We start from the raw sequence: 115,343 nt of genomic DNA on the forward strand, positions 1-115,343 counted from the left end.
AAAATTCTGAGGAACAGCATAAATAAGCCCGGAACCCGGCTCTATATGAACAATTGTTTCATTTTCTGCTTTAAACTGATTTTTTATATATTCTGCAGCACTAAGTGCGGCTATTTCGGCTTCGGTACTTACATAATCCACAAGATCATGGACATGAAGCACATTTCCGCAGGCAAAGATACCTTTAATATTTGTTTCCATTTTTTCATTTACGACTGCACCTTTTGTTTTAGAGTCAATTCGTATTCCAAGTTTTTTTGACAGGGAATTATCAGGAAGCAAACCTGCTGAAATAAGAAGAGTATCACAGATTATCTCCTGCTCCGTTCCGGGAATTGGATTTCTATTTTCATCAACTTTTGCTATAATTACAGATTCTACACGGTTTTTACCATTGATTCTGACAACAGTATGTGAAAGCAGTAAAGGTATATTGAAATCTTCCAGGCACTGAACAATATTTCTATTCAGTCCGTTTGAATAAGGCATTAATTCTACAACGGCCTTTACCAAAGCACCTTCGAGAGTGAGTCTTCTTGCCATAATTAGACCTATATCGCCTGAACCAAGAATGACAATTTCCTTTCCTACCATATATCCGTTCATATTTATGAATGTCTGTGCCTGTCCTGCGGTAAACACACCTGCCGGTCTGTCACCGGGAATAGCAATACCTCCCCTCGTACGCTCATAACAACCCATAGCAAGTATAACAGCTTTTGTTTCATAAACATGATAGCCTTCTTCGGAGACTACATAGACGAATTTACTGCTGTGTTCATCAGGGCTGATCTCCATGGAAATAACAGTGGCATCAATTTTATAATTAATTCCAAGACGATTTATTTCATTTATATATTCCTGAGCATATTCCGGTCCAGTTAATTCTTTTTTGAATTTATGTATCCCAAAACCATTATGGATACATTGTCTTAGGATTCCGCCCAGCTCTTTTTCTCTTTCCAGAATAAGTATTTTGGAAATACCGTTTTCTTTGGCAGTTTTAGCAGCAGCCAATCCGGCAGAGCCGCCGCCCACTATAATAAGATCATATTCCAGTTCCATCATTTATCTCCTTTCGTTTTTTTTGTGAGGATATAAGAAGAATCTGAGTCCAGTGTAATTTCATTAAGTTCAAGAGCAAGCTCAGAAGCAAGAATTTCCTGGATTTTCGGTCCGCAGAAGGTACCCTGACAGAGTCCCGCTCCCGGTCTGCATCTCCTTTTTATTCCGTCTACAGTTCTGGCTCCCACTTTTCTGCGGATCGCATCGATAACCTCTCCTTCTGTAACATTTTCACATTTGCATATAATATGTCCGTATTTAGGATTTTTAGCAATCAGTTTGTTTTTCTCTTCATAGCTTAATTTGTCCAAAATAATATGTTTTTCTATATCAGGTTTAAAATTTTTCTTTTCTTTTAGTATGATTTTTTCAGCCAGGATATCTTTTACCTTTAATGCAATGGCAGGTGCTGCAGATAATCCGGGTGATTTAATTCCTGCGACATCAATAAAGCCGGGGATTTTTTTATTTTCTCCTATGATAAAGTCGTCCTTGTCCGATTCAGCTCTAAGACCAGAAAATTGTCTTATTTGTTCAAGATAATTTATACTTTGAGAAGATTTTGCCGCTGTGGCTTTTATTAATTCCAGTCTGACACGAGATGTAGACTTATCTTCTTTTTCGTGAATACTTTCAGCATCAGGTCCTATAAGAAGGTTCCCGTGTACAGTAGGAGTGATCAGAACACCCTTTCCCACCTTAGTAGGAGGCTGAAATATAGTATGCCTGAATTTTGTCCCCTCATCCTTACTCATTACAAAATATTCGCCTTTTCGCGGATGTATTTCATAAGACGGCTCTGCCAGCATATTCTGGATAAGATCTGCATTAATACCCGCGCAATTAATGATAATTTTAGATTTGTACCATGATTTTTTTGTAAATACAAGGAAGTGATTTTCTTCTCTTGAAATATTGACTATTTCATTATTAAGCAGTAAGGTCACACCATTATCAACGGCATTTTCAAACAGTGAAATGGTCATTTCCCACGGACCGACAATACCGCCTGTTTTGGCATACAGTGCGCCTTTAATATCATTGTTTAAATCAGGCTCCAGTTTGAGAGCTTCTTCCTTTGAAAGAATACTTAAATCTGAAACTCCGTTTTTATCCCCCCTGTTCTTCAAAACTTTTATTGACTCCATATCTTCATCGCTGAAAGCAAGCACAAGGGAGCCGTTTCTTATAAAAGGAAAATCAAGTTCCTTCGACAATTTGTCAAACATTGAATTTCCCAGAACATTCAGCTCAGCCATGAGAGTACCTTCCCGTGCATCAAATCCTGCATGAATAATGGCGGAATTTGCCTTGGTTGTTTCATCAGCAACATCGTTATTTTTCTCCAAAACCAAAATGTCTAAATCGTATTTCGATAGTTCCCTTGCTATACAGGCCCCTGTTACACCGGCACCGATAATCAGAATATCATGCATTTGTACTCCTTATAGTTAACGGGTATGTCATATATTGTTTTATATAATTATAATTTGATTATTAATAATGTCAATAGCATGAAAGAAAAAATAACGGTAATTTTTTTAACCAAAATTTCTGCACAGCTGTTTTGAGTGTATAGACAACTGAAAAATCATAAAACTTTTTTTATGATTAATAAAATAAAAACTTATTAAATTATAATTTTTAGTTTTTGATAATCAGACAGGGTGATTTTTAGTGCCCATGCAATCATAAATATTGACAAAATCTAATAAAAATGGTATTTTATATAGAAAAGAATAATCTAAATCAAGGGAGAATTTTAAATATAAATCATAAATGTATTGTTAAATTTAAACTGGTATTTTGTCCGGCGGATAAATTAACTGCCGTCCCGGAATACCTGTACCCGTTCCTGATTTCCACAGCTTAGGGCATAAATATAAGTGAGCGGTAAAATAAGGATATATCCTAAAGGAACAAAAGAAGGCTTTCTTCTTGTTTCTCTTTCATCAGATGGAGAAATATCAGCGCGGGACTTTTAGATTTGTTTATAGATAATTACGGAGGTTAAAAATGTCAGAATTGAGTAAAAGCTATTCACCTAAGGAAATAGAAGAAAAATGGTATAAGGTATGGGAAGAAAATGGATATTTCAGTGCCCAGCATAATGATGAAAAGCCGGGATATTCAATAGTAATACCGCCGCCAAATGTAACAGGGATTCTTCATATGGGGCATATACTGAATAATTCAATACAGGATACAATGATAAGATGGAAGAGAATGTCCGGATTCGATGCTTTGTGGATGCCGGGAACAGATCATGCCGGAATAGCAACACAAAATAAAGTGGAAAAATGGCTTATGGAAGAGGGTACTACAAAAGAAGAAATAGGAAGAGAAAAGTTTCTGGAAAGAACATGGGAATGGAAAGAAAAGCACGGAGGAATAATAACAAAGCAGCTGAGAAGGCTTGGCTCGTCACTTGACTGGAAAAGAGAAAGATTTACCATGGATGAGGGTCTTTCTGATGCTGTAAAGGATGTTTTCATAAGATTATATAATGATGATCTGATATATAAAGGCGAATATATAGTTAACTGGTGTCCGAAAGATAAAACGGCGCTTGCTGACGATGAGATAGAGCATGAAGAGGTAACAGGAAAAATATGGCAGATAAAATATCCTGTAAAAGACAGTGATGAATCTCTCACTATTGCTACTACAAGACCTGAAACTATGCTGGGGGATACAGGAGTTGCCGTAAATCCAAATGACAGCAGATATAAGCACCTGATTGGCAAAAGTGTGATACTTCCTCTTATGAACAGAGAGATACCAATAGTAGCAGATGAATATGTAGATATGGAATTCGGAACAGGTGCGGTAAAAATGACTCCGTCACATGATCCGAATGACTTTGAAGTAGCTAAAAGAACTAATCTTCCTTTGCTGAATGTAATGGAGGAAGACGGAAGCATAAATGAAAACGGCGGAAAATACAAAGGGCTGGACAGATTTGTTGCCAGAAGAGAGGTTCTTAAGGATCTGGAAGAGCTGGGACTTCTTGTGGAAGTAAAAGAACACCATCACTCAGTAGGACATTGTTACAGATGCGGTACTGTTATAGAGCCCAGAGTTTCTAACCAGTGGTTCGTAAGAATGCAGCCTCTCGCCAAAAAAGCACTTGAGGTGGTAAGAAACGGAGAAATAACAATATCACCGCAGAGATGGATAAAAGTATATTATAACTGGCTTGAAAATATAAGAGACTGGTGTATCTCAAGACAGCTTTGGTGGGGGCACAGAATTCCCGCGTATTATTCCGAGGACGGGACTATATTTGTAGCAAAATCACTTGAAGAAGCAAAACAGCAGGCTAAGGAAAAATATGGAAAAGAAGTGGAGCTTAGAGAGGAAACAGATGTACTTGATACATGGTTTTCATCACAGCTGTGGCCTTTTTCCACTATGGGCTGGCCTGAAAAAACAAAAGATTTTGAGAAGTTTTTCCCTACAGATGCACTGGTAACAGCTGCAGATATTATATTTTTCTGGGTATCAAGAATGATAATGATAAGTGAATACTTATTTGATGAAATCCCGTTTAAATATGTATACTTAAACGGAATAGTAAGGGATGAAAAAGGTAGAAAAATGAGTAAAACTTTGGGGAATTCGCCTGATCCGCTTGATCTTATAGACAAATACGGGGCAGATGCGATAAGATTCAGCCTTCTGTATAATACTTCACAGGGGCAGGATATCTTCTTCTCTGAAAAGCTTCTGGAAATGGGAGCAAATTTTTCTAATAAAGTATGGAATGCATCAAAATTTGTTCTTCAGAATCTGGAGGATTTTGATTATAAAACATCAATATCAGATCTTGAATTTAAACTGGAAGACAGATGGATACTGTCAAAATTACAGAATGCAGCAAAAGGTGTAAATAATGCACTTGATGGATATGAGCTTGATATGGCTGCAAAAACAGCCTATGAATTTTTCAGGGGTGAATTCTGTGACTGGTATGTGGAAGCTGCAAAAACAAGAGTATACGGCGGAGATGAACAGGATAAGAAAACTGCACAGTGGGTGCTTAGACATATACTTGATAACGGATTAAAGCTGCTTCATCCTTTTATGCCGTTTATAACAGAGGAATTATGGCAGAAAGTAAAACTTGACGGTGAAACAATAATGCTTTCAGATTTTCCTAAGTATGACGAAGCTCTTCTGGATAAGGAAGCAGAAGAGGAATTCGACTATCTGAAGGAAGTAATTACAGCTATCAGAAATATCAGAGGTGAGGTAAATGTACCGCCTTCAAAGAAAATAGAAGTTATATTTAAAACAAATAATGAGAGTGAAAGAAATGTTCTTGAGAAAAATGCAAAAATACTTGATAAGCTCTCTAATGTAGAAAAATATACTATAGACAATGAAAGAAAAATACCAAAACTCACAGGATTCAGACTTGCAGATAATACTGAGATATTTGTACCGCTTGCAGGTCTCATAGATACTGAAAAAGAAACTGCAAAACTGAAAAAGGATATAGAAAAGACAGAAACGGAATTAAAAAGAGTCCTTGGCAAACTTTCCAATGAAAAATTCCTCAGCAAAGCACCTCAGGATGTAGTGGATAAGGAAAATGGAATCAAGGAAGAGCTGGAAAATAAGCTTGCCAAGCTTAGGGAAAATCTGGAGTTATATAAAGACTAGCAACAGTTAATACCTGTCAGTGTAGAAAAGCTGTATTTATTATTGCTTAATGGGATAAGATACTGATATTTACTCAAAGACAGTTTGTATTTTTTAAGGAGGTTTTATGAGTTCAACATTTTGGGTTATAGTTGCCGGAGTATTTCTGGTACTGGAACTGGTAATTCCGGGTTTGGTAACAGTGTGGTTCGGACTTGCCGGAATAGTTATGATTTTTTTAGCACCTTTGATAAGGGATGTGAATGTGGAGTTTTATGTATTTGCCGCAATCTCATTCGTATTGCTTCTTCTTACAAGACCTATAGCGAAGAAATATCTTTATAAAAACAGAAAAGATGATATAAGCTTTGGCAACAGGACTGTGGGAAGGGAAACAAAAATATCAAAAATACTTGATGAAGGTATATATGAAGTAGCTCTTGATGATAAAATGTGGAGAGCAATTTCCACAGATAATCTTGAGGTTAATGAAAAAGTAATAATAACAGGGATAACAGGAAACAGGCTGATACTGGAAAAAAAGATAAATAAAAAATAGTGCAGGGGAAGATGAGATTGGATTTACTTATAATAATAGTTTTTTTAGTTCTTTTTACAAGTCTTTTTTTCTCTGTTATAAAAACAGTACCAGGAAAAATGGAATATATAGTTGAAAGATTAGGACGGTATCACAGAACTTTATATTCAGGTAATAATTTAATATTGCCGTTCATTGACAGAATAGTGAAGAAAGTCCGGAAAAATGAAATGGTACTTGATTTTCCGCCGCATTTTGCTGTTACTAAAGACAAAGCGGAAGTTAAAGCCGGGTTTGTGATTTATTTTCAGGTAATCGATTCATTGAAATATGTGTATATTGTTGAAAATCCTATACAAACACTAGAAGATCTGTGTATTGTCATGTTTAAGGATGTAATATCAAAAAAGAAGCTTCAAGAGTTAGAAGTTTCAAGAGATATTGTAAATGAAGGTTTGAGAAATGAATTCAATGAAAAGGCTGATTTTTTAGGAATAAAGATAAATAAGGCTGAATTAAAAAAGGTGGTAGTTATTTACGAAAACATAACTTAAAATTTTGGAGCATATAAAAAAGTAGAAACAAACATAATATAAATAAAAAAATAAGGAGGAAGAAAATGGGATTTTTAGTATTATTAGGATTAGTAATTATAATTTTTATAGTTATTTTTATGACATGTATAAGAATAGTACCGCAGACAAAGGAGTGTATAGTAGAAAGACTGGGAAAATATAACGGAACTTTGCATGCAGGATTTAATACAATAGCACCGTTTATTGACAGAGTTGCAAGAGTGGTATCTACAAAGGAGCAGGTAGTGGACTTTCCGCCGCAGCCGGTTATTACAAAGGATAATGTAACTATGCAGATTGATACAGTAATTTATTTTCAGATAACTGATTCAAAGCAGTATACATACGGGGTAGAAAGACCGATGTCAGCAATAGAGAATCTTACTGCTACTACATTAAGAAATATAATCGGGGAAATGGAGCTTGATGAAACTCTGACTTCAAGAGATATTATTAATACAAAAATGAGAACAGAGCTTGATGTGGCAACGGATCCTTGGGGAATAAAAGTAAACAGAGTAGAGCTTAAGAATATATTGCCGCCGGAAGATATCAGAAATTCAATGGAAAGACAGATGAAAGCGGAAAGAGAAAAAAGGGAAATAATCCTGAAAGCTGAAGCGGATAAAGAATCTGTGGTTTTAAGAGCAAATGCTGTAAAAGAGCAGAAAATAAGAGAGGCCGAAGGGGAAAAAGAAGCAGCTATCCTGAGAGCAGAAGCTGTAAAAGAGCAAAAGATAAGAGAAGCCGAAGGGGAAGCGGAAGCTATCCTTGCAGTACAAAGAGCAAATGCCGAGGCTATAAGACTATTGAAAGAGGCAGCACCTACAAGCGAAATATTATCACTGAAAGGAATGGAAACATTCGAAAAAGTAGCAGATGGAAGAGCCACTAAGATAATAATACCAAGCAATTATCAGAATCTTGCCAGTATGATAACTACTTTCGCAGAGTTAAATGAAAAATCTACAGATGGAACAGAGGGAGAATAAATAAAAGAAGGTCCGCCGAAAGGCGGGCTTTTTTAGTATTTTTTAAATAAAGAATTTATGAATAATATCATAAATATTCTGTCGATCCTTGATACAGAATTAAATGCCGGAGATCGACAATGCTTTGTTTTATAGCTGTCTGAATATTATTTTGTTAAAAATAAGACATGATAATGTCATGGTTTGGACAGACGAAAAAAAGTGGTCGACAGAAATGCTTATTTAAGGTATAATAAATAAAAGGTTTTTGATATGTAAGGTATTAATATAACTATCTTAGAATGTAAATGAATAGGAATAGAAAAATAAAAATCTTGTATAGCTTGTATTAATATAACTATCTTAGAATGTAAATTAAATCTTTAGATAAAGTATCATAAGATATTTTTTTGTATTAATATAACTATCCTAGAATAAAATCCAGTTTTAAAAGAAAAATATAAATAAAAATGCACCATTTTCATTTTAGAGAAAACAGTGCATTTTTTATATTTAAAATACTAATATTTCAGGTTTTATGATAAGCATAAGTCCGAGAATAACCATAAGAATTCCGCCGAACAGATTCATGAGCTTTGAATATTTACCAGTAGAGGCTATCTTGTTTATACTGAATAAAGCCAGTGCAAATACTACAAAATCATCAATCATATACCCTATAATATAAATAAGATTATAAACCTGTCTGCTGAGAAAAGAAACTGTATTCATCTCGAGAATCTTGGTATAAGTCTGTGGTATACCAATAGAACAGGCAAATTCTATTACATTTACCGACAGGGCAAGAGTAATGATACCTAAACCTGTAAGTATAGTGAACGGCTTATGAGCCAGATCCTGAATTTTTCCGGAAATTTTTGCCTTCTTCTCAAAATCGCCTACTTCACAGGCTATTTCATTACGGTTCTTAATATAACTCTTTATAAATAAAATACCGCCAATAATACCTATTAATCCTACAAGAGGTGTAATAACCCTGTTTAGTCCGATAAAATCCCATGTGAATATCCATATATTTAATATCAGGTAATACATAACAGCCTCAGCAAGGATAAAGAGACCTGCTACAAGGAACATTTTTTTCTTATCACCTATAGCTATAAGTGCAGTGAGAAATAAAATCAGAACCCACATTGCACAGGGATTAAATCCGTCAATAGTTCCCAGAATAAAAGACATGCTTGGCAGTGAATATTTCATAACATCTACTTTTTTATTCAGAAGCGGAAGCGTGACTACATAGGATTTCTTATCGGCAACCGGTGTAATAGCACAGACCTCATCACCTTCACATGTATTTTGTGTATAACTGGTATTTATATTATCAGGGTCATAATTTTCAATAAAAACTTTTAGTCCGGGAATAGTGTCTTTGACTTTCCCTGATTCAATAAGCTCTGTAATATCTTTACCGGTAGTATCTCCCGAATCAAAACCCTGAATAATAGTTTCATTCAGATAGATAACCGGAGTCCCTTTTACCAGCTTTCCTTTTTTGGTAACTTCGTCAAAAAATTCTCTTGCGCTTTTATCTTCGTTAATATCATATTTCGTAACAGTAAAGTCATTTCTGTCTTTTGAAAGCTCTGTCAGAAATTCTTCCAGACGAACACAGTTTTTACAATCTTTACGTGTAAATATTTCAATATTAACTTTATCAGCTGAAAAACTCATTGTAAATAAAAGCAAAAACATCAGTAATATCTTTTTCATAAGCTGTATTATACTCCTTTAAAAAATTCGATTTTATCTGCTGTGAACTATCTTCATAATTTTTTCCACAGCTTCAGGGTCCAGATCCAGAATAGGATTTCTGTTTATTTTTGCGGCAGAACCTATGTGAATCTGCTGAATATTTGTTTCTTTAACAAGAATTTCCAGATTGTCAAGATTTACGCCGCCGCCGATAATAATATTCAGATCGATTGATTTAGCGTAATCAAGATATTCTTTTATTTTGGAAACATCTTTTTTCAGATCCTTTGATCCGAAGGTAGTAAGAATTCTGTTTATTTTAGGATATTTTTTCAGAGTATCCATAGCTTTTTTGTAATCAGGCACTTCTTCAAATGCTCTGTGAAATGCTACAGGTGTATTTTCAATATTTGAAAGAAGAAGCTTTAGTGCTTCTTCATCTATATTGTTATTTTCATCAAGAGCTCCGAGAACAAAGCTGTCTACACCCACAGGCTCGATAATTCGGATATCTCTTACCATTGTATCCAGATCATTTTTACTGTAGACAAAAGATTTTCCATGAGGTCTTATCATTACGACTGAAGGGATTCCAATCTCTTCTTTTATTTTTTTTATAACACCAAGGCTTGGTGTAAGCCCTTCTTCAAGCATTCCGTTTACCAGTTCGATTCTGTCAGCTCCGTATTTTTTAGCCTGAAGTGCCTGATCAAATGTGGTACTTATTATTTCTACAAGCATTAATTTCACCTCTCCTGATTAAAATAAAGGGGAATAAATAAGCTGGTCCAGAATTTTTTCGTCTAACATCCAGATACCATTTTTCTTATGTACATCAACAATGCTTTTCTCAGTATTGACATCCTTGATGTTTTTCATATTATCAGAGATTGACCGAAGAAACGAAGCCATTAACACAGGTACGTATTTATCCTGATTAGCTGTATCTTTATCAACCTGCTGAACTGTTTTTCCTGAAAATTCTTTGAAGTACTGCTCGGCACGTTTCATAAGGGCTGATTCATTGGCACCGGCATATTTGTCAATATCCGGACTTACTATAGTAATAGTTACTGAAGCAGTATTGGCATCAATATATGAAATTTCGTTTATAGTGTATCTGGTAGCTCCAAGATAGCTCTGCAGAAAAGCAGAAGCACTGGAAATAAGGATTTCCTCTTCCTTTGTACCTGTAGTCTCTGTAATGCCGAAGGCCTTTCTTATATTTGCCGCTGAATAAGTATCGGCACCAAAAGTTTCTGAAAACAGGTTTTCAATTTGTGAATTATTTAGTGCAGCTTCTGTAGTACTCATTTTAAGTTCCTTTGGAATAGTCAGTTTATATGTGCTTTCTGAAAACGAAAATGAAAATAAAAATACTGAAAATAATATTAAAAGTTTTTTCATAGTATGTACCTCCTGAATTATTATAGTTATTTTTGGTAATTTAGCCGCCGAAAAAATTTACGGCATTATTTTCAAAATTCCATACATTGCCGTTTTTTTTCATGGTATAAACAGTTTCTTCCTTGTTATAGGTTTTTATATTTTTTATTTCTTCGGAAGAAGTTTCCATATAGAGTGTAATTAGTAAAGATTCATATTTTTTCATAAGTTTGTTGTCTTTTTCCAAAGCACTGTAAGTAATTCCTGTTTTTTCAGTAAATTTTTTCTCTACCTTCTTCTCTATTTCTGCCTGTTTTTCATCGGCAGAAAGCTCGTCAAGATTCGGAATAGAAACTGCAAGGGTTAATTTTGCAGTATTGCTGTCTGTGTAATTAATTCTTTTGATTTCATATTTAGTATTGGTAAAAAGAGATTTTATGTAATTTATGAATACATCTGCTTCTTCTGCGGAACTTGAAGTCAAAAGAGGATATTCTCTCCAGATTATGCTTTTTACTTCTTCAGTAGAATACGAATTAATGTCAAAAACAGTTTTTACCCTGTTTTCTATCTCCGTGTTATTGGCCTTTAGTTCTTTTTCACTTAATTTTACATTGGCTCCCTGAGTTACAGTATAGTTTCCAAAGACTGTAAGGGAAAAAATTAAAAATATTACGGATATTAAAGTCTTTTTCATGATTCCTCCATATTTAAAAGGTTGCTTCTCATATTATAACGTATTTTGACAAAAAATAATACAATAGTTTTTTTATAACTGAAAGTTTCATTTTACAAGAATAAAAGAGACAAAAAATTTTTGAAAATAGGCTTTGACAAAAAGAAATATTTTATATAAGATATTTGTATTAGCGCCTTGTTTTATTTATATTTTGAAAAATAGAAATAAGGTTTCGATATTGGAACTTAGGCAGTTTTTTATTTTGCTCGGGCATTTTACAGCCTAAGGTCTATACTTAAAAGGCACAGGTGTTTCAATACTGTAAAAAACACCGGTCTAAAAAAATCAGGAGGAGGACGTGGCTGGAAGCAGAAAAAAAAGAAGAACAACTGTAAGAAGAAAGAAAAAGAAATTTATAAAAAAGAAATATATAACAACTATAGTATCAGTGATCGTTTTCTTAATCAGCTATTTTGGGGATAAATATAATCTCGGTCAGAAAGGGATGCCTTCTGATGATACATACAGAGTTCTAAGCGTAAGTGACGGAGACACTGTGACTATAAATGACCACGGTGAAAAAAGGAAGCTGAGACTATACGGGATTGATGCTCCTGAAAAGGATCAGGAATACGGAATGGAGTCAAGGCAGTATCTTTATGACAGGATTCAGGGAAAGGATATAAATATAGATTTTATATCAAAAGACAGATACGGGCGTGATATTTCCATTATCTATATAAACGGGGAAAATATAAATGAAACTATGGTAAAGGAAGGATATGCATGGTGGTATAAAGAATACTCCAAAAAAGATGTTCAGTACAAAATCTATGAGCAAAAAGCAAAATTCGGGGAAAAAGGACTCTGGAGTAAAAAAAATCCGGTTCCGCCGTGGGACTTCAGGAAAAAAGATAAGAAAAAAAATAAGAGCTAGATCATTGCTAAAAAGCACTTATGATGGTAAAATAATATAAAACAGATTAAATCTAAAGGAGTGGTATGAGTTATGGATAAAAATATCGAAAAATTTTATCTGGACTGGGAAGAGAGTGAAGAACAGGGAATGTCATTGACAGATAAAGTAAAGGCATATCTGGATGAATATGGAACATATGAAAGGGAAAAGCTGGTAATAGGAATGTGGGAATCAGCTTATGACAATACACCTGATAAGCTTGTAAAATATCTTACGGAAAATAAGGATAAGTTCCCTAATCTAAAGGAGCTGTACTTTGGAGATATCTCATGGGAAGAGTGTGAGGTTTCCTGGATACAGAATACTGATCTGGCACCTTTAGTTAATTCTTTTGATCTGGAGACTTTAACTGTAAAAGGCGGATGCGGTCTGAGATTCAAGGATATGAAAAGCAGTTCACTGAAAAAGCTTGAGATTATCTCAGGCGGAACTGGGAAATCTGTATTAAATGATATAATAAACGCTGAGTTGCCGTCACTCGAACATCTGGAAATATACATGGGAGTAGATAATTACGGTTTTGACGGAAGTATTCAGGATATAATTCCTTTTACAAAAAAAGAGAATTTTCCGAATTTAAAATATCTGGGATTAAAGAACAGTGACATAGAAGATGAAATATGTGAGGCTGTATTAGCAGGGGATATTCTTCCGCAGCTTGAAATACTTGATCTTTCTTATGGAACACTTGGCAATAAAGGTGTAAATATGCTTCTTGCCAATATTGATAAAATATCACATCTAAAAGAACTAAATATACATTATAATTATGCTGCCGAGGATATTCTGAAACAGCTTCAGGGCGAGCTGGAAAAGGCAGGGGTAAAATCACACTGTGATCAGGGTGAGGCTGACCTTGACGAGGATGACGACTACAGATATCCATATATAACAGAGTAAATTAATGAAAAATACTTTTTTAATAATAGGGGATAATAAGGGAAGAAGAATAAAGACATTTGCCGGCTGCCTTGAGAAGGAAGGAAATTTTCCTTATTTTATTCTTGACTGGACAGATTTGCTGGAAAATCCCGGAATTATTGAGGAATTTTTAGAAAAAAGTAATATTGTGAAAATAGAACCCCCTGAAAAAAATACTGAAATATACAGAAAATTTCTGGAATTCGGAAACGGAGCGGCTCTGCCCGGGGAGGATAAAACAGGGAAGAAAAACAGTGAGATAATAAGAGCTCCGGGAGTATGGTTTGACGGAGTAAAAAATGTATTCGGAAAAATGTCGAAAATATTTGATAATTATAAAAATACATATCTTATGTGTGATATAGAAGAGCTTTTGATTATGATGGATAAAAAGGCATCATATGAATATCTTTCAGGAGCAGAAAATAGCTTTTTTCTTCCCGAAAGAACAAAAGATTTTCAGAATTATGATGAATTTTTTGAAACTGTCAAAAATAAAACTGCAAAGTATTTTATAAAACTGAGATGCGGATCAGGCAGTACAGGGGTACTTGCTTATTCATACAATCCAAAGCTGGATGAGGAAAAAATATTTACTTCTCTGAATTATTCGGAAGAAAATGGGAGATTGGATTTTTTCAGTACTTACAGGGTAAAAACATATACTGAAAAAAAGGTTATAAGAAATATGGTAAACTGGGTTATAGAAAACGGAGCCCATATAGAAAAATGGCTTCCAAAACTTACATATAAAAAATACGGTTTTGATACAAGAGTTTTTGTAGCGGGAAAAAAGACGGAGTATATGCTGTCAAGACTCAGTACCGGCCCTATTACAAATCTTCATTTGAAAAATATGAGGAAGGAAAGCAGTGAATTTATGGAGGAAAAGCAGCTGAAACTTCTCAGTGAGGCTTCCGAAGGTGTAATGAGTGTTTTTGAAAAGTCTCTATATGCCGGAATTGATGTTCTGTTGTCGAATAATATGAAACCTTATATTATTGATGTGAATCCCTTCGGGGATCTGTTTCATAATCTTACTGACTCACCAAGAAATGTGTATTATGCGGAAATAAGAGAGGCTTTGAAAGAAGCAGCTTTGAAAAGATAAATTTAATAACTCTGAATCAAAATACAGCTGTATTTATAAAATGCTGTATTTTTGAATATTTAGGAAAAGAGGATATAAATGCAGGTAAATATGAATGAAATAGTAGGGAAAAGCGATATTCTTTTTCTTACTCTGGACACTCTCAGATATGATGTGGCAGAGCAGGAATATCTGGCGGGAAATCTTCCCAATCTTTGTGCTGACAGCGGCTGGGAAAAAAGGCACAGCCCCGGTGATTACACATATTCTTCTCATCATAGTTTTTTTGCCGGTTTTCTGCCGACGCCGTCTGAATATGTGCCGTTAAATGAAAGAGAATATTTGTTTTCCATGAAAAACAGCATGTTAAAGTATAAGAATCACAGCAATATATATTATTTTGACGCTCCGAATATTGTGAAGGCTATGGAGAAAGAAGGGTATAAGACTGTCTGTATAGGCGGGGTAATATTCTTTAATAAAAGTAATGAGCTGTGCAGCGTATTGCCTAATATGTTTGCTGAAAGCTACTGGAATCCGAAATTCGGAGTTACCAATCCAAAATCTGTGGAATATCAGGTAAAGCAGGCTTTAAAGGTTCTGAAAAGTCTTGGGAAAGATGAGAGGATATTTTTATTTTTAAATATATCAGCCATTCACGGACCGAATTATTATTATCTGGAAGAGTATAAGAACAAGATGGATGAGTATGATCCCGGAAAAAATGTTCTTGCATCAAAATATGACGGGACAGAAAGTCAGGCTGCTGCTTTAAGATATGTGGATAAATGTCTTGAGCCGCTTTTTGAATATATGAGGGAGAGAAATAAAACATTCTGTATAGCACTGTCTGATCACGGGACATGCTATGGAGAAGACGGATTTGAAGGGCATAATCTTGCACATGAAGTGGTATGGACGGTACCGTATAAACATTTTTTTCTATAAATATAATCAGGAGGGATAAAGATGGAAAAACTAAAAGAAGCAGAGAAAATAACAGGGAAAAAACTGAGAAATTTTATGACAGTTGATTTCGGACGTGAGGAGAAGACTGTTCCTGATACGTATTCCACTGTTGTGGAAAATAAAAATCTTTATGATTTTTTTGAGGATATAAAATTTGCTTTAGGCGATGATTACACAGTATTTATAGGAACAACAAATTTTCTTGCGCCGATAAATGATACTGATATAAAAAAAGGGAAAAGATACTCAGAGCTAGTGATAACAAAGAAAACAACATGGGATAATGTGCTTAGAATGGCAGAATCAGATGCAATAAATTTTGGTTTTGAGACAGAAGATCTGATAAATAAAATAAAAGAATATGATGAAAAATACGGAATAAGCATTAGTCATGCCGAAACAGACACTGTGGTTCTGGAATTCGGAAAACTTCCGGAGGATCTTGTAGAACTGACAAAGGATATATATGAATTCTGCCCTGATATAGTGGATCAGGGAACCGGGGACATAAATTCCATTGCTGAAAGTCTCGAAGGTACAAGCAGTATATTTTTATGGTGGGATTAGTTAATGAAAAATATAAATGAGACACAGATAAACCCTTATAACAGCTATATTTACTCATTCCCGCATAAAAAATCCTATAGGAATTTTGAAAAGCCTGAAAATCTTGCCGAGCTTTGGAAAAATAAGGATAAAAGCAATATATCGCTGTATATCCATATTCCTTTTTGTACTAATAAATGCGGTTACTGTAATCTTATGTCTACTACCTGTTTTTCGGCAGGAAGACTGGAACATTATGTAAATAAGCTGATTGAGGAAATCAAGTCATACGGGGAAACCGGGATATTAGGAGCAGGAAATAATAAAGCAGAATTTTCAAGTGTTATTTTAGGAGGCGGGACTCCTACTGTTCTGGATACAGGTTTAATGGAAAAGCTTCTTATGTCATTGGAACAATATCTGGATATAGACTTTGAAAATACCTTTTTTTCAATGGAAACTTCGCCAAAAACACTTTCAAATGAGTATTTCCTGCTTTTGAAAAAATATTATCTGAACAGATTAAGCATTGGAGTACAAAGTTTTTTTGATAATGAACTGAAAGCGATATACAGAAATGAGCTAAAACAGAATATAGACAGCGCTTTGAAAATATTGTTTTCTTCAGAAAACAGCATAGAAATCAGAAATCTTGATCTTATTTACGGACTTCCGGGACAGACAATGAAAAGCTGGGAGGAGTCGCTCTGCAGAGTGATAAGTCATAAACCAGAGGAAATATTTATATATCCCTTATATGTAAGGGAAAAAACCAGATTATTTGAAAATTATAAGGCAGATCATGATCTGATGGGGAAAATGTATGATAATGCCGTGAGAATTCTCAGCGAAAACGGATATATACAAACCTCCATGCGAAATTTTATATCAGAAGGAATGAAAGATAAATTATACCCGGATTATTCCTGTCAGGAAAATAAAATGCTCGGAATAGGATGCGGTGCAAGGTCATACATAGGAAATGTACATTATTCAAGGAAGTATGCAGTGGAGGATAAAAATATAAACAGTATAATAGATGATTATCTTAAGGAAGAAAATTTTGCTTTTGCTGAGTACGGATATAAATTATCAGAAGAAGAACAGAAAATAAAATATATTTTAAAATCAATATTAAAAATAACCGGATTTAATACTGAAGATTACAGAGAAAAATTTCATACTGAGCCTTTAGAGGAGTTTAGTGAGCTTGAGAAATTGATAAATGAGGGTTATCTGATCAGGGAAGGAAACAGGATTTTTCCTTCGGCAAAGGGTTTGAAGTATTCTGACTATATAGGGACATTGTTTATAACTGACGGGATAAAGAGAAAAATGGAAGAATTTACGGAGTAATTATGGAATATACAATTTATTACAGAAATTATTTAAGATACTGTAATTATAAATGCACTTACTGTCCTTTTTCAAAATATAAATTAAATAATAATGATCTGGAAAAGGATAAGATATACTTTAGAAAATTTACCGATTTTTTGAAAAAAAGTACGGATAAATTTAGAATTTTTATTGCACCTAGAGGAGAAGTACTGAATTTCGATTATTATAAATCAGGAATTCTGATGTTGGCAAATCTGGATAATATCATGGAAATTGTAGTTCAGACTAATTTAAGTGGGGAGCTGAAATGGCTGGAAAATGTTAATAAAGATAAGGTTATATTATGGACGACATATCATCCCGATGAAACCGGACTTGAAGATTTTTATAAGAATATAGAGTTTCTTGACAGGGAAAATATAAAATTTTCTGTGGGGACAGTGGGTGTTCATGAAAATTTTGATATGATTTTCAGATTAAAAGAAAAAATGAAGCTTTTGAAAAATACAAGTCCTTATTTATGGATTAATGCTTATAAGGATGAGAAAAATTATTATTCTGAAAGAGATATAAAATTATTAACAGAAGCAGATCCGTTTTTTGAAATAAATCTGAAAAATTACATATCTGGAGGGTGTGAATGTAGAACCGGTGAAAATGTATTCTGGATGGAATATAACGGAATAATACATAGATGCTGGCAGGACAGGAAAAATCTGGGGAACATATTTAAGGAAAATATTAAAGATATGAAGGTCAGTGACGGATGCCGTTATTCCAGATGCACATGTTATATTGGGTATACTAATATGAAAGAACTGAATTTAGGAATGATATATAAAAAGAGCCTGCTTGGACGAATGATATAGGGAAGCACAATAAATGCACAGCTGCTTCCTTTTTTCCTCGCAGAGTACTAAAATATTCCGGATTATTTAATAAAATGAATCGGATAATATACAAGATTTTTTGGGAGGAATGATGAGGAAAATTATTTTTCTGATATTTTTATGCTTATTTTTGGCTGTTAATGCAGATACTGAAAATGTAAAATTTATGGATAATATTAAGGAAGAAGCGAAAAAACTCGGAGCCGGTGAGATAAAAAGGTGTAAAATGATGCCTGAAAAAGAAAGGCAGCTATGGGCTGCGAACTATACAGGAAGAGCTGAGGAGTTGAATTCTGTGATAAAAATATTGGGTGAGGATGTAAAAAAAGCATATGAAGCAAAAAATAATTTTGCAGCCGAGGAAGGGAAAAAAACAATAGACCTTTTGATAAGAAGGACAGCTGTATATCTTTATTTTAACGGGATATACAGAGATAACTGCAATTCTGGAGAAATAGACGAGCTGTTTGATAATATGTTTTTTGAATAATAGTTACAAAAGGAGAGAATAAAATGAGTTTAGCAGACAGATATTTTGAAGGATTGGAAGAATTGATGACAGATGAGCAGATAGAAAAATTTGAAATAATACCGCCGGCAACAGAAGATGAAATATCAAGGCTGGAAAAATTCTATCCTGACTGCCCGGAGTCGCTTTTGGACTTATGGAGGATGAAGAGGGGAACATACCATGAAGAAATAGATGATGTATATATTTTGCTTCCTGTTTTGAGTTCTGATGTAGAGGGCGGGGAATATCCCTATTATCTAAAATCCTGTGTTCAAATATTAGAGGAAGCAGAAAAGAATTACAATAAACAAAGTATAGAGGAAATATACGGAGAAGACTGGATTAAAGAAAACAGCGAAGATTTTGACAAAAGAATAAAAATGAATATTTCACATAATAAATGGCTGAATTTTGCGGATTGTATAAATAATGGCGGAACATCACGTCTTTTTATAGACTTTGATCCGAAAGGAAAAGGGGTAAAAGGGCAGATAATACGTTATTTACATGATCCTGACAGTTATATTGTCATAGCAAACAGCTTTGATGAATATCTGGAGAACATAATAGGAGAAGAGTATCCTTTTAGTCATATATATGAGGAGTGGGATGATTGATCAAATAAAATGATTTTAAAAATATCTGGAAAAGAAATTTGTCTGGTTTTAAATATAAAATAACGGGTTGTACTAAAAATTGTACAACCCTGTTTATATAATGATAAAAAAGAGTTTCTGCTAAATATCAAATAATTCTAAAATTTCATAAGGAGCAGTGAAAATATAGTCGGCATTATTTTCTTCAAATTCTTTTCTATCTCTGAACCCCCATAAAACTCCTGCCGACCCCATACCAGCATTATGTCCTGTCAGAATATCCGTTTTGGAATCACCGATATAGAGAATTTCATCAGGATTCAGATTCATTAGTTCTGCGATTTCCAATGCGGAGTCAGGAGCCGGTTTTTTCGGAATATTATTTCTTTCACCAAAAACCCCGAAAAAATCTATGTCAGAAAAAAATTTTTCAACCAGTTTATTGGTATAATCATTTCTTTTATTTGAATTGATTCCTAGTTTTATATTATTTGCTGTAAGAACTTTTAATACTTCACAAATGCCGTCATAAGGTCTTGTATCATTCATATAAGATCTGTCATATATTTCAAGAAAGTCCTTTAAAGCCTGCTCCAGTATAATTTCTTCCGTCATTTCGGGAAAGCTTCTTTTTATCAAATCCCTGAATCCTTTTCCTATTTTCTTTTTATATTCTTCATAGGTATGGAGCGGCTGGCCGTATTTTTCAAGTGTGCTGTTTACACTGTTTCCTAAATCATAAATAGTATCCAGAATTGTGCCGTCAAGATCGAATATTACACCTTTATATTTCATATTTACCTCTCTTAAATGAATTTAACTGATTAAGTAAGCCGGACTGCAGTTTATAAATATGAATTATACATTTTTATAAGCTGCCGTCTGCTGTAGATATTAAGTTATGCGGCTTCCGGGTCTTCGGTTGGTGCCTTTTTAAACAGAAGAATTAAAGCTGTGCTTACTGCCGTCCCTGCTGCAAGAGAAAGCAGGAATAACGGAATGTTATTACATAAGAAGATAACAAACATGCCGCCATGCGGTGCTTTCAGAGTAAGACCGAAAAGATGTGAGAGAGTAGCACCTACAGCACCTCCAGCCATAAAGCAAGGTATGTATAAGAGCGGACTTCCTGCTGCAAATGGTATGGCGAATTCACTGATCATGGCAAAGCCGCCTATAATACAACCGGAAGTAGTACCTCTTTCAGCTGTGGTAAAACGTTTTTTGGCAATGAGCATTGCAATACCTACTGCAAAAGGCGGAATCATAGAGGCTATAAAATTAGCAGCCATCGGAGCATAATTGCCTGCCTCGAAGGCAGCTATGGCAAAAGCATAAGCAGCTTTATTAACAGGTCCTCCAAGATCGAAGGCAAGCATACAGCCCTGAATTATACCAAGTATAATAAGGCTGCTTCCACTCATACTTCCAAGGGTAGTAACCATAGTTTTATTAAGCCAAGCACAAGGCTGTCCCAGAATATACTGCATCAAAATACCAATGGCAAGAACGCTTATAACCGGTATGATCAAAGTAGGAAGCAGTGATCTTAACACAATAGGGATAGGTATTTTTTTCAGAGCCTTAACCAGATAACCGGCACATATACCGGCTATAAGTCCGCCGAAAAATCCTGCACCTATATCATCGGCAAGCATACCGCCGAAAAGTCCTGCAAGAAGAGCAGGCTTGTCTGCTATAGAATAAGCTATATAAGCAGAAAGTATTGGAACCATCATGGCAAATGCCTTTTTCCCCCAGAAAAACATATCAGCTACAAATCCCTTACTGTCATAAACATATATTCCGCCCAATGCAAAGGCAACTGCAATAAGAATCCCCCCGGCCACGACAAATGGAAGCATATATGATACACCTGTCAGCATGGACTGTTTTAATTCATGAAAAATTTCTTTAACATTATCTTTCATTCATTTACCCTCTCTTTCTTGTTTAAAAAATACAATTCATTTTATTTATTCAGACTGCAGACGATTTTGCGGTTAAATTTTCAAATTAAATATAAAATTTTAAATATTAACTATTCAAAAATAATATCAGGTTTTTTTATAATTTCATGAGGCGAAAACTTCCTGATTTTTTCTTTTGGAACATTTTCAAAACGTTCAGCTTTAGTAAGACCTACATCATTTGCCAGAATAACAAGATCTGCTGAATCAATATCTTTTTTTGAGAGCTGGTTTTCTATTCCGAGAGCTCCCTGAATCTCTACTTTACAACTGTGTCCTTTTGCTTTGGCAGCTTTTTTAATTGCTTCAGCGGACATATAAGAGTGTGCGATACCTGTGGCACATGATGTAACAGCAATAATTTTCATAATATACCTCCCTTGGCATAACCGGCAGAATAGTCAGCCGGATTATGCATAAAATTTTAAGTTTTGGAGAATTTCATTTTTAATCATCAGTACCTGCAGTTTCTATTAATGTCATAAGCTCACTGTGATTATTTACCAGATCCAGTGCTTTTACAAATTCGTCGTTTGCCAGAAGACCGGCAAGTTTTGCCAGAATGCGGAGATGATTGTTAGAAATATCATTTTCCGATATGGCAAGCATAAATATATATCTGACATCACCTTTTTCGTCATAAGATTCATAAGGAAATATATCAGAACATCTGCAAAAAGCCATTCCTGGTTTTAGGACTTCTTTACATCTGCCGTGCGGAAGTGCGATAAGATTTCCCATATATGTGGATCCCAGAGTTTCCCGATGTTCCAGTGAATGCTTAAATGCACAGGCATCAGAAACAATTCCGGATTTTTCAAATTTTTTGGATAATATATCAAACATTGTTTCTTTGTTTTGAAATGGTTCATGATTTAGAATAACCAGATTATTCGGAATCACATCTGATAAATTAATTTCTTTCACAAATGTACATCTCCTTTAAAAATAAGTTATTTTCCGTTTTTGAAAGCTTTTATAACATTTTTAGCATAATCTTTCATAAATTCAAATGTTGCTTCCTGCAGTTCGTGATATGGGATTTTGCCATTTGTTTCAGCAGTTTTTTCCATAACAAATTTTGTAGTAGCTTTGGCCATATACGAATAATAGTTTATTTTAGAGCATCCTGCGTTTATGGCATTCTGTACTTCCGAAAACTCCACTCCCGATGCACCGTGCATTACCACTCTGCAGCTTTTAGGCAGGGCAGCTCGGATTTCTGTTACTCTTGTAATATCTAATTTAGGAGGCTCGGCATAAATTCCGTGCATAGTACCAAAGCATACAGCAAGAGCATCGCATCCTGTTTTTTCAGCAAATTCTGCCGCCTGTTTAGGATCTGTAAAATACTTTCTGATCTCTTCATTCGTAAGAGCTTTTCCGCCATGTGAATCTTCCTCAGAAGAAGCCATGATACCAAGCTCGGCTTCTACAGTAATTCCAAGATTATGAGCAATTTTTGTAAATTCTTTTACATTTTTGAGATTTTCCTCGTAAGGGAGCTCGCTGCAGTCATACATAATAGACGGAAATCCCACTCTGATTGCTCTCATGACAAAGTTATAGTCGCTTCCGTGGTCAAGGTGGACACAAACGGGTACTTTGGCTTTTTTCGCATATGCAATCATTTCCGGTCCTGTTCTTTCAATAGGTATAAGCGAGTCATGTACCTGAGCATGATCGATGATGACAGGAGTATTAAGCTCTTCCGCTGCACCTATGACAGCTCTTATAGTTTCTACATTAGGTGTATTTATACATCCTATGGCATATTGGTTTTTCTCTGCTGTTTCCAGAATTTCTTTCATGTTAACTAACATTATCATTCCTCCTAAAATAGTTTTTTTATATATTAAGGGCCCTGTTAATATCGGTGATTTTACTGTAAACTTTTTTTATTTGTAATTGTGTATATGACAGATATGTATTTTTTTGAAATTTTAATATTTTTTTATTAATATTTTCTGTATGGTAGAAATGAAATTATGTATTTATTTTGAACAATAATATATTACCTTAAAATTTTTCAAAGTAAAGAAATGATAAAATCTATTTTTGCACCAACTTTGGGAATAAAAATGCAAAAAATTTTTATTTGGTTTATTTAATAAAGTAAAGTTTTTAATAATCATATTTATGTTTTTTAAATTGTTTTACAGCAGTGCATATATTATATTGTGTTGTCAGATTTTTTAGTGATTTTTATATATTGCATTTTTATATCTTAAAAAATAGAATAAATATTCTATAATTTATTCAACTAATAAATTGATAATTAATATTAAAAATAATTGAAATATATTTATAGTTATGATAAAATTATTAAAATGAATATAAATGAAAGAAATTATAAAAGTTATGATTTTTATATTGTTGATTTAAAGTAAGGTGTACTGGAGGGGGGCGTATGGTATACACTGAATATAAGGGAAAAAAGCTTAATGAAGATGCAGTAGATTTTTTTGAAAAATTAGGCTGTCATGAAAGTACGAATAATTACAGACTGTTGAATTCTTACGGATATATGGGGAAATATCAGGTAGGCAGAGATATTATGGAAGATTTGAATTGGTACAGTTCAAATACAGGCTACACCGGGGATGCCAGAAAAAAATGGGGTATAAAAAGCAGGGAAGATTTCTTGGGAAATTCGGCCGCACAAGATGATTTGATAATGAAATCAATGCTGAAAAGATGGGATTATCTGGATGCATATCTTAAAAAGCATACAAATAAAGGCATTATGGATTATGTATGTAAAGAAATAACAGTAAGTCCGTCTGCAATATACACAAATACCAGTGGTGCTCCAAAGTATGGAAAAGATCTTTTAAAAGTGCTGAAAAACGGTAAAAATAAAAAATTAGGCAATCCCAAAGGAAAGAAGTTTCTTATAACGATATCCGGTCTTCTTGCCGGCAGCCATTTAACCGGTCAGGGAGGAATGGGAATTTTTTTTACATCGGAAGGAAGAAAAATTCCCACAGATGGTAACGGTACTATGGTTTTAGTGTATCTGGAAGAATTAAAAGGTCATGATTTATCAATGATATGCGGTCATAAGGACAACTGTAAGCTGGACAGCAAAGCAGTAATAAAAAACAATTCATTCAAGGATGAGATCATTCTGAATGGGGAAATGAACAAAGGAAGTAATAAGACAGGTGCTGGGAATACATCATCAAAAACATCTGAAATAGAAGAAAAGGGTATATATGAATTTAAAGGGCAGAAATATGAAGAAGTATGGGAAACCGAATTTTACAAACAGGATATGACTGGAAGGAAACAGCTGCCTGCTGCAGGTTATGTAAAAGCAGAGGAAGCTGTGATAAAAAGACTGGAAGAAAAGTTCGTAAATCCTGATTTATACAGTGGTGACTATATTAAATATGTGGAAAGTAAAACAGGAAAAACAGTTTTTGAAGAAAATAAAGAGGAAATAAACGTAATGCTTACCTTGTATGATAAAGCTACAGGTACAGGGAAAAAATCAGGAAATATTGTGAGGCAGTACGGATTTGATATATTGAGAGGGCGGAATGAAAAAGCTGAATCACTGAGAATACAGGATATAGCATATTATATGTATTATTACCCCATTCCCAAAATGGGACAGCTGGAAACACTTGAGTATGTATTTGGGAAATTTGCTGCTAAATATATAAAGTTTCCTGATGTTCACTATACTGAAAATAATAAAACAGGTGAATATCAAATTTCACAGATAGCACAATTAATAAAGGATGCGGGGAAGAAACAGGAAGAACCTGTAATAAAATATAACCTTCCGGAGAAGTATAACAAGTATATGGAAGGAATAAAAGATATAGATGAAATTATCCTGAGAATTCCAAAAAAATCAAAGCAGGATTTTCATAAGATGAGAAGTGAAAATTTATTAAGAGGGCTTGAAATGGCAGGAGAGCATAAGAGAAGTTTTTCTGTTGACGAAAACGGTGTGAGAAAATATCCTTTGACAAGAAGATTTCTGGATAATCTTTTGATAGAGTTCATAAAAGTAGAAACAGGCTTTAAGGAGGAAAAAGAAGAAAAGTATTTTGACGGGCATAAATATCGTGATAGTAATGTATTGAGGAATTATCTTTTATGGTATGATGAAAATTTTGGAAGAATAGAACTGCCTCATCCGAAAGGAAGCGGAATGTATGCTGAGCTTGAGAAGCTGGGTAAAGATATGAGAATTACAGCAATGCTTGATATATGGGTAAATTCCAAAGAGAGGGGTAAAATAAAATATATAAGAAAAATACATAATCTGATAATTGATAATTATGGGGATTATACAGACGGGAAAACGACAGGTAGGGACAGGGAAATAATAACAGGACACTTTTATGATTTGAAAGAATTAAGAGATTATGCGGCAGGAAAAGACTCTATGAATTTATATTCTTTTTACAGGGAATTTTATGATTTGAAAAATGTTATTACACCAAATAATGAGTTTTATGTAAATGATAATTGTATTTTGAAATGTACACTCGGAGAAAATATAAGCAGAATAAATGTGGACAGGGATAGTGTAGTTCTCAGGGGAGGCAGACAGGCTAACATAAAGGATACTAATATACTGCCGTTTAAGAGCTGTAAAGTTTCTTCAGAATGCAAGCCGGAGTTTTCGGAGATTTGGGAAAAAAATACTGATGTGGAGATCGGAGGAGCACCTGCTCTTCTTGATATATCTACAATAAAGTGCAGATACGGCGGGATTATAAGTATAGATGATTCAGGGCAGAGACAATCTAGGTCGCAATTAGATTCAAAAGGTAATGATACAAAGCCGGCAGCAGAAGGCAAAAGTCAAAGTTACGGGAAAAACAGCAATTTTTCAGCTTCAGTTGGAACAGCCAAAACAAATAATATAAATTCCAAGCTCGGAAAAAGAGAGGTAGACTGCGGTTACAGACCTCTTTTGGAAATATGTAGTGCCTTAAACAAAAATTTTATGCAGACACCGCTGAAAAAGGAGTGTCAGGAATATAAGGGGTATAAAAAGGATCATACAGCCTTGGAAAATGAGAGAAAAAGGCTTGAGAGTTTAGTAAAGACGGCAGAGAAAGAATTCGTTATACCCGGAAATTATTTGGGTGACAGAATAAAAAGAGAAAATATAAGAAACGCAAAAGAAAAATATGATAAATTTATAGAGAAAAATGAGAGAATAGCAATGATAGCTTCAAAAAATTCATCAAACAGCAGAAAGAATCAGCTATTAAGTAAGATTATGCTTGCTATGCTTGAAGCCAATAAAAAATCAGGAGATATGTCAGTTCCTAAAAAAGACAGTAAAGGAGTTCACAAAAAATATGGAATTTCAGCCTGTGATTATGAGAAAAGAAATTTTTACATTACAGCTACACTTGGAGGTATAGTCTACGGATATTTGAAAGCCGCAATGGGTGAAAAAACAGATGAGAAAACATTGAAAGAAATAGAAAGAGAAGTTAATGAAAAGGAAGCGGAAGAGAAAAAAGTCAGAAATACTTATCCGAATATCAGATCGGGATTATCAAATTATGAATCATACGATAAAATACAGTCAAGAGAAGCAGAAAAAAGGCAGGAAATAAAGAGAAAGACTGATGTTCAGACTCTTGATAAAATCGGCTATGAGCTGTATCAGCTGACATCTGAAGTTCCTACAGGCAGCTCGATACTTGCGAAAATCAGAGAGAAAATAAAACCTGTAACAGAGTGTCCCTTTGAAGAAGTAGAAAGGAAGACGAATCATGGAGAGAGTTTTTTCGGTCAGGAGACAGGGGAGGCAGAAGCTTCTTTGGGGAAAGGTGATAATTACGAAAATAGTAAATTACGTGATGGTGAGATATCAGCAGCTAGAAGGACTGACGACAGTCATAATAGATTTGGTACCGGGCGTGTAAGGACTTCAAATGAACATGAGAATTTTAATCGTCAGGGATGGGAGGATAGTAATAACCATATGTCTGATACTCCTAGCAGAAAATCTGATATTCATGAAAGTAAAGGAAGGAATTCATCTGATGAAGCAGAAACTCGAATTGATACCGGTTTATATCAAAATCTGATAGTTGGGAGTGAATTGACAGATATTATTGGTAAAACTGCTATAAATGCAGAAGGAAGCGGGCAGGAAAGCGGTTTGAAAATACCTGATCTTGAAAATAATACTCAGATAGTAAAACCTGAAAAGAAGGGGAAAAAAGATAAAGCTGCTTGTTTAGAAGATAGATGTCCGAATAGCAGCAAAGGGAGAGATATTTTTGTTATCCTGTCTGTCGGGCACGGGATGAAAAATAAAACTACATATGATCCCGGAAGTTCTTCGGAATGGAATAAAAATACTGAAATAACGAATGGTTTTTTTTATGTTAAGTATTCACCACCTTCATCGGTGAAATATATTGAGAGCCCTTTAATTACAGAGTTTCAAACTAATGATATATTACTTAAGAATTATTTGATACCAGCTATGAAAACAAATAATATAAATGGTGATATACTCATATACAGAACAAATGGAATAACTAATCATGCCCAAATGTTAAATAAGAAAGCAATAGAACTAAAAAAAGTGTATAGAAAAGTCATAGTTTTAGAATTTCATTTTAATTCAGCAAAATCTGGTGGTAGCGGTACTGAAATGCTTTATCATAGCGGAGTAAAGCCAACAAAAAAATTAGCAGAGTGTATGCAAGTAGAAATTGTAAAAAAATTAGGATTAAAAGATCGAGGAATAAAGGATTGTAGTAATGGACGTGGTGGTGGTTTTATGGAAGGAATGCCAAATATACCATCAATAATGTTAGAACCATTTTTTATTTCAACAAAGAGTGATACAAAAACTTTTTTTGAAAAAATTCCTGAATATATTGAAGGTATTATGAATGGAATAATAAAATATGATAATGAAACATAATATTAAAATTCTAATCTGGTGGTGATTACAATAAAAAAAAATAATGTTTTGATGATTTTATTTGCAACAATCTTAGTATTTTTTTCTTTTTCAGAAAGTATTGAAAAAGAAAAAAAAATATATATAAAAAAAATAGAAGACAAGCTTATTAATGGTGATAAAATTGATTGGAATAATGAAAAAATAGAATTTTACTATTGTGGTTGGGAAGATGTAGATTCTAATGTTTATACAATGCAATATTATTCCCCGGAAATATCAAAAAATAAATTTGAAAGATTAGATGTTGCTGATGGAATCCATCCATTTTTTGTAAGGAAAAGCTACGGAAAGTCTAAAGATGGGAGAGATATTATTGCAGATTTTGAACTGACTTCTGATAAAGGAATAATTTTAGTGAGAATTCTTAAGACCTATAATGAAAAATATGTAAATTATGATGATTTTGAATTAAAGACTACAGTGTATTCTTTTGAAAGGATGGAAAATTATAAATACCCTGATACTTTTATCATTATAGAAGAATACGAAAATGTACGGACAAATCTTGTGAATAGCGAAATAATAGATGAAAGAACACCTTTGAAACCAAAAGGAATTATAAAGGAATACAGTAAAGCCGGTAATTTGACAGCAAAAATTTCAAGAATTAAGCCAGAATTTCAAATACATCAAGTATATTTGTCTACAGGGAAATTATATAAAATAGAAACATTTAACGGGGTACATGAAAAGTTGAAAACTTTTTGGAAAGAAACTAATTTGATTTCAAGTGAGAGAATAGAAGCTGAGAAGATAGAAAAATATGAGAAAGATTACATATATTTTTTAAAAAATAGATAAAAGATTTAATATGAGTTAAAAAATGAAAGAAATTTTATGAACAAATATCTGCTTTTAATATTATTATTTTTACTTTGACAAAATACAGCTACAACATAAAAGAATCAAAATTAGAAATTTTAGATAAAGTAAATTTAAAAAACTGTTTCTAAAAAAGTATAAAAGAACATAGAAGGGGTCAATAATGAGGTTAATATCATAATTATTTATAACAATAAATAATTTGAAAAAGCAGAGATAATAAATAATGGAGGTTAGCATGAGAAAAGTTATTGTGATTTTGCATATTTTACTTTTTATGAAAGTATGTTCTGATTTTATATTTAATGATAAAATAATATTAAGAGAAATATATAAGGATAAAAAAATTTATACAGATGTTGAATCAAAAAAATTCATTTTGACAAAAAATAAAGAAAAGAGATATAAACGAACACAGATTGCAGATTATAAAATAACAGGAAATAAAATATTTGTTTTGTTAGAATCCAAAGAAGCAGCTGATAATGGGAAAATTCTTGATTATAATGGAAATATAGGGGGATTTGATTATGCTGTTTTAGAAATATCAAAAGACAAAAATATTATCATGAAAAAAAGAGGAGAAATCGGAGTTTTTGGTGCAGGGACAGATATTTTTACAGGTAATGGGAATATAAGGTTTATTCCTGTAGGTAAAGAAACTGAAGGTATGGAAATAAGCATGAAATTTTCAAAGGATAGTGAGTATACTAATTCAACAGTATTTGAATTTGATCTGGAAAAGAATAATATGAGCCAGCTTTTTTCTGTGGAAGGATATTCTTATTGTTCATTTCTATGTGAAATAACAGAAGAAAATTATGAATTCAGTGAAGAGGGAGAAAAAAGGAATTATGATTTAAAGATTGAAAATAACTTTTATATTGAAGATACAGGTCTTAAGAATGCAGCTGAAAAAACATTTATTTTCAAAAAAACAATAAAGTATTATGCTTTTGAGAATGGAAAGTATATTTTAAAAAAAGAGGAGAAGTCACCTAAATATTTATTTTCAAAAAATGATGAAGCTGTTTTAGCTTATTTATATGGTATTCATAATTGGGATACCAATTCACTCTATGATAAATACTATATTAATCAGGATATGGAAGATTTTACTAAATTGTTTAAAACCATTCCGAAAGTGAAAAAAAATTTGGAAATAAAAACTTATATTTCGCATATAGAAGACAGAAAAGACGGTCTTTTGGTTACTTTGAAGCATATTTTGCATAAAGAAGAAAATAGTATGGAATTTGATATTGAAAATGTAGAAATAATAGAAGAACAAGAGGAAAGAGTATTCTTTAAAAAAGAAGCAAAAAGCAGATGGGTTTTGGACGATATGAAGAAAAATTAAAGTTTTAGTGGATGCTTATTTATCAAAATTAAAAGGCACAGATTTTTTGTGAAAGGAGGATTCAAAATAGTAAAAGCATTTATTCAATATATAAAGACACAAAAAGAACTTTTAATCAATCTGATGAATAAGAAAAAATCAGATAGAGAAAAAGTACTGAATGAAATAAATGATAAAATTGAAAAAATGAATTTAGAAATAAAAATATCAGAGTTAGACGACAGAATAGTAATTATCTCAGCTACTCGAGATAAATTTAAAGGGAAAATACTGAACTTATTTCTGATAAAGATATTCGGCGAAGAATACAGAAATAATGTATGGGAAATACAGGAAGAATATGAAAATCAAAAATATGCGGAAATAAATAATTTTTTTGATTTATTAGCGAAAAAATATGAAGAGGGGAATAGTGTTTTTATAGAAGAAATATCAGAGGAAAATTTTGATATTAAAGAGAAGTCAGATCCAGTAAAGCTAATAAAAACAAATAATAACCTGAATGGTAATGCGGAAAGTACAGGGGAAGCTATAAATTTGAAAACAAAATATGGAAAACAAAAAAATTCTGTATTTAATACAGAGGATGTATTTTTGAAGCATCCTCATAAATATGAAGAAAATATAGAAGAAATAAATAATAGCAGCCAAAGGGAAAAAATAGACCAAGAAATAAGAAATAATATTAAGAATTTATCTGAGAATAGCTTTTTAGGTTTTGTGGAATCTGAATTAAAAAATGACATAAATAATAAGTCACAAGAAAATCCACTAGTATTTAACGATATAAAGTTTAAAAAATATGAAAAGCTAAAAAGAGAAATTGAAATAAAAGAAGAAAAATTGTTGGAATTAATAAACGAAACTAAATTTTTTCTTGAAGAAAAAAAGTTTTACAAAGCAGTTCAAAATGTGAATATACTGGCAAAAGCAGATAAATCAGCAGTTTTAAATGAAGAAAGGATAAAATACTCACTGGAGGGGGTTCTTTTGAGAGTAATTAGGTTTTTTGTTCAAAGAAATATGAAAAATAGTGAATATTGGAGATATTTTACAGACAGATATGAAGAGAAAAGAAAATTTTATAATGATATTGTTAATCTCAGAGAATACTGCGGACTTAGGTTAAATCTTGAAAATGAAGAATATGAAGTCAAGAGAAGGGACTAAGAGTGTAAGCAGATCAAATTATTTTCAGAATATAAAAAAATGCGTAATAAGGAGGAGGGAATTGAAATATTTTCAGAAGCTTATAGATAATGAATTAAAAGATATGAGTGCAGAAGAGAGGGACACATACAGAAAAACTTCCCTGATAACATTTCAGATGCTGGCCGAAGAACTGGAAGACAGAAAAAAAGAGTTTGAACAGAGAATTTTTGATTCAGTGAGAGTAAAAGAAAAAGAAACAATAATATATACAGCATTGATTCCGGAAAAAAATTATTATCTGTATGAGGATTTTATGTATCCAATAGTGAAAAAATCTGTTTTGACAGCTGACAGACTGGAGCCGCTGGCTGATAAAGAAAGAATTTTTAAAACAGTATTTATAAAAAAATCATATTCAGAATTAAAAGAATTAGAGGGTAGAATATTTGAAGCCAACATTGTAGGAAATAAAAGATATTATGATATAAATGTAAAGCTGGTACCTGATGAAAGATTTATAAAAAAAATGCATGAGCTTTATGATGTATTTGATGTAAACGGGATAAAATGGAGAACGCTTAACACAGCATATGCAATGAAAATGTATAAAGTAGTTCAGGCAGAGGAAAATCCTGATATGGAATCAGATATTTCAATGTTTGCTGATTTTGAGGTTTATGTGGACTTTGAAGAGCTGGAGGGGAGTATTTATGAGGAGCATATGCTTGTATGGAATATAGAGGAAAGAGATATAATAAGTACACATCTTGTGAGACCCACAGAAGACAGAATTCACTATGAACATACGATAAAACTGAATAATGAAAAAGGAGTGTATATTTATCCGAGGGAGCATATATTTCTGAGTTATAAAGAAAAGGAAACGCTGTATGTCATAACAGATAATAAAGAAGGCAGTATTTGGAAAACCTGGATAATCAAAGAAAATATAAATAAAAAAAGATTTGAAAATGCAGAATTTCCTCTTTTGAATAATGAAAAAAATTATAATTTCCTGAATTCATTGAGGGCGGAATCTGAAGTAAAAATGAGAAGTGAAGCTGAAATCAAAAGAATAATAACAAGCTATAAGGCATTGGAAAATAAAATCCTTTATAAAGATTATTATATGACGGATAAAAGGCTGGAGAATACATTGGAATACTATGATATGAACAGTTTTTTGACAGATGAATTTAGGCTGAAAGGAAGAGGTGAAAATCTTTATATTTATTTTGAAATAAATAAACGGGATTACCTTACAGAGGATTTTCTCAGTTTCATAATTTCAGATATCCAGCTTAAGTTTCATGAATATAACTGCATAGGGGTGGAATATGGAAGAACGGTTTAATAAAGAAAATTTTCAGTATATATGGTCTTTGCTGCTGAATGATAACGGTCTGGAAAAAGAGAAAATAAAATTTGTGAAAAGCCGCATGATATCACCTTATTTTGAGCTGAACCAGAAAAATATAAATGATGTTATAACAGAAAAAAATAAAAAAGGATATACAATAGAAACTAATCCTTTTTTCAGATTTGATAATATCTACAGTCTTTTATTAAATCCAGATGCAGAAGCAGAGGATAAAAATCTAAAGGAAAGTCTTTTGAATATAACTTTGCATTTATTGGGAAATTTTGATTTATATGCGGGACAGACAAAAAAAGATTTTTACTGTAAAGAAATAGTGCGCGATATGGAAAGCGGAGCTGTCGGAGAAAAGGTGAGAAATAATCTTTTGTTTTTGAATATGAAAGAAAAACTTATTATAGCTGAGGTATTTTTAGAATATGACGAAGGCAGAAATCAGATAAAATGTCTGAAGAAAATAGTAAAAAAATTTTTCTCTGAATCTATTGTGTATGATAATAAGTATTCAGATAAAAATATAGTTATTTATCTGGGGCATAAAAAGGATATTAAAACCAGAAAAATAACGGGAATTATTAATGAACTGTTTATCCCTCTGGGTCTGAAACCTAAGTATTTCTATGAATATCATTTTGGTGTTTTGGGAATAGGGGAAACATTAGTAATTGGAAATATGGCAGTTTATTGATAATAATCTTTATAATACCGGGGTGAAAAAATGAAGTTAAAAATAAGTATATTCAGCAGCAATACTGATGGTGAAAATCAGGATGGGATAATCCTTACTTTCGATGAAATAATTTCTGTAAAATATAAAACAAGAACAGCAGAATACAGAAATTTTGCAAATACAGACAGTGAAGTGAGAGTAAGAATAAAGGGAAGGATGCTTTCAGTACTAAAAGGATCAGATGATGAACCCCTTTTTTCCGGAGTGAGCTCAGCGCTGGAGGAATATAAAAACAATAATTTTGAAAGCAGTACGGAAGGTCTGAAAAAAGAATATGCAGGGAAGCTGAAGTTTTTGAACGAAAAAGTATTTCAGGGAATTGAAAAATTTGATACTGATAATTTTTATGAACACAATAAAAAAAATATTGCGGATCTAACAAAATGGGCACTTGATTATAAAAGCAGCAGTGAATACAAAAATATAATAATGGAAATAAATCTTGGAAATGAAAAAACAATGGATCTGCTGTTTGAAAATATGTATGTGGAAAATTTTGAACAGGAATTTGATATAGAAAAGGGAAACGGGGAATTTCTTCTTGAGCTGAAGCAAAAATATTACAGCGGTAATAAAATAAGAATAGAATAGGGGGTAAAAATGAATTTTGAAAGATATGAAAAAAAGGACCTGACTGTTATACTTAACGAAAATGAGGTAAAAGGAGGAATGATCAGGGAATTTCTTATGAAAGGGGATATTAACAGACATAAAACTTTGAAATTAAGAATAGAAACTGCTGAAGAAGATGAAGGAGCGTACAAAGAATTAAATCAGATAAAAGACTGTAAAATAGAAATCTGCATGGATAAAAACAATGGAAATGAAAAAACAGAAAAAGTAATAGTTTTCAGCGGATATATAAAAAGATCGCGATATATAAGCTACGGCAGCAGAGGGAGACAATTCGAAGCCGAAGCATATTCAAAAAGTGAAAAAATGGACAGAGAAGAAAAATACAGAGTATTTCAGGATATCAGAATGACATTCAGACAGGTAGCCGAGGAATTGCTGAAAGATTATAAAAATGAAAGAATAAATATGTTATTTTCAGAAGAAGCAGAAATTTCAATAAATGAACTGACAGTGCAGTTTGGTGAAACTGACTGGGAATTTTTGCTGCGTCTGGCTTCACATAAGGGACTGGGAATACTGTCTGTACACGGAGGAACTCTCACTTTTGGCTTTGTTAATGCCGGAATTGCCAAAAATGAAGATATGAAATATACAGATTATGAAATGATCAGAGAAGATGAACAGATGATTTATAAAATTTATTCAACACAGATATTTAATATCGGAGAAAGTGTAAATATAAAAACTCCCGAGGGTGAGAATGAATTTATGATAAAAAGCGGTAAAACAGAACTGAGACACTCAGTTTTTCTGGGTGAATATGAATTGGTTCACATGGATTATAAAATGAAAAGAATAAGAAATAAAAATATAAAAGGCTGTGTAATAGAAGGAAAGGTAGAAAAAGTATTTCAAAGAGACAATATAGCTGTTATGCACGTGGAATTTTCCAAGGGACTTGCAAAACTGGGCAAAAGCTATGATGATTACGGTTTTGAGAGATATACCATTCCTTATAGTGTTTTTTACAGCACTACTAATACAGGTCTGTTTTGTACACCGGAAATTAATGATACAGTCGATGTATTTTTTCCGAATGAGGAAGAAAAATTTGTGCGTGTAAACTGGAGTGTAAATAATACAGGAAGCGGCAGATTCAGTGATCATAGCAAAAGAAACTTTCATATAAATGAAGGGGATTTTAATATGATAATAGATAGAAATGAAGTAAATGTACTATCGGGAAAATCGTATATGATGAAATCTCCGAATATTACAGAAGAAGCTGACAAGTTAATACACAGAGGGATACAGAGTTATATTGCAGTGTCTGACGGTATCATGGGGATAGAGGCATTGGAGGATCTGCTTCTTTACGGGAAAAATCTCGTTCTGAAAGGAAAAGAAGAATCTGTGGTCATTGAATCTAAAGAAGACATCAGATTAAAGGGGGAAAAAATACATAATAACTGAATTATACTAATTACGAAAGAAATATTTATACAGCAGAAAAAGAAGTCAGAATAAAGACTTCTTTTATAATATATATTAATTAAGAAGGTAGCAACAAAGCATTATCCCGAAAATTCTTCAATAACATTTCCTGCAAGGATACCATAAAGAAAATAGCTGTATTTTATTTCACCGCACAGCTCGTGAATAAGATCAGTGACAGCTTCAAAATCAGTATTCTCTGCGGTACTTAATTTTTCAAAAAGCTTCTTTTCAATTTTGTTAATAGAGGAATTATCAGTATTATTTTCAAAAATACTTTCCAAAAATTGAAACAGCAAATTTTTTTCCCTGAATTCATCCATAAAGTAAAATACCTCCCCTGTACATTTGTGTATAAAATTATTTAATCATTAAAATTAAATATAATGATATAATATCATTTTTCTCTGAAATACGCAAATCCAGTGATAGAAAGTAATCTACTATACTTTGGTAAGAAAAAAGGGACTGTTTAAAACAGATTTTCACATGACATTCTCAGTCGTAAAATCTTATATCAAACAGTCCCTTTAATTTATAATAATACGTTACCATAATACAAGGAAAGAGCCGATTAACGGTATAGTGAGCATAAATATGAGGGCTAATTCCACGATAGTAGGTTTATTTTTATTTCTGATATGAAATTTTATGATCATTAAAATAATAAACCATATAAAAACGCTAATAATCACTAATAATTCAAACATAATCCCACCTCCGGAAAGAAAATCTTTCTCTGTTTTTATTATACATTATTTTTATTTATATTTAAAGTGAATACTTGTATATGAAAAATAAAAATACACAGCGGAAAATCTAAACAAAATGAAAAACAAAATAAATTAAAAAAAATAAATTTATTTTTTATTTTTTTAAACAAAAAATAATTCATTTATTAATCGAAAAATTGACTAAAAGGCAGATACATGTTATATTTTAAGGATGGGAAGCATAAGGAAAGGAGGATTTTATATAAATTACAGCGCTTTAACTAAAGTAATGCTTATTTTAAGAAAAATTACTAAGAATATCAGTTTTTGGTTCCCATTCAAAAGTGGAAAATATAATATATAAAAAGTTACAGAAAAATTGTAACAGATTTTTTCAAATAATTGAACAAATTTTTTGAAGTGAATAAAATGTAGTTCACTGGAAACAAAAAATATTTTTTTGCTTTATCTGTAGAAAACACATAAATAAAGGCTTTTATAGTATTTTTTTATATTAAGAAATGAAAAAAAGTGAAATGAATGAAAAAAAATACAAAAAACATATTGACAAATAAAAAAATTAGGGTACAATGAAATAAAGATCATTCATATTAAAAAAATACAGCATTATATTTAAAAGAGCTAAATAACGTGGGTTTCTGCAGTGTACAGCAGATAATGAATTTAATTTTAGAGAATGAGGTGTGAAAATTGGAAATAAAATTAACAGAATACGCAAGAAAATGTGGCTGCGGAGCAAAGCTTTCTTCTAAAAAGCTTTCGGAAGTGCTGGAAAAATTACCTAAAGTACACAATGAAAATTTAATTGTAGGAACAGAAACTTCTGATGACGCAGGAGTTTACAAATTAAATGATCAGATGGCAATAATCCAGACTGTAGATTTTTTTACCCCGATAGTAGATGACCCTTATACATTCGGCGTTATAGCAGCGACTAATGCTCTGAGCGATGTTTATGCAATGGGCGGAGATCCTGTAACGGCATTAAATATAGTCTGTTTTCCAAATCGTATTGACCTTTCAGTATTAGGGGAGATTTTAAGAGGAGGCATCGATAAAGCTAAAGAAGCCGGTGCTATTATAGTAGGGGGCCATACCATTGAGGACGAAGAGCCGAAATACGGCATGGCAGTAACAGGTATTATTTCTCCTGACAAAGTATTAAAAAATTATGGTGCCAGAGTTGGGGAAGTCCTCATACTGACAAAGCCGCTTGGAATAGGAATTATAAGTACGGCGATGAAAGGCGGAAAGGCATCAGACCATTCTAAAGAGGCTGTTATTAAGTCAATGACAACTCTAAATAAATATTCTTCAGAAATAGTAAGAAAATATAATATCTCAGCCTGTACAGACGTAACGGGATTCGGACTTATGGGTCACTCATATGAAATGGCGAGTTCTTCAGGTGTTACGATAGTACTGGACAAAGAAAAAATTCCATATATAAAAGAAGCGGAAGAGTATTCAAAACAGGGACTTGTACCCGGCGGTATGTTTAATAACATGGAATACCTGAAAGATAAGTATGAGTTTATTGACATTCCGGAATACTTAAGCAATATTGTATTTGACCCGCAGACATCAGGGGGACTTTTGGTATCATGCAGCAGTGAAGATGCCGAAAAGATGCTGGAAGAATTAAATAAACTCGAAATCAAATCGCACATAATAGGAACTGTAGCAGAAAAGCAGGAAAAATCAATTTTATTCAAATAGTTATAAACTAGATTTATATATAAATTTCTTTATCTTCATAAAAAGTTCTTATGAAGATAAAGAAAAAATTAACAATGAAAGACATGCCGGGAAATATGCGGTATGTGAATAAGTTACTGTACAAACATGTACTTTATAGCCGGTATTTTTAAATACTGAGTTTACATATAAAGTTAATAAAAAAAAATCTTTTAGAGAGGGGAATACCAGAGACAATGGAAGAAATCAGATGGCGTATGAATACAATGCCTAAATCAAACAAAGAGGAAAGTATAAAAATATTAGGAGAGGAAGAAATAATAAAAGTAAAAAACTTCCACCAAAGCTTTCCGCAATATGAGGAAACTCCGCTTGCAGACCTGAAAAATCTGTCAAAAGAATTAGGAGTCGGGGGTATTTATGTAAAAGACGAGTCGTACAGATTTGGTCTGAATGCGTTTAAAGTGTTAGGCGGATCATTTGCAATGGCGAAATACCTGGCAGAAAAATTAGGAAAAGATATATCAGAGTTAGATTATAATAAGCTTATTTCTGATGAAACTAAAAAACAGTTGGGTGATATAACATTTTATACAGCAACAGACGGCAATCATGGTAGAGGTGTAGCTTGGACTGCCAACAGATTAAAGCAGAAATCTGTAGTATATATGCCTAAAGGGTCATCACAAATAAGACTTGATAATATAAAGGCAGAAGGTTCTGATGCTAGTATTACTGATATGAACTACGATGATGCTGTAAGACTTGCCGCTAAAAATGCTGAGGCTACTAATGGAGTAGTAGTACAGGATACTGCATGGGAAGGTTATGAAGACATACCCGTGTGGATAATGCAGGGATACGGAACAATGGCTCTTGAAGCATTAGAACAGCTTAAAAAAGCCGGTGTAGACAGACCAACTCATATCTTTATACAGGCAGGTGTAGGATCGCTTGCAGCAGCAGTACAAGGTTTCTTCGCTTCTGTATTCAAAGATAATGTACCAGTTACTGTAGTGGTTGAACCTGATCTTGCTAACTGCTATTATGAATCAGCAGTTCAAAATGACGGAAAACCTGTAAATGTAGGCGGGGATATGCAGACTATAATGGCCGGTCTTGCTTGCGGCGAACCTAACATAATAGGATTTGAAATATTGAAAAACTATGCAAGTGCATTTTTATCATGTCCTGATTATGTAGCTGCGAAAGGTATGAGAATGCTTGGAGCGCCTATGAAAGGTGATAAGCAGGTTACATCAGGTGAATCTGGTGCAGTTACATTAGGTGTAGTAGCACTGCTTATGAAAGATGAAAGATATAAAGAATTAAGAGAAAAACTGAACTTAAATAAAGATTCAAAAATATTGCTATTTAGTACAGAAGGAGATACAGATCCGGATAAATACAAATCAATAGTGTGGGATGGAGACGTACCAAGCATTGATTTATAAAAACAGTTAATAAAATATGGATAGCGGGCTATCTGATTTTAGATAAATAATTAAATTAAATATGGAGGTTTATTAAAATGGATTTTGATGCAATTAAAGCAAAAGCAGAAGGTTACAGAGCTGACATGACTAAATTTCTTAGGGATCTTATAAGAATACCCGGAGAAAGTGCTGATGAAGAAGGTCACTCAAGAAGAATTAAAGAAGAAATGGAAAAACTAGGTTTTGATAAAGCTGAAATTGATCCTATGGGTAACGTACTTGGGTACATGGGAACAGGAAAAACTTTAATAGCTTTTGACGGACACATAGATACAGTTGGTATAGGAGAAATTACTAACTGGAAGTTTGATCCGTATGAAGGATACGAAGATGACGAAAGTATCGGTGGAAGAGGAACTTCTGACCAGCTTGGCGGAATAGTTTCAGCAGTATACGGTGCTAAAATTATGAAAGACTTAGGAATGCTAAGTGATAAATATACAGTATTAGTAGCAGGAACAGTTCAGGAAGAAGACTGCGACGGTCTATGCTGGGAATATATGATAAAAGAAAGCAAAATCCGTCCGGAATTCGTAGTTTCTACAGAACCAACTGACGGAGGTATCTACAGAGGACAGCGTGGACGTATGGAAATCCGTGTAGATGTTAAAGGTGTATCTTGCCATGGATCAGCTCCTGAACGTGGAGATAACGCAATCTACAAAATGGCTGATATTCTTCAGGACATTCGTGCTCTGAATGAAAATGACGCAGCAGATGACAAAGAAATAAAAGGTCTTGTAAAAATGCTTGATGAAAAGCATAATCCGCAATGGAAAGAAGCTCAGTTTTTAGGACGTGGAACAGTTACTACTTCTGAAATCTTCTTTACATCACCAAGCCGTTGCGCAGTAGCAGATTCTTGTGCAGTTTCATTAGACCGTCGTATGACTGCCGGTGAAACATGGGAAAGCTGCCTTGAGGAAATCCGTAACCTGCCGAATGTAAAAAAATACGGAAATGATGTAAAAGTTTCTATGTATGAATATTCTCGTCCGTCATTTACAGGACTTGTTTATCCAATAGAGTGCTATTTCCCGACTTGGGTAATACCAGAAGATCATAAAGTAACAGCTGCTTTAGAAGAAGCTTACAAAGGTCTTTACGGAGATACACGTATAGGTTCAAAAGAAACAGAAGCTATGAGAAAAGCTCGTCCGCTTACAGATAAATGGACATTCTCTACAAACGGAGTTTCTATCATGGGACGTAACGGAATACCTTGTATTGGTTTTGGACCGGGTGCAGAAGCTCAGGCTCATGCTCCGAATGAAAAAACTTGGAAAGACGACTTAGTAGTATGTGCTGCTATGTACGCTGCAATTCCGTCAACTTACACAAAGTAACAGAAATATTATATAAAAGGGTGTTTATATAATAAATACGGGATTATGAAGAATAATAAAATAAAATTATAAAGGAGAAAATTAATAATGGATAAAATGAAACAATTTGAAGAGATAATAGCAAGACTGGAAAAATTAGATTATAAAGATATGTTAAATGATGATTTCTTTTTAACATGGGACAAATCAACAGACGAGTTAAATTCAGTTTTTGCAGTAGCAGACGCTTTACGTAACTTAAGAGAACAAAACATATCTACTAAAGTATTTGACAGCGGATTAGGAATTTCATTATTTAGAGATAATTCTACAAGAACTAGATTTAGTTTTGCAAGTGCTTGTAATCTTTTAGGTCTTGAAGTACAGGATCTTGATGAAGGAAAATCACAGATTGCTCATGGGGAAACAGTAAGAGAAACTGCAAATATGATCTCTTTTATGGCTGATATAATCGGTATCAGAGATGATATGTATATCGGAAAAGGACATACTTACATGCAGGAAGTATCACAGGCTGTTCAGGAAGGACACAAAGACGGCGTGTTAGAGCAAAGACCAACTTTAGTTAACTTACAGTGTGATATAGATCACCCTACTCAAAGTATGGCTGATATGTTACATATTATCCATGAATTCGGAGGGGTAGAAAACTTAAAAGGAAAGAAAATAGCTATGACTTGGGCATATTCTCCGTCATACGGAAAGCCTCTGTCTGTTCCTCAAGGGATCATAGGTCTAATGAGCAGATTTGGTATGGAAGTAGTACTTGCTCACCCTGAAGGATATGAAGTAATGCCTGAAGTAGAAGAAGTAGCTAGAAAGAACGCTGAAGCTTCTGGAGGAAGTTTCGTAAAAACTAATAATATGGCTGAAGCATTTAAAGATGCAGATATAGTTTATCCAAAGAGCTGGGCTCCATTTGCTGCTATGGAAAAAAGAACTAATCTTTACGGAGAAGGAAAATTCGACGAAATTAATGTTTTAGAGAAAGAATTATTAGCTCAAAATGCTAACCATAAAGATTGGGAGTGTACTGAAGAGTTAATGAAGACAACAACTGAAGGAAAAGCTCTTTACATGCACTGTTTACCAGCAGATATAACAGGAGTAAGCTGCAAAGAGGGAGAAGTAGAAGCATCAGTATTCGACAGATACAGAGTACCTTTATATAAAGAGGCTGGATATAAACCTTATATCATAGCTGCAATGATGTTCTTAAGTAAAGTAAAAGATCCTGTGGCTACATTAAAAGCTCTTAGTGAAGGTAAAAAACCAAGATTTTTTGAAAAATAAGAATATTTAGTATTATTTAGGTGTTAGCGCACATTTTATATAAAATCCATAGGACTGCCTAAAGAGTTGCACAACATCTTACATCATAAAAAAGGCAGTCTTATTTTAATTCAAAATTTTGGAGGAAATAATGAAAAATAGAATCGTAGTTGCATTAGGTGGAAATGCACTTGGGAACAGTGCTAAAGAACAAAGAGATGCAGTAAGAGAAACGGCAATACCGATAGTTGATCTGATTGAAGCAGGACACGAAGTAATACTTGCCCATGGGAATGGTCCGCAGGTAGGAATGATAAATCTGGCGATGGATTCTGCTACAAAAAATCTTCCGAGCTTTGCAGAAATGCCGATAACTGAATGTGTGGCAATGAGTCAGGGATATATAGGCTATCATTTGCAGAGATTCATAAGAGATGAATTAAAAAGAAGAAATATTGATAAAGAAGTAGCTACTATAGTTACTGAAGTATTAGTAGACGGGGATGATCCTGCATTCAAAAGTCCTAATAAACCAATAGGCGCATTCTATACTAAGGAAGAAGCAGAAAAGCTGGAAAAACAGGGATATACTATGATGGAGGATGCCGGAAGAGGATACAGAAGAGTGGTAGCTTCTCCAAAACCTGTGGATATAGTACAAAAGAAAACAATTAAAACATTAATTGATAATTCGCAAATAGTTATAACTGTCGGCGGTGGGGGAATTCCCGTAAAATATGTAGAAGGAAAAGGAACTCTCGGGGAATTTGCAGTAATTGACAAAGATTTCGCATCTGCAAAGCTGGCTGAATTAATAGATGCAGATTATCTGATAATATTAACAGCAGTAGAAAAAATAGCTATTAACTATGGTAAGGAAAATGAGCAGTGGCTTGATAAATTATCAATAGATGATGCTAAAAAATATATAAAAGAAGGACATTTTGCTCCGGGATCAATGCTTCCGAAGGTAGAAGCCGCTTTAGGTTTTGCTGCGTCAAAACAGGGAAGAAGAGCGCTTGTTACATCATTGGAAAAAGCAAAGGACGGGATAGCAGGATTAACAGGAACAGTAATAGTAGATGAAAAATAAAATGTTATAAAAAGTTATGTAATAAATATAATTTAACTTTATACAACATACTTCCAGGCTAAATCAAATATACTTTTAAGTATATTGAAATAAAAAAAGGGCACGAATAAATCAGCCGGGGAAACCCGGTGAAAGAGGTGTAGAAATATGAGCGATGGTGAAGTAAGAGGAAGACTTAAGAGTGAAAGAAATTTTCAGATAAAAAAAATTAAGTCATTTAGGATTAGAAAAAGTCCAGGAGAAGAGAATTTACCATTTGAGAGAGATAATTTAATAAACAGACAAGTGAAAATAAATTCAAATCCATTCTATTTCGGACTTCCACAATTAAATATTGCAGCGATTCCTGTACTCTTGCCAAGCTTGTCATTTTTTACAAATGCAGCAAGGAGAGGAAGGATTCGCCGGAAGTTTATGGCACTTTGAAAAATTGATTATTTTTTTTAAAAATTAAGAATGATTAATTTTTTGAGAAGAAGTAGAATGGAGGAAAGACGTGAGTAAAACAGCAAGTAATTCAGTATTTGACATAGACGGCAAACCGTCATTTAAGGCAGCTTTTCCACTTTCATTACAGCATGTGCTGGCTATGGTAGTGGGAAATATTACACCGGCAATAATAGTTGCCAATGTGTGTAAATTAAGTCAGGCCGATAAGACTTTATTAGTACAGTGTGCATTTTTTATAGCCGGTATAGCAACATTGCTTCAGCTTTATCCTGTATGGAAATTCGGAGCCAGATTACCGGTAATAATGGGTGTTAGTTTTGCATATGTTCCGACACTGACTACATTGGGAAGCCAGTATGGAATAAAAGCCATTTTTGGAGCCCAGCTTGTAGGAGGGGTAGTAGCTATATTCGTGGGAATATTTTTGAAACATCTCAGAAAGTATTTTCCGCCGATAGTAGCCGGGACCGTAGTGCTTACGATAGGGCTTTCATTATATACAATAGCTATAAAATATATGGCAGGCGGGGCCAATCTTCCTCCGGAAGAGTTTGGTTCGCTGAAACACTGGGGAGTAGCAGTCTTAACATTAGTAGTAGTGCTTATATGCAACCAGTTTGGTAAGGGTTATGTGAAGCTTGCTTCTATATTAATAGGGATTGTCGTAGGATATGTAGTGGCATTCATGCTTGGAATGGTTAATTTTGCTAGTATAGGTCAGGCGGGATGGTTCTCTGTACCAAAACCTATGCATTTCGGCTTGGAATTTCCAATAAATGCCATTATATCAATGTCAATAATATATATTGTAAACTCTGTACAGGCAGTGGGAGACATTTCTGCTACTACGGTAGGAGGAATGGGAAGGGAAGCCACAGATGAGGAACTCGCGGGAGGAATCATGGGAAATGGATTATCCAGCGTAGTCGCTTCGTTTTTCGGCGGACTCCCTACAGCGACATACAGTCAGAATGTAGGAATAGTAGCAATGACAAAAGTGGTCAGCCGGTATATTTTAGGTTTGGCAGCAGTAGTAATTCTGCTTGCAGGATTTATACCTAAAATAGGGGCAGTAATGACAACAATTCCGCAGTCTGTTCTTGGAGGAGCTACAATAACTGTCTTTGGAATGATAACAATGACAGGAATAAGATTAATTATTCAGGATGAATTATCAAATAGAAATGTTACAATAGTCGGTTTATCATTAGCATTAGGTATGGGTATTTCACTGGTACCCGAATCTCTCAGTCACTTTCCCGAATCTATAAGAATAATATTCGGAAGTTCGGCTGTAGTAATCTCTTCACTATTAGCGTTCACGCTCAATATTATTTTACCTAAAGCAACAATAGTTGATGAAGAAAAAGAACGTAAAAAGTTCGAAAGCAAAAGTTAAAAAATTCATTTATAAATATTTTTATATAAAAACTATTGTTGGAGGGAAAATTTTATGGGTAAAAAAAATCAGAACGATCATGAATTGATCTATCAGTTGGATGGGAAACCAAGTTTTGGAGTAGCGTTTCCTTTAGGATTACAGCATGTGCTTGCGATGTTTACAGGAAATCTGGCACCGGTGTTGATTCTTATCGGGGTGCTGAAATTACCTCAGGATCAAAGCTTGAGAATGATACAGTGTGCGATGTTTGTTTCGGGGTTAACTACATTTGTTCAGTTATATCCAATAAAAATCGGGAAATTTCAGATCGGGGCAGGTCTGCCGATAGTAATGGGAACTTCATTTGCATTTGTACCGACTGCTAAAAACATAGGCTTGCAGTACGGACTTGCAGGAGTACTGGGCGGAGCACTTTTAGGAAGCTTGGTAGAGGTGGTTATGGGATTTTTCTATAAACCGCTGAAAAAATTCTTTCCGCCGTTAGTAGTAGGAGCTGTATTAATAACTATAGGAATTCATTTGCTGAAAGTAGGAGTAGATTACTTCGCAGGGGGAGTAGGATCGAGTGATTACGGATCACCGAAGAATCTTTTCTTAGGATTCTTAGTATTCGCAGTAATAATGTCATTACAAAGATTTGGAAAAGGAATGTGGAAGATATCTGCAATATTAATAGGGCTGATAGTAGGTTATCTGGTGGCAATACCGCTTGGTAAAGTAGATTTCAGCCATATTACCGAAGCAGGATGGCTTGCACTTCCGGTACCATTGGTAATGCCTTGGGAATTTGAATTTCATTTAGAGGCTATTCTGAGTTTTGCAGCTATATATATAGTTTCAGGACTGGAAACAATAGGTAATACTTCCGGTATTACAATAGCAGGATTTAACAGAGAGGCTACAGGGGAAGAAACTTCGGGAGGAATACTTGCCGATGCCCTTGGATCTACAACTGCTACATTGTTTAATGCTTTGCCGAACACGGCTTTCGGACAGAATGCAGGAATAGTTTCTATGACTAAGGTAGTAAATAAATGGTGTATAGCTATGGGAGCTTTTGTTTTAATGGGTGCGGCTCTTTTCCCGAAAATCGGTGCAATATTTAATGCAATGCCAAGCAGCGTTCTTGGCGGTGCAGTAATTACAGTTTTTGCAATGATACTGATAAACGGGATAAAAATGATAGCTAAAGCAGGATTTAGTGAAAGAAATGTTATAATTTTAGGTGTAACTTTTGGTATTGGTCTTGGACTCGGGGGAGATCCAAATGTAACTGCACAATTACCAGGTTTTATAAGCTTTATATTTAAGGATACAGTAGCATGTGTATGTATAGTTTCTATAATTGCGAATTTAATATTCCCGCCAAGCAAAGAGGATAAGGAACTGGCCAAGGCAGCTATGCTTGAGGAAGAAATCAAGGAAGAGAAAGCTCTTGTTTTGGAATAAAAATTGCAATATTTGAGGGATAAGCTGATTTAATTTTTAATCAGTTTTGGGGAAAAGCCTAGTATAATATCTCATTTTCAAAAACTAATCTGATTAGATGTGAACGAGATATTATACCAAAAGCATGTCAGAAAATGAAACAGCCAGACTTCGATAAAAAAAAGTGCTGTCTGTTTCGTTCATGCTTTTTAATAAGGCAGAAATACTATACTAAAAATTCTTATAAAGGCTAAAATTGAGGTCTTCTTAATTTCTAAACTAAATTTGAAGGAGAAGCGCCCATGTCAAAATTACTGTTAAAAAATGTTGATTATCTGGTAACCTTTAACGATAAAGATGAAATTTTGAGAAATTATGATATTCTCGTTGAGGGAAATAAGATAACAAAAATAGGAAAAGATATCCAGACGGATGAAACAGGCGATACAGAGATAATCGATGCGACTGGAAAAGTAGTTCTTCCGGGTTTTGTAAATACTCACCACCATTTGTACCAGACAATGTTCCGGGGAATAGATGAGGTACAGGAAATGCCTCTTTTTCCATGGTTGGAAGGACTGTATGAATTTTGGAAATATCTAAATGAAGAAACTGTATATTACGGTTCGATGGTAGGGTTTTCAGAATTACTGAAAACAGGATGTACTACAACAATGGATCATCACTATGTATTTCCGAATACTAGTAAAAGTACGTTAATAGACGAACAATTCAGAGCGTCAGAAGAAATAGGTATAAGATTTCATGCGACAAGAGGTTCTATGTCACGTGGAAAAGAACAGGGAGGACTGCCGCCTGACAGTGTAGTTCAGAGTGAAGAAGAGATACTGTTAGACTCGGAAAGGTTAATAGATAAGTTTCATGATTCTGAGGACTATGCTATGAAAAGAGTGGCTCTGGCTCCATGTTCACCGTTCTCGGTTACAAAAAGCCTGATGAAAAGTTCGGCTGAATTAGCCAGAAAAAAAGGAGTAATGCTGCATACACATCTGGCTGAAACTATGGATGAAGAAGAATTTTGTATTTCAGTATACGGTATGAGACCGGTAGAGCTTATGGAGGATACCGGATGGATCGGACCGGATGTATGGTTCGCCCACGGAATATATTTTAACGATGATGAATTAAAAAGATTGAAAGGCAGCGGAATAGCCCACTGTCCGAGTTCAAATATGAAATTAAACAGCGGAATATGCAGAACTACAGAATTAGTCAGAGCAGGAGTAAATATTGGAATAGCAGTGGACGGAAGTGCTTCTAATGACGGGTCAAATATGTGGGAAGAAGTCAGAAGGGCGTATCTGCTGAATCATTTAAAATATGGAGTAAACGGTTTAAATGCATATGAAATATTGAAAATGGCAACAAAAGGCGGAGCAAGAGTATTGGGAAGAAATGATATAGGAACACTTGAAGTAGATAAGGCAGCAGACATTGTTGTATACGATCTGTCTGATATAGCGTATGCGGGATGCCATAATCCGCTGACTTCCTTGGTATGCTGCGGAAACAGCAGTTTGGTTGATATGACAATAGTCAATGGAAAAGTAGTAGTGAAAAATGGTATAGTCTTAACTATAAATACGCAGGAAACTGCAATAAAAGCTCACAGTCATGCATCAAAATTAGTGGAAAGAAGAAGAGAGGAAATACTATCAAATAAAAACTAATATTTTATATTTTACAGATATTAAAAAAATGTCCGGAAAAATACTAAGATATTAGCCTCTTTCGGAATGTTTTACATGAAAGAGGGTATTAATGCTCTGATTTGGTTATAGAAAGTCAGGGCAGTTGTACCATATTTGGCCGGTTTAATCATAATAAACCGATCAGATAACAGTAGTTATTTCGATATATCTTCGTCTTTAGTTTGTTACTATTATTTTTGCTGATTGCTCAAACCAAATATATTAATAAAGTAAAGAAAATAAAATATAAAAGTTGATATTATTAGACAATATAAAAAGGCACATAATTATATAATAATAGCGGACTATTTGGATAGGAGATATATGGATAACGAAAAAACAATGGAAAATTCATTAGATCAAACAAAAGTCAAGACTGTAAATTATGAAGACGTAAAAACAACAGCACCTGTAGATGAAAAACTTCCATTAGGAAAAACACTGGCATTTGCACTGCAGCATGTACTTGCAATGTGTGCCGGAGCGGTAGCAGTACCACTGATAGTAGGGAGTGCAGCCGGACTTTCACAAAGTGAGATTTTATTTCTTATAAATGCAGATTTATTAATAGCTGGTATAGCAACTCTGACACAGTCACTCGGTATAGGAAAATTCATCGGCGGGAAAATACCAATGATAGAAGGAACAAGCTTTGCATCGGTGAATGCCATGGTAGCAATTGCGGGTACTTACAAAGGAGATCCTTATACAGCAATTACCACTATTTTTGGTGCTGTTCTAATAGCAGGACTGTTTGTATTTCTGGTGGCTCCTTTCTTTGGAAAATTTCTGAAATTCTTTCCGGAAGTAGTAACAGGAACAGTGGTTACAATAATAGGTGTATCCTTACTGCCGGTGGCTATAAAGTGGTCAGCTGGAAATGGAGCAGAAGCCGGAAGGGCAAATATTTTTCTGGCAATGGGAACCTTAATTTTCATTTTGCTTCTAAATAAATTTTTAAAGGGAAATTTAGGAAATCTTGCTATAATGTTCGGGTTACTGGGAGGAACTCTGGCAGCCTATGCATTCGGCATGGTAGATTTTACCCTGGTAAAAGAAGCAAAAGCACTAGGCTTTGTGATGCCTTTTCATTTCGGACTTCCCCGTTTTGAAATCACTGCTATTATCTCCCTGCTTCTGGTAATGCTGGTAACTATGACTGAGGCAACCGGGAATATAATAGCCGTTCATAAAATAAGCGGAAGAAAGCTTGATGATAAAAATTTGACAAGATCATTAAGAACAGATGGTTTTGCTACTATGCTGGCTGCTGTTTTTAATACGTTTCCGCATACTGCTTTTTCACAAAATATCGGACTGCTCAGCCTTACGGGAATAAAAAGCCGTTATGTAGTAGCGGTTTCGGGAATTATGTTGCTTGCACTGGGTCTTTTGCCAAAAATGGCAGGAATAATAGCTTCTGTGCCATATCCCGTTTTAGGGGGAGCCGGCTTTGTCTTATTCGGAATGGTAGCTGCAAATGGAATAAAATCTTTGTCTAAGGTGAAATTTGACGGAACTAAAAACGGAATGATAGTAGCTGTAAGTATAGGGCTAGCTTTGATTCCCGTGGCAGTGCCGGGATTTTACGACAATTTCCCCGAATGGGTAGGAACACTTTTTCACAGCGGAATAACTACCGGAAGTTTAAGTGCAATACTGCTGAATCTCTTGTTTAACGGTGTAGGAGAAAAGGAGCAGGAATAAAAACTGAAATAAACAGCATCCTGAAAATTTTAGATTTTATGTTCGGATTTTGAAATATAAAGTCTAAAAAAGGACAGTTAACTTAAGTTTATAGATTTTTGTAAGAAGATAAATAAAAAAATGTTGGAGGATAAAGAGAATGAGTGATTTAATGAGATTAATCCCGTTTGGTACAATGGTAGAATGGATTTTTCAGGAATATGAAGAACAGGGAACTATTTTCGGAGTAAGAAAAAATAAATTTTATAAAAATAACAGCGGTACCAATATAGTAATGTTTGGTGATAAACTAAGCACTCCTATAGGACCTGCTGCAGGACCGAATTCACAGCTTGCACAGAATATAGTGGCAGCATATCTGACTGGATCACGTTTTGTAGAATTGAAAACAGTACAGCAGATGGATGGTGAAGATCTGAGAAAATGTGTGGCAAAGCCTTGTATAAATGCTGAGGATGAATGTTATAACGTGGAATGGTCAACAGAGCTTACTGTTCCTGAAGCTTATAATGAATATATAAAAGCATGGTTTGCACTGCATGTGGTAGGAAAAGAACTCGGGATCAGCGATAAGAGAGATTTTGCTTTTAATATGAGTGTGGGATATGATCTTGACGGTATAAAGTCGCCTAAAATCGATGCTTTTATAGAAGGACTGAAAGATGCCTCTACTACAGAAATATGGAAAGAATGTAAGGAATATTTATTAAATAATATTGATAAGTTTCAAAGACTTACAAAAGAAGATGTGGAAAATATTTCATCAAGCGTTTGTCCTTCAATATGTTTATCAACATTACACGGATGTCCTCCTGCTGAAATAGAAAGAATAGCAAGATATCTTCTGGAAGAGAAGAAGCTTCATACTTTCATAAAGTGTAATCCTACACTTCTAGGGTATGAATTCGCAAGAGGAATTCTGGATAAAATGGGATATGATTATATTTCATTTGATGACCACCACTTTAAGAATGACCTTCAGTACGGAGATGCTATAGCAATGCTTACTCGTCTGATAGAATTCTCAAAAGAGCTTGGTCTTGAATTCGGTGTTAAGCTGACTAATACATTCCCTGTAAAAATAGCAAGAAAAGAGCTTCCGGGTGAAGAAATGTATATGTCGGGAAGATCACTGTTCCCGCTTACTATAAGTCTGGCTAATAAATTATCACAGGAATTCAAGGGACTTCTTCCTATATCATTCTCAGGAGGAGCTGATTTCTTTAATATAGAAGAAATTATAAAAACAGGAATACAGCCTATAACTATAGCGACTACTATTCTAAAGCCGGGAGGATATGAAAGAACTACACAGCTTGCAGAGAAAATAGAGCCGTTACTTGCAGGAAAATTTCATGGTATAGATCTGGAAAGTCTGGAACGTCTTGCTGAAAGCGTTACAATAAATAAATATCATGTAAAAAGTGCAAGACCAGTAGGATCAAGAAAAACAAAATCAATACTTCCTTTATATGACTGTGCAAAAGCACCTTGTAAAGACGGAGGATGTCCTATAGAGCAGCAGATACCGGAGTATTTGAAGCTGGTAAGCGAAGGAAATTATGAAGAAGCATTTAAGGTAATAGTAAATGACAATGCGTCACCTGCTGTTACAGGTACAATCTGTGACCATCAGTGTCAGCATAAATGTACGAGACTTGACTATGATTCTCCGCTTGAAATAAGAAATGCAAAAAAGATAGCAGTTTTAAATGCGCAGGATAAATATCTGGCAAATATGAAAAAAGCAAAAATAGTAACTAAGAAAAAAGCTGTAGTAATAGGGGCAGGACCTGCCGGAGTGGCTATTTCGTTCTTTTTAAGAAGAAACGGAATGGAAGTTACTGTTCTGGAAAAAAGAGATCGTCCTTACGGAATAGTGGAATATATAATACCTGAATTCAGAATTTCATCAGAAATGATAAACAGAGATTATCAGCTTGCAGTAAATGCGGGTGTAAACTTTGTTTATAATGTAAATGAAAATTATGATATAGAAGAGCTGAAAAAGGAATATGACTTTGTGGTAGTAGCTACCGGAGCATGGAAAGAAGGAATAATTCCTGTAAAAGAAGGCGGGGAGAATCTGCGTGATGCGTTAGAATTCCTTGAAGATGCCAAAAAGAATGACATAAATATCTCTTTAGGTAAAAAAGTAGCTGTACTTGGTGGCGGAGACGTGGCAATGGACTGCTCGAGAACTGCCAAAAGAGCTCCGGGAGTAGAAAGTGTATCTATAGTATACAGAAGAACAAGAGAATTCATGCCAGCAGAACCTGAAGAAAAAGAACAGGCTCTGGGTGACGGAGTAATATTCCAGGAATTATTATCGCCTGTGTCATATGACGGTAAGAATCTTGTGTGTGAAGTTATGGAACTTGCTGATATAGATGAATCTGGAAGAAGAGGAATAAAAGGTACAGGACAGATGAAAACACTGGAATTCGATACAGTGGTAAGTGCTGTAGGTGCCAGAGTAGATACTTCTTTATTTGAAAAGAATAATTTAAAATTAAATGATAAAGGTTATGTAAATATTAACCAGTTTAATGAGTCAAGCTCTGCTGATGTTTATATAGCCGGTGACTGTAAATCGGGAACATCTACAATAGTAAAAGCTATAGCAGATGCTAAGGTAATAGCTAAGGATATTCTGGATAAAGCCGGATTAACAGTAGATTTTGAAAGATATAATGTAGTTCAGAAAGAAGAAACATTATATGAAAGAAAAGGAATACTAAAAGCAAACACTAAAACTAAAGAAGACGGTGCACGTTGCCTGACTTGTGACCAGGTATGCGAGCTTTGCTGTGATGTTTGTCCTAACAGAGCAAATGTAATGGTAAGAATAAATAACGGTCCGTTCAACCAAACACACCAGATAGTCCATTTAGACGGAATGTGTAATGAATGCGGAAACTGCGGTGTTTTCTGTCCGCATACAGGAAATCCATATAAAGATAAAATAACTGTATTCTGGACAGAGGAAGACTTTGTCGACAGTACTAACAAAGGATTCCTTCCTCTTGGAAATGATACATTCAGAGTCAGAAAAGAGGACGGAAGCATAATAGATCATGTATTGGGAGACGGTCAGATTTCCCGTGAAATGAATGAAGTGTTAAATACAATACTAAAAGACTACTCATACTATATGATGAGTTTATAGGAGGTAGAAATGATTTTAATCGGTAACGGAAGAGTTTTTACACGTGATGAAAATAATCCATATATTGAAAATGGTGCGGTGTTAATAGACGGAAAAGTTATTAAAGAAATAGGGAAAACTGATGAGCTTAAAGCCAAGTATCCTGATGCCCAGTATAAGGATGCAAAAGGGCATCTGGTAATGCCCGGATTTATAAATCCTCATATGCATTATTACAGTACATTCGCAAGAGGGATGTTTTTGGACAATCCTCCGGCAACTATGTTCAGCGATATACTGAAAGGGCTGTGGTGGAGACTTGACAGAGCTCTGACTCTGGAGGATGTATATTATAGTGCGGCTATGCCTATGATAGAGCAAATAAAAAGCGGTGTTACTACGGTAATAGATCACCATGCCAGTGCATATGCAGTAGAAGGAAGTCTTTTTAAGATAGCTGATGCTGCACGTGAATTCGGAATCAGAAGCAACTTGTGTTATGAAACTTCGGACAGAGACGGGGAAGCTATAGCAAAAGCCGGAATTAAAGAAAATGCAGACTTTATAAAATATTGCAACGAGCAAAAAGATGATATGATAAAAGGACTTTTTGGATTTCATGCTTCTATGACTGTATCGGATAAAACACTTGACGAAAGCCTTGCTGCAGCAGCAAATGTTAATGGAGGATTTCATGTACACTGTGCCGAAGGTATAGAAGATGTGGCAGACTCTCTTGCCAAGTATAACCAGAGAGTAATAGAAAGATGGTATAAAAGAGGAGTACTGAATGAAAAGAGTATAGCAGTACACTGTATCCATCTAAGCAGTGATGAAATAGATATGTTAAAAGAAAGCAATGTAGCTGTAGTTCATAACCCTGAGTCAAATATGGGAAATGCAGTAGGAATAGCTCCGATTCTTGAAATGATGAAAAGAGGAGTATTAGTAGGACTGGGAACTGACGGTTACACTGCTGATATGACTGAATCATATAAAGTAGCAAATATTATTCATAAGCATGTAAATAAGCTTCCAAGCGTGGGATGGACTGAACCGCCTCAAATGTTATTTGATAATAACAGAAAAATAGTAAACAGATTTATTGATGGAACAACAGGAATTCTAAAAGAAGGAGCTTATGCGGATATTATCATAGTAGATTATAAAGGACCTACACCTGTGAATGAAACAAATCTGAACAGTCATATTCTGTTCGGCGTAACAGGAAGAAATGTAGATACTACAATAATAAACGGACGTGTGGTAATGGACGAAAGAAAACTAGTAGACATTGATGAAGACAGAGTAGCTGCAAAGAGTGTAGAACTGGCACAAAAATTATGGAATCGTATATAGAGCTTAATTGTAAAATGGTATCCTGATACTCTGACCTGTTTTATATAAATACAGGATCGGGTATAAGTGTTTCGGCATTGACAGATATTTAAAACTGGATATAAGTCGGTCAAGGCACTGGTACAGTGTTTATGAAACACTGTACTATGAATAATGGTTTATAAATACATTATCAACACTTTACAGCAAGGTATACTAAAGATAGTCGTTTTATATAATCTTAATAATTGGCAAGATGGAGGAAAAAATGACTTATACTTTTAATATTAATGGTAAAGAATATGGAACCGAGATAAAGAAGAACTTATTGGATTACTTAAGAGATGATTTAGAATTAACAGGAACAAAAAACGGGTGCAGCGAAGGAGCATGCGGTACCTGTACGGTAATACTGGACGGGAAAGCAATGAGAGCCTGTGTGCTTACTACTGAAAAAATAAACGGGAAAAGTATTATAACTATAGAGGGATTAAGTGAAAGAGAAAGGGAAGTTTATGCTTACGCATTTAGTAAGACAGGAGCCGTACAGTGCGGCTTCTGTATCCCGGGAATGGTAATAAGCAGTAAAGTGCTGCTTGATAAAAACCAGAATCCTACTCTTGATGAAATAAAAACAGCCCTTAGAGGAAATATATGCAGATGTACAGGATATATCAAGATTTTTGATGCGGTAAATCTGGCAGCGGAAATATTCAGAGAAAACAGGGAAGTTCCAAAGGTACAATGCAAAGGTCTTGTGGGAGAAAATCTTGAAAGAGTGGATGCAGTGGAAAAAACACTTGGAACAGGAGTGTATGTGGATGATATCCATATAGAAGGAATGCTTCACGGTTCATGTGTAAGACCGGAATTTCCGAGAATTCTTGTGAAAAAAATTGATATACAGAAAGCAAAAGAGTATCCCGGAGTAGTAGAAGTATTTACTAAGCAGAATCTTCCGGAGCTTCAGAATCTCGGTCACCTGGTAAAGGACTGGCCTGCACTTATAGGTGAAGGCGAGGAAACAAGATATGTGGGAGATGCTCTGGCACTGGTAGTAGCTGAATCGGAAGAAATTCTTGAAGAAGCAAAAAAACTGGTAGTCGTGGAGTATGAAAAGCTGGAGCCTGTTAGAAATCCTGCAGAAGCCATGAAAGAAGGAGCTCCTAAGATACATGAAAAAGGAAATCTGTTATTTCATCAGGATTTGTACAGGGGAAATCCAGAAGAAAAAATAGCAAAGTCAAAATATGTGGTAAAGGATCATTTTTCTGTTCCGTTTACAGACCATGCATTTATGGAGCCTGAATGTGCAATAGCTATGCCTGACGGTGACGATAAGCTTTTGATGTATACTGCTTCACAAAATATTTTTGATGAGCAGAGAGAAATTGCACAAATGCTGAGTATAGAGCCTGATCGTATAAGAATACAAAGTAAACTCGTAGGAGGAGGCTTTGGAGGAAAGGAAGATATGTCTGTTCAGCACCATGCAGCTTTGGCGGCATATATGCTGAAAAGACCCGTAAAGGTAAAATTCTCAAGACAGGAAAGTATAATGTATCACACAAAGCGTCACCCGATGGAAATGGACTTTACTGTGGGCTGTGATGAAAATGGTATTTTACAGGGACTGGTTGCCACTATAATTTCTGATACAGGAGCCTATGCTTCACTGGGAGGACCGGTATTGCAGAGAGCATGTACACATGCTGCAGGACCGTATAACTTTCAGGATATAAATATACAGGGAAGTGCATATTACACTAATAATCCTCCAGCAGGAGCATACAGAGGATTCGGGGTAACGCAGTCATTATTTGCCATGGAAGCATGTCTTAATAAACTGGCAGATATGGTAGGAATATCACATTGGGAAATGAGATACAGAAATGCAATCAAGCCGGGAGATATACTTCCAAATGGTCAGATAGCAGATGAAAGTACAGCTTTTATAGAAACTCTGGAAGCTGTAAAAGAAGAATATGATAATGCCAAATATGTAGGAATAGGATGCGGAATCAAAAACAGCGGTCTTGGTGTGGGAATACCCGATACCGGAAGATGTAAGGCTTCTGTGGAAAATGGAAAGGTGCATGTAAGAACAGCAGCTGCATGTATAGGACAGGGGCTTGCCACTGTAATGCTGCAGATAGCTGCTCAAACACTTGATATAGCCACCGACCTAATCGTAATGGAAGCTCCTGATACAGCAAGAACACCAAATTCAGGAACAACAACAGCTTCAAGACAGACACTCGTTACAGGAGAGGCTGTAAGAAAAGTAACACAAATGGTAAAAGATGAGCTGGATAAGGGAAAAACACTGGCAGATCTTGAAGGTCAGGAATTTTATGCAGAATATCTGGCTAAAACGGATCCTATGGGAACAGATGTTCCAAATCCTGTAAGTCACGTAGGATACGGTTATGCAACACAAATAGTAATCCTTGATGATAACGGAATGCTTAAAAGGGTAGTTGCCGCACATGATGTGGGAACTCCTATAAACCCTATAAACGTAGAAGGACAAATAGAAGGCGGTGTGGTTATGTCGCTTGGATATGCCTTAACAGAGGATTATCCGCTTGTAGATTCTATGCCAAAGGTAAAATACGGTACTCTCGGGCTCTTCAGAGCTACACAGGTACCGGAAATAAAAGCCGTTATAGTAAAAAAGGACGAACAGAATCCTATGGCCTACGGTGCAAAAGGCGTGGGAGAAATAGCAAGTATACCTACAGCACCGGCAGTACAGGATGCTTACTATATGTTTGATAAAAAATTCAGAACAAAGCTTCCTTTAGGGGAAACACCTTATAATAAAAAGAAAATAGAAGATTAAAACCGGCACCCGGCAGATTACAAATAATAACTGCCGTAGTGCTTTAATAAAAGCTTTAGGATAGTAAATGAAATTAAAAATTCAGATACGGAAAATAATTCGTATCCTGTTACATCTGACAGTTGGGGTGTATATGGTAAAGCACAGATGCTTGAAAAGGGATCTGTCAAATATTACACCGGTAATTTTTTCTTATTGTAATCAGACAATTGAAAGAAAAATATACATATAAAAATTGTTATATTTTCTGTCAGAAAGTTGATTTTAAAGAAAGTTTATGCTAAGCTTAGTAGCTATATATAAAATAAAAAAATTCAAAATTAATTAATTACAAAAATTAGGAGGAAATAATGGAAAAAATAGTAATAAGTACGCCAAATGCTCCAGCAGCAATTGGTCCATATGCACAAGGAATCAGATTAGGAGACGTGGTTTATACTTCGGGACAGCTTCCTATTGATCCAAAAACAGGTGAACTTGTAAGTGATGATATAAAGAAAGCCACAAGACAAAGTCTTGAAAATGTAAAGGCTGTTTTAGAAGCAGGGGGAAGCTCTGTAGGGAAAATAGTAAAGGTACTTATCCTGTTAAATGATATCAATGATTTTGCAGCAATGAACGAGGTATATAATGAGTTCTTCGAAGGAACAGAATATCCTGCAAGATCAGCTTTTGAAGTAGCAACACTGCCTAAAAATGCTCTTATAGAGATAGAAGCAGTAGGGCACATTTAAATAAATTTTATTTACATTACTCCCCTTAGTATGTTTAATACATCTTGGGGAGTACTTTTAAATAATAAAGAAAATTTGATTTTTTGCAAAATAGTGGTAAACTTATAATGATCAATAATTATGTAAAATAACTAAAAAAAAGTTTACTATACAGGAGATAAGATGAAATTATTCAAAATAGCTGATTTGGAAGATGTATTGAAAATATTGAAAGAACAGAAATCAGAAGATATTTGCGAGGAAATTACAATTGAGGAATCTTTGGGAAGAATTCTATATGAAGATATATTGTCGGATATTAATATTCCCCACTTTGACAGGTCAACAGTGGACGGATACGCGGTTCATCATAAATCTGTGAATGGTGCATCTGAAATGATGCCTATTATTACAAAAATAACAGAAAAAATAAAAATGAACAGTATTCCTGAAAAAGAAATAAAAACCGGGGAAAGCTCATATATTCCCACTGGAGGAATGATGCCGAAGGGTGCGGATTCTGTGGTTATGATGGAGTACACGGAAAAATTGTCAGAAAATGATGTTTTGATAGGGAAAACCGTTAGTCCGCTTGAAAATGTAAATTCTACAGGTGAAGATATAGAGAAGGGAGAATTAGTATTAGAAGCATTTCGTAAAATAAAGGCATATGATATGGGACTTTTAGCAGCTTTGGGAATAAAAAATATAAAAGTACTTAAAAAACTAAAAATTGGAATAATCTCTACAGGAGATGAAATAATAGAATATTATGAAATGCCCTTACCGGGACAGGTAAGAAATAGTAATTCTCTGTCACTCTACGGGATGACAGAAAGAGCAGGGGCTGTTCCGTATAATTTCGGAATAGTAAAAGATGATGAGGAGGCTGTAAAAAAGGCTTTGAATGAAGCTCTTTCAAAGTGTGATATAGTTTTAATATCAGGAGGAAGCTCTGTCGGCGAAAGAGATCATACGATAAGTGCAGTAGAAAGTATACCGGAAGCAGAGGTTCTGGTTCACGGCATAGCCATAAAACCAGGAAAACCTACAATTATAGCAAGAAGCGGCAGCAAAATGATATTCGGGCTTCCGGGAAATCCTTTTGCAGTACTGGTGATTTTTAGAACAATAATAGAAAAATATATAAACAGATTTTCTGAAAAGGAAAAATTCGTAACAGCACTGTTTGATACTAATTATCATAAGGCAATGGGAAGAAGTGAATTTCTTCCTGTAAAGCTTGAAGAACGCGATGATGAAGTATACGCGCTGCCCCTGAGGGTGAAATCATCTTCAGTAGCAGTACTGGCTAAAGCGGACGGATTTGTGATTATAGAAAAGAATAAAGAAGGACTTTACAGCGGGGAAAAAATAAAAGTTTATGAATTATAGGAGTATTTATGAATAATAAGGCATATCTTACCAATTATGATATAAACGAAGCATTGGATAAATATATAAAATTATTAAATATAAAAGAAAGTACAGAAGAGACAGAAACTAAAGACAGTCTCGGAAGAATAAGTGCCGAAGGCGTTTATGCCAAAATATCCAATCCTTTTTATAATTGCTCTGCAATGGACGGTATTGCGGTAAAAGCAGTAAAAACCCACGGAGCAAACGAAAAAAATCATATAATACTGGAAAAAGGGACAGACTACGAGGAAGTAGATACGGGAGATCCTATTCCTGAAAGTTTTGATGCGGTAATAATGGTGGAAGATATAATAAAGGAAAGCGAAACATCTGTGAAAATCCATAAAAGCGCAGCAAGATGGGAAAATATAAGGTCACTTGGAGAGGATATAGTGGAATCTACCCTTATTATAGGAAAAAACCATAAAATAAGACCGGTAGATATAGGAGCTATGATTGCCGGAGGCATTTCAAAAGTACATGTTTACAAAAAGCCCTTGGTGGGAATTATTCCAACAGGAGACGAAATAGTAGAATTGAATGATAACCTGAAAATAGGTGATATTATAGAGTTTAACAGTAAGATGTTTGCGGCACAGGTAAATGAATGGGGAATGGAATCAAAAGTTTACGGTATCGCAAAGGATAAAAAGGAAGATATTATTGCTGCTCTGGAAAAAGCTTATAAAGAGTGTGATGTGGTAATAATCAATGCCGGCTCTTCAGCAGGCAGGGAAGATTATACATATGATGCTGTGAGTGCGCTGGGGAAAGTTCATATCCATGGAATAGCGATAAAACCGGGGAAACCGGCTATATTGGGTGAAATAAACGGAAAACCTGTGATAGGAGTTCCCGGCTATCCTGTATCGGCATACTTTGTAATGGAAAACATAGTAAAACCGGTAATTTCAAAATATATTAATTTTTTTGATGAAAAAGAAGAGATAGAAGCGGTGTTATCAAGAAGAGTAATGTCTTCACTGAAATATCTCGAATTTATAAGAGTAAAAATAGGTCTTGTAGATGAAAAATATATCGCCACGCCGCTGCAGAGAGGTGCAGGGACTACAATGTCCCTGGTAAACTGTGACGGTGTTTTGGAAGTACCGCAGAATTATGAAGGATATGAAAAAGGTGAAACTGTAAAATTAAAGCTTTTGAAAACTCAAAAAGAGATAAAAAATACTCTTGTTCTTATAGGAAGCCATGATCCTATACTGGATACCGCATCTGATATGATGAAAAACAGAAATTTCAGATACACGCTTTCATCAGCGCATGTGGGAAGCATGGGAGGAATTACTGCCCTCAGAAATGAAGAATGTCACATAAGCACAATGCACCTTTTGGATGAAGAAACAGGGGAATACAATATTCCTTTTATAAAAAAATATATTCCCGGAAAAGAACTGGTTCTTATAAAATTCGTAAAGCGGACACAGGGAATTATGGTCAGAAAAGACAGAAAGTTTTCTGTGAGTTCAATAGAGGATATAAAAAATAATAATCTAAGCTTTGTAAACAGACAAAAAGGATCAGGGACAAGACTTTTATTCGATTATGAGCTGAAAAAAGCAGGAATAAATCCGGAAGAGATAACAGGCTATGAAAGAGAAGAGCTGACACACCTTGCAGTAGCAGCAGCGGTGAAGAATGGAGATGCTGACTGCGGTATTGGTGTTTATTCAGCTGCTAATATAATGAATCTTGATTTTATACCAATAGGCGACGAGCATTATGATTTGGTTATGCCTGTTAAGTATCTCGGATTAGAATCATTTTTGGAGTTTCTTAACACCATAAAAAGTGATGAATATAAAAAACAGCTTGATAAAATGGGGGGATATGCCTATGATGAATTAGGAAAAATGATATACCTGTAGATTTACGGGAAAATCCTAAACTGATTGATTACTTAGTGTAGTATCTCACTTATAATTAATAAAATAACATTGCCGGCTTTGTCAGCTGCTGTGTCATTATTGGTCAATATTTATGTTGGGTGTTCTGCGGAACAGTAAAATATTCTGCGCCTTTTAACTAATTATGATTGAGACACTACACTAAAATTTCACATAAATACAAAAAATTAATTAGGAGGATAAGTATGAAAGGATATGTTGGGAAAATATTAAGAGTAAACTTAAGTGACTCGAGTATCAGCGAAGAGAATCTGGACATTGAAAAAGCAAAAAAGTTCATTGGTGCCCGTGGGCTGGGAGCCAAAATAATGTTTGAGGAGGTAGATCCTAAGGTAGATGCGTTAAGTCCTGAAAATAAGCTTATTATAGCTACAGGGCCTTGTACTGGGTATACAATGCCGACAGGCGGAAGATATATGGTTATGACCAAATCACCGCTTACAGGAACATTAGCTTTTGCCAATTCAGGAGGAAGATGGGGTGCAGAGTTCAAATTTACCGGAAATGATGTGATTATCTTTGAAGGAAAGGCAGAAAAACCTGTTTATCTTTATATAGAGGATGATAAGGTAGAAATCAGAGATGCAGGTCATTTATGGGGAAAAAGAGTAAGTGAAACTACTGAAATCCTGAAAAATGAAACTGATAAAAATGCAAAGGTAATGTGTATAGGACCGGCAGGTGAAAGATTATCGCTTATTTCGGCAATTATGAATGATGTAGACAGAGCAGCCGGGCGTGGAGGAGTAGGAGCAGTAATGGGTTCCAAAAATCTGAAAGCTGTGGTAGTAAGAGGAACTAAAAAGCTGGAATATGCAGATCCTGCTAAGTCAAAAGCTGTAGCAATGGAGAAAATAAAGATATTAAAGGATAATCCTGTGGCAGGAAACGGGCTTCCTACATATGGAACAGCAGTACTGGTAAACATTATTAATGAAAACGGAGTACTCCCTGTAAAAAACTTTCAGGGATCATATGCACCAAAAGCAGATGATATAAGCGGGGAAACTCTGAGAGAAACAAGTCTGGTAAGAAATTCTGCATGCTACAGATGTACAATAGGGTGCGGAAGATGGGTAAAATTAAAAGACGGAAGAGAAGTAGGAGGTCCGGAATACGAAACAATATGGGCATTTGGTTCTGACTGTGATAACTACGATCTGGAATCTATTAATGAAGCAAACGAGCTTTGCAATGAGTACGGTCTGGATACAATTTCAGCAGGAGCTACTATAGCTGCTGCAATGGAACTGAGAGAAAAAGGTCTTATAAAGGACGAAGAAATAGCCGGAGACGGTCTCAGTCTTGGCTGGGGAGACAGTAAGGCAATCGTGGAATGGACAAGAAAAATGGGAGAAAGAGAAGGATTCGGATATGAGCTGGCAAAGGGTTCATACAGACTGTGTGACGAACACGGAGCACCCGAGCTTTCAATGACTGTAAAGAAACAGGAGCTTCCTGCTTATGATCCGAGAGGAATACAGGGACACGGGATTACATATGCAGTAAGTAACAGAGGTGCTTGTCACGTAAAAGGATATATGATCAGTCCTGAAATACTAGGACAGCCTGAAAAGCTTGACAGATTTGAGCTGAAAGGGAAGCCTGCATATGCCAAGGTTTTCCATGATCTTACTGCTGTGGTTGATTCATTGGGGCTTTGTATATTTACGACTTTTGGTCTTGGGGCACAGGATTTCGTGGATATGGCAAATGCCTGCTACGGAGAAGAAGTATTTGATGTAAACAGTCTTATGGAAGCAGGAGACAGAATATGGACGCTTGAAAAGCTTTATAATCTGCGTGCAGGAATAGATAAAGATGACGACACACTTCCAAAAAGACTTCTGGAAGACGAAATAGCTGACGGACCGTCAAAAGGATGGGTACATAAGCTTTCAGAACTCCTTCCGGAATATTATGAGGTAAGAGGATGGGACAGAACAACAAGTGTTCCTACAGATGAAACATTAAAAAAACTAGGTATAGAGGAATATTCATGGAAATAGAAGTAAGATTATTTGCATATTTCAGAGAAGGCAGAGGAAAGATATTAAAGTTTCCCATAGACGGAAATACTACTCCTCTTGATGTTCTGGATGAATTGAAAATAGACATAAAAGATGTGGCAATACTGTTAGTGAACGGAATTGACGGTAAGACAGACTATAAGTTCAAGGATAATGACAGGCTTTCTTTGTTTCCGCCGGTGGGAGGTGGATAAGAAATTTGAAAGAACGATATATAAGAAATATCGAGGCAATATCCGAAGAGGAAAATGCAGCTCTCTTTGATAAAAAGGTGTGTATAATCGGCTGCGGGGGATTAGGCGGGTATATTACCGAGATTCTCGCGAGAATAGGCGTAGGAAACCTTATTGTAGTGGACGGCGATGTATTTGAAGAGTCTAATCTGAACAGACAGCTGTATTCAAAAATAGATCTTTTGGGAAAAAGCAAGGCAGAAGCGTCATATAAACGTATACTGGAAATAAATCCCGAAGTAAAAGCAAAATATATATATGATTTTTTTGATGAGAGTAATTATTCTGAAATAATAAATGACAGTGATGTAGTAGTAGATGCTCTTGATAATATAAAGACCAAAAAGTTTCTGCAGAAGGTATGTGAGGAATTGGGAAAACCTTTTGTTCACGGGGCAATAGCAGGATGGTACGGGCAGGTTGCTACAGTATTTCCCGGTGACAGAACTCTTGATAAAATTTATAAAGGAAAAGAAGAAAAGGGTGTGGAAAAAATACTGGGAAATCTTCCGTTTACTGCATCATATACAGCATCTCAGCAGAGTGCCGAAGTAATAAAGCTGCTTATTAAGCGTGGAGATCTGCTGAGAAAAAAGGTCTTATTCATGGATCTTTTGAATAATGAGTCTGAAATAATAAACTTATAAAAACAATGCGGTATCCAGTTTATGAATAGGATTCCGCACAGGGAAAGGTGCCGCACACACTTTTCCCTGATAAAAAAATTCCGAAATTTATTAAATTACAAAATAAAAAATTCTGTACTTTTATAAATTTTAAAAAATGAAATATAAAAGGTATAATTAATGTCACGCCTGTATTTTGCAGATGATCAGATTTACTTCCGGGAAGGCATTTTTATAATTAATATATTAGGAGGAAAGAGATGAAACTGTATTTAAAAACAATGCTGCTGATAACGCTGTTACTGGGGGTTCTGTCATGCGGAAAAAAAGAGGAAACTAAAGAACAGCCGCAGACAGCAGAGACACAAACTGAGCAGAAGCAGGAAGAAAACGGGAAAAGAATAATATTAGCAACGACTACAAGTACTCAGGATTCAGGACTTCTGGATTATCTGCTTCCTGAATTTACAAAAGATACAGGAATAGAAGTAAGTGTAGTAGCTAAAGGTACCGGAGAAGCATTAAAGATCGGAGAAAACGGAGATGCCGATGTATTAATGGTGCATGCCAAAGCAAAAGAAGAGGAATTCGTAAAAAATGAATTCGGGACTGAAAGAATAGAATTTATGTATAATGATTTTATACTTGTAGGACCTGAGAATGACAGTCTGAACCTGAAAGAAAAGGCAGCTGAAAATATAGACGAAGCTTTTAAGCTTATCGCTGAGAAAAAAGCAGAATTCATATCAAGAGGAGATGAATCAGGAACTGATGTTAAGGAAAAAGGTATCTGGAAAGCTGTAAATATTACTCCGCAGGCACCGTGGTATGTAGAAGCAGGAAAAGGAATGGGTGCTGTTCTTCAGATGGCTGATGAGAAAAAAGCATATACCCTTACTGACAGAGCAACATATCTTTCTATGAAGGATAAACTCGAGCTGGCAATTCTTGTGCAAAACGATAAAAAATTATATAACCAGTACAGCCTGATAAGACTAAACTATGATAAACTTGGAATAAAAAATAAAGAGGAAGCTGATAAATTTATAGAGTGGATGACAAGTGACAAAGCTCTTGAAATGATTAAAAATTTCGGAGTGGAAAAATACGGAGATTCACTTTTTACGCCAAATTTTAAAAAATAACCGGAGAATATAATGAATGAAATTATTTCAATAATATTACTGTCATTATTTGTAAGTGTAATTTCTACACTGGCTGCTACGGTTTTTGGAGTTTTGATCTCACTGGTCATTTTATTTAAAGATTTCAGATTAAAAAAATTAGTTATAAAACTGACCAATACATTTATGAGTATGCCGCCTGTATTAATGGGGCTTCTCATGTATCTGCTGTTATCAAGAAAAGGACCTTTCGGGTCCTTTAGACTCCTTTTTACACCTACAGCAATAGTGATTACACAGACATTCCTGATATTACCTATTATTATTTCACTGACATACAGCTACTTGAACAGCATAGAGGAAGATATAAGAAGAAATTGTGCTGCTCTGGGAATCTCAAAAAAGCACACTGTTTATATTATGATAAAAGAGAGTCTGCCGCAGATGATCTCTATTGTTTCCACAGGTTTTGGAAGGGGTATCTCCGAAGTGGGGGCTGCTATGATGATAGGCGGGAATATAAAGGGATATACAAGGATTATGACTACATATATAGCAATGGAGACAGGAAAAGGAAATTTCAATGAAAGTATAATACTGGGACTGGTTTTATTATTTATATCATTCTCCATAAATTTCTTTCTCGGATACTTAGAACAGTGACAGAATATTCTGTGAAAAATAAATAGGTCACTGAGCTGAATTCAAAATTAAGAGGTGTACATTTGAATATAAAAATTAAATATGCAAAAAAAAGATATGATGATAAAATAGTATTAGATGTGGAGAATATAGATATAAAATCTAATAACATATATGCAGTGGTAGGAATGAACGGAAGCGGGAAATCCACTCTTATAAACGGGATGGCAGGTGTGGAGGAATTTAGTGAGTGCAGTATTACTTATGACGGAAAGCAGTTTGAGGAAGTGAAGGATAATATCTCTCTTATGCTGCAGAACTTTTATATTTTTAATGATACTGTCAGAAATAATATACTGCTTCCTGTAAAATACTCGAAAAAGAAGATAGATTTTCAAAAAAATTTGGAAAAATATATGAAGTTTTTTAATTTAGAGCCGCTGCTTGATAAAAATGCCAGAAAGCTCTCCGGCGGGGAGAAAACAAAGACAGCTCTTCTGAGGGCGCTTATCAGAAATACTGATCTGGTGATTCTGGACGAGCCGACCAATAATATGGATGTAGATGGCATAAAAGCAGTGGAAGAGCTGATAATGTACCTGAAAGAAGAAGGGAAAACGGTTATTTTGATTACACATAATATAATGCAGGTAGAAAGAACCGCAGATTATGTACTCTTTATAGATAAAGGAAGAGTCGTCGAATGTGTAGAAAGAAAAAATATAAAAAATATTTTTGATAATTTATCTTTAAAAGAGATACTGAAGGTTCTCTAAATAAATAAACTGGCAGAGGTGTAAATTATGATAGATCAATTTAACAGAGATATAAATTATTTGAGAGTATCTGTTACCGACAGGTGTAATCTCAGGTGTGTATACTGTCTTCCGGAATTTTCGAAAGATTTTATAGATGAGTCAAAGCTCCTTACAATAGATGAGTATTTCAGACTTATAAGAATTTTGGGAAATCTGGGGATAAAGAAGGTACGTATAACCGGCGGGGAACCGCTTGTAAGGCGAGGGATTCCCGGACTTATAAAAAGCATAAATAATCTTGAAAATATAGAAGAAACAGCTATGACAACAAACGGAATCCTGCTGGAAAAATATCTTGACGAGCTGGCGGAAAATGGTCTTTCATCGCTGAATATAAGTCTTGATATACTTGATGAAAAAAAATATAACTATATTACAAGAGGCGGAGAACTGGAAAAGGTAGTCAGATCAATTGAAAAGGCAATAGAATATAAAATAAAAATCAAGTTAAATTCTGTGATAATAGATGATTTTAACAAAAATGACATAAAAAGTCTTGTAGATTTTGCAGTTGATAAAAATATTGATATCCGGTTTATAGAATTAATGCCTATAGGATGCGGGCAGAATCTAAAAGGAGTATCAAATGAAGAAATACTTGAGATAATATCAAAAGACAGAAAAACAGCAGAGATGAACAGCAGCGGAACAATCTCGGGACCTGCGGCATATCATAAAATAGAAGGAACCAATACAAGAATAGGCTTTATATCCCCTCTAAGCAGCTGTTTCTGCGAAACCTGCAACAGAATAAGGATAACTTCTGAAGGTAAGTTAAAGCAGTGTCTTTACTATGATTCAAAACTTGATCTGATGAAGATGCTGAGAACAGAAACAAGTGATAAAAAACTTATGGAAGAAATAAAAAATGAAATATATTTTAAAAATAAACAGCATAATTTTACTGGAAGCCCGGAAGATAAAGAGAAGGAAAAAGAAAAAAATACTATGAGTGTAATAGGAGGTTAGGGTAATGCTAATAAAAAACGGGTTGATTGCAACAGCAGGAGATTTATATCAGGGGGATATTTATATTGAGGACGGAATTATCAAAGAGATAGGAAAAGATCTGAATATAGAGGATTCTGAAATTATAGATGCGGACGGGAAATATGTTATCCCCGGAGGAATTGACGTACATACACACTTTCATCTTGATGTGGGAATAGCTGTTTCCAGCGATGACTTCAGAACAGGAACAATTGCGGCAGCGTGCGGAGGAACTACATCTATTGTAGATCATATAGGACAGGGACCGAGAGGAACTACACTTCATGATCCGATTAATCATTATCATAAACTGGCTGACGGAAAAGCAGTAATAGATTACGGCTTTCACGGGGTAATTCCATATGAAGTGGATGATGACAGGCTGAAAGAAATGGATCAGCTTTTGGAAGACGGTATAGAAAGCTTTAAGATATATATGACTTATGGTCAGATGGTACATGATGAGGATTCCATAAAGGTCTTGAAGAAGGCTAAGGAAAAAGGCGGGATTATTGCAGTTCATCCCGAAAATAACGATACTGTAAATTATTTGAAAAAATATTACAGTGAAAACGGAATGACTGCACCGATATATCATGCCAAAAGCAGACCGGAAGAATGTGAAGGAGAGGCAATAAACAGAATTCTGAATATAGCTCACCTTGTGGGTGATGCCCCTATCTATATTGTCCATCTTTCAGCTAAGCTTGGTCTTGATTATATAAAAATGGCAAGAGACAGGGGACAGGAAAATATATATGCCGAAACATGCCCGCAGTATCTTGTTCTGGATGAAGAAAAATATAATCTTCCGGGAACTGAAGGGCTAAAATATGTAATCAGTCCGCCGCTAAGAAATAAAGCAAATCAGGAACCGCTGTGGAGAGCTGTAAGAGAAGGAGATATACAGGTAATAGCCACAGATCACTGCCCGTTTCTTTTTGAAAAAGAAAAGGAAGCAATGGGAAAGGATGATTTTACAAAGTGTCCTAACGGGGCTCCGGGTGTGGAAACAAGAATGCCTGTGATTTTTTCTGAGGGAGTAATGAAGGGCAGAATATCTATAAATAAATTTGTAGAGGTAACAAGTACCAATCCTGCGAAAATATACGGGATGTATCCCCAAAAAGGGACAATTGCCGTGGGAAGTGATGCAGATATAGTAATTATTGATAAGGATAAGGAAGTTACCATAACGAAATCAATGCTTCATGAAAATGTAGATTACACTCCTTATGAAGGAATGAAAGTAAAAGGCTATCCTGTAATGACCATAGTCAGAGGAAAGGTAATAGTTAAGGATAATGAATTCATAGGTGAAGAAGGATACGGAAAATTTATCAAAAGATATAAAAACGATGAATTAGTAAGATTTTAGATATAGTAAACCTCTTTGAAAATAGGTTTGGCAGAGTTGCTCTGCGATTATCGTTGGGTAAAAAAATAATAACGATACATTATGAAAGATACCAAAACAGAATGCTTTGATAGGGGGTATAACGATAGAACCTTTGAAAATGAAATATTTATATAAAGCTCTCGGACTGAAGAAAAATGATACTGTAGTGGTAACGGGAGCCGGAGGAAAGACTTCTTTTTGTCTGGAATTATGTGAAGAATTAAAAAGTAATAACAGGATAATTTTTACTACTACTACAAAGATATTTTTCCCAGAAGTCAGAAAAAATTATAAAATATATGTGGGTAATGACTTTTTACATAAGACTCTAACAGAAAACGGGGCATATATAACAGGGAAAGAAGAAAATGGACAGGGGAAGCTCCTTCCTTTCAGTCTTGATGAGATAGACAGCTTTAAGGAAAGAGCAGATTATCTGGTAATAGAGGGGGACGGTTCCAGAATGAGACCGCTTAAGGGCTGGAAAGAAACGGAACCTGTCTTTGTGGATAGAACAGACAGAACTGTAGGTGTAATAACCATAAAAAGTCTGGGATTAAAGGTAAATGATGAAAACATACACAGAATAGAGTTATTCCGGAAAATTTCCGGTGCAGAGGAGGGCGAAGAGGTAACAAAACAGCATTTATTCAATGTCATAATTGCAGAAAACGGTTTATTTAAAGGAGCTAAGGGGGAAAAAATCCTTCTTATAAATCAGGCCGACAGTGAAAAAGAATTTCAAGACGCACTGGATCTTGCCGGACTTTTGGTAAGAGAAAATCTGCTTCCTGATAAAATAATAATATCTTCACTTAAAGAAAAAAAATATTATCTGTTAATTTTATAGGAACAGGAGGCGGCTATGAAAACAGGTGCAGTAATAATGGCTTCGGGTTTTTCCAGAAGAATGGGGGAAAACAAACTATTACTTAAATATAAAGGAAAAACATTTATTGAAAATACAGCGGATAAAGCTTTGGAATACGGTTTTGATAAAATAATACTTGTAACATCGCATAAAGAGGTAGAGCAGATTCTTGGGGACTTTGTAAAAAGCAGCAATAATTTTATGATAGTAACAAATAAAAATCCTGCCTTTGGATTAAGTGAGAGTATAAAGAACGGACTAAAGGAGCTTAGAGAATGCGATGTCTGTATGTTTTTTACAGGAGACCAGCCAGGGCTGACTCTGGGAACGATAAAGAGAATTCTCGGTAGAGCAGGAAAAGATAAAATAATAATTCCAAAATATAGAGGAAAAAATGGAATGCCCACAGCTTTCGGCTCTGATTTTTTTGATGAGCTTATGAAACTTGAGGGAGATTCAGGCGGTAAACAAATAATGAATTCTCATAAGGAAAGTATAGAATATGTGGAAATAAACGATCCTTTGGAAGGATTTGACATAGATACCAGAGAGGATTATGAATATTTTATTTCAAAAATTTGATTCTAAGGAGAAATTTATGTATACAGTGGGAATAATAACAAGCAGTGATAAAGGATATAAGGGAGAGCGGGAAGATGAGAGCGGCAAGCTTATAAAAGAAATAGTAGAAAGATATAATATGAAAGTAGAGCGTTATGTAGTGCTTCCCGATGAAAAGGAAGAGCTTATGAATGAAATGATAAATATGGCGGATAATCTGAATCTGAACCTTGTACTGACTACAGGAGGAACCGGCTTCAGCAAAAGAGACGTAACTCCTGAAGCTACAAAAGCAGTAATAGAAAGAGAAGCTTCCGGTGTAGCTGAAGCAGCACGTTATTACAGCCTTTCAATTACTAAAAGAGCCATGCTTTCAAGGGCAGTGTGCGGTATAAGAGGAGAAACCGTAATATTTAATCTGCCGGGAAGCAAAAAAGCAGTAAGAGAAGAGCTGGAATATATAATAGACAGTCTGATTCACGGAATAGACATCCTTTTAGGAAGTGCATCGGAGTGCGGGGAAAAGTAAACTTAAAAACCAGAAAGGAATGCATATGAAGAAAATAAATGTCAAGGAAGCTGTAGGAATGACTCTCTGCCATGATATAACAGAAATAATTCCGGGAGGATTTAAAGGTGCAAAATTTTTGAAGGGTCACATAATAAGGGAAGATGATGTAGAAGTACTTCTTTCGCTGGGAAAAGAAAATATTTATATCTGGGAGGAAGATGAAAATTTTGTTCATGAAAATGATGCAGCAGAATTTATAAGAAAGCAGGTAATGGGAAACGGTATGTCTGCTTCGGAAGTAAGGGAAGGGAAAATAAATTTTGTAGCCGAGTATGACGGACTTTATAAAATAAATACAGAGCTTTTGAATAAGATAAACAGTATAGGCGAAATAATAATTGCTTCAAAATTTAATAATATTCCTGTAAAAAAAGGAGAAACAGTAGCAGCAACAAGGATAATTCCGCTGCGTATAGAAAAAAAACAGCTTGAAGAGCTTGAGGAAATAATGAAAGATAATGTACTTATGGAAATTAAAAGAATAAATCAGGACTTAAAAATAGGAATAATAACAACGGGAAATGAAATATTTTATGGAAGAATAAAGGATAAAGCAAGGGAAGCACTCGGGGAAAAGCTCGGGAAATACGGGGTTACAAATATAGTTCAGGTTTTTATGCCTGATAAAAAAGAAAAAATCACTGCTAAAATAAAAGAACTTACTGATGATACGGATATTATACTTTGTACCGGAGGTATGTCAATCGATCCTGATGATGTGACTCCTGATGCAATAAAAGAATCCGGCTGTGAAATGGTTACATATGGTACCCCTGTACTGCCGGGAGCTATGTTTCTTTTAGGATATGTAAAGGAAAAAGTAATTATGGGGCTTCCAGGGGGAGTTGTTTTTTCAAAAAATTCTGTTTTTGATCTGCTGCTTCCAAGGATACTTGCCGGAGATATTATTACTAAAAAGGATATTATAGAAATGGGACACGGCGGTTTGTTAAGCTGAACAGGAGAAGATATGGATTTTGACGATATAGAAAAGGATATTATAAAATGGAGACGGATATTGCATGAAAATCCGGAGCTGTCATTCAAAGAATATGAAACAACAGAATTTATAAAGGAAAAGCTTCTTTCATTCGGGAATATTGAGATAATTCAGCCGGCAGAAACAGGGGTAATAGGCAGATTAAAGGGAGAAAATCCAGGGAGGACAATTGCATTCAGAGCTGATATAGATGCGCTTCCCTTGGAAGAAAAAACCTTCTGTGATTTCAGATCAAAGAATAACGGGGTTATGCATGCATGCGGGCATGATATGCATACTGCGATTTTATTAGGATTTGCACGTTTACTTTCAGAAAATAAACACAGGCTGAAAGGAGAAGTTTTATTTATTTTTCAGCGCGGTGAGGAGATGGCTCCCGGCGGTGCCGCAGAATTAAAAAGATCCGGAGCTTTAGATGAAGCAGAGATGATTTTTTCACTTCATGTAATGCCTGGTGAAAAAACAGGCAGAATAGGTGTGAAAAGAGGAACTGCCACTGCGAATAAAAATACTTTTGATATATATGTAAAAGGTAAGGGCGGACACAGCTCCATGCCGCAGCAGGTAAAAGACCCGATTCTTATCGGGGCTGAAATAGTGACTAATCTCCAGTCTGTAGTGGCAAGAAATGTTGATCCGTTTAATACTGCCGTGATTTCTACCGCGAGTTTTAAATCCGGCGAAGAATACGGAGTAATTCCTGATACTGCCCATATAACAGGCGCTGTAAGAACCTTTGATGAAAAAACAAGGGAAATAGTGATAAGCAGAATGAAACTTATAGTAGAAAATATATTGAAAGCATATGAAGCTGAGGGTGAAATAAAATTTTTTGAAAATGATTATAAAGCAGTATACAATGATGAGGAATTATGCGATATTGCTGAAAAAGTAATAACAGAAAAGCTGGGGAAGGATGCTTTGGCAATAAAAGAAAGACCGGAGAGCTTCAGTGAGGATTTTTCAGAATATATAAATCCGGCTAAAGCTTGTATGGTATGGCTTGGAGCGGATAAAGACGGAAAAGAGAATCCAAAACTGCACAATCCTTATTTTTCCCCAAATGAAAAAGCAATGATAATCGGGGTAAAATATTTTTTTGGTATAGCCAAAGAACTATTAATGTAAAATATTGGAAAAATGACTGTGATACAGTAGAATTCAGGAGGAAGATATGGGAAGAATAGTAGCGATATGCATGAGTACAAAAAAAGGAATTCAGAAAAAAGAGATAGAAGAGACAAATTTAATAGAAAAATTCGGGCTTGAAGGAGATGCCCACGGCGGTGACTGGCACAGACAGGTTAGTCTTTTGAGCTATGAAAGTATAGAAAATTTTAAAGATAAAGGTGCAGAAGTAGACTTTGGAAGTTTTGGAGAGAATCTTATAGTACAGGGGATTGATTTTTCGTCACTTTCTATAGGAAAAAGGGTAGCGGGGGAAAACTTTGAGCTGGAGGTAACCCAGATCGGAAAAGAGTGCCATACAAGATGCAGCATTTATACAAAAATGGGTGACTGTATAATGCCGAGAGAAGGTGTTTTTGCCGTAGTAATAAAAGGCGGTCACATAAAAAAGAATGATAAAATAGAAATAAAAGAATAGTATCAATGTTTCGGAACAGAAAATCAAAATTATTTTAAATTATACGGAAAGGAAAAAGTATGAGCAATGAATTAAGCCATTTTGATAAAGACGGAAAAGCAGTAATGGTAGATATAAGCGGAAAAAATGAAACTGAAAGAACAGCTGTGGCAACGGGAGAAATAAGAATGAATCCTGATACACTGAGAACTATTAAGGAGGGAAATATAAAAAAAGGGGATGTTCTCGGAGTAGCAAGAGTAGCAGCAATTATGGCTTCCAAAAATACCTATAATGCAATACCAATGTGTCATAATATACTTTTGTCCAGTGCAAAAATAGAATTTGAAACAGATGATAAAAACAGTCTTATAAAAATAAAGTCTACGGTAAAGACTACAGGAAAAACAGGAGTGGAAATGGAGGCTCTGATGATGGTCTCAGTAGCCGGTCTTACAATTTATGATATGTGTAAGGCCATAGATAAAGGAATGATCATCGGAGAAATAAAGCTTGAAGAAAAACTCGGCGGTAAAAGCGGAGTCTGGAAAAGAGAAGAAAAATAACAAAATTAATTATTTAAATTTTAGTTTGCCAAATTAACGGAAAGGAGATCTTTATGTCTGAATATCAGTTTTTATTTCATAATACAAGAGGGGCGGTAAGATTTGAGGATACTCTGAAAACTAAAAATATATCCTATAAAATTATGCCTCCGCCCGTACAGCTGGAAAACTGCTGCGGGATAAGCATCAGGCTGGAATATGATGTAGTAGAGGAATTGCTATGTCCTGATGTAAGAGAGGTGTATTTATTTAAAGACGGAAAGTATGAACTATACTGTGAAAATAAGCAGTAATTAATGCTGGGAAAACAGGAGGAAAAATGTATTATATAGGTATAGATATTGGTTCAACAGCAGCTAAAACAGCAGTTTTTTATAATGGAGAATTTATACATTTTTTTTCACAGCCTACCGGCTGGAGCAGTCTGGAAACAGCAGAATCAATTCTTGAAAAACTCGGAGAGAAGGGAATCAGCAGAGAAAACAGTTTTTTTACGGCAACAGGATATGGAAGAGTTTCTGTACCTTATGCTGATAAAACCGTAACAGAGATAAGCTGTCACGGGAAAGGCGCGGATTATCTGCTGAAAAAAGACTGTACGGTTATTGATATAGGTGGACAGGATACAAAGGCTGTAAAGATAAGAAACGGTATTTTGGAAAATTTTTCAATGAATGATAAATGTTCGGCAGGAACGGGGAAATTTTTGGAAATAATGTCAAATGCAATGGGAATAAGCCTGAATGAATTGACCGACCTGGCAGTAAACGGGAGCGGAATCAAAATAAGCTCTATGTGTACAGTGTTTGCGGAATCGGAAATAATAAGCCTTATAGGAAAAGGAACAAAACGGGAGGATATTGCTTTTGGGATTATTAATTCTGTTATTGAGAAAGTAGTGCAGCTTTGTGTGAAACAGGAAAACAGTCTGTACTTTCTCACCGGCGGATTAAGCAGCAACAAATATATATTAAAAAAACTGGAGTCAGCTCTCGGACAAAAGGTAGAAACACATAAAAATGCCAAATATGCAGGAGCAATAGGAGCTGCACTTATAGGAAGAGGTACCTGAGGAAAATCTTGAAATTGGGAGAGTGAGAATTATGGAAGAAAATAAACTTCCGGAAATTTTTGAAACATTTGGAGATGCGAGAAAAAATGGATTTGTTACTGTAAAAGAATTAAAGGATAAGGGAAAAAAAGTAGTAGGGACCTTCTGTACCTATACGCCGAAAGAACTTATTTATGCTGCGGGTGCATATCCTGTAGGACTTTGTGCTACAAGTGAGGAAACAATTCCCGAAGCTGAAAAGAAGCTTCCAAAAAACTTATGTCCGCTGATAAAAGCAAGTTATGGCTTTGCAGCAACAGATAAGTGCCCTTACATGTATTTTTCAGATTTGGTTGTCGGGGAAACTACATGTGACGGCAAAAAGAAGATGTACGAGCTTTTAGGAGAAATAAAAGATGTGCATGTATTGCAGCTTCCCCAGAATCAGGATGAAAGAAGCCTGAAGCTGTGGACTGAGGAAATACACCATTTTAAAAAGGTACTTGAGGAAAAATTTGATGTAACAATAACGGAACAGGATCTGAAAGATGCTGTTAAGCTGTGTAATGACGAGAGAGAAGTAATGCAGAGATTTTACGAGCTTGGAAAACTAACGCCTCCGCCTTTAAGCGGTCTTGAAATGCATACTATTATGCATGGAACTACATTTACATTTGATAAAAACGAGCAGATAAAAAATATAAACGAAGTAATAGAAAAATTGATACAAAAACATCAGGAAGGAAAAAGCGAGGTAAGTGAAAGTGCGAAAAGAATTCTGATTACAGGATGTCCGAGCGGGGGAATAGTGGAAAAAATAATAAAGCCGCTGGAAGAAAGCGGAGCAGTAGTGGTATGCTTTGAAAATTGTATTGGAATAAAAAGCTTTGACAGAATGGTGAATACCGAAAAAGATCCGGTAGAGGCAATAGCCGAACGATATTTAAAAATACCGTGTTCTGTAATGACGCCGAACAAAGGACGTGAGGAACTTTTGGTAAAGCTTATAGAAGAATATAAAGTAGACGGTGTAATAGATGTTATTCTCCAGGCCTGTCACACTTATAATGTAGAAACTGAAAAAATCAGAGAAGTGGTTCAGGGTGCAGATACACCGTATATGAGTCTGGAAACTGATTATTCCCTGAGTGATTTCGGACAGATAAAAACAAGATTAGAGGCATTTGTAGAAATGCTGTGAAGACAGGGGTGGAAAAAATATGCATGAAAATCTGGTGATAGTAAGAGGAGGAGGAGATATTGCCTCCGGCTCAATAGAAAAGCTTCATAAATGCGGTTTTAACGTGCTTGTTTTGGAAGTGGAAAATCCAAGCTCTATAAGAAGAAAAGTGTGCTATGGCGAGGCTGTATACACTGGAGAAATGGAAATAGAGGGAATAAAATCAAAAAAGATAAAATATCTTGATGAGATAAATAAGATGTTTGAGGAAAGAGTAATTCCGGTACTAATAGATCCTATGGCGGAATGTACCCAGATACTAAATCCTGTGGCACTGGTAGACGGAATACTTGCCAAAAAAAATTACGGAACAAACAGGGGAATGGCACCAGTAACAATAGCGCTGGGACCGGGATTTACTGCCGGAAAAGATGTAGATATAGTGATAGAAACAATGAGAGGGCATAATCTGGGAAGACTTATATATGAGGGGGAAGCTATGACTAATACCGGAGTTCCCGGAAATATAGGAGGCTTTACAAAGGAAAGAGTTATTTACAGTGAATATGAGGGTGTTATAAATAATATACACGAAATAGGCGATATAGTGAAAAAAGGTGATATTCTTGCGAAAATAGGCGGTAATGAAGTTTATGCATCTATTGACGGTGTATTAAGAGGAATGATCAGAGATGGGTTTTATGTAACCAAGAAATTTAAAATAGCGGATATAGATCCCAGAAAGGATGAGCAGAAAAACTGTTTTACAATTTCCGACAAGTCAAGAAGTATAGGCGGAGCAGTATTGGAAGCTGTAATTTCATCAATGAAGAAAAAAGGATTTCATTTATTTTAGTGTTTTGATATTTTGAAATACAGAAAAATGTAAATACTGAAATATTTGAAAAAATCAGGAGGATAAGATGGAAGAGTTAATCTTAAAAAAGATACTGGAAAATCTGGAGAATCATAAAAAAGTAGCATTGGTAACTTTAACCGATGTAGGGGGCTCGACACCGCGTGATACCGGCTCGCTTATGCTTGTTTGGGAAAACGGCGAGACATACGGTTCTATCGGCGGAGGAAAGGTAGAATATTTTGTTACCGGAGAAGCTGTGGAAGCTTTGAAGCAGAATACAGACAGAAATTTTGAACACAGTCTGACACCTGACGGTGATCTGGAAATGCAGTGCGGCGGTACTGTAAAAGGATTTATAAAAATTTTCAGACCAAATGAAAAAATAGTTATTGCCGGCGGAGGACATGTTGGTGAAAAAGTTCTGGAACTGGCTAAATTTCTTGGATTTACCTGTGAGGTGATTGATGACAGGGAAGATTACATAGATAAACCCAGTCTTCAAAAGGCTGATAAAATAACAGTCGGTTTTTATAAGGATATAGTGAAGGATGCGGCAATAGATGAAAATACCTATGTGGTAATTGCTACAAAAAGTCATATTACCGATCTTGAATTTGTAAAAGAAGTGCTTAAAACAAAGGCAAGATATATAGGAACAATAGGAAGCAGAAAAAAACAGATATTTCTGCGGGAGGAGCTTCTGCAGGACGGTTTTTCTGCCGAAGATATAAAGCGTATTTACGGGCCTGTAGGAATAAATATATCCAATCAGATGCCGGAAGAGATAGCAGTGAGCATACTTGCAGAGATACTTATGGTAAAAAACGGAGGTACTACGGAACACAGAAAACTGGAAGATTCCATTGTTGATAATATAGTACAGAAGCATTTAAAATAAATTATATGTAAAACTGCTTTGATTTTTCAGAGCAGCTTTTTATATATACAAAAATTATTTAATATTGTATAATAAATTTTAAAGGAAGCAGAAGAATCGGGGAAATGAGCATTCCAAGGAGAAGAAAAATGAAGAAAGTTATTTATATTTTGTTATTTTTATTATTATTAATTATTTACGGAATTGTAGAATATTATTCTTATAGTAATGTATATACGGGTAATTTCTGTGTAACTAAACAGAAAATTGAAGAACAGGCAGAAAAATATGAAAAACTCAGAATTGATGAAAATGGAAACTTTTCAAGATCATATGATGAATTAAGAAAGGCATTCTTTGATGATATTGTACAAAATGGAAAATACAGAATGTATATAGCAGATATAAACAGGAAAGTTTATGTAAATAATGAGGAAACACTCGAAGGACAGGGATTTCCCGGAAACATAATGGAGGTCAGTACTAAAAATACAGAAAATGGACAGAGACTGTATATGATCGTGGAAGACAATGAAAGCGGGAAAGAAGTATTCAGGATAAAAAGATACCAGATATATCCTTATAAGGAGCTGCTTAATATGTCATATACAGGGTCAGCTTCAGTAGTCGTCCAATTTAGATGTGAACTGGAAAGAGGTTCAAAGAAATAGTTTCCGCCGAAAAAAAATAAAGTAAGGAGAACAAATGAATTCATTATCAAATATAAGCTGTGAAGCTGTATTACCTGTAACTGAACTAAAAAGCACAGATGAAATAGAGAGAAGCATACAAAAAAAATATAGAAAATACCTGTGGTCGCCTTTTATAAAAGCTGCAAAAGAATTTTCCCTTGTAGAAGACGGAGACAGAATAGCAGTGGCTATATCAGGCGGCAAAGACAGCCTTCTTCTGGCAAAGCTCCTGCAGGAACTACAAAGGGCAAGTAGAACAGAATTTGAACTGGTTTTTATTTCTATGAATCCCGGATTTAATTCTGAAAATTTGGAAAATCTGAAAAAAAATCTGGATCATCTACGGATACCCTGTGAGATATATGATGATAATATATTTGAAATAGCTGAAAAAATGGCAAAGGATTATCCTTGCTATATGTGTGCCAAAATGAGAAGGGGGAGCCTGTATACCAAGGCAGTGAGTCTGGGCTGTAATAAGCTTGCTTTGGGGCATCATATGGATGATGTGGCGGAAACGGTCCTTATGAGCATGTTTCAGATGAGTAAATATGAAACAATGCTTCCCAGACTAAAAGCAGATAATTTTGATATAGAACTAATAAGACCGCTTTATTATGTAGAGGAAAAAGATATAATAAAGTTCACTGCAAATAACGGGATTCTGGCTATGAACTGCGGGTGTACAGTAGCAGCGGGGAAAACCTCGTCAAAAAGACGGGAAACAAAAGAGCTCATCAGAGAGCTTGCCAAGAGTAACCCCAACATAAAGAAAAACATATTAAACTCTACCAAAAATGTAAATTTGGAAAAAATTCTGGGATGGAAGATCGGCGGTAAAAAATACGGTTATCTTGATAAATATTAATTAGTTTGTACTTATTCCATAGTATTACATTGCGGGTTATTCAAAATGTGAAATTCAGGTAATAAAATTAACAGAAAGAGCTTTAAAGAAGGAGTAAAAAATTGCAGTTTGATTCTTTTTCAGAACCTGAATACAAAGGAAATAATATTTGTGATACTGTAATTTTTGATACAGACGGAGGTATAACCGATACTCTGTCACTGAAGATTTCTGCCGGAACAGTTTACCTTACTAACGAGCAAAATGGTAAAAAAATAAAAATATATCAAAATGATATCTGCAAAATGTGCGGAGAAATAAAAATTTATACATAAAAAGAAGGGCTTTTTTCAGCCCTTTTTAAATTTCGTCTTTAGGAATAACTCTCAACAAATTTTTTGTAGTAATTACCCAGCCGCTTTTTTCTTTTTCCAGAGTCAGGGTAGTAGCAGAAGATTTTTTTTCTTTTACTTCCTTTACAGCCTGTGAAAGGATATTCATCTGGTAGTCAACAAACTCTTTTTTTGCTTTTTCAAAGTCGTTGTTATTGCTGGGGATAAAGCTTTCTTTTGATGTCAATTCTTTAATTTTCTTATCAAGCATTTCTTTATCAAGCCCTGTTTCCTTAATAGTAACAACTGCCTTATTATCTTTTATTTTTACTTTTTCTATTTCATAGTCAAATGAAGATCCTACGATCTTTAATGTATCAGACGTAAAGGTCTTTAATTCCGGATTTTGCTGATAAAGATTGTCATAGGACAGCTTAATATCAAAAGAAAAAAGATTTAACATTTGATCTAAATCGCCTTTTTTCAAAGAAGAGTAATATTTATCCACGATGACTCTGATTTCTTTTTTTGAATTATTACAGGAAAAAAGTGACAGGAGCAGCAGAATGAGAAGCCCTATTTTTATATATTTAGATTTCATGATTCCTCACTTTCCTTTGATATTGACATTTTAGCATAATTTATACATTTTGAAAAGAAAGAAGGCTTTTTATTTATACAAAATAAAAGTATGGAAGCAGCAGTACTTATTTCAGAAGGTATCAGCGATATATCCGCAAAAAAATATCAGCAGATGAAATAAAAATATTAAATAACTGTGATAAAAATGTTATAATAATTAATGATGATCTTTTCTTTACTATTTTATCAAATTTTATATAAATAATAATATCCTTAATTAATACAAAACTTAATATTGAGCATTACTTGGCTTATGTTAATTTTATTTGAAATGCCGTTTTTTAGTATTTAATATGAAAGACAGCCTTTTTTGCATGAAAAGCAGTATTTCAGAGTAAAATAAAACGCAGCCTGTTCTGCATGGAATTATTAGTAAATTAACAGTGAGAGAGTTTTATAAATTTATTTAAATAAAAAATACTAAAGACAGAAAGGAGTCAGATATGCATAATCATAAGCATTTTCATGAAAGAGAAGAAAAAAGCGATACTAAAAACATAAAAATAGTATTTTTCATGAATTTGATATTTATGATAGTCGAAATTATAGGCGGTTTCCTTACAAACAGTATGGCTGTTATGTCAGATGCTGTTCATGATTTCGGAGACTGTGTAACACTTGCCATGAACTGGTTTTTGGAGGAATATTCGGTAAAGCAGGATGATGAGAAATATACCTACGGATACAGAAGATACTCACTTGTAGGTGTAGTGATAAACACTGTTGTTCTTGTTACCGGTTCGGTTTTAATAATAACTGAAGCATTAAAAAGGATAAGTCATCCTCAGAAGCTGGAAAGCGGAGGAATGATAGCTCTTGCAGTGGCAGGGGTAATAGTAAACAGTCTTGCAGTATTAAGACTGAGAAAAGGCAAAAAATTAACAGAAAGAGCGGTAATGCTTCACTTGATGGAGGATGTCCTCGGCTGGGCGGCAGTATTGATTGCCGGTATATTCATAAAGCTTTTCGAGCTGTACATAATAGATACAATATTATCAATAGTGATAGCAGCATTTGTTCTGTCAAATGTGATAAAAAACTTTAAGGAAACAGCGGGAATTTTTCTTCAGGCTGTTCCTTCCGGATATAATATAATTAAATTAAGAAAAAAAATGATAAGAGTAAAGGGAATTCTTGATATTCATGATATACATCTCTGGTCTCTTGACGGAATAAATAATATCATTTCCTTTCATTGTGTCGTTCCTTATGATATTCTTACCGATGAAGTCCTCAAAATAAAATACAGACTGAAAAAATATCTGAAATATATAGGAATTAATCATATAACCATAGAAATAGAATATGACTAAGAAAAAACCGTAAAATAGAATAAGTAAAACCGGAAATGAAATGTAAGAGATAAAGTTAAATAAATAACTGTGGAAATCTTAATGATAGTGTTATGTTTTTTTGGAGTTTTTGAAATAAGTTAAATAAGATATATAAAAATCCTGTATTTCTTTTGGCAAAAGCCAAAAATGAGATATAATTTAGTGTAAGTTTCGTGATCGTAACAAAGTTTAATAGTCGCAGAATTTTTTTAATGTTTTTTGGATAAGGTAACAGTAGTTTGAAAGAGTTTTTTATTATTTTGGCAATTGAAAATAAAAAAATATAATTGAGAAGAGGAGCAAACTATATGAAAAAATTCAGATGGACAATGATTTTAAGTATCATAATGCTGCTTATCAGCTGTGGAAACGGCGGGGAAAAACCTGCTGCCGGAGGTGAAGCACCTGCGGGAGGCGAAGCAAAAAAAGAGATAAAAATCGGAGTAGCATTATACAAGTTTGATGATACTTTTATATCATCAGTAAAAGATGCAATAAATGAAATTTCGGATGAAAAGTCAAAAGAAACAGGAGAAAAAATCACAATCAACGCAGTGGACGGACAAGGACAGCAGGCAACTCAGAACGATCAGGTGGACACATTTATAACACAGGGTTATGACGTAATCGCAGTAAATATGGTGGATAGAACTGCAGCTTCGGTAATAATACAAAAAGCACAGGCAGCAGGAATTCCGGTAGTATTCTTTAACAGAGAACCTGTAGCTGAAGACATGGCTAAATGGGATCAGCTTTACTATGTAGGAGCGAAAGCGGAAGAATCAGGAACAATTCAGGGAGAAGTAGCAGCAGACTATTTCAAAGCAAATCCAGACGCAGATAAAAATAAAGACGGAAAAATACAATATGTAATATTAGAAGGGGAACCAGGACATCAGGATGCTCTTTTAAGAACAGAGTATTCTATAAAAGCACTTGAAGCAGCAGGATTCCAGGTAGACAAGCTTGCAAGCGATACAGCATTATGGCAGAGAGCAAACGGTCAGGAAAAAATGGCTGCATGGATATCAGCTTTCGGGGATAAGATAGAATTAGTACTTGCTAATAATGATGACATGGCACTGGGTGCAATAGAAGCATTAAAAGCAGCAGGGTATCTGTCAGACGGAAAATTTATACCGGTTATAGGTGTAGATGCTACAGCACCGGCTAAAGATTCACTAAAAGCAGGATTATTATACGGAACTGTACTGAATGATGCAAGAGGGCAGGGAAAAGGTATCTTTGACATAGCATATGCACTTGCCAAAAAAGAAAATCCTGCAGAAAAAGTACAGGGTATAACAGATGGAAAATATTTATGGATTCCATATCAAAAAGTAACTAAAGAAAATGTAGATAAATTTTAATTAACCTCTGATAATGTGAAGTTTTTATACTTCACATTATTAAGTAAGAATGGTAAACCGGAGGGAAATATGGAAAACAATGATGTACTGGAAATGTTAGAAATAACTAAGGAATTTCCGGGGGTAAAGGCACTGGACAGTGTGACCCTGAAAGTAAAAGAAGGGACAGTACATTCACTGATGGGAGAAAACGGTGCCGGAAAATCAACATTGATGAAATGTCTTTTTGGAATCTATGCACTGGACAGTGGAAAAATACTGTTTAGAGGAGAAGAGGTAAATTTTAAGAATCCGAAAGAGGCACTGGAAAATGGAATTTCTATGATCCATCAGGAATTAAGCCCTGTTCCTTTTAGAAATATTATAGACAATATATGGCTGGGAAGGTTCAAAACAAAAAGACTTCTCGGATTAAAGGTAGTAGATGAGAAATATCTGTATGCCGAGACAGAAAAACTGCTGAAAAAACTTCAGCTTGACGTGAGTCCGAAAACTGAAATGAAGGATCTTTCTGTTTCACAAATGCAGATGGTGGAAATAGCAAAGGCAATATCATATAATGCCAAGGTTATTGTAATGGATGAACCTACATCTTCACTCACTGAAAATGAGGTAGATAAATTATTTGAAATAATAAAGCAGTTAAAATCTGAAGGAGTGTCAATTATTTATATTTCTCATAAAATGGAAGAAATATTGCAAATATCAGATGAGGTAAGTATTATGAGGGACGGAAAGTATATCGGAACCTGGGCGGCAAAAGAACTTACCACTGATATAATAATATCAAAAATGGTTGGAAGAGAATTAAATGAGAGATTTCCAGAAAAAAATAACGTTCCTGAAGAAGAGGATATATTAAGAGTGGAGAATTTGACATCTATAAGTGATAAATCCTTTACTGATGTCAGCTTTAACCTAAAAAAAGGGGAAATACTGGGACTCGGGGGTCTGGTAGGTGCTCAGAGAACTGAGCTTGTAGAAGCGATATTTGGTCTGCGTAAGATCAAGAGCGGAAAAATTTTTCTTAATAATAAAGAAATAAACATAAATAATCCGTCAGAAGCCATAAAAAATAAAATGGCACTTGTAACTGAGGAAAGAAGAGCAACAGGGATTTTTGAGGTATTGTCGGTTAAGGATAATATTCTTATTACGACATATACTGATTTAATAAAATATCATGTTGCAGTAGATGATAAGCTGGGCAAAGTTATAACAAAAGAAAGCATAAGTAATCTGAAGATTAAAACACCCGATGAAAAAACACAAATAAGAAATCTTTCAGGAGGAAACCAGCAAAAAGTAGTATTTGCAAGATGGCTTTTGTCTTCGCCGGATATACTCATACTGGATGAACCTACAAGAGGAATAGATGTGGGTGCTAAATTTGAAATTTATAATATAATAATAGATCTTGCACAAAAAGGTAAAAGTATAATCCTGATAACTTCGGAAATGAGCGAGCTCTTAGGATTAAGCGACAGAATAGTTGTTATGTGTGAAGGAAAGAAAAGCGGAATCCTTGACAAGAAAGAAGCAAATCAGGAAAAAATCATGGAATTGGCTACTAAATATATGTAGACTGGAAAGGAAAAACGATGGATCAAACTTTTCAAATAAATAAAATGAAAAACTTTTTTGCTAAAAATGCGATCTATATGGTTTTGGTTGTTTTGGTTTTAATTATAGGAATGCTTAATAAAAATTTTCTTCAGATAAATAACCTGACTAATGTATTGATGATAGCTTCAGTAAGAATTATAATAGCTCTCGGGGTAGGAGGTATACTGATTACCAAGGGAACGGATCTTTCTTCGGGAAGAACAGTGGGGCTTACTGCCTGTGTGGCTGCAAGTCTGATGCAGAGAGCAGATTATGCGGATAAAATGTACAAAAATCTTCCCCAGCTTCCTATAATAGCCGCAATAATTGCAGCTGTAATAGTGGGGATGGTAATAGGACTTATAAACGGTTCGGTAGTTTCATTTCTAAAGGTACCTCCTTTTATAGCAACTCTGGGAACAATGGTAATAGTATACGGTGCTTCAAGCATGTACACGAAAGCAAAACCTATAGGAGGATTAAGAGATGATTTTACTAATCTTGCCACGGGAAAAAATGTACTGATACCAAATATTATCTTCATAGCAATTATTATAATGATAATGATATGGTTTCTTCTGAATAAAACCGTCTTCGGGAAAAATATTTATGCTATAGGGGGAAATCCTATAGCCGCTGAGGTATCAGGCGTAAAAGTAGAAGCCAATCTTTTGAAAATATATATTCTTGCCGGGGCATTATACGGTCTTGCCGGAACATTGCTTGCTGCAAGAACCGGAGGAGCCACAAATAATTACGGTCTGATGTATGAGCTGGATGCCATAGCTGCCGCTACAATAGGGGGAGTTTCTACATCGGGAGGAATAGGAAAAGTTTCGGGAATAATAACAGGGGTACTAATCTTTGAAGTGTTAAATAACGGATTGGTAATATTGGGTGTTGATACAAATGCACAAAATATAGTTAAGGGTATAATAATAATTACAGCTGTTGCACTGGATATACGAAAATACCTTGCTAAAAAATAATTTTTACAAAAGGTTTTAAATTTGGGAAGGCTGTCAGTCTGCTATGGCTGACAGCTTTATTTTTATACGAAAAGGAACAGCAGGATAAAATTTTTTCCAGACTGTTCCTTTTGGATTTTAGTGTTTAATATTCAGTGCATATTATATTTTTCATATCTTTTTCAATCAGCTCGATATCATCATAATTTCCGCTTTTACTAGCTGCCATAATGCCGTTTTTTTACATCTCCCAGAATCGTATACTAAAGCTTTTTAGCGGGGTTTCCATATTAAACTTATACAGGTATAAATATGGAACCTCCGGCATGATACCCGCAAAAGTGTAATATGCTTTCTCAACGCCGGCATTTTTAGATTCTGCTGCTAATTTTTTTACAGCAATCTCAGATTTGGCAGTACAGTCTGAAAAAGCTGTACATCCTGCCAAAATAAGTAAAAATAATATCTTTCTCATTATAAAACTCCTTTTTTTATTTATTATAGCCCTAAATCAGGTTATTTTATATAACTCGGCTTATAATTCCGAAATATTAAAAATAGAGAAAACCGTAAATTTCTGACAGGTTACAGATGGGAATATGAGATGATAAAAAAACTGTATAAATATTGTACCAAAAATTTCTGTCGATCTTATATACGGAATATAATGACCTAGATCGACAAATGTAAAAATCATAGTATGTTCGATGAGTTTTTATTATAATGTAGACATAAAAATGTCAAGTTTTTGAAGACGAAAAAAAGAGGTCGACAGAAATGTTTATTTGAGGTATAATAAATAAAAGGTTTTTGAGGGGATAGGTATTAATATAACTATCTTAGAATGTAAATATGTTATATTTTTTATCATTTTATCATCTCCTTAATGTATTAATATAACTATCTTAGAATGTAAATTAATATTACCACCTTTTTTTAGTTTTTGTGTTTCATCGTATTAATATAACTATCCTAGAACACAAACATTTTGATTAATTACCCTAAAATCCAAAAATCAAATAAAACTATTTTTCCTCTAAAATGGGGAATTTTTTTATATAATATTTAGAAATAAATAAAAAGAATAAATAAGGATAGTGAAATTTTTAAAATAAAATGATATAATAAATAGAAAAAAAGAGGAATATAATGAAAAAAACAGGAGAAGAAGTTCTGGGCAGCATAAATAAACTAAAGATAATACAGAGAAACGATCATCAGAATTATACTCTGGATTCAAGGCTTTTATCAGATTTCTGCAGGATAAACAGACATGTAAAAAAGATACTTGATATTGGTACAGGAAATGCAATACTGCCTTTGCTGCTGTCGCAAAAGTCGAAAGCAGAGATCACAGGAATAGAAATATTAAAAATATCAGCAGAGCTTGCTGTAAAAAATATTGAACTAAATAATCTATCTGACAGAATAAAAATAATAGAAGGCGATATAAGAAAGTGGGCTGATTATTTCAGACCGGCAGAATTTGACCAGATTATAACAAACCCGCCGTTTTTCAAATATGACGGTAATGATGACCAGATAAATGATCTGGAGCAGCTTTCCGTGGCAAGGCATGAATATAATATAAAACTGGAGGAGATCATACAGATATCTTCTGTCTTATTAAAAAACAGAGCATATTTTACAATGGTTCACAGAAGCGAGAGACTGGCAGAGATTCTTGAGCTTCTTGTAAAATACGGACTGGAACCGAAGCGTATCAGATTTTGCCATACCAAAAAAGATGCACCTGCTAAAATACTGCTTATAGAAGCGGTAAAAGGTGCCAAAAAATCTTTAGTAATAGAAAGTCCGCTGATATTGTCAGATTAGTGACGGAAACAGAATATAAGGAGGAAAAATGGGATCAGAACCAAATGTTATATTATATACAGCTATGAGTCTGGACGGATACATAGCAAAAGAGGATGGCAGTGTGGACTGGCTCGAAGATACAGGTGAGGGAGTGGAAGGAACATATCTGAAATTTTACAGCTCTATTGATACAATAATAATGGGAAGAAAAACTTATGACCAGATACTTACTTTTGGTGAGTGGGTTTATAAAGGAAAGGATACATATGTTTTGACTTCTGATATTTCAAGAGTACCTGAAAAACCGAATATTGAATTCAGAAATGATGAAATCGAGGATCTGACAACAGAGCTTAAGCAAAAATCCAAGTCAAATATCTGGCTTCTGGGCGGAGCCGAAACAGTGAATGCTTTTCTTGAAAAGAAACTTATAGATGAATACAGAATAGCCATAGTTCCGGTTATACTGGGTACAGGAATACCTCTTTTTACATCAGGAGCGGAAGAAAATCTTGATTTTAAACAGGTTACAGAATATGACGGAATAGTAGAGTTAAAGTATGAGAAAAAGAAGATGAAAATTGCAAATTTTGAAATAAATAATAATAAGTAATAAAAACAGGAGGAATTAAATGAAAAAAGTAATATTAATTTTGACATTAGTAATAGGATTACTGGGATTTTCAGAAGGAAATGTAAAAACATTTGATAACCTTAATACAGCAGTCAGTGAATACGGAAAGGTAATGCAGGAAGTTCTTAATTATGCTTCAAGAGAAGACTTTAGCAGTACCGGAGATAATCTTGCGGGATTTTTGAAAAACAGCGGCAATACAGCACTGGAAAAGAAATGGGACGGAATCAGAAATAAGCTTGCAGAGCCGTATGAAATAAAAGCAAATACTCCTAAGATGGAGGGAAGCAGCAAGGCTGTGGTTAATTATGATGTTTACGGATATGACGAAGGTAAAATTGCCGAAATGATAGATCAGAATGTAGAGCAGTTTGTTCAAGAAGATGAAAACGGCGAAATAACAATAGATATGGAAAAATATATTTTAAGTGTGGAAGATTTTCTTAATAAAGCCAAAAAAGTAAAGGTGGCAGCTACGCAGATAGAATTTGAAAAAGTAGCAGGGAAATGGATGCTTAAAGAAAAGGGTGCCTTTGAAAATTAGTGTGCGGGTAATGTGAAATGCAATAAGGCAAATCAGGGAAAACCCGGTTTTATGGAAAATATATTTACTAAAGTCAGGAGATAAAAATATGCTTGCAGATTACCATATGCATTTTGAATATGGAAGTTATGATGAGGAGTGGGTAAAAGGTTTCTTTGAATCAGCATATGAAAAGGGCGTGACAGAACTCGGAATAACAGAGCATTCACATGGATTTAAGGAATTTAAGGATCTGTATTATGATGAACTGATACTGGATAACAGTGAGATTGGTGAATTTCAGAAAAAATGGCTCGGAAATGTCAAATCAAAATTTGTTCATACTCTGGATGAATACAGAGATTTTATAAACAGTCTTAAGCAAAAAGGCTATCCCGTGAAATTTGGGATAGAAGTGTGTAATTTCAGAAATCAGGAAAGAGTTTCCGAAATATTATCCAAATATGATTTTGATTATATAATCGTATCTATACATTTCATCAAAGGCTGGGGATTCGATTTTTCAGCTTTAAAAGATATTTTCGAGAAGCAGAGTGTCTATAATATTTGGGAAGATTATGTAAGAGAAATCGAAAATGTCGCACAATCGGGTCTTTATGATATTTTAGGGCATCCGTTTAATCTGAGATTATTTAATAATTTCCCCGAAAAAAATGTAGATGATCTTTTGGAAAAAACAGCCGAAGCTTTGAAAGAAAATAACATGGCAATAGATATAAATACAGGAACTTACTATAGATACCCTATAAATGAGATAAGTCCTTATGAAGATTTTATGAAGCTAGTAAAAAAGTATGAGATACCGGTAATTTTATCAAGTGATGCACATGAGCCGGGACATGCCGGTTTTATGATTAAAGAAGCAGCAGAATATGCCTTAAGCTTTGGAATAGATAAATTTTTGAGATTTGACAAAAAAAAGAGAATTTCTGAAATGATTTGCTTAAAAAATAAATAAAATTGTAATAATATTAAATGAGTAAAAATTCTAAAATGTTTGATTTGTTTAGAATTTTTTATTTCTGTTAAAAAAAATTAACTATTAAAACAATTAATTTTTTAAAATCTTATGAATAAAAACTTGACAGTATTATATTTTTGTGGTTGAATATAGTAGTATAATCATTCTATTTATAGGAGGCTAATTTAGAAAAAATTGAACTTATAGTTAAAACTTAACTCATATGCTACTTTATAATAAAGTGATGAAAAATGTAACTAGGAAAGGAAAAAAAATGGCGAGAAGAGCAGGATTTCAAATTAATCGAGAGGATATAATCAGAGCAGCAATAAAGCAAATATCAAAATATGGCTTTAGTAATTTTACATTATCAAATCTCAGTAAAGAGCTGAATATAACTAAGGCGGCGTTATATTGGCATTTCAAGAGTAAAAATGATATTTTGATGGAGGTTTTAAAATATATTGAACTGGAGTATATTAGTAAAATCAGTGAAATATGTGATGATAAAAGCCTTTCTGCAAGTGAAAAACTAAAAAATTATCTAACATTTGTTTATGAAAAAAGTGAAAGTGATGTACATCTTTGTGTAATACCATCTAAATTATTAGGGGAATTTTTGCATAAAGACAGTGAATTTCATGAAGAAATAAGAGAAATATATGCAAATTACAAAGAATCAATAGCAAAAATTCTCATAGACGGAATTATTGAAGGTGATTTTAAGAAAAATACATCACCTATAGATCACGCAAGATTTATCGTAGGATCTATAGACGGTATTTTACAGCAATATATATCTGATCATACACAGGTACATAAAGTATTTACAACAGGAGAAAAATTTTCAGAATATGTTATGACACTTTTTGTTTAAAAAAAGGACTGGCAAAAATCTGAACGAATATTTATTCTAGTAAAAAACAGGTTGTTTATATATAAAATTTCTGATAAGGCAATAAAAATTAACATGAAGTTATATTCGGATCAGAAATTTTATTATATATCAGCCTTTTTAAATTTACTGATTTTATAAATTATAATTTTCATACATGTAAAATAGAGAATTCGGCGCAATTAATCCTTGGATTAATTGTAGGATTCTTGAAGTAAAATATTCTGATATATAATAATATAGAAAAATTGCTGAAATAAATAATTTCAGTATTTTAAAATATTTCAAATTTTAATATTTTATTTGCCGGAAATATTATTTGCAAGAAATCTCTGTATAATACTAAACTTTTATATAGTAAAATAATCTGACGTATATTTTCAGATTATTTTTTTGACTGAAAAAAGAAAAATGATTTTATTTGGAAAAAATTAATTAATATTATTTGTTTTTTAATACTTTAATTAAGAAAATTTGTTACAATAAGGAACAGACTGGTGTATTGACCAGCTTGCTTTCAGTCAGATACTGCTGCCTGTTTTTACGTCTGCAGTATTATTATCAGTGAATGCGGGCGCTATTATCTTACTTATGTAAGCTGCTTCACAGAATGAAAAATATTCAGCAGCGTTTTACTAAAGGCAGACTAGTCAATACACTAAATTATAATTTTTTGGAGTAGGAGTATATTATGGAAGAAATTATAGAAAGAATACAGGATGAAATATTCTTAATTTTTATGTTATTATTATCATTTTCAGTGTTTATGTATATAATAACGGAAAAACTAAGCTTTGTTTCAATGTTTCTATGCATGACAGTATCTTTGGCAGCGGTAAATAAAGAGGCATACCTGCTTGATGCACTGGGGTTCTTTCTTTTAGGCATTATTTCGTTTGTTATCATGCTGGATATCGATATGTGGATAGAAATGGGAATAATGGAGATGAATTTGCGGCAGAAGATCGTAAGGATGATATGTATGGCAGTGCTGGCAGTACCTCTCTTTAGGATTCTTCATACATATTCTTTTATAAATAATTTTACTTTAAATCCCAGATCAGTAATTTTATGCTTTATTACAGGAGTGTTTGCGATTCTGGTATTAGGAATAGTGCCGCGGTATATGCTTGTATTTTTATCAAGATTAAAACCAAATAAGAAAATAACTTCGTTTTTTATTATAAAAGCTATGAGATACAGAATGTTTCACGGAATGATTCAAAGTAAGCTTTATGTGAGAGACGGAGTAGGAGAATATAAATTTGAGGTTTCAAACAGGGCATATAAAATGCTGAGAAACAAAACATATGTAAAAATACAGATGCAGGAAGGACTTTTCGGTACATATTATGTAAAGAATAACTTTCTTGGAAGAGACAGACTTAGAACATTAAAAGAAGATATTCCGAGATTTCTGACAGCATTTGCAGTGATAATTATTCTAATGGGATTATCAATTGCTTTCTGCCATGTTATAAATAACTATGCATGGGTAGGATAAAACAGCAGCGGAATAAAAGGTGGTAAATATGCAGATTATAACTGCACCTATGGCGGGGATAACTGATTACAGCTTCAGGAAAATACTGTATGAATTTTCTCCGGATATTATTTTTACAGAAATGGTAGATGTAAATGCATTAAAATACAGTAATCAGAGAACTCAGGATGAGATACTGAGAAAAGCCGGTAATGAGGCAGTACAGATTTTTGGAAATAAAAATGAAGATTTTTTAGAAGCAGTAAAGCTTCTTATAGAAAGAGGATTTGACCATATAGATATAAATCTGGGATGTCCTGTGAAGAAAATAATCAGGGCGGGAAAAGGTTCGGCCCTGCTTTTAGAATCAGATTTTGTGAAAGAATTACTTTTGAAACTAAAAAAAGAATTCAGAAATGATATTAAGCTGTCAATGAAAATCAGAACCGGATATAAGAATTTTTCCGATCCTGAATATTATGTGAAGCTGGCCGAAGAGTACGGATTATTCCAGATATGCATACATGGAAGAACTCAGGAACAGCTTTACAGCGGACAGGCTGACTGGAATATAATAAAAAAAATGAAGCAGAAACATAAAAATGTAAAAATTATAGGAAACGGTGATTTAACAGATCTGAAAACAATAAAAGAAAAAACTGATTCTGCAAAGCCTGACGGTATAATGCTGGCAAGGGGACTTCTTGGTAATCCGTGGCTGCTGAAAGAAGCAAAAGATTATTTTAAAACAGGAGTATTCCATGAATCAGAAGTAGGCAGAGAAGAGATAAAGAATACTCTGATAAAGCATATAAATTACTGTATAGAGGACAAAGGGGAAATAAGGGCTAATTTAGATATGAGAAAACATATCTTTTGGTATTTAAAGGAATTTGAAAATATAGAGAAAATAAAAAATGATATTATAAAAACAAAAACTATAAAAGATGTACTGAAATATATTGTAAATAATGTATAAACCGTGATGCAGCCGGAAGAAATTTATGGTAAGGATGAAATTTTATTTGCAAAAATAAGTACAATCTAGTAAAATATAAAATACTGGAGAGGTGATTTTATGGGAATTTTTTCTGCTAAAAAAACGAAAAATCAATATGCTAAAGTTACAACTAAATCTAAACTGACTTTAGACATAACAGAAAGCAGCCAATGGAAAAAATGTTCAAAATGCAACGAGATAATATATAATGAAGATTTGAAAAACAATCTTAATGTTTGTCCGAAGTGCGGGAATTATTTTCCGCTGAATGCATTTGAAAGAATAGAATTATTAATAGATGAGAGAACTTTTGAAGAGCAGGACATTACACTCAATTCAAAAGATTTTTTAAATTTTCCGATGTATAAAGAAAAGCTGGAAGAAAGTATTGATAAAAGCAGAATGTTAGATGCTGTAATTTCGGGTTCCGGGAAAATAAACGGAATCGGAGTGAACATAGCAGTAATGGATTTTAACTTTATGGGCGGAAGTATGGGCTCAGTAGTCGGAGAGAAGGTTACGAGAATACTGGAAAGATCTCTTGAAGAAAAGATTCCGGCTATTGTGGTTTCAAGCTCGGGAGGTGCCAGAATGCAGGAAGGGATAGTGTCTCTTATGCAGATGGCGAAAACTTCAGGTGCCGTGAAGAGATTAAACGAAGCAGGAATACCTTTTATATCTGTACCGGTTAATCCTACTACCGGAGGAGTAACAGCTTCATTTGCTATGCTGGGAGATGTTATAATAACAGAACCTGATGCATTAATAGGCTTTGCAGGTCCGAGAGTAATAGAACAGACAATAAACCAAAAACTTCCAAAAGGATTTCAGCGTGCTGAATTCTTATTAGAACATGGAATGATAGACATAATATCTGAAAGAAAAGACTTGAAAGAAACAATATTCAGAGTTCTTGAAAAATTAGTGTAAACTGGAGGTTATATGAGTATAGAAGCTGAAATGAGAGATTTGGAATCTAAAATAGAAGAATTAAAAAAGTTCTCAAAAGAACAGAAGATAGATTTTTCCAAGCAGATAGAAGAACTGGAAGAGGTTTTGAAAGAGAAAATAAAAGAATATTCAAAAACTGAGATAGATGCATGGGGAAGAACCCAGATATCAAGAAATCCAAAGAGACCTTATACAATGGATTATATAGAAAGAATAGCGGATGATTTCGTGGAACTTCACGGAGACAGACTGTCAAAGGATGATCATGCAATAGTAGGCGGTTTAGCCTCTATAGACGGAAACGGCATTATGATAATAGGGCATCAAAAAGGCCGTGATATGGAAGCGAATATATATAGAAATTTTGGTATGGCAAGTCCCGAAGGCTACAGAAAGGCTTTAAGGCTCATGAGAATGGCTGAGAGATTTGAGGTGCCGATTTTGACGTTTATAGATACTTCCGGAGCATATCCGGGACTGGAAGCTGAAGAAAAGGGACAGGCAGAAGCAATAGCAAAGAACCTTGCGGAAATGTTCGGATTAAAGGTTCCGGTAATAGCTGTGGTAATAGGAGAAGGAGGAAGCGGCGGAGCTCTTGGTATAGGAGTAGCTGATTCTGTACTTATGATGGAAAACAGTATTTACTCTGTAATTTCACCGGAAGGGTGTGCAAGTATCCTGTTTAAGGACTCTAAAAAGGCTCCTGAGGCGGCAAGAAGTCTGAGAATAGATGCTTTTAGTTTAAAAAGTCTCGGAGTAATAGACGGAATAATAAAAGAGCCTATCGGCGGGGCACACAGAGATTATGACGAAACTGCCAAAAATTTGAAAAATGCCGTGGTAAAGGAATTTAGAAAATTAGAAAAAATAGAAATTGAAAAATTGTTGGAAAACAGATATAATAAATTTAGGCGAATTGGTGAATTTTTTGAGTAGGAGGAAAAATGAAAAAAATCGGAATTTTAACAAGCGGTGGAGACTCACCGGGTATGAACACAGCAATCAGAGCCGTTACCAAGATGGCTATGAACTATAACTGTGAAATGTACGGTATCAAAAGAGGATATAAGGGAATGCTTAATGATGAAATATTTAAGCTGAATCCTCTTGACGTATCAGGTATAGCAGATAGAGGAGGGACTATTCTGCTATCGGCGAGACTTCCGGAATTTAAGCAGCCTGAAGTAAGGGCAAAGGCAGCTGCAAATTTGAAAAGACATGGAATTGAAGGGTTAGTAGTAATAGGAGGAGACGGTTCTTATCGTGGAGCTGATCTTCTTTTTAGAGAGCACGGAATAAAGGTAGTAGGTATTCCAGGAACAATAGATAACGACATAGCTGGTACTGATTATACAATTGGTTATGACACAACACTAAATATTATTTTAGATGCGGTTTCCAGAATAAGAGATACTGCAAATTCACATGAGAGAACATACTTATTAGAAGTAATGGGGAGAGATTGCGGGGATTTAGCATTGTATTCTGCGATGGCCGGAGGAGCTAACGGGGTATTAATACCGGAAGTTAACAGATCAATAGACGAGCTTGCAGAAGATATAAAAGAAAGAAGATCTCAAAGAAAACTATCAGACATTATTATCGTGGCAGAAGGTGTAGGTCATGTTTTTGACATCGCCAAAGAGCTGAAAGAAAAAATAAATACAGAGATAAGAGTAACTGTATTGGGTCACATCCAAAGAGGAGGTTCGCCGACTGCATTTGACAGAGTATTAGCTACTAGAATGGGCGCAAGGGCATTTGAGCTTCTTATGGAAGGTGAAAGCGGAATAATGGTCGGGATGGAGAATAACAAAATGGTAACTCACGCTATCTCTTACGCATGGGAAAATAAAACTAACATTTCTTTGGATGATTATAACTTAACTCATCTTTTATCGATATAATATTTAGGAGGATTTTAAAAATGAAAATGACAAAAATTGTTTGTACAATCGGACCAAAATCTGAGAGTAAGGAAGTACTTACCAGTCTTATAGATAACGGAATGAACGTTATGAGACTGAATTTCTCACACGGAGATTATGAGGAACATGGTGGAAGAATAAGAACAGCAAGGGAAATAATGGCTGAAACAAATAAGCATATAGCAATTTTATTAGATACAAAAGGACCGGAAATAAGAACAGGAAAACTGGAAAACGGGAAAGATGTTGTTCTTGAAACTGGAAATGAAGTAATAGTAACAGTTGACTACTCATTTGTAGGAAATAAAGATAAATTTGCAGTATCATATGCCGGAATAATCAATGATTTGAAACCCGGAAATATAATACTTCTTGATGACGGGCTAATAGCTCTGGAAGTACAGGCAATAAGCGGAACTGAAATAAAATGTCTTATAAAAAATACAGGAGAATTAGGGGAACACAAAGGTGTAAATCTTCCCGGAGTATCTGTAAGTCTTCCGGCTCTTGCTGAAAAAGACATAGAAGATTTGAAATTCGGATGTGAGCAGGGTGTAGACTTTATAGCAGCTTCATTTATCAGAAAAGCAGGAGATGTGGCAGAGGTAAGAAGTGTCCTTGATGCAAACGGCGGAGAAAATATAAAAGTAATTTCAAAAATAGAAAGTCAGGAAGGTCTAGATAATTTTGACGAAATTCTGGAATTATCAGACGGAATCATGGTGGCAAGAGGAGATCTAGGAGTAGAAATACCTGTAGAGGAAGTGCCTTTTGCACAAAAAATGATGATAAAAAAATGTAACGAAGAAGGAAAAGTAGTAATCACAGCTACTCAGATGCTGGATTCAATGATAAGAAACCCAAGACCTACAAGAGCAGAAGTAGGGGACGTGGCTAATGCCATACTTGACGGAACTGATGCAGTAATGCTTTCGGGAGAATCTGCAAAAGGTAAGTATCCGTTGGAAACTGTAAAGACTATGACAGCTATAGCTGACAGAACAGACAGATTCAAAAAATATAAAGATCTTCTTTTTGACGGAGATATTACAATAACAGAAGCTGTATCTAAAGGTGCAGTGGAAGCAGGAAATCTTCTTGGTGCAAAGGCTATTCTTGTATGGACTAAAAGCGGAAGAGCTGCAAGAATGGTAAGAAAATACGGACCGGTAGTTCCTATAGTAGCTCTTACTGATAATGAACAAACTGCAAGACAGCTTTCATTAACAAGAGGAGTAACAAGCTTTGTTGATAAAAATCTGGATAAAACAGATGAATTCTTTGCAAGAGCAATGGAACTGGTAGTAACATTGCCAACTATCAAAAAAGGTGATATAGTAGTATTAGTTACAGGAATATCTGAAACTGGAACTACAAATACATTTAAAGTAGGAATAGTAGGAGAATAATTTATATAAAAAGAGGGACTGGTATATTTCAGCCCTCTTTTTTTGATCTGGTACACTACTATATTACTTTGGATGCCGCTGTGAATTCTATTATCAGCCAGATGCCAAATATCCTTTGAAGTTCTTTCTAATATTAAAATATTCTGTATTATCTGGCTAAATATAGACAAGTTATAACATACAGAAATGAATTTTTTAAATAAAAATATAAAATGTTGAATTTTAGTGCATAGATTGTTATACTAGTAGTGGATAAATATATTAAACTATCAGCAAAACACTGAAACAAGAACAATATATAAAGAATTCGGGAAGGAGAACAATAGTGAAAAATTTAATCAATCGAAATGTAAATGATGTGTTTGACGAAATTATTCGTAAAAGAAGAAGTATTCGTTCTTTTAAAAGTATTGTACCATCTAAGGAAATAATAAAGGAAATCATAACAGCAGGAGCTTATGCACCTTATGGAGCACTTGCAATAACTGATATCTCACAGTACAGACGTTTTTTTGTTTTTACTAAAAATCACGGATATCTGGACAGAATAAATACATATATAAAAGAAGCTGCAAAAGCAAATTTGGAAGAACTTGAGAAAGATCTGAAAAAAGAACCAGATTTAAAAGAGGAATCAGAGTCTTATAAAAGAAGACTTGAAAGTTTTGCCATGAATGGTTTTATCGGACTGTCAGAAGTACCATGTCTGATTATAATTGCTGAAAAGCGGGGACTGCCGTCAGTAGAAAGACAATCTTTGGCTCATGTTCTGGAAAATATGTGGCTTAAAGTAGCTGCAATGGATATGGGAATGCACCTTTTTTCCATAATAGAAAGTCTTAGCAGCAGCAAGGAATTTAGCAGTCTTTTAAAGCTGAATCACGGGGAATACACTTATACAGGATGTGTAATAGGATTTCCGCTTACTAAAAGCGAGAAAAAGGAAGATATACACGTGGATAAATCTATCAGCTGGTATTAAGTATTAATCTTTTCATCTTTATATTTAACAGTAAATAATTTTCTTATTCTTACAACAGGTTTTTATACAAAAGAGGCGGATATTCCTAAACAGTTGATATTATGGTATAATATGCCAATAAGTTATGTTTATGGAAAGGGATAATATGAAAAAGATTTTTTTACTGGTTCCTTTGATAGTCATTTTTGGTATTTACAGTGCTTTTGAGAATGGCTGGCTCAGATTAAACTATCTGGGGAAAAAAGAATTTCCTGTGAGAGGAATAGATATTTCCCATCATCAGAAAAAAATTAACTGGGAAGAACTGAGAAAGGCTGAGATCAATTTTGTAATAATCAAAGCTACTGAAGGTGCAGATTATCAGGATCCCAATTTCAAGGAAAACTGGAATGAATCATTGAAAGAGGGATATGAAACCGGTGCATACCATTTTTACAGATTGTGTAAAAGCGGGAATGAACAGGCCGAAAATTTTATTAATACAGTCCCAAAATCGGAAACTGCTCTTCCGCCGTTTATAGATCTGGAATATGGAGGAAACTGCAAGACTGATAAAAGCAGGGATGAAGTAAAAAAAGAAATATATATTTTTCTGGAAACTGTAAAAGATCATTACGGGAAATCCCCTGTGCTCTATGCGACAGATTCTTTTTACAAAGATTATATAGAAAATGATTATCAGGAATATGACATATGGATAAGAAATATTATATCAAAGCCAAAACTGGAAAATAACAGAAAATGGACATTCTGGCAGTATGCGAACAGAGGCCGTTTAAAGGGAATAGAAGGTTTTGTTGATCTAAATATTTTTCATGGCTCTGAAGAAGAATACAGAAAATTTATAAAGTAAGGAGAAGTAATATAGGTATGAAATCACTGGATAATATAATAGATGAATTTGCAAAGCTTCCGGGAATAGGAAGAAAAAGTGCAATGAGAATAGCATTTCATGTCCTTGAGATGGAAGATGAAGAGCTGCTTAATTTTATTACGATTTTGAAAGAGGCGAAAGAAAAAATAAAAAAATGTGAAATATGCGGAAATCTCACAGAAAATGATATATGCGAAATTTGTTCCGATGAAGAAAGAGACAGTAGTATTATATGTATTGTAAAGGATTCAAGAGATATTATAGCTTTTGAAAAGTCAAAAACATATAACGGACTTTATCATGTTTTGGGCGGAATAATAGACCCTTTGAACGGAATAGGTGTAGATGATCTGGATATAGACAAGCTTACGAAACGACTTACAGGAAATGTAAAAGAGGTTATACTTGCTCTGGATCCCAGTCTGGAAGGAGAAACAACATCTTTATATCTTTCCAAAATTATTAAGGAAAAAGAGATAATAGTATCGAGAATAGCCAGCGGGATTCCTATGGGAGGAAATATCGAATTTTCTGATATAGCTACTCTTTCAAGATCACTGGAAGGGCGTAAGGAAATATAAAATAAGTAAACTAAAAAAGACTGTAATTAATCAGTAAATCTCTAGTATTACGAGATATTGCAGTGATTTCTGACATTACAGTCTTTTTATATGGAATTATAATTTAAAATAATTTTCAAGTATATCCCCTAATTCAAATGTATGTACAATTAAAATTGATTTTACCATTAATTTAAAATAAAAAAATATAATATTTTTTTCTAAACAAAGAATAATTATTATAGATAAACAATACACATTATGTTAATGTTTTAAACTTATAAATTGATTCTTTGTCTGATAAAATAAACAGGAAATGAAAACAAATTTATTAAAAAACTCACAAGAGGTGCTTACTAAAGCTAATATTATGTTATAATTATAATGATACACTATTTGCATGGTTTTAATAAGAAGCTAATTGTAGATATTTTACTGGATTTTTATGATAAAAATAATTACTCTGTAAATGAGAGCAAACGCTGAAATATTAGATTAGTTTACATAATATTTCCAGAAATAAAATTGTACAGAAAGAAGGTACTGCGGAACTTTAGTTTATTAACTGGATTTTGGATTAAATAAAATTTATAAAGGAGGTACGATTATTATATTTTACTGATGTTAGAGCTTAAAAGACACTGGTACGGCATCAGGAGTCAGAATATCAGACAAAAATAGAGCAGGTAGTAAAAGTAAAGACAGAAAAAGTACGTAAGTATAAACGGATACAAAAATAGATCATTTATTATTGAAATAAATAACAGACAGATTAGAACAGCATAAGGTAATTAAGGAGGAACAATGAAAGCAAATAAAAAATTATTAGTATCATTTTTAGCATTGAATGCAGTATTATCAGTAAATGCCAGCGGAGCAGAAAAAGCAGCATCATCTAAATATGACAGAATGTATAACAGTATGGTAAAGAATCTTGAACAGGGAAAATCTAACCAGAAAAACTATGAAATAATAGAACGAATACTTAATCAAAAAAATAAAGAATTAAAAGATTTATATCTACAGGGAGAATATGTTGTAAAACCTGAATATCTGGAATGGCAGGTATTTTTCTCAGGATTTTATGATGAATACGGTAAGGGTGTAGATAATACTTCAGAAAATGCGGCCTATCATACTAAGGTAAGCGGATATTATGACGATAATGGTAATTATGTAACGACAAGCAGCAGTATAAACGGAATGGCGGGGAAACCTTATCAGCCATTACAGCAGCCGAAAGACATTAATCTGGGAGTGAGTATTCCTTTGAAGGGAATGAGCAGGGAACCGCTTACATTATCATTATCTCCGGCAAGTGAAATAAGTATAAATCCGAGCACTCTTACAGTAACTGCACCGACAGGGGTATCGATACCGTCTCTAAGTTTTCTGGAATTCCAGCCGCTGGAACCGATAGTAGAGTTACCACAGCTTGTACCGATTCCGATAATAACAATCGGTGGAGCAGGAGGCGGTAACGGCGGATACACAGGATTTTATCCAAACAGTGATCCAGATGGTAATGCTATCATATCGCAGATGGATGTTCTTACAGGTGAGATTTATGCACATATAGCTAGTCATTCGGGTACAGGCGGATACGGCTCAAAAGTAATTTATGACAATTATGCGCTTACTAATTTAACAGGAGGGCCGTCAGCAGGACTGACTATATCAGCCGGTGGACAGGCATTACCTGCCGGAGTATATAATTCTACTACAAATACAAGTGTTCAGGGAATATTTAAAGTCGTGGATAATACATTAACAAGATATGGAGTAGTAGGAAGCAATCCTGACGATCTGTCAATAACTCTGGAAGGGGATGACCCAAACCCGGTATTTTTAGGACAAATACTTCACTATGACGAACATTATTATGGGACACAATATAGACTTGACGGACTTGAAGCACAGGGCTGGATAACAGCAGCAGAAAAAGCAGAGCTTGCAGATAAGTTTCTTGATCCGGTGCTGGGTCATACAACTGCAAACAGATATTTCCAATATGTAGAAAATAACAGTACATGGAATCTGAAAGGATCCAGCATAGTAGCTGTGAATCTGCAGGCACACAGCGGTGGTCAGGCTGCAAACAGTATATTTATGAACAGGGGAAAAATAATAGGTCTGAATGAAGCAAGTACAAATAATAATCTGGTAGGAAATCAGGTTGCCTTTATGTTTACTGAGGGAACAAGCAGTCAGAAACAGGAAGGGTTTGATAATACAGGCTTAATAGAAATGAGAGCTCCGGGAAATGTCATCTATTTAATGACAAGCAGTGCGTCTTCTTCGGGTAATGGAAAACATATTCTTATGAATAACGGGGACATGAAGCTTTACGGCAGACAAAATGTAGGGGTATATACAAGATCTGGAACAACAAATCTTACAAGAACAGAAATAAAATTATATAATCCGATAACAGTTCTGGGTGATGAAAGTATTGGTGTAGATATAGAAAGAGTATTAAACTTCGCCAATTCAAAAATAAAAGTAGATGTGGGAACAGAGGATCCTAAACAAACAGTAACAAGTATGTCGGGAGTAAACGGACTTGAAAACAGCGGTCATATAGCAAGTACAGGATATAGCGATCAGCATACTGATAATGCAATTGGAATGTATATTAATTTGGCATCAACATTTACTCTGGATGACTATGAAATAAAACTGGGAGAATACTCTCAGAAAGGCATAGGAGTGAGAATTGAAAACGGTCATCTGACTCTGGGAAGTAATATGCTGGATACAACAACAAAACACTCGCTGATAAGTGACGGCGGGATAGGGAATATATTAATTGCAGGAATCGGTTCTTCTTCATCTGTAACAACTGATGCAAATACTATATTAGAAGTAAAAAATGGTAAGTCACAGGTAGGAGTGTATGCTAATACAGGTTCAAGTGTTATTAATGCAGGGACATTAAATGCAAGCGGAGAAGGAACAAAAGGAATAGTCGTAGATACTGCAAGTACAATAACAAATTCCGGAGTAATTAATGTGTCAGGAGGAGTATATACTGATTCTTCAAATAATAAATCAGGATCTGTGGGAGTAGCAGTAAAAGATGCAGGTTCGACATTTACATCAGCAGGAGTGGGAAGCAATGTAACAGTAGATGTATCTGGTAAAGAATCTACAGGGCTGTTTGCTGATACAGGAGTAATTGATATTACAAACGGAACAATAAAAACTTCTGACGGTGCATTTAATTTATACGCCAAAGGAAGTACAGGAAAAATAAAGCTGACAAATGTAAATATGGAAACAGGTCAGAGATCACTGCTTTTCTATAATGAAAACGGAGGAACTTTTGAGCTGAATAATGTAAATGCCACAATAAAAGGTGCTGCGAATGCAAATGACAGAGGAACGGCTTTTTACTATGTAGGAACAGGTGTTCTGCCAACATTGACAACTGCAGATTTATCAGCATATTTTGCAAGCGTATTTAATAATACGGCAAATAATTTAACATTAAATATGGAGACAGGATCAAGATTATTTATAGTAGATAATGTGTCAATAGATCTGAGTGTAACAGCAACACCTCTAGGTTCTATAGCAGGAGGACCGACGGTAACAGGAAGTTCTGATTATAAAACATATATGATGTATAAAAGTCTGCTTGGCATAGATCAGAATATCGCTCTTGATACAGCCACAGATGCATATAATAATCTGGAAATAGTAACATCAAGTATATATAATAACGGATACAACATAACTGGAAGTCTTACAAATCAAGTAGCAATGGGACAGGAAAACGGACTGGATACTCTCGGGGTTTCATTGCCGAGAAGTACAGTATCACTGACTAATGACGGAGGAAATATAACATTATCGGGAGCTTCTTCTGTGGGAATGTACGCGAATTACGGGGAATTAAGAAATATGAATTCCGGAGTAATTAATGTAAGCGGGGCAGGATCTATAGGAATGTACGGGGCAAATGGTACTCTGGCAGATAATCAGACAGGATCTGTTATTAATATTTCCAGTTCAGGAGTAGGAATATATGCAGAAGGTAATAAACAAGGAATAGCACAGACTTTCGGAAACGGGAAAATAGATATAGTAAACAGTGGATTAATACAGGCAGGGGCATCATCTAATGCAATGGGAATATATGCAAATAATAACAGTACGGGAATAGCGGCAGATGCACACGTAAATCTTTCAAACGGTACGATAGATCTGGGAGCTTCTGAAAATGCAGTTGGTGTTTTTGTAGATAAAGGAACTGTAACAGATTCAGGCTCTACAATAACAGTAGGTAAAAACGGAGTGGCTCTTTATGCTAAAGACAGTGTTGTAACTTTGGCAGGAACTACAATAAATCTGTTCGGTGATAACTCATTAGGACTTTATCTTGACGGAACAACAAGCTTTACTGGAAGCGGAAATATAAATATAAACGGACAGAATGTTGTGTTGTTTAATATGAATTCAAGCGGAGCAATCAGTAATTCATTTAATGTAGTAAGTGTTGCACCGGGTTCTACATATACATTAGGAAATATAACAGGAGGAGTATTTGAATACACAGGAAGCAGTAATCTTGCTTCAAACGGAACTCTTGTATCCGGAACAGGGTCAGCAATATATTTAAACGGTTCTGCAATAACAGCATCTCCCGGCTCTACAAATGTAGCAGGTGTTGTATTAGACGGACCATATACCGGGTTTAGTCCGCTGCCCGCAGGAATGACTTCGGGAACGGACGGTGAAAATGCAGGGATTATTACTTTGGGAGATAGTTCTGTCGGTATATACGGTAAAAATGGTTCAAGAATAAGTAATACAAATACAATAACAGTAGATAATGCTTCAGCAGGATTAATGACTTCCGGAGCAGGAGCTTTTGCTCAGAATAGCGGAACAATAACAGTAGGAACAGGTTCTCAGGGTATCTATCTGAAAGACGGGGATTATGCTCAGAATACAGGGAATATATTAAGTGCCGGAGCCGGAACAGTAGGTATTTATGCAAATAATGCATCGGTGCATGTAACTAATGGCGGAAATATTGATCTGTCAGGAGATAAATCAATAGGTATTTATTCTATAGGTACAATTCCGCAAAATATAAATAATACAGGAGCATTAAAAATAGGAGATTCTGTAAATACATCAGATCCAAGTATAGGAATATACGGTGCAGTGGCAGGAAGCACAATAACAAACAGCGGAACAGTCACATCAGGAGTAAGATCAATAGGTATGTACAGTAACGGAGGAACTGTTAATAATATTGGTGCTTCAAACATAGGTAACTCAGGAGTGGGGATATATTCTACCGGGGGAGTTGTTAATCTAAATTCAGGTTCTGCATTTAATATGGGAACAAACGGAGCAGTGGGAGTATACGGAGTATATTCTGCTGTAAATAACTCTGCTGATCTTAATATAGGAAACAGCAACTATGGATACATTCTAAAAGGCGGATCACTGACAAATGCGGCAGGAACAAACAGCAGTATTGGTGATGATTCGGTATATATGTATAGTACTGAAGGAACAACGGTAACTAATGACGGAACTCTGATAATGTCAGGAGCAAATAATGTAGGCTTCTATATGGCACAGGATCCGACAAGCAAAGTTGGCGGAGCTGTTATGATTAATAATGCCGGAGGTAATATTTCTGGAACTGTAGGAAATAACAATGTCGGAATATATAACTATGGTGGTATTGTAGATAACTACGGCGATGTGGCAGTGGGTAATTCAGATATTAAATTTATAACAGGGACTACAAATGTAGATGTTAAAGCTAGTAAGTATTCAGTCGGGATCTACGGAGAGAATGCCGCGATTATAAACCGTGCGGGAGCTAATGTATCAGCAGGCTACGGCGGATATGGAATAGTAGCAAAAGGCGGAACTGCAAGCAACTTTGGAACAGTAACAACTACAGGTGATTATTCTACAGGTATGTATACAGAAAACGGAGTAATAACAAATGAAGCAGGCGGAACTATAAATGTTTCAGGTAATAATACAATAGGAATGGCAGGAAAAGGAATAGGTTCGCACATAATAAACCATGGAACAATTAATATAACAGGTAATGACGCAATAGGTATGTATGGTAATCTTGGAACAGTAATAACAAATACAGGGACAATCGATATATCGGGACAGAACAGCCAGATATTCGTATCATCAGATCCAGATGATCCCGGACATACAGTAGGAGCAGGAACGGCAACTATAAACGGAGGAACAGCAGCAAATGTGATAAGCTCGATTGGAAATATTCATGCTCTGCCGGCATTGATAAATGCAGGAATTATAAAATCAAACGGAGTACTGGCATTAGATGGTGTACAGGTAATGGTAAAGCCTGATCCTACGACAGCGCAGCCGTCATCAGATCCTAATTTTGATTTTTCATTATCGGGAACTTCGATAATAGCGGATGAAGTATTGACATCAAAGCCGATAGTAATACTTCCGGGATTCTCTGACGGAACAATAGCAGATGTATATAAACTGGAAGGATTAATAAAGGCATCATCAGGACAGTATGACTTTGTAAGCGGATCATTGTTATGGGAAGCAACACCAAGAGCAACAGGAACAGGTGCAGATATATATATGTCAAGAAAAGCATTTACGGAATTTACAGACGGTTTATGGTATGAAGACTTTGGTACTGCATTGGAAAATAACTTCTTGGGTGCGACAGGCGACGGAGTGAAAATATATAATAAAACAGCATATATTCCTGATGAACAAAATTTCAGACATATAATGGGAAGTCTTGCAGGAAATGTGTATGCTAATATAAACCAGAGAGAAGACGATATAGCCAAAACATTTGAAAATTCATTGCATTTATTACAGGATTCAACAAACAATACAAAAGAAAATGTAAAAATAAATGTAATAGCAGGAAAAGGAAAGAACAAAGAAGAAACAGACGGAGTAACAGGGTATGACTACACAACAACAGGAGTACTTGCATTAAGAGAAGTAGAAAGAACATATAAGCATACATTTGGTTATTCATTAGGATATTTACATACAGGATTTGAATTTAATGACGGGAACAGCAGCGAAGAATGGGTGGATACTGTACAGCTTGGATTACATAACAAGTATAAAACAAACGGATGGACATTAAGAAATGATCTGACAGGAAGGGTAAGTATTCATAACGTGGACAGAAATATAGACTGGCCGTCACCGCTTGGCAGATCAGAAATGAACGGAACATACGAAACATACAGTATAACAAGTGACAATATACTAGGGAAAGAATTTGGACTAGGAAAGAAAGCAAGTATAATGCCGTATGGAGCATTTAGAGCTATGTATGTGACAAGACCGGATTTCAGTGAGAGCGGACTGGAAAAGCTTGAGGTGGAAGGAAATGATGCATGGAGTGCTAAGCCGAGAGCCGGGGTAGAGCTGAAAGGAGCGCTGCCGTTAGGAGCTAATACAGCATGGCAATTAAAGGGTACGCTTGATTTTGCTTATGAATATGAGCTTGCAGACCTTAATGAAAGAGAAAAAGCAAGACTGATAGCAATAGAAGACGGGTATCATAAACTTTCAAAACCGCAGGATGAAAAAGGAACATTCAGAACAAGAGCAGCAATAGGCGTAGAGATAGAAGACAGATACGGAATATTCCTAACAGGAGAGTACTCAACAGGAAATGATAAGGAAAATGATTACAGAGCAGGAGTAACTTTAAAAGCAGTATTTTAAGCAATAAAAAGTACGGAAAATGATATGTTCAATAAAATAAAAAGTATTTATTATATTTTTGGGAAGAGCCGGAGTTAAAAAATCCGGCTCTTTTTCTTGAAAAGAAAATAAAAAATATTATTTGTTACAATTTTTTAAATAGAAATTTATTATAAGAAGAATGTTATCAAGAGTGATTTTTATTAGATGGTTTATGAAATTAATTTTAATTAATAAAAATATTTTATCAAATACTATTGACTATTTTTGAAAACGAGGTAATATAAGAATATAAATAACGTTATATAGCTAAAAACATGTTTTTTTGAAAAAATACAAGTAATTTGGTAAAATATTTTTATTAATTAGAAGTGGAGGAAATATGGGAATAAAGGAAAAAACTTTTAATCTGGGTCAGAAGCTTGGGAAGGCAATATTGCTGCCAATAGCAATACTTCCCGTGGCAGGGCTGCTGCTGGGTGTATCAGCAGCATTATCAAACCCGGTTATAGTAAAAACATATCCGGCATTAAATCATGTGGCGATACAGGCAGTATTCAAGATAATGAATGCCGCAGGAAACGGAGTATTCTCGGCGTTACCGTTAATATTTGCAGTGGGAATAGCAGTTGGTCTTGCTAAAGCTGATAAAGGAACAGCAGGTTTAGCTTCTGTAATAGGTTATTTAATAATGAATTGTACTATAAATGCATTATTGACTATTACAGGAAAGATAGCCCCGAAAGATATAGATCCGAAATTGTTCGGTCAGGGAAATATACTTGGTACGGTTACTTTACAGACCGGAATATTCGGAGGAATAGTTATCGGGTTAATGGTAGCATATCTTCATAACAAATACTATCAGAAAAAGCTTCCAACGTATCTTGCATTTTTCGGCGGTTCAAGATTTGTACCTATAGTAACATCGGTGGCAGCTCTTGCAGCCGGAGCAGTATTATTCTTTATATGGCCTTTCTTCGGTGCATTATTCGCTTCAGCAGGTGTACTGGTAAATAAAACAGGAATATTAGGTGCATTTATATACGGGTTTATACTGCGTTTATTACTGCCTCTGGGGCTTCATCATGTTTTTTATCTTCCGTTTTGGACAACAGCACTTGGAGGAACACTTGAAGTAGGAGGAAAAAGTGTAGAAGGATTTCAGGCAATATTTCTTGCACAGCTTGGTGATCCTGATACTGCTAAGTTTTTTGGAAATCTTGCAAAATTTAACAGCGGAAGATATCTGCATATTATGATAGGACTTCCTGCTGTATGTCTTGCAATGTATCGTGCAATACCTGATAAAAAAAGAAGAATAGCAACAATGGGATTTTTGCTTTCAGCGGCATTGACATCTTTCATAACAGGAGTAACAGAGCCTATTGATTTTGCCCTTCTCTTTGCATCGCCTGTTTTATATCTTGTCAGCTGTGTATATTTTGCCTTATGTTTTGTGATAACCACTGTAGCGGATATTACCATAGGTTCCACTTTTTCGGCTGGAGTAATAGAATTTCTGTTATTCGGAGTAATGCAGGGTAATGCAAAAACCGGATATCTATACCTTCTGTTAATAGGAATACCTTTGTTTTTTGTATACTATTTCTCATTCAAATTTATGATTCAAAAATTTAATTATAAAACTCCGGGAAGAGGGGATGAGTCAGATGATGTAATGATGGATGACGGAAAAGGCGGAAATGTTACAGACGGTAAAAAAGAACAGGCAATTATAGACGGACTTGGAGGTCTTGAGAATATAGTGGATCTTGATAATTGTGCCACAAGACTTCGTGTAACATTAAAAGACGGAACTAAAGTAAATGAACCGAAATTAAAGGGAACAGGCGCAGTAGGAATTATAAGCAAGGGAAATTCAATTCAGGTAGTCTACGGACCAACTGTTAATATAATAAAAAATGATTTGGAAGCATATATAAAAAGTATTGAAATATGAGAACAGCAAGGAGACAAAAAATGAAAAACTATAAACTGCTTTGGGGGGATCTGCACTCAAATATACATCACAATCAGATAAATGAAATGGAGAAATGGTATGAATTTGCCGGAGAAGTAACTGACTTCTGGGCAGTAGCATATTATCCCTATTATATGAGAAAGCTCGATTCAGGATTGGGTATAGAAGATATTTATGATAAGGAAATAAGAGAAGCTGACTGGGAGAAAGTACTGGAATTCTGTAAGGAAAAAAATTCCGAAGCCGGTAAAAATGGAAATATTCCTGTGTTTGCAGGGTATGAATGGCAGGGGTCCGGTCTTGACGGGGATCATAATGTATTTTATCTTGGAGATAATAACGGGCTTTTTGTTCCTTTGAGATACGGGGAGTTATGCAGTATTCTTCCTTTGGGAGAAGCAATTGCCATACCGCATCATCCTGCTTATGCACTGGGAAGCAGAGGGAAAAACTGGGGAACTCATAATCCTGATTATTCTCCGTTTATAGAAATATATTCATCACACGGCTCATCAGAAAGCGGGTATACAGACCGGCATATGCAGCGTCATATACATATGGGGCCGAGAACAGGCGGAACATCGGTATTCGACGGATTGATAAACGGTCATGAAGTAGGGATAATAGCTTCCGGAGATAATCATTCAGTACCGGCAATGTATGGTCACGGACTAATGGCATGCTATGCAGAGGATAATACAAAGGAAAAAATATGGGAAGCGATGCAAAAAAAACATGTCTACGGTGTTACAGGAAACAGGATAAAATTAAAGTATAACATAGGTGATGCTATGATGGGGGATAAGATAAGCAGCAGAGCATCTTATGATCATATAATAGAAACAGAAGCCGGGGATGCTGTAGACAGAATAGAGCTTATCAGAAACGGAGTACTTGATAAAGTATATACACATTCCGGAAAATGGGAAGAAAAAGAGATTACCGGAGAAGTGACATTTAAATTTCGGGCAGAATTTGGATGGGGTCCTGATTTGAGAATTTATCCAGATATAACTATGAAAAAATGGAAAGGAAGTCTGAATACTTCCGGAGAAATAATAAGTATAGAAAAATGCTGGACCTCATACGGTCAAAAGCTGATATGGGATAAAAAGGATCAGTGTGAATTCGAACTGGCTACATATAAGACTTCCCAGAGCGGAAAATGGATGGGGCCGTCGCCTGTAACAACGGAAAGCTTCATATTTGAAATCAAGGCAGATATTGATTCAGACATAGAATTCACAATAGACGGTAAAAATTTTACATATTCAGTAAGAAGTATCCTTGCTAATACCCAGCTTATCAGCTTTGAGGAGGAAGCAAGAAAGCTTTCAAAAGAAAGATTCGGATTTGATGAATTTTACAGAAATGATAATTTTCATCATAATGCTTATAAAGTACTGATTCACAGGGGAACTCCCGAAGAAGGATATAAAGTACACTGGGAAACTGTAACAGCAGGTAAAAAGAAAGAAAAAGACTTTTATATGGTAAAGGTGTTTCAGAGAGACGGAAATATAGCATGGTCATCACCTATATGGGTGGAATAACAAGGAGGTACAAGGTAATGAATATTTTATACATACACACACATGATTCCGGAAGATTTTTGAAACCGTACGGATATAACGTGCCGACTGACTATTTATTGGAATTTGCCAAGGATGCCGTTGTTTTCAGAAAGGCATTCTGCGGGGCACCGACATGTTCGCCCAGCCGGTCAGTCCTGCTGACAGGAATGTATGCACATAATAACGGTATGCTGGGGCTTGCTCACAGAGGTTTTAAAATAAATGATTACAGCAAACACCTTGCAAGCTACCTGAAAAATTATGATTATGAAACTGTTTTATCCGGTGTACAGCATGAGGCAGATTCTTGGCTGAATTATGATAAAGCTGCAAAGGTAATAGGCTACAGCTGTGATATTACTACTGTGCCTGAAAAAGACAATGAAGAAGAGCTTGTTTACTGGGACAGAAATAATGCTGCCGAAACAGCAGAATACTTTAAGAAAGCTGCTAAAACCGATAAGAAATTTTTTATGTCATTTGGTATGTTCAGTACTCACAGAAAATATCCCGTCATTCCGGAAAATAATACTGATCCTGATTATGTAGAGTTGCCGCCGAGAACTTATGATAATGAAAATAACAGGGCGGATACTGCCAGATACATGGATTCGGCAAGGATGGCAGATGATTGCATAAAAACTGTAATAGAGGCATTAAAAGATGCAGGACTTTATGAAAAGACAATAATAATCTTTACTACCGATCATGGTGTAGCCAATCCGTTTGACAAATGTTTTTTGAATGACAGCGGAATAGGAGTAGCTTTGATAATCAGAGATCCGAATCAGAAGAAACAGGGAAGAGCAATAGATGCTATGGTTTCGCATATTGATATTTTCCCCACACTGTGTGAGCTGACAGGAGTGGAGAAGCCGGAGTGGCTTCAGGGGAAATCACTGGTTCCCCTTCTTTATGAAAATAAAAAGGTAAGGGAAGAGATATATGCAGAGATTAATTATCACACATCATATGAACCTGCAAGATGTGTAAGGAATGAAAGATATAAATATATAAAGTATTTTGATAAGACATATGACAAATATAACTATTCCAATATGGATGATTCCGAAGTAAAAGGATTTCTCATGAAAAATGGTCTTTTGGATATGAAAAAAGAAATGGAAATACTTTATGATCTGTACTTTGATCCGGGTGAAAGCAATAATGTAGCAGGAAAAGCTGAATACAGCGAAATTCTTGAAGAAATGAGAATAAAGCTTCAAAAGTGGCAGAAGCAAACTGATGATCCTGTGCTGGAAGGAAGAATAAAAGCACCTGAAGGAGCAAAAATAAATAATAAAGAGTGTATGTCAGCTGGTTCTAAAAATAAAAATGACTACGAAAAGTTTCCGGATTAAAATATAAATTCATATATAAATAGAAAAAAATGCTTTTTTATGTTATATATTTAGTATAATGTAATTAAGAAAAAAACGGTAACCGGTGCAGTATCTATCCAGATTAAAAGAAAAAGAACGCTGCACCGGTTAAAATACCGGAAAGGGTTATATATGAAAATCGGAATAAATCTTCAGGATATAAAACAGAGGAATCTTAAGGCAATATTAAGAGTAGTGAATAAACATGGTCAGATACCAAAAAAGGAAATAGCAGAGGTTCTCGGAATGACGCCTATGACTATTTCCAATATTGCCAATGAAATGATAGATGAGGGGATATTAAAAACAATAGGAAAGAAAGAAGAGAAAAATATAGGAAGAAAAAAAATTCTAATTGGTATAAATTATGAATATAAAAAGGTAATCGGAATATATATATACAGGGATGATGAGTTCATAAGGGCAAAAATCGGAATAACATATCTTAATTCCGAGGCTATAGATGAAATAAATCTGAAATATGAGAAGGATGAAGATCCGGCGTACATTTTTCAGGATATTTCAAAAGGTATAAAAGAAAAACTAAAAAAATTAAAAGTCAATAAGAATGAAATTCTCGGGATAGGGATATCTATTGTAGGTATAGTTGATCAGGAAAACGGAATAAGCGTGAATGCTCAGGGCTTATGGAAAAAGAAAGTGGAGGTAGCACAGGTATTCAAAGAGAATTTCGATATTCCTGTTCATGTGGCTAATAATATACATTCATATTTTCTTGCATATAAATTGTTTGAAAATATGCAGACAGATAATGGAAACTATATTTTTCTGAAGTATGGAACGGGGATAGGGTCGGCTCTTATAATGAATAATGAAATACAGGACGGAATTCATTTCAGTGCCGGAAAATTATCACATATAAGAGTAGAATCACCTGCCATAGTAAAATGCCCATGCGGTGATATAAACTGTCTTGATGCGGTTGTAAATTTTTACAGAATTATAAATGAAGTAAAAGAAGTATATTCTGAGGAGGTAACACCTGTATTATATGAGAAAACAAACGGGATAGAGGAAAATATAAATATAGAACATATATTTTATGCTTATTCACAGGGAGAAGTGATGATAAAGGAAATACTGGAAAGAAAGTATTATGCCATAGCTTCTGTATTGGTGGATATAGTAAAATTCATTGATCCTGACAGAGTTTTTATTACAGGCTACGGTTTTACCAACGAAACGCTGAACAGACTGTTTTTTGACTATGTTTATGAACTGAGCAACAGAAAAATAAGCAGAGAAATATTTGTGAAAAATGATATATATAAAATACCGCAGTATATAGGTGCAGTAGCTCTTATTCTGGAGAAGGAATTCTATAATTGATAATACGGCAGTTTTGTATTTCACAGAAGAAAGGCAGATAAGCTGTCTCTTTCTGAATTATAAACGGGACTGTTGTAATCAGGAGACAGAATGCTATATTTTATTTTATCGTTAGTAACTTCCACACTGGGAAGTCTGATAGGAATAGGAGGAGGGGTAATATTAAGACCTTCCTTAAAATTACTGGGGGAAAGTGCAAAATCAGCAGCGGCTCTTTCCACTTTTACGGTTTTTATAATGGCTGTTATTAGTGTTTATAAATATAATAAAAGTAAAAAGATAGATTTTAGAACAGGTATAAAAGCGGGGCTGCTTATAGTCCCCGGAAGCTATATAGGAACATTTGCAATTGCTTATGTGGCTGAAAGCTTTATAAATTTCACATATTTATTTGTTTTGTTTATTTTGATATGTCTAATGTTTTTTAAGGAAAAAATACATAAAATAGAAATAAATTATTTTTTTAAACTGATAATTTCTCTTGTAATAGGATTTTGTGCAGGAATTCTCGGGATAGGCGGCGGACCGTTTCTCATACCGCTTTTGATGTTTGTATTTCATACAGAAATAAAAAAAATTCCCGGAACCAGTGTATTTATAGTGTTTATAAGCTCGCTGTTCAGTCTGGTACAGCATGCGGCTGACGGAAATATTGACTATATAAAGGCTCTGCCTCTGGCAATAGCAGCTATAATCGGTTCTGTTATAGGAACAAGGTTAAACAGAAAGACTGATGGAAAAACAGTAATAAATTTATATAATATAATAATGATACTGCTGTTTTTAGGCAGTCTGGCAGCTTTGACACTTAATCTGTAAATATTTGCAGCGTATACAATTTAGAAGGAAGTCAGGATTTTTGTGAAATTAGTATTTTTAAATAAACAGATAAAAAATAGAGAGTGGGAGTCAGTGATCTCTCATTTTTTATTA

99 protein-coding genes (1 of these 99 only partly in view) are annotated in these 115,343 nt (G+C 34.7%); 84 read left to right on the top strand and 15 right to left on the bottom strand.

Annotation, left to right across the window (positions count from 1 at the left end):
* Positions 1-1,065: the 5' portion of an NAD(P)/FAD-dependent oxidoreductase gene (locus STERM_RS07995; RefSeq protein WP_012861081.1), read on the bottom strand. The gene continues 210 nt to the left of window position 1, outside the view; 1,065 of the gene's 1,275 nt are visible here — the first part of the coding sequence; it begins with the start codon at positions 1,063-1,065; its stop codon lies beyond the left edge, outside the window.
* A complete protein-coding gene (locus tag STERM_RS08000; RefSeq protein WP_012861082.1) occupies positions 1,065-2,501 on the bottom strand; it encodes an NAD(P)/FAD-dependent oxidoreductase in 1,437 nt (478 codons plus the stop codon). The genes STERM_RS07995 and STERM_RS08000 overlap by 1 nt, the downstream gene beginning before the upstream one ends.
* A 580-nt stretch (positions 2,502-3,081) precedes the next feature.
* On the opposite strand from STERM_RS08000, the gene STERM_RS08005 reads away from it, so the two are divergent.
* The 4 genes from STERM_RS08005 to STERM_RS08020 all read left to right on the top strand — a co-directional run bounded on the left by STERM_RS08005 (position 3,082) and on the right by STERM_RS08020 (position 7,817).
* Positions 3,082-5,733, top strand: coding sequence for a valine--tRNA ligase (locus tag STERM_RS08005; protein WP_012861083.1), 2,652 nt, complete (start codon positions 3,082-3,084; stop codon positions 5,731-5,733).
* Between the two features lie 106 nt (positions 5,734-5,839).
* Complete coding sequence (locus STERM_RS08010; protein ID WP_012861084.1) at positions 5,840-6,271, top strand: NfeD family protein; 432 nt, start codon at positions 5,840-5,842, stop codon at positions 6,269-6,271.
* 17 nt (positions 6,272-6,288) lie between these two features.
* Positions 6,289-6,804 carry an SPFH domain-containing protein gene (locus STERM_RS08015; RefSeq protein WP_169305395.1) on the top strand — a complete coding sequence of 172 codons (516 nt, stop codon included), beginning with the start codon at positions 6,289-6,291 and terminating at the stop codon, positions 6,802-6,804.
* Positions 6,805-6,869: 65 nt separating this feature from the next.
* On the top strand, positions 6,870-7,817 hold the full coding sequence (locus STERM_RS08020) for an SPFH domain-containing protein (RefSeq protein WP_012861086.1): 948 nt from the start codon (positions 6,870-6,872) through the stop codon (positions 7,815-7,817).
* Positions 7,818-8,309: 492 nt separating this feature from the next.
* Here STERM_RS08020 and STERM_RS08025 read toward each other — a convergent pair whose 3' ends face one another.
* The 4 genes from STERM_RS08025 to STERM_RS08040 are packed head-to-tail and all read right to left on the bottom strand — an operon-like array spanning position 8,310 to position 11,595.
* Positions 8,310-9,530: a glutaredoxin gene (locus tag STERM_RS08025; protein ID WP_012861087.1), complete on the bottom strand. Its 1,221-nt coding sequence runs from the start codon at positions 9,528-9,530 to the stop codon at positions 8,310-8,312.
* A 33-nt stretch (positions 9,531-9,563) separates the two neighbouring features.
* Complete coding sequence (locus STERM_RS08030) at positions 9,564-10,253, bottom strand: copper homeostasis protein CutC (protein ID WP_012861088.1); 690 nt, start codon at positions 10,251-10,253, stop codon at positions 9,564-9,566.
* 18 nt (positions 10,254-10,271) lie between these two features.
* Entirely contained in the window at positions 10,272-10,919 is a 648-nt protein-coding gene (locus STERM_RS08035) for a hypothetical protein (protein WP_012861089.1), read from the bottom strand.
* Positions 10,920-10,959: 40 nt separating this feature from the next.
* Positions 10,960-11,595: a hypothetical protein gene (locus STERM_RS08040; protein ID WP_012861090.1), complete on the bottom strand. Its 636-nt coding sequence runs from the start codon at positions 11,593-11,595 to the stop codon at positions 10,960-10,962.
* A 340-nt stretch (positions 11,596-11,935) separates the two neighbouring features.
* On the opposite strand from STERM_RS08040, the gene STERM_RS08045 reads away from it, so the two are divergent.
* The 9 genes from STERM_RS08045 (at position 11,936) to STERM_RS08085 (ending at position 19,441) form a co-directional block, all read left to right on the top strand.
* A complete protein-coding gene (locus tag STERM_RS08045) occupies positions 11,936-12,514 on the top strand; it encodes a thermonuclease family protein (protein WP_012861091.1) in 579 nt (192 codons plus the stop codon).
* Positions 12,515-12,586: 72 nt separating this feature from the next.
* Positions 12,587-13,456, top strand: a complete 870-nt coding sequence (locus STERM_RS08050; RefSeq protein ID WP_012861092.1) for an STM4015 family protein — start codon at positions 12,587-12,589, stop codon at positions 13,454-13,456.
* A gap of 4 nt (positions 13,457-13,460) precedes the next feature.
* Positions 13,461-14,588 (top strand): STM4014 family protein, encoded by a 1,128-nt coding sequence (locus tag STERM_RS08055; protein WP_012861093.1) that lies wholly within the window; start codon positions 13,461-13,463, stop codon positions 14,586-14,588.
* 78 nt (positions 14,589-14,666) lie between these two features.
* The gene (locus tag STERM_RS08060; protein WP_012861094.1) at positions 14,667-15,515 is read left to right on the top strand and encodes an STM4013/SEN3800 family hydrolase; all 849 of its coding nucleotides are present in this window, start codon (positions 14,667-14,669) and stop codon (positions 15,513-15,515) included.
* 21 nt (positions 15,516-15,536) lie between these two features.
* Positions 15,537-16,103 (top strand): DUF4253 domain-containing protein, encoded by a 567-nt coding sequence (locus STERM_RS21205; RefSeq protein ID WP_012861095.1) that lies wholly within the window; start codon positions 15,537-15,539, stop codon positions 16,101-16,103.
* Between the two features lie 3 nt (positions 16,104-16,106).
* Positions 16,107-17,438: an STM4012 family radical SAM protein gene (locus STERM_RS08070; RefSeq protein WP_012861096.1), complete on the top strand. Its 1,332-nt coding sequence runs from the start codon at positions 16,107-16,109 to the stop codon at positions 17,436-17,438.
* A 2-nt stretch (positions 17,439-17,440) separates the two neighbouring features.
* On the top strand, positions 17,441-18,292 hold the full coding sequence (locus tag STERM_RS08075; RefSeq protein WP_012861097.1) for an STM4011 family radical SAM protein: 852 nt from the start codon (positions 17,441-17,443) through the stop codon (positions 18,290-18,292).
* A gap of 112 nt (positions 18,293-18,404) precedes the next feature.
* Positions 18,405-18,803: a hypothetical protein gene (locus STERM_RS08080; protein WP_012861098.1), complete on the top strand. Its 399-nt coding sequence runs from the start codon at positions 18,405-18,407 to the stop codon at positions 18,801-18,803.
* A 23-nt stretch (positions 18,804-18,826) separates the two neighbouring features.
* Complete coding sequence (locus STERM_RS08085; protein WP_012861099.1) at positions 18,827-19,441, top strand: SMI1/KNR4 family protein; 615 nt, start codon at positions 18,827-18,829, stop codon at positions 19,439-19,441.
* A 120-nt stretch (positions 19,442-19,561) separates the two neighbouring features.
* Here STERM_RS08085 and STERM_RS08090 read toward each other — a convergent pair whose 3' ends face one another.
* The 5 genes from STERM_RS08090 to STERM_RS08110 all read right to left on the bottom strand — a co-directional run bounded on the left by STERM_RS08090 (position 19,562) and on the right by STERM_RS08110 (position 23,213).
* Complete coding sequence (locus STERM_RS08090) at positions 19,562-20,215, bottom strand: HAD family hydrolase (RefSeq protein ID WP_012861100.1); 654 nt, start codon at positions 20,213-20,215, stop codon at positions 19,562-19,564.
* A gap of 104 nt (positions 20,216-20,319) precedes the next feature.
* The gene (locus STERM_RS08095) at positions 20,320-21,351 is read right to left on the bottom strand and encodes a PTS fructose transporter subunit IIC (protein ID WP_012861101.1); all 1,032 of its coding nucleotides are present in this window, start codon (positions 21,349-21,351) and stop codon (positions 20,320-20,322) included.
* 110 nt (positions 21,352-21,461) lie between these two features.
* Positions 21,462-21,758, bottom strand: a complete 297-nt coding sequence (locus STERM_RS08100) for a PTS fructose transporter subunit IIB (protein WP_012861102.1) — start codon at positions 21,756-21,758, stop codon at positions 21,462-21,464.
* Between the two features lie 79 nt (positions 21,759-21,837).
* Positions 21,838-22,317 carry a PTS sugar transporter subunit IIA gene (locus STERM_RS08105; protein WP_012861103.1) on the bottom strand — a complete coding sequence of 160 codons (480 nt, stop codon included), beginning with the start codon at positions 22,315-22,317 and terminating at the stop codon, positions 21,838-21,840.
* Positions 22,318-22,343: 26 nt separating this feature from the next.
* Positions 22,344-23,213 (bottom strand): class II fructose-bisphosphate aldolase, encoded by an 870-nt coding sequence (locus STERM_RS08110; protein ID WP_012861104.1) that lies wholly within the window; start codon positions 23,211-23,213, stop codon positions 22,344-22,346.
* 587 nt (positions 23,214-23,800) lie between these two features.
* On the opposite strand from STERM_RS08110, the gene STERM_RS08115 reads away from it, so the two are divergent.
* The 8 genes from STERM_RS08115 to STERM_RS08155 all read left to right on the top strand — a co-directional run bounded on the left by STERM_RS08115 (position 23,801) and on the right by STERM_RS08155 (position 35,848).
* Entirely contained in the window at positions 23,801-28,315 is a 4,515-nt protein-coding gene (locus STERM_RS08115) for a PAAR-like protein (protein ID WP_012861105.1), read from the top strand.
* 51 nt (positions 28,316-28,366) lie between these two features.
* Positions 28,367-29,158 (top strand): hypothetical protein, encoded by a 792-nt coding sequence (locus STERM_RS08120; RefSeq protein ID WP_041309879.1) that lies wholly within the window; start codon positions 28,367-28,369, stop codon positions 29,156-29,158.
* Between the two features lie 259 nt (positions 29,159-29,417).
* Positions 29,418-30,539, top strand: a complete 1,122-nt coding sequence (locus tag STERM_RS08125) for a hypothetical protein (protein WP_012861107.1) — start codon at positions 29,418-29,420, stop codon at positions 30,537-30,539.
* Positions 30,540-30,587: 48 nt separating this feature from the next.
* Positions 30,588-31,709 (top strand): hypothetical protein, encoded by a 1,122-nt coding sequence (locus STERM_RS08130; protein WP_012861108.1) that lies wholly within the window; start codon positions 30,588-30,590, stop codon positions 31,707-31,709.
* 61 nt (positions 31,710-31,770) lie between these two features.
* Entirely contained in the window at positions 31,771-33,045 is a 1,275-nt protein-coding gene (locus tag STERM_RS08135) for a hypothetical protein (protein ID WP_041309882.1), read from the top strand.
* Positions 33,029-33,757, top strand: coding sequence for a hypothetical protein (locus tag STERM_RS08140; RefSeq protein ID WP_012861110.1), 729 nt, complete (start codon positions 33,029-33,031; stop codon positions 33,755-33,757). Before STERM_RS08135 ends, STERM_RS08140 begins: the two co-directional genes overlap by 17 nt.
* Positions 33,758-33,787: 30 nt before the next feature.
* Entirely contained in the window at positions 33,788-34,390 is a 603-nt protein-coding gene (locus tag STERM_RS21210; protein WP_012861111.1) for a hypothetical protein, read from the top strand.
* A 9-nt stretch (positions 34,391-34,399) separates the two neighbouring features.
* Positions 34,400-35,848: a contractile injection system protein, VgrG/Pvc8 family gene (locus tag STERM_RS08155; RefSeq protein WP_012861112.1), complete on the top strand. Its 1,449-nt coding sequence runs from the start codon at positions 34,400-34,402 to the stop codon at positions 35,846-35,848.
* Positions 35,849-35,949: 101 nt separating this feature from the next.
* Here STERM_RS08155 and STERM_RS08160 read toward each other — a convergent pair whose 3' ends face one another.
* Complete coding sequence (locus STERM_RS08160; RefSeq protein ID WP_012861113.1) at positions 35,950-36,192, bottom strand: hypothetical protein; 243 nt, start codon at positions 36,190-36,192, stop codon at positions 35,950-35,952.
* A gap of 225 nt (positions 36,193-36,417) precedes the next feature.
* Positions 36,418-36,579 carry a hypothetical protein gene (locus tag STERM_RS22150; RefSeq protein WP_012861114.1) on the bottom strand — a complete coding sequence of 54 codons (162 nt, stop codon included), beginning with the start codon at positions 36,577-36,579 and terminating at the stop codon, positions 36,418-36,420.
* Between the two features lie 714 nt (positions 36,580-37,293).
* On the opposite strand from STERM_RS22150, the gene selD reads away from it, so the two are divergent.
* The 39 genes from selD to STERM_RS08355 all read left to right on the top strand — a co-directional run bounded on the left by selD (position 37,294) and on the right by STERM_RS08355 (position 80,452).
* The gene (gene selD, locus STERM_RS08165) at positions 37,294-38,322 is read left to right on the top strand and encodes a selenide, water dikinase SelD (RefSeq protein ID WP_012861115.1); all 1,029 of its coding nucleotides are present in this window, start codon (positions 37,294-37,296) and stop codon (positions 38,320-38,322) included.
* Between the two features lie 215 nt (positions 38,323-38,537).
* Positions 38,538-39,755, top strand: coding sequence for a diaminopropionate ammonia-lyase (gene dpaL / locus STERM_RS08170; RefSeq protein ID WP_012861116.1), 1,218 nt, complete (start codon positions 38,538-38,540; stop codon positions 39,753-39,755).
* 77 nt (positions 39,756-39,832) lie between these two features.
* Positions 39,833-41,143 (top strand): YgeY family selenium metabolism-linked hydrolase, encoded by a 1,311-nt coding sequence (locus tag STERM_RS08175; RefSeq protein ID WP_012861117.1) that lies wholly within the window; start codon positions 39,833-39,835, stop codon positions 41,141-41,143.
* A gap of 87 nt (positions 41,144-41,230) precedes the next feature.
* A complete protein-coding gene (gene ygeW, locus STERM_RS08180; protein ID WP_012861118.1) occupies positions 41,231-42,436 on the top strand; it encodes a knotted carbamoyltransferase YgeW in 1,206 nt (401 codons plus the stop codon).
* A 130-nt stretch (positions 42,437-42,566) separates the two neighbouring features.
* Entirely contained in the window at positions 42,567-43,508 is a 942-nt protein-coding gene (gene arcC / locus STERM_RS08185; RefSeq protein WP_012861119.1) for a carbamate kinase, read from the top strand.
* 147 nt (positions 43,509-43,655) lie between these two features.
* A complete protein-coding gene (locus STERM_RS08190) occupies positions 43,656-43,934 on the top strand; it encodes a hypothetical protein (protein WP_012861120.1) in 279 nt (92 codons plus the stop codon).
* 70 nt (positions 43,935-44,004) lie between these two features.
* Positions 44,005-45,357, top strand: coding sequence for a uracil-xanthine permease family protein (locus tag STERM_RS08195; RefSeq protein WP_012861121.1), 1,353 nt, complete (start codon positions 44,005-44,007; stop codon positions 45,355-45,357).
* Positions 45,358-45,411: 54 nt separating this feature from the next.
* The gene (locus STERM_RS08200) at positions 45,412-46,809 is read left to right on the top strand and encodes a uracil-xanthine permease family protein (protein WP_012861122.1); all 1,398 of its coding nucleotides are present in this window, start codon (positions 45,412-45,414) and stop codon (positions 46,807-46,809) included.
* A gap of 281 nt (positions 46,810-47,090) precedes the next feature.
* Positions 47,091-48,479, top strand: a complete 1,389-nt coding sequence (locus STERM_RS08205) for an 8-oxoguanine deaminase (RefSeq protein ID WP_012861123.1) — start codon at positions 47,091-47,093, stop codon at positions 48,477-48,479.
* 345 nt (positions 48,480-48,824) lie between these two features.
* Positions 48,825-50,207 carry a nucleobase:cation symporter-2 family protein gene (locus tag STERM_RS08210; RefSeq protein ID WP_012861124.1) on the top strand — a complete coding sequence of 461 codons (1,383 nt, stop codon included), beginning with the start codon at positions 48,825-48,827 and terminating at the stop codon, positions 50,205-50,207.
* Between the two features lie 139 nt (positions 50,208-50,346).
* Positions 50,347-53,376, top strand: a complete 3,030-nt coding sequence (gene ygfK / locus STERM_RS08215) for a putative selenate reductase subunit YgfK (protein ID WP_012861125.1) — start codon at positions 50,347-50,349, stop codon at positions 53,374-53,376.
* Between the two features lie 9 nt (positions 53,377-53,385).
* Positions 53,386-54,714: a putative aminohydrolase SsnA gene (ssnA, locus tag STERM_RS08220; RefSeq protein ID WP_012861126.1), complete on the top strand. Its 1,329-nt coding sequence runs from the start codon at positions 53,386-53,388 to the stop codon at positions 54,712-54,714.
* Positions 54,715-54,961: 247 nt separating this feature from the next.
* Complete coding sequence (gene xdh / locus STERM_RS08225; protein ID WP_012861127.1) at positions 54,962-57,538, top strand: selenium-dependent xanthine dehydrogenase; 2,577 nt, start codon at positions 54,962-54,964, stop codon at positions 57,536-57,538.
* A 350-nt stretch (positions 57,539-57,888) separates the two neighbouring features.
* On the top strand, positions 57,889-58,272 hold the full coding sequence (locus STERM_RS08230) for a RidA family protein (RefSeq protein WP_012861128.1): 384 nt from the start codon (positions 57,889-57,891) through the stop codon (positions 58,270-58,272).
* 162 nt (positions 58,273-58,434) lie between these two features.
* Positions 58,435-59,646, top strand: coding sequence for a molybdopterin molybdotransferase MoeA (locus STERM_RS08235; RefSeq protein ID WP_012861129.1), 1,212 nt, complete (start codon positions 58,435-58,437; stop codon positions 59,644-59,646).
* Between the two features lie 8 nt (positions 59,647-59,654).
* Positions 59,655-61,556, top strand: a complete 1,902-nt coding sequence (locus STERM_RS08240; protein ID WP_012861130.1) for a molybdopterin biosynthesis protein — start codon at positions 59,655-59,657, stop codon at positions 61,554-61,556.
* A gap of 224 nt (positions 61,557-61,780) precedes the next feature.
* Positions 61,781-63,604 carry an aldehyde ferredoxin oxidoreductase family protein gene (locus tag STERM_RS08245; RefSeq protein WP_012861131.1) on the top strand — a complete coding sequence of 608 codons (1,824 nt, stop codon included), beginning with the start codon at positions 61,781-61,783 and terminating at the stop codon, positions 63,602-63,604.
* Positions 63,595-63,819: a MoaD/ThiS family protein gene (locus STERM_RS08250; protein WP_012861132.1), complete on the top strand. Its 225-nt coding sequence runs from the start codon at positions 63,595-63,597 to the stop codon at positions 63,817-63,819. Before STERM_RS08245 ends, STERM_RS08250 begins: the two co-directional genes overlap by 10 nt.
* A gap of 5 nt (positions 63,820-63,824) precedes the next feature.
* Entirely contained in the window at positions 63,825-64,505 is a 681-nt protein-coding gene (locus tag STERM_RS08255; RefSeq protein ID WP_012861133.1) for a HesA/MoeB/ThiF family protein, read from the top strand.
* A 239-nt stretch (positions 64,506-64,744) separates the two neighbouring features.
* Positions 64,745-65,629, top strand: coding sequence for an ABC transporter substrate-binding protein (locus STERM_RS08260; RefSeq protein ID WP_012861134.1), 885 nt, complete (start codon positions 64,745-64,747; stop codon positions 65,627-65,629).
* A gap of 12 nt (positions 65,630-65,641) precedes the next feature.
* Positions 65,642-66,271, top strand: coding sequence for an ABC transporter permease (locus STERM_RS08265; RefSeq protein ID WP_012861135.1), 630 nt, complete (start codon positions 65,642-65,644; stop codon positions 66,269-66,271).
* Positions 66,272-66,333: 62 nt separating this feature from the next.
* Positions 66,334-67,026, top strand: a complete 693-nt coding sequence (locus STERM_RS08270; RefSeq protein ID WP_012861136.1) for an ATP-binding cassette domain-containing protein — start codon at positions 66,334-66,336, stop codon at positions 67,024-67,026.
* Between the two features lie 27 nt (positions 67,027-67,053).
* Positions 67,054-68,037, top strand: a complete 984-nt coding sequence (gene moaA, locus STERM_RS08275; protein WP_012861137.1) for a GTP 3',8-cyclase MoaA — start codon at positions 67,054-67,056, stop codon at positions 68,035-68,037.
* Positions 68,038-68,041: 4 nt separating this feature from the next.
* The gene (gene hydA, locus STERM_RS08280; RefSeq protein ID WP_012861138.1) at positions 68,042-69,436 is read left to right on the top strand and encodes a dihydropyrimidinase; all 1,395 of its coding nucleotides are present in this window, start codon (positions 68,042-68,044) and stop codon (positions 69,434-69,436) included.
* Positions 69,437-69,575: 139 nt separating this feature from the next.
* On the top strand, positions 69,576-70,307 hold the full coding sequence (yqeC, locus tag STERM_RS08285) for a selenium cofactor biosynthesis protein YqeC (protein ID WP_012861139.1): 732 nt from the start codon (positions 69,576-69,578) through the stop codon (positions 70,305-70,307).
* A 15-nt stretch (positions 70,308-70,322) separates the two neighbouring features.
* Positions 70,323-70,910, top strand: a complete 588-nt coding sequence (locus STERM_RS08290; protein ID WP_012861140.1) for a nucleotidyltransferase family protein — start codon at positions 70,323-70,325, stop codon at positions 70,908-70,910.
* 16 nt (positions 70,911-70,926) lie between these two features.
* Positions 70,927-71,418 carry a MogA/MoaB family molybdenum cofactor biosynthesis protein gene (locus STERM_RS08295; protein WP_012861141.1) on the top strand — a complete coding sequence of 164 codons (492 nt, stop codon included), beginning with the start codon at positions 70,927-70,929 and terminating at the stop codon, positions 71,416-71,418.
* A gap of 25 nt (positions 71,419-71,443) precedes the next feature.
* Positions 71,444-72,418 (top strand): molybdopterin-binding protein, encoded by a 975-nt coding sequence (locus STERM_RS08300; protein WP_012861142.1) that lies wholly within the window; start codon positions 71,444-71,446, stop codon positions 72,416-72,418.
* A gap of 12 nt (positions 72,419-72,430) precedes the next feature.
* Positions 72,431-73,588: a M20 metallopeptidase family protein gene (locus STERM_RS08305; protein ID WP_012861143.1), complete on the top strand. Its 1,158-nt coding sequence runs from the start codon at positions 72,431-72,433 to the stop codon at positions 73,586-73,588.
* Between the two features lie 46 nt (positions 73,589-73,634).
* The gene (locus STERM_RS08310) at positions 73,635-74,066 is read left to right on the top strand and encodes an MOSC domain-containing protein (protein ID WP_012861144.1); all 432 of its coding nucleotides are present in this window, start codon (positions 73,635-73,637) and stop codon (positions 74,064-74,066) included.
* 59 nt (positions 74,067-74,125) lie between these two features.
* Entirely contained in the window at positions 74,126-74,611 is a 486-nt protein-coding gene (gene moaC / locus STERM_RS08315) for a cyclic pyranopterin monophosphate synthase MoaC (RefSeq protein WP_012861145.1), read from the top strand.
* Between the two features lie 53 nt (positions 74,612-74,664).
* Positions 74,665-74,904, top strand: coding sequence for a putative Se/S carrier protein (locus tag STERM_RS08320; protein WP_012861146.1), 240 nt, complete (start codon positions 74,665-74,667; stop codon positions 74,902-74,904).
* Between the two features lie 26 nt (positions 74,905-74,930).
* On the top strand, positions 74,931-75,683 hold the full coding sequence (locus STERM_RS08325) for an acyl-CoA dehydratase activase (RefSeq protein WP_012861147.1): 753 nt from the start codon (positions 74,931-74,933) through the stop codon (positions 75,681-75,683).
* A gap of 31 nt (positions 75,684-75,714) precedes the next feature.
* A complete protein-coding gene (locus tag STERM_RS08330) occupies positions 75,715-76,863 on the top strand; it encodes a double-cubane-cluster-containing anaerobic reductase (RefSeq protein ID WP_012861148.1) in 1,149 nt (382 codons plus the stop codon).
* 19 nt (positions 76,864-76,882) lie between these two features.
* Complete coding sequence (yqeB, locus tag STERM_RS08335; RefSeq protein WP_012861149.1) at positions 76,883-77,698, top strand: selenium-dependent molybdenum cofactor biosynthesis protein YqeB; 816 nt, start codon at positions 76,883-76,885, stop codon at positions 77,696-77,698.
* Positions 77,699-77,765: 67 nt separating this feature from the next.
* Complete coding sequence (locus STERM_RS08340; RefSeq protein ID WP_012861150.1) at positions 77,766-78,599, top strand: XdhC family protein; 834 nt, start codon at positions 77,766-77,768, stop codon at positions 78,597-78,599.
* 128 nt (positions 78,600-78,727) lie between these two features.
* Entirely contained in the window at positions 78,728-79,249 is a 522-nt protein-coding gene (locus STERM_RS08345) for a hypothetical protein (protein WP_012861151.1), read from the top strand.
* Between the two features lie 34 nt (positions 79,250-79,283).
* On the top strand, positions 79,284-80,138 hold the full coding sequence (locus tag STERM_RS08350) for a tRNA 2-thiocytidine(32) synthetase TtcA (protein ID WP_012861152.1): 855 nt from the start codon (positions 79,284-79,286) through the stop codon (positions 80,136-80,138).
* A gap of 101 nt (positions 80,139-80,239) precedes the next feature.
* Positions 80,240-80,452 (top strand): hypothetical protein, encoded by a 213-nt coding sequence (locus STERM_RS08355; RefSeq protein ID WP_012861153.1) that lies wholly within the window; start codon positions 80,240-80,242, stop codon positions 80,450-80,452.
* A gap of 25 nt (positions 80,453-80,477) precedes the next feature.
* Here the strand turns inward: STERM_RS08355 and STERM_RS08360 are convergent, their stop codons facing one another.
* On the bottom strand, positions 80,478-81,050 hold the full coding sequence (locus STERM_RS08360; RefSeq protein ID WP_012861154.1) for a hypothetical protein: 573 nt from the start codon (positions 81,048-81,050) through the stop codon (positions 80,478-80,480).
* Positions 81,051-81,534: 484 nt separating this feature from the next.
* On the opposite strand from STERM_RS08360, the gene STERM_RS08365 reads away from it, so the two are divergent.
* From STERM_RS08365 to mglC, 4 genes are all read left to right on the top strand, one after another.
* A complete protein-coding gene (locus STERM_RS08365; protein WP_012861155.1) occupies positions 81,535-82,404 on the top strand; it encodes a cation diffusion facilitator family transporter in 870 nt (289 codons plus the stop codon).
* A 329-nt stretch (positions 82,405-82,733) separates the two neighbouring features.
* Positions 82,734-83,795, top strand: coding sequence for a galactose ABC transporter substrate-binding protein (locus tag STERM_RS08370; protein ID WP_012861156.1), 1,062 nt, complete (start codon positions 82,734-82,736; stop codon positions 83,793-83,795).
* A gap of 69 nt (positions 83,796-83,864) precedes the next feature.
* The gene (locus STERM_RS08375) at positions 83,865-85,379 is read left to right on the top strand and encodes a sugar ABC transporter ATP-binding protein (RefSeq protein ID WP_012861157.1); all 1,515 of its coding nucleotides are present in this window, start codon (positions 83,865-83,867) and stop codon (positions 85,377-85,379) included.
* 17 nt (positions 85,380-85,396) lie between these two features.
* Positions 85,397-86,389: a galactose/methyl galactoside ABC transporter permease MglC gene (mglC, locus tag STERM_RS08380; RefSeq protein WP_012861158.1), complete on the top strand. Its 993-nt coding sequence runs from the start codon at positions 85,397-85,399 to the stop codon at positions 86,387-86,389.
* A gap of 220 nt (positions 86,390-86,609) precedes the next feature.
* On the opposite strand, the gene STERM_RS08385 is transcribed toward mglC, so the two are convergent.
* Positions 86,610-86,843, bottom strand: a complete 234-nt coding sequence (locus tag STERM_RS08385) for a hypothetical protein (RefSeq protein WP_012861159.1) — start codon at positions 86,841-86,843, stop codon at positions 86,610-86,612.
* A 674-nt stretch (positions 86,844-87,517) separates the two neighbouring features.
* On the opposite strand from STERM_RS08385, the gene STERM_RS08390 reads away from it, so the two are divergent.
* The 20 genes from STERM_RS08390 to STERM_RS21215 all read left to right on the top strand — a co-directional run bounded on the left by STERM_RS08390 (position 87,518) and on the right by STERM_RS21215 (position 115,229).
* Positions 87,518-88,204: a tRNA1(Val) (adenine(37)-N6)-methyltransferase gene (locus STERM_RS08390; protein WP_012861160.1), complete on the top strand. Its 687-nt coding sequence runs from the start codon at positions 87,518-87,520 to the stop codon at positions 88,202-88,204.
* 28 nt (positions 88,205-88,232) lie between these two features.
* Positions 88,233-88,799 (top strand): dihydrofolate reductase family protein, encoded by a 567-nt coding sequence (locus tag STERM_RS08395; protein WP_012861161.1) that lies wholly within the window; start codon positions 88,233-88,235, stop codon positions 88,797-88,799.
* Positions 88,800-88,818: 19 nt separating this feature from the next.
* Positions 88,819-89,364, top strand: coding sequence for a hypothetical protein (locus STERM_RS08400; RefSeq protein ID WP_012861162.1), 546 nt, complete (start codon positions 88,819-88,821; stop codon positions 89,362-89,364).
* An 88-nt stretch (positions 89,365-89,452) separates the two neighbouring features.
* Entirely contained in the window at positions 89,453-90,322 is an 870-nt protein-coding gene (locus STERM_RS08405; RefSeq protein WP_012861163.1) for a histidinol-phosphatase, read from the top strand.
* A 277-nt stretch (positions 90,323-90,599) separates the two neighbouring features.
* A complete protein-coding gene (locus tag STERM_RS08410; protein WP_012861164.1) occupies positions 90,600-91,202 on the top strand; it encodes a TetR/AcrR family transcriptional regulator in 603 nt (200 codons plus the stop codon).
* Between the two features lie 709 nt (positions 91,203-91,911).
* Positions 91,912-92,724 carry a hypothetical protein gene (locus STERM_RS08415; protein ID WP_012861165.1) on the top strand — a complete coding sequence of 271 codons (813 nt, stop codon included), beginning with the start codon at positions 91,912-91,914 and terminating at the stop codon, positions 92,722-92,724.
* A 28-nt stretch (positions 92,725-92,752) separates the two neighbouring features.
* Positions 92,753-93,682: a tRNA dihydrouridine synthase gene (locus STERM_RS08420; RefSeq protein ID WP_012861166.1), complete on the top strand. Its 930-nt coding sequence runs from the start codon at positions 92,753-92,755 to the stop codon at positions 93,680-93,682.
* 99 nt (positions 93,683-93,781) lie between these two features.
* On the top strand, positions 93,782-94,633 hold the full coding sequence (gene accD / locus STERM_RS08425; RefSeq protein WP_012861167.1) for an acetyl-CoA carboxylase, carboxyltransferase subunit beta: 852 nt from the start codon (positions 93,782-93,784) through the stop codon (positions 94,631-94,633).
* Positions 94,634-94,645: 12 nt separating this feature from the next.
* Positions 94,646-95,590, top strand: a complete 945-nt coding sequence (locus STERM_RS08430; protein WP_012861168.1) for an acetyl-CoA carboxylase carboxyltransferase subunit alpha — start codon at positions 94,646-94,648, stop codon at positions 95,588-95,590.
* 8 nt (positions 95,591-95,598) lie between these two features.
* Complete coding sequence (gene pfkA, locus STERM_RS08435; RefSeq protein WP_012861169.1) at positions 95,599-96,561, top strand: 6-phosphofructokinase; 963 nt, start codon at positions 95,599-95,601, stop codon at positions 96,559-96,561.
* A 20-nt stretch (positions 96,562-96,581) separates the two neighbouring features.
* Positions 96,582-97,991: a pyruvate kinase PykF gene (pykF, locus tag STERM_RS08440; RefSeq protein WP_012861170.1), complete on the top strand. Its 1,410-nt coding sequence runs from the start codon at positions 96,582-96,584 to the stop codon at positions 97,989-97,991.
* Between the two features lie 325 nt (positions 97,992-98,316).
* Positions 98,317-98,973 carry a nitroreductase family protein gene (locus STERM_RS08445; protein WP_012861171.1) on the top strand — a complete coding sequence of 219 codons (657 nt, stop codon included), beginning with the start codon at positions 98,317-98,319 and terminating at the stop codon, positions 98,971-98,973.
* Positions 98,974-99,118: 145 nt separating this feature from the next.
* Complete coding sequence (locus STERM_RS08450; RefSeq protein WP_012861172.1) at positions 99,119-99,826, top strand: glycoside hydrolase family 25 protein; 708 nt, start codon at positions 99,119-99,121, stop codon at positions 99,824-99,826.
* 17 nt (positions 99,827-99,843) lie between these two features.
* Positions 99,844-100,428, top strand: a complete 585-nt coding sequence (recR, locus tag STERM_RS08455; RefSeq protein WP_012861173.1) for a recombination mediator RecR — start codon at positions 99,844-99,846, stop codon at positions 100,426-100,428.
* A gap of 783 nt (positions 100,429-101,211) precedes the next feature.
* Positions 101,212-108,141 carry an autotransporter domain-containing protein gene (locus tag STERM_RS08460; protein ID WP_012861174.1) on the top strand — a complete coding sequence of 2,310 codons (6,930 nt, stop codon included), beginning with the start codon at positions 101,212-101,214 and terminating at the stop codon, positions 108,139-108,141.
* A gap of 361 nt (positions 108,142-108,502) precedes the next feature.
* A complete protein-coding gene (locus STERM_RS08465; protein WP_012861175.1) occupies positions 108,503-110,083 on the top strand; it encodes a PTS transporter subunit EIIC in 1,581 nt (526 codons plus the stop codon).
* Positions 110,084-110,103: 20 nt separating this feature from the next.
* Entirely contained in the window at positions 110,104-111,657 is a 1,554-nt protein-coding gene (locus STERM_RS08470) for a DUF3604 domain-containing protein (RefSeq protein ID WP_012861176.1), read from the top strand.
* A 17-nt stretch (positions 111,658-111,674) separates the two neighbouring features.
* A complete protein-coding gene (locus STERM_RS08475) occupies positions 111,675-113,039 on the top strand; it encodes an N-sulfoglucosamine sulfohydrolase (RefSeq protein ID WP_012861177.1) in 1,365 nt (454 codons plus the stop codon).
* A 153-nt stretch (positions 113,040-113,192) separates the two neighbouring features.
* Positions 113,193-114,410: an ROK family transcriptional regulator gene (locus tag STERM_RS08480; RefSeq protein ID WP_012861178.1), complete on the top strand. Its 1,218-nt coding sequence runs from the start codon at positions 113,193-113,195 to the stop codon at positions 114,408-114,410.
* Between the two features lie 90 nt (positions 114,411-114,500).
* Complete coding sequence (locus STERM_RS21215; protein WP_012861179.1) at positions 114,501-115,229, top strand: sulfite exporter TauE/SafE family protein; 729 nt, start codon at positions 114,501-114,503, stop codon at positions 115,227-115,229.
* The last annotated feature ends 114 nt before the right edge of the window (positions 115,230-115,343 follow it).

Source organism: Sebaldella termitidis ATCC 33386 (assembly GCF_000024405.1).
Classification (GTDB): Bacteria; Fusobacteriota; Fusobacteriia; order Fusobacteriales; family Leptotrichiaceae; genus Sebaldella; species Sebaldella termitidis.

What these genes read in the sequence shown, in the direction of transcription:
- STERM_RS08290 (WP_012861140.1), top strand. Translation starts at nt 70,323, where the DNA reads ATGAAAACAGGTGCAGTAATAATGGCTTCGGGTTTTTCCAGAAGAATG.
- STERM_RS08310 (WP_012861144.1), top strand. Translation starts at nt 73,635, where the DNA reads ATGGGAAGAATAGTAGCGATATGCATGAGTACAAAAAAAGGAATTCAG.
- STERM_RS08465 (WP_012861175.1), top strand. Translation starts at nt 108,503, where the DNA reads ATGGGAATAAAGGAAAAAACTTTTAATCTGGGTCAGAAGCTTGGGAAG.
- STERM_RS21205 (WP_012861095.1), top strand. Translation starts at nt 15,537, where the DNA reads ATGGAAAAACTAAAAGAAGCAGAGAAAATAACAGGGAAAAAACTGAGA.
- STERM_RS08470 (WP_012861176.1), top strand. Translation starts at nt 110,104, where the DNA reads ATGAAAAACTATAAACTGCTTTGGGGGGATCTGCACTCAAATATACAT.
- ygfK (WP_012861125.1), top strand. Translation starts at nt 50,347, where the DNA reads ATGAGTGATTTAATGAGATTAATCCCGTTTGGTACAATGGTAGAATGG.
- STERM_RS08260 (WP_012861134.1), top strand. Translation starts at nt 64,745, where the DNA reads ATGAAACTGTATTTAAAAACAATGCTGCTGATAACGCTGTTACTGGGG.
- hydA (WP_012861138.1), top strand. Translation starts at nt 68,042, where the DNA reads ATGCTAATAAAAAACGGGTTGATTGCAACAGCAGGAGATTTATATCAG.
- STERM_RS08115 (WP_012861105.1), top strand. Translation starts at nt 23,801, where the DNA reads ATGGTATACACTGAATATAAGGGAAAAAAGCTTAATGAAGATGCAGTA.
- STERM_RS21215 (WP_012861179.1), top strand. Translation starts at nt 114,501, where the DNA reads ATGCTATATTTTATTTTATCGTTAGTAACTTCCACACTGGGAAGTCTG.
- mglC (WP_012861158.1), top strand. Translation starts at nt 85,397, where the DNA reads ATGGATCAAACTTTTCAAATAAATAAAATGAAAAACTTTTTTGCTAAA.
- STERM_RS08040 (WP_012861090.1), bottom strand. Translation starts at nt 11,595, where the DNA reads ATGAAAAAGACTTTAATATCCGTAATATTTTTAATTTTTTCCCTTACA.
- STERM_RS08120 (WP_041309879.1), top strand. Translation starts at nt 28,367, where the DNA reads ATGATTTTATTTGCAACAATCTTAGTATTTTTTTCTTTTTCAGAAAGT.
- STERM_RS08365 (WP_012861155.1), top strand. Translation starts at nt 81,535, where the DNA reads ATGCATAATCATAAGCATTTTCATGAAAGAGAAGAAAAAAGCGATACT.
- STERM_RS08095 (WP_012861101.1), bottom strand. Translation starts at nt 21,351, where the DNA reads ATGAAAGATAATGTTAAAGAAATTTTTCATGAATTAAAACAGTCCATG.
- STERM_RS08430 (WP_012861168.1), top strand. Translation starts at nt 94,646, where the DNA reads ATGAGTATAGAAGCTGAAATGAGAGATTTGGAATCTAAAATAGAAGAA.
- STERM_RS08395 (WP_012861161.1), top strand. Translation starts at nt 88,233, where the DNA reads ATGGGATCAGAACCAAATGTTATATTATATACAGCTATGAGTCTGGAC.
- STERM_RS08075 (WP_012861097.1), top strand. Translation starts at nt 17,441, where the DNA reads ATGGAATATACAATTTATTACAGAAATTATTTAAGATACTGTAATTAT.
- STERM_RS08405 (WP_012861163.1), top strand. Translation starts at nt 89,453, where the DNA reads ATGCTTGCAGATTACCATATGCATTTTGAATATGGAAGTTATGATGAG.
- arcC (WP_012861119.1), top strand. Translation starts at nt 42,567, where the DNA reads ATGAAAAATAGAATCGTAGTTGCATTAGGTGGAAATGCACTTGGGAAC.
- STERM_RS08160 (WP_012861113.1), bottom strand. Translation starts at nt 36,192, where the DNA reads ATGGATGAATTCAGGGAAAAAAATTTGCTGTTTCAATTTTTGGAAAGT.
- STERM_RS08025 (WP_012861087.1), bottom strand. Translation starts at nt 9,530, where the DNA reads ATGAAAAAGATATTACTGATGTTTTTGCTTTTATTTACAATGAGTTTT.
- STERM_RS08450 (WP_012861172.1), top strand. Translation starts at nt 99,119, where the DNA reads ATGAAAAAGATTTTTTTACTGGTTCCTTTGATAGTCATTTTTGGTATT.
- STERM_RS08330 (WP_012861148.1), top strand. Translation starts at nt 75,715, where the DNA reads ATGGAAGAAAATAAACTTCCGGAAATTTTTGAAACATTTGGAGATGCG.
- STERM_RS08055 (WP_012861093.1), top strand. Translation starts at nt 13,461, where the DNA reads ATGAAAAATACTTTTTTAATAATAGGGGATAATAAGGGAAGAAGAATA.
- STERM_RS08370 (WP_012861156.1), top strand. Translation starts at nt 82,734, where the DNA reads ATGAAAAAATTCAGATGGACAATGATTTTAAGTATCATAATGCTGCTT.
- STERM_RS08190 (WP_012861120.1), top strand. Translation starts at nt 43,656, where the DNA reads ATGAGCGATGGTGAAGTAAGAGGAAGACTTAAGAGTGAAAGAAATTTT.
- STERM_RS08420 (WP_012861166.1), top strand. Translation starts at nt 92,753, where the DNA reads ATGCAGATTATAACTGCACCTATGGCGGGGATAACTGATTACAGCTTC.
- STERM_RS08210 (WP_012861124.1), top strand. Translation starts at nt 48,825, where the DNA reads ATGGATAACGAAAAAACAATGGAAAATTCATTAGATCAAACAAAAGTC.
- STERM_RS08110 (WP_012861104.1), bottom strand. Translation starts at nt 23,213, where the DNA reads ATGTTAGTTAACATGAAAGAAATTCTGGAAACAGCAGAGAAAAACCAA.
- ssnA (WP_012861126.1), top strand. Translation starts at nt 53,386, where the DNA reads ATGATTTTAATCGGTAACGGAAGAGTTTTTACACGTGATGAAAATAAT.
- STERM_RS08070 (WP_012861096.1), top strand. Translation starts at nt 16,107, where the DNA reads ATGAAAAATATAAATGAGACACAGATAAACCCTTATAACAGCTATATT.
- yqeC (WP_012861139.1), top strand. Translation starts at nt 69,576, where the DNA reads ATGAAATATTTATATAAAGCTCTCGGACTGAAGAAAAATGATACTGTA.
- STERM_RS08340 (WP_012861150.1), top strand. Translation starts at nt 77,766, where the DNA reads ATGGAAGAGTTAATCTTAAAAAAGATACTGGAAAATCTGGAGAATCAT.
- xdh (WP_012861127.1), top strand. Translation starts at nt 54,962, where the DNA reads ATGACTTATACTTTTAATATTAATGGTAAAGAATATGGAACCGAGATA.
- STERM_RS08305 (WP_012861143.1), top strand. Translation starts at nt 72,431, where the DNA reads ATGGATTTTGACGATATAGAAAAGGATATTATAAAATGGAGACGGATA.
- pfkA (WP_012861169.1), top strand. Translation starts at nt 95,599, where the DNA reads ATGAAAAAAATCGGAATTTTAACAAGCGGTGGAGACTCACCGGGTATG.
- recR (WP_012861173.1), top strand. Translation starts at nt 99,844, where the DNA reads ATGAAATCACTGGATAATATAATAGATGAATTTGCAAAGCTTCCGGGA.
- STERM_RS21210 (WP_012861111.1), top strand. Translation starts at nt 33,788, where the DNA reads ATGAAGTTAAAAATAAGTATATTCAGCAGCAATACTGATGGTGAAAAT.
- STERM_RS08475 (WP_012861177.1), top strand. Translation starts at nt 111,675, where the DNA reads ATGAATATTTTATACATACACACACATGATTCCGGAAGATTTTTGAAA.
- STERM_RS08175 (WP_012861117.1), top strand. Translation starts at nt 39,833, where the DNA reads ATGGATTTTGATGCAATTAAAGCAAAAGCAGAAGGTTACAGAGCTGAC.
- STERM_RS08060 (WP_012861094.1), top strand. Translation starts at nt 14,667, where the DNA reads ATGCAGGTAAATATGAATGAAATAGTAGGGAAAAGCGATATTCTTTTT.
- STERM_RS08265 (WP_012861135.1), top strand. Translation starts at nt 65,642, where the DNA reads ATGAATGAAATTATTTCAATAATATTACTGTCATTATTTGTAAGTGTA.
- STERM_RS08375 (WP_012861157.1), top strand. Translation starts at nt 83,865, where the DNA reads ATGGAAAACAATGATGTACTGGAAATGTTAGAAATAACTAAGGAATTT.
- STERM_RS08245 (WP_012861131.1), top strand. Translation starts at nt 61,781, where the DNA reads ATGAAAGGATATGTTGGGAAAATATTAAGAGTAAACTTAAGTGACTCG.
- STERM_RS22150 (WP_012861114.1), bottom strand. Translation starts at nt 36,579, where the DNA reads ATGTTTGAATTATTAGTGATTATTAGCGTTTTTATATGGTTTATTATT.
- STERM_RS08385 (WP_012861159.1), bottom strand. Translation starts at nt 86,843, where the DNA reads ATGAGAAAGATATTATTTTTACTTATTTTGGCAGGATGTACAGCTTTT.
- STERM_RS08155 (WP_012861112.1), top strand. Translation starts at nt 34,400, where the DNA reads ATGAATTTTGAAAGATATGAAAAAAAGGACCTGACTGTTATACTTAAC.
- STERM_RS08050 (WP_012861092.1), top strand. Translation starts at nt 12,587, where the DNA reads ATGGATAAAAATATCGAAAAATTTTATCTGGACTGGGAAGAGAGTGAA.
- STERM_RS08085 (WP_012861099.1), top strand. Translation starts at nt 18,827, where the DNA reads ATGAGTTTAGCAGACAGATATTTTGAAGGATTGGAAGAATTGATGACA.
- moaA (WP_012861137.1), top strand. Translation starts at nt 67,054, where the DNA reads ATGATAGATCAATTTAACAGAGATATAAATTATTTGAGAGTATCTGTT.
- STERM_RS08205 (WP_012861123.1), top strand. Translation starts at nt 47,091, where the DNA reads ATGTCAAAATTACTGTTAAAAAATGTTGATTATCTGGTAACCTTTAAC.
- STERM_RS08350 (WP_012861152.1), top strand. Translation starts at nt 79,284, where the DNA reads ATGAATTCATTATCAAATATAAGCTGTGAAGCTGTATTACCTGTAACT.
- STERM_RS08410 (WP_012861164.1), top strand. Translation starts at nt 90,600, where the DNA reads ATGGCGAGAAGAGCAGGATTTCAAATTAATCGAGAGGATATAATCAGA.
- STERM_RS08400 (WP_012861162.1), top strand. Translation starts at nt 88,819, where the DNA reads ATGAAAAAAGTAATATTAATTTTGACATTAGTAATAGGATTACTGGGA.
- STERM_RS08240 (WP_012861130.1), top strand. Translation starts at nt 59,655, where the DNA reads ATGAATAATAAGGCATATCTTACCAATTATGATATAAACGAAGCATTG.
- STERM_RS08295 (WP_012861141.1), top strand. Translation starts at nt 70,927, where the DNA reads ATGTATACAGTGGGAATAATAACAAGCAGTGATAAAGGATATAAGGGA.
- moaC (WP_012861145.1), top strand. Translation starts at nt 74,126, where the DNA reads ATGAGCAATGAATTAAGCCATTTTGATAAAGACGGAAAAGCAGTAATG.
- STERM_RS08080 (WP_012861098.1), top strand. Translation starts at nt 18,405, where the DNA reads ATGAGGAAAATTATTTTTCTGATATTTTTATGCTTATTTTTGGCTGTT.
- STERM_RS08320 (WP_012861146.1), top strand. Translation starts at nt 74,665, where the DNA reads ATGTCTGAATATCAGTTTTTATTTCATAATACAAGAGGGGCGGTAAGA.
- STERM_RS08360 (WP_012861154.1), bottom strand. Translation starts at nt 81,050, where the DNA reads ATGAAATCTAAATATATAAAAATAGGGCTTCTCATTCTGCTGCTCCTG.
- STERM_RS08250 (WP_012861132.1), top strand. Translation starts at nt 63,595, where the DNA reads ATGGAAATAGAAGTAAGATTATTTGCATATTTCAGAGAAGGCAGAGGA.
- STERM_RS08000 (WP_012861082.1), bottom strand. Translation starts at nt 2,501, where the DNA reads ATGCATGATATTCTGATTATCGGTGCCGGTGTAACAGGGGCCTGTATA.
- STERM_RS08390 (WP_012861160.1), top strand. Translation starts at nt 87,518, where the DNA reads ATGAAAAAAACAGGAGAAGAAGTTCTGGGCAGCATAAATAAACTAAAG.
- dpaL (WP_012861116.1), top strand. Translation starts at nt 38,538, where the DNA reads ATGGAAGAAATCAGATGGCGTATGAATACAATGCCTAAATCAAACAAA.
- accD (WP_012861167.1), top strand. Translation starts at nt 93,782, where the DNA reads ATGGGAATTTTTTCTGCTAAAAAAACGAAAAATCAATATGCTAAAGTT.
- STERM_RS08010 (WP_012861084.1), top strand. Translation starts at nt 5,840, where the DNA reads ATGAGTTCAACATTTTGGGTTATAGTTGCCGGAGTATTTCTGGTACTG.
- STERM_RS08480 (WP_012861178.1), top strand. Translation starts at nt 113,193, where the DNA reads ATGAAAATCGGAATAAATCTTCAGGATATAAAACAGAGGAATCTTAAG.
- STERM_RS08325 (WP_012861147.1), top strand. Translation starts at nt 74,931, where the DNA reads ATGTATTATATAGGTATAGATATTGGTTCAACAGCAGCTAAAACAGCA.
- STERM_RS08020 (WP_012861086.1), top strand. Translation starts at nt 6,870, where the DNA reads ATGGGATTTTTAGTATTATTAGGATTAGTAATTATAATTTTTATAGTT.
- yqeB (WP_012861149.1), top strand. Translation starts at nt 76,883, where the DNA reads ATGCATGAAAATCTGGTGATAGTAAGAGGAGGAGGAGATATTGCCTCC.
- STERM_RS08235 (WP_012861129.1), top strand. Translation starts at nt 58,435, where the DNA reads ATGAAATTATTCAAAATAGCTGATTTGGAAGATGTATTGAAAATATTG.
- STERM_RS08090 (WP_012861100.1), bottom strand. Translation starts at nt 20,215, where the DNA reads ATGAAATATAAAGGTGTAATATTCGATCTTGACGGCACAATTCTGGAT.
- STERM_RS08100 (WP_012861102.1), bottom strand. Translation starts at nt 21,758, where the DNA reads ATGAAAATTATTGCTGTTACATCATGTGCCACAGGTATCGCACACTCT.
- pykF (WP_012861170.1), top strand. Translation starts at nt 96,582, where the DNA reads ATGAAAATGACAAAAATTGTTTGTACAATCGGACCAAAATCTGAGAGT.
- STERM_RS08005 (WP_012861083.1), top strand. Translation starts at nt 3,082, where the DNA reads ATGTCAGAATTGAGTAAAAGCTATTCACCTAAGGAAATAGAAGAAAAA.
- STERM_RS08030 (WP_012861088.1), bottom strand. Translation starts at nt 10,253, where the DNA reads ATGCTTGTAGAAATAATAAGTACCACATTTGATCAGGCACTTCAGGCT.
- ygeW (WP_012861118.1), top strand. Translation starts at nt 41,231, where the DNA reads ATGGATAAAATGAAACAATTTGAAGAGATAATAGCAAGACTGGAAAAA.
- STERM_RS08300 (WP_012861142.1), top strand. Translation starts at nt 71,444, where the DNA reads ATGAAGAAAATAAATGTCAAGGAAGCTGTAGGAATGACTCTCTGCCAT.
- STERM_RS08460 (WP_012861174.1), top strand. Translation starts at nt 101,212, where the DNA reads ATGAAAGCAAATAAAAAATTATTAGTATCATTTTTAGCATTGAATGCA.
- STERM_RS08125 (WP_012861107.1), top strand. Translation starts at nt 29,418, where the DNA reads ATGAGAAAAGTTATTGTGATTTTGCATATTTTACTTTTTATGAAAGTA.
- STERM_RS08230 (WP_012861128.1), top strand. Translation starts at nt 57,889, where the DNA reads ATGGAAAAAATAGTAATAAGTACGCCAAATGCTCCAGCAGCAATTGGT.
- STERM_RS08345 (WP_012861151.1), top strand. Translation starts at nt 78,728, where the DNA reads ATGAAGAAAGTTATTTATATTTTGTTATTTTTATTATTATTAATTATT.
- STERM_RS08140 (WP_012861110.1), top strand. Translation starts at nt 33,029, where the DNA reads ATGGAAGAACGGTTTAATAAAGAAAATTTTCAGTATATATGGTCTTTG.
- STERM_RS08415 (WP_012861165.1), top strand. Translation starts at nt 91,912, where the DNA reads ATGGAAGAAATTATAGAAAGAATACAGGATGAAATATTCTTAATTTTT.
- STERM_RS08200 (WP_012861122.1), top strand. Translation starts at nt 45,412, where the DNA reads ATGGGTAAAAAAAATCAGAACGATCATGAATTGATCTATCAGTTGGAT.
- STERM_RS08035 (WP_012861089.1), bottom strand. Translation starts at nt 10,919, where the DNA reads ATGAAAAAACTTTTAATATTATTTTCAGTATTTTTATTTTCATTTTCG.